We start from the raw sequence: 109,421 nt of genomic DNA, 5'->3' as shown, positions 1-109,421 counted from the left end.
GAGATGGCCCTGTTCGGCGATGTCGAGCGGGTTTCGGTCATCCGTGCACAGTGCGATGAACGGCGAAAGCCGCTCGGTCATGATCGGCAGCAGCGCCAGCAGGTCTTTCGATACCGAGCCCTCGCGCACGAGGATGTGCATGCCCTTGCGGATCTTCTCCAGCGCCTCCTCGGCGGTCGTGCATTCATGTTCCGTGCGGATGCCGGCGGAGAGATAGCCGTTGAGATCGTTGCCGGAGAGCAGCGGCGCATGGCCATCGATATGGCCGCCCTGGAAGGCTTCCAGCTTGGCGAGACAGATCGGATCCTTGTGAATGACGCCCGGGAAATTCATGAATTCCGCCAGGCCGATGACCTTCGGATGATGGCGGAAGGGCAGCAGGCGCTCGATTGGCAGGTCGGCGCCCGAGGTCTCCAGATGTGTCGCCGGCACGCAGCTCGACAGCTGAACGCGGATATCCATGATGGTTTCGAGCGCGCTGTCGAGGAAAAACTCGATGCCCTCGCTGCCGAGCACATTGGCGATCTCGTGCGGATCGCAGATGACGGTCGTCACGCCATATGGCAGCACGCAGCGATCGAATTCGTGCGGCGTGACCAGCGACGATTCGATGTGCAGATGGGTATCGATGAAGCCGGGAACGACGATGCGGCCGGAAATGTCGATTTCGGTGCGGCCCCGGTAGTTGCCACAGGTGCCGACGATGCGGTCGCCCGAAATCGCGATATCCGAAGCGACGAGTTCACCCGTCACGAGATCGAAAAACTGCCCGCCCTTCAACACGATATCGGCGGGCTCGCGGCCGGTTCCCTGATCGATGAAGCGTTCCAAGTCGGTCATGGCGAAGTCTCCGAATCCTTTTGGAAGACTCTAGCGGTACCGCGGGAAGAGGGAAGGGCCGATGCGGTGAAACTTCAGACCGGAAATGTCACGGAAAAGGCGAAACGCCTGCTTTCGCCGGCGGAAAGCGCGGTCGTGGAGGGCCGGTCCTTCAATTCGCGTGAGCCGCCGAATTCCGCCGCCGTGCCATGCCAGGGCTCGATGCAGAGGAAGGGTGCGCCGGGCTTGGTCCAGAGCGCGAGGTTCGGCAGGTTTTCGAAATGGAATTTCAGCACCCGGCCGCCCTCGGCTTCGTAGGTCAGACCATCGCCCGCGCCTTCGGGGAAAACCAGAGCATCGTTTTCGAACTGGCCTTGCGCAAGAACGAGCCGGCCTTTGCAGAAGGGCGAGGTTTCCCGAGCCTGGGACAGCAGGCCGTTTTCCAGCGGCTGGCGCTTTGGTTCGGCGCCATTGTCGAGCATCACCACATGCGGCTTGCCGTCGCCGCCGGGCAATGGCCAGAGGAAGGCGGGGTGGAAGCCGCAACCGAAGGGCATGGGGACATCGCCGCGATTTTCGACTTCGGCGGCGACGGTGAGGGTCGGGCCATCGAGGCTGTGCTTGACGGATAGCCGGAAGTCGAACGGATAGGTAGCACGGGTGTCTTCGGTGGCGTCCAGCGTATAGCGGCAGAGGGTTGCCGTCGCGCTGGCCAGTGAAAACTCCCGCCGCCGGGCAAAGCCGTGCTGCGCCATCGTGTAAGGTTTGCCGTCGATCAGGAGCGTATCGTCCGGCGCCTTGCCGACGATCGGGAAGAGCACCGGCGAGCGCCCGGTCCAGAAGGCGGCGTCACCGTTCCACAGCCAGTTGGCGCCGTCGCGTGTCATAACAGCCTGCATTTCGGCGCCGAGCGAGGAAACCTCGATCGAGAGGACGTCGTTTGCGATGCGGGTGATGGTCGGCATGATCGTGGCCCCATGGTTTCTGTGCGGCACAATAGCGCCGAAACCGGGTGGGCTTGCAAGCGCTATCCCGACGCGGCTAGGTATCGGCAATCGCGTGGCAGACAGAGGAATGAATGCAGGTATCCCCTATCATACGACAGGCCGAGACTTCCGAGATCGATGCGCTTGCGCAGCTATGGCATGCCGGCTGGCAGGATGCGCATGCGGCATTGCTTCCGGCCGCACTTGCCCGCCTGCGCACGCTCCAGAGTTTTGCAGAGCGCCTGCAGGGCATGCTCGCCGATGTGCGGGTTATCGGTGATTTCGGCGCACCGCTCGGCTTCTGTGCCATCAAACACGATGAGCTGGATCAGCTGTTCGTCGCGCCGGAGGGGCGGGGTACGGGCATGGCGGCGGCGCTCGTGGCGGATGCCGAGCAGCGTCTTGCCGCGCATGGCGTGACGACGGCCTGGCTTGCCTGCGCGATCGGCAATCATCGGGCAGCGCGCTTCTACGAGAAATGCGGATGGACGCTCGCCGGCACCGTCGTCAACCGGCTGGACACGGTCCAGGGGCCGTTTGATCTGGAGATCTGGCGCTACGAAAAGACACTTCCACCCGCGGCTTAACGGTTGCTGGCGAGAGGGGCCGGGCCTATGCTGGGCGTATGAACCGGAACGACGCGGCAGGCCCGATCATCGTCTTCGATGCGGAGTGCATTCTCTGCACGGCCAATGCGCAATTCGTGCTCAAGCACGACAACAACAGGCATTTTCGCCTTGCCTCCACGCAGAAGGAGGTGGGGGCAGCGCTCTATCGTCGCTTCGGCATCGATCCGGCCAATCCGGAATCGATGATCGTTGTTGCGGGTGATCGGCTGTTCAGGGACAGCGATGCGGTACTGGCGATCTATGCCGGCCTCGGCTGGCCCTGGAAGGCGGTTTCCCTGCTACGCGCCATCCCGCGTTTCCTGCGCGACCCCGTCTATCGCTGGCTCGCGCGCAACCGCTACCGCATCTTCGGGCGGCGCGACGCCTGTTGGGTGCCATCACCGGGCGATGCGGATCGGGTGCTGTGAAAAGCGTTATCGTGCTGGGCGGTTACGGCGGTTTTGGCGCGCGGCTTTCGAAACGGCTGGCAGCGGATGGCTGGGCGGTGCTGGTCGCCGGCCGGAATGCCGTAGCGGCGGAACGTCTTGCGGCCGAATTGCCCAATGCCCGGCCGCTGGTCGTGGATCGGAATGGTGATCTCCGTCCTGTCCTTCAAGCGGCTCGTCCCTTCCTGCTGATCGATGCGGCCGGCCCCTTTCAGGGGAGCGGCTACCAGGTCGTGGAAGCCTGCATCGCTTGCGGCGTGCACTATATAGACTTGGCGGACGCTCGCGATTTCGTCTGCGGCATTGGACGACTGGACGAAGCGGCAAAGGCGGCAGGCGTTGCGGTGGTGTCCGGCGGCTCCAGCGTGCCGGCGCTGTCCGGTGCCGTGATTGCGGAACTGTCCCGCGGCATGGAGGAGGCCTGCTCGGTCGAAACCTCGATCAGCGCCTCCAACCGCGCAACGGCGGGCGCCTCGGTTGCGGCGGCGATCCTGAGTTATGTCGGCAAGCCTGTGCGCCTCTGGCATGGCCGGCGCTGGCGGCAGGAAACGGGCTGGCATCGGCTTCATGTTCAGGACTACCGCGTCCCCGGCCGCGTGCCGATCCGGCGGCTGGTGGCGCTGGTGGATGTGCCGGATCACGATATCGTTCCGAGTGCCGTTCCCGGAAAGCCGGCGACCACGTTTCGCGCCGGACCGGAATTCTCCTTTCAGCTTCTGACGCTCTGGCTCCTGAGCTGGCCGGTGAAATGGGGCTGGGTTCGCTCGCTGTCACCCTTTGCGCGTTGGCTGTTGCCGCTTCAGAAACTGAGCGCGCGCCTCGGCACCGATCGGTCGGCCATGGCGATCGAGGTCAAGGGCATATCGGAGGGCGAACCGGTGGTGCGCCGCTGGACGCTGATTGCGGAAAACGGTGATGGGCCGGAAATCCCGACCATTGCCGCCCATGTGCTCGCACAGGCCCTTCCTGCCGGGCAACTTGCGCCCGGTGCGCGCCACGCGGCGGGCCAAGTGACGCTCGATGACTTCAATCCGCATCTCGACAGGCTTGCCATTTTCCGGACGGTCGAAAGTCGGCCCTACGTGCCGCTTTACCGCCGTGTCATCGGGCCGGCCTATACGGTCATGCCGAAACCCGTCCGCGACATGCACGATATCGTCGGTGATGCGGGCGCTTGCGGGCGCGGGGAGGTGCAACGGGGCGGCTCGCCTCTTGCTCGTCTTGTCTGCGCCGTCATGCGTTTCCCGCCGGAGGGTGAGCACGACCTGCACGTCTCCTTCGTCGAACGCAACGGCGTCGAACGCTGGACGCGGGATTTTGCCGGCCATGCCTTTACGAGCAAGCTCGGGCAGCGCGGCGACCGTCTCGTCGAGCGGTTCGGCCCGATGCGGTTTTCCTTCGACCTGCCTTCCGATGCGTCCGGCCTGACGATGGTGATGCGGGGCTGGTCCATCCTCGGCATTCCCATGCCGCTGTGGCTTGCGCCACGCAGTGAGGCGCGGGAATGGGCGGAGGGCGAGGATTTCTGCTTCGACGTGCCGATCGCATTGCCGGGTATCGGCACGGTCGTGCACTATTCCGGCCGCCTGCGGCGAGTTTGACCGAGCCAACAAAAATGGCGGCCGGAGCCGCCATTCGCAATCTGTCGGATGGACCGGATCAGATGTTGTTCTGCAGCACCTCGCGCAGCTTGCCGAACAGTTCGTCGATATGGTGCTTCTCGATGATGAGCGGCGGGGAGAGCGCGATGATATCGCCGGTCGTGCGGATGAGCAGGCCCTTTTCGTAGGCCTTGAGGAAGGCGTTGAAGGCGCGCTTGGTCGGCTCGCCGGCAATGGGGGCGAGTTCGATGGCGCCGATCAGGCCGACATTTCTGACATCGATGACATTCGGGCAATCCTTCAGCGAATGCAGGCCGTCTTCCCAGTAGGAGGCGAGTTCGCTCGCGCGGGTCAGCAGGCCTTCTTCCTTGTAGGTGTCGAGCGTGCCAAGGGCTGCGGCGCAGGCGATCGGGTTGCCGGAATAGGTGTAGCCATGCATGAACTCGATCATGTGCTCCGGGCCGTTCATGAAGGCATCATGGATCTCGGAGGTCACGAAGACGGCGCCCATCGGGATCACGCCGTTGGTGAGGCCCTTGGCGGTGGTGATGATATCCGGCTTCACGTCGAAATACTGCGCGGCGAACGGTGCGCCGAGGCGGCCGAAACCGGTGATGACTTCGTCGAAGATCAGCAGAATGCCGTGTTGCGTGCAGATCTCACGCAGCTTCTGAAGATAACCCTTCGGGGGAATGAGCACGCCGGTGGAGCCGGCGACCGGTTCAACGATGACAGCGGCGATGGTCGAGGCGTCATGCAGGGTGATGATGCGCTGGAGTTCGCTGGCAACGTCGCCGCCATGCTCCGGCTCGCCGCGGGTGAAGGCGTTCTTGTCCGGGAAATGGGTGTGCGGCATGTGGTCGACGCCGGTGAGCAGCGTGCCGAACATCTTGCGGTTGGACACGATGCCGCCAACGGAAATGCCGCCGAAATTGACGCCGTGATAGCCGCGCTCGCGGCCGATCAGGCGGAAGCGCGAACCGTCACCCTTGGCGCGGTGGTATGCGAGCGCGACCTTGAGCGCGGTCTCGACCGATTCCGAGCCGGAATTGGTATAGAGGACATGGTTCATGCCCTCGGGGGCGATGTCGACGAGACGATTGGCAAGCTCGAACGCCTTGGGGTGGCCGAGCTGGAAGGCGGGTGCATAGTCGAGTTCGCCGGCCTGTTCGCGGATCGCCTCGGTGATCTTCGGGCGGCAGTGGCCGGCATTGACGCACCAGAGGCCAGCGGTGCCATCGAGCACCTGGCGACCGTCATGGGTGGTGTAATACATGTCCTTGGCGCCGACGAAGAGGCGCGGCTCCTTCTTGAACTGCCGGTTTGCCGTGAACGGCATCCAGAAGGCACGCAGATCGTTGGGGGTGTTGAGGCGGTTGGACATGCGGTCTCTCCATGGCCTTTGGAATGCGGGGGCCGTCCCGGCTGGCAATGCGGATGGTTGGATTTTTACCCGGTGGTCAAAGTATCAAGGCGATTCATGTCGTCAAGACGATGATTCCACGCAAAACGCCTCGGATCGTCATCCGAGGCGTTACGAATCAAGGCTTTTCAGCGCCATTCAGGCGATACGGAGCTTCTTTTCCGCGTTTCCATGGCTGGCGGCAGCCTTGTAGATGCGATCAAGCGAATCGAGGATTGTCAGAACGGCGTCCGACTTGCTCGAATAGTAGATCGTCTGGGCATCGCGACGGGTGGTCACGAGATTCTGCGCACGCAGCTTCGACAGGTGCTGCGACAGGGCCGATTGGCTGAGGCCGACCTGGTTTGCCAGGGCTCCGACGGCGATCTCACCCTCGACAAGAACCTTCAGAATGAGCAGGCGCTTCGGGTTCGCCATGGCGGAAAGAAAGTCGGATGCAACTTCGGCCTGCGCATGTTCTGCGTCTGAAATCTTGTCCATCTGAAACTCCTTCGGGCGCTTCCGCTTCAAATCATATGATTTTATGTTAATCCGCTTGTTAGCATATAAACAAAACCCCCTTCATCAAGAGCCAGAAATGGGGGTATGCTGCACGCATAGCGATAAACGCATACCGCAATCGCAGAAAGCGTCCAAGCGGACGGTTGCGGAAATGCCGGTTCTTCAGCCGGTCGCTCTGGTTTCTTTCAGTAAACGCGCAAGTTCGCTGCGGAGTTCCACGGCCTGATCAAGTTCGCGTGAAAACTCCAGTCGCTTCAATTTGTCACCGCTCGCAAGGTCTATACCGCCGGCATCGAGGCCGACAATGGTCCACTCGCCGTCTTTCGCACCGCAATAGTGGCGCGCATAGATGCCGGCTGCTTCCGCATGATCGCTGTTCATGTGTTCGATGGCGCCGGCTTCCATGTCAGCGAGCGCGCTGCGGGCGGCCGAGTGAATCAGCAGGTCGTCGGCGGTGAGCACGAAAGCTTTGCCGAAGCCGCCGTTGAGATGGGCGCGCAGCGGCACGAGCCGAAAGAAGGCGAAATCCGGGAAATCGACGTAGAGCTTTGCCTTGGGGTGGCGGCGGACGAATCGCGCACGCAATGCCGCATGAGCGTCGCTGTCGCGCGCCACCTCCTCGGCCTCGCAGATGACCGTCAGGCGCGGATGGGCGAGCGGATCGCCCTTGCCGGGCTCGCCGGCGAGCAGCGAGGCGCGGGGATCGCGGCGCAACGCCTGGGTGTGGACGGAAAGCGCCGAGACGAGGATGACTGGCGTGCCGTCCGTATCGGTGCCGGTCAGCGTGCGGCTGGCGAAGGGTGCGCCGCTTTCCGGCTCGATGACCGCGAGTGCGCAGCTCCGGGCCGAGCGCAGCAGGGTGCGGGCGAGGCGACGCGCGTCGTCGTCGGTTTCGCGCAGAACGCTTGGTTTATCCTTCTCGGCCATCATGCTTGCTCCGGTCGTCTTTCCAAATGAAAAAGGCAGCGCCCGTTTTAGGCGCTGCCTTATCTAGTCCGATCGGAGCGGTCTGTCAGCCGCGACGACGGTGCCGCGTCAATCCGGTCACGACATCCTGTGCGCTGATCGTGCCGATCACCGTGCCGTTTTCGACGACACCGACATTGCCGGGCGTGCGCGACATGGCGTCGAGGATGTCGACGAGCGGGGTCTCCCGTGTCGCGGTTGCCGTTACGCCGCCATTGGCGGAGGCGCCCTGCTGCATGACGTCCTGCGCCGTCAGCATGGTGATCGGGTTCATGTTCTGCACGAAATCCGCGACATACTGGTTGGCCGGGTTCTTCACGATATCCTGCGGCGTGCCGCACTGGATGATGCGTCCGCCCTCCATGATGGCGATGCGGTTGCCGATGCGGAAGGCCTCGTCGAGATCGTGGCTGACGAAGAGAATGGTCTTCTTCAGCCGGCGCTGGAACTCCAGCAACTCGTCCTGCAGGCGCGTGCGGATCAACGGGTCGAGGGCCGAGAACGGCTCGTCCATGAGCAGGATCGGCGCGCCCGTTGCAAAGGCGCGGGCGAGGCCCACGCGCTGCTGCATGCCGCCCGACAGCTCGTTCACCTTGCGGTCCGCCCACTTGGCGAGGTTGACGAGCTCGAGCTGTTCGGCAACGCGGGCCTTGCGCTCGGCATCCGGCACGCCGGCAAGCTCGAGGCCGAAGCCGACATTGTCGGCGACGGTGCGCCAGGGCAGCAGCGCGAACTGCTGGAACACCATGGAGACGGTGTGCATGCGGAAGTCGCGCAGCGCCTTGGGCGTCGATGCATAGGGGTTCACGCTGCCGCTGCCGGCCTTCACCTGGACATCACCGCGCACCACGGGCGCAAGCCCGTTGACGGCGCGAAGAAGCGTCGACTTGCCGGAGCCGGACAGGCCCATCAGCACGAGGATTTCGCCCTCGGTGATCGACAGCGTGGCATCGGCGACGCCGAGCACGAGGCCGGTTTCCGCGCCGATCTCGTCGCGGGACTTGCCTGCATCGGCCATCGCCAGCGCCTTCTGCGGGCTGTCGCCGAAGATGATGGAGACGTTCTTGAAGACGACGGATTCAGTCATCATGCGTCTCCATCGTCGGAAGAGCGGAAGAGGCGGTCGAGGATGATCGCCAGGATCACGATACAGAGACCGGCCTCGAAGCCCATGGAGATGTTCACGGTGTTGAGCGCGCGGACCACCGGAACGCCAAGACCCTTGGCGCCGACGAGGGCGGCGATGACCACCATCGAGAGCGAAAGCATGATGGTCTGGGTGAGACCGGCCATGATCTGCGGCGTCGCGAAGGGCAGTTCCACCTTGCGCAGCACCTGGCTTGGCGTCGCGCCGAAGGCCTGGGCCGCTTCGACCAGCGAAGGCGGCGTCGAAATGATGCCGAGGCGGGTGAGGCGGATCGGCGCGGGGATAGCGAAGATCACCGTTGCGATCAGGCCGGGCACCATGCCCAGGCCGAAGAGAATGAGCGCCGGGATCAGATAGACGAAGGTCGGGATCGTCTGCATGAGATCGAGGATCGGCCTGAGGATCGAGTAGAACCACGGCCGGCGTGCGGCGGCGATGCCGAGCGGCACGCCAACGACCATGCTGACGCCGGTCGCGGCCAGCACGAGCGCCAGCGTCTCCGTCGTTTCCTTCCAGTAGCCCTGGTTCACGATGAGCAGCAGGCCGAGGAAGGTGAAGACCGCGACGCCGATCGAGCGGCGGAAATACCAGCTCGCGCCCGTGACGAGCAGGATGAGCGCTATCGCATAACCGAACTTGCCGCCGGCACTGGAGAAGGGGCCTTGCAGCACGAAGAGCACGGCATCGATGCCGGCCTGCAGGAAGACCTTGAGGAAATCGAACAGTCCCTTGCCATTCGTCGTCAGCCAGCTGACGGCTTCCTTGGCGATCGGACCGATCGGAATTTTTGAGACGGTAAGCCAATCCACGAGAGTATGTCCCTGGCTGGAGTTCGACGATGCACGCTAGATTCGCAAAACGCGGCAAGCAAGGCCGCTCGGGCCTGCTTGCTGGAATGCAGTATCCGGAGGCAAGAAGGGCGGGAAAGTTTCCTCCCCGCCCTTTTTCGGCCTATTAGAGACCGAGTGCCGTTTTCACAGCCGGCAGGGCCTCGCCGCTGCCGTCCTTGGTGGTCACGCCTGCAAGCCACGGCTCGATGGCCGCAGGATTTGCCTTGATCCATTCGGTCGCCGCCGTTTCCGGATCCTTGCCGTCGTTCAGGATCTTGCCCATGACCTGGTTTTCCATCTCCAGCGAGAACTTGAGGTTCTGCAGGAACTTGCCGACATTCGGGCATTCGGTGGTGTAGCCCTTGCGTACGTTGGTGTAGATCGTCGCGCCGCCGAAGTTCGGGCCGAAGACGTCGTCGCCGCCCGTCAGGTAGGTGAGCTTGAAGTTGGCGTTCATCGGGTGCGGCTCCCAGCCGAGGAAGACGACCGGGGTGCCTTCCTGCTCGGCGCGGGCCACTTCCGCCAGCATGCCCTGTTCGGACGATTCAACGACCTCGAAGCCCGTGAGGCCGAACTTGTCGCCGGAAACCATGTCGATGATCAGGCGGTTGCCGTCATTGCCCGGCTCGATGCCGTAGATCTTGTTGCCGAGCGCTTCCTTCTGCTTGGCGATGTCGGCGAAGTCCTTGATGCCGAGTTCGGCGCCCTTGGCATTGGTCGCGAGCGTGTATTTCGCGCCCTCAAGGTTTTCGCGAACGGTCTCGACCGAGCCGTCCTCGCGGAATGGCTTGATATCGGCTTCCATGGTCGGCATCCAGTTGCCGAGGAAAACGTCGATGTCCTTGTTGCTGAGCGAGGTGTAGGTGACCGGAACGGAGAGTACGGTGGTTTCCGTTTCGTAGCCGAGGCTCTTCAGGACGACGGTCGCGGTCGCGGTCGTGGCGGTAATGTCCGTCCAGCCGACATCCGAGAAACGGACCTTGCCACAGCTTTCCGCTTCGGCGGCCGAAACATGGGCGACGCCAAGTGCGAGGACGGATACGGCGGCGGCAAGAAAGGTCTTCAATGGTGATACAGTCTTCATTTTATAGCTCCCCTTATAACTGGTTGTTTAGCCAATCATCAAAACGATATGCTTTCAAGCGCCTTGGCGTAACCGGAAGCTGCTGAATCGTCCAATAAATTTCGGGCCGGTTCGCAATTGTGCACATGGATGTCGCAACGGATGGGCCGCGCTGTTTTCTGTGGTTTTCCGCCCTTTCCGGCTGGAAAATTGCGCCTTCCCGCGTCATGAGGCAGGGACGGAGAAAATCATGGCCAAGCTCTATTTCAGTTACGCGACGATGAACGCGGGCAAGTCGACATTGCTCTTGCAGGCGTCCTACAATTACCGCGAACGCGGCATGCGGACGGCGATCTTCATCGCCTCCTTCGATGACCGCGCCGGCCAGGGCCGCATCTCCTCGCGCATCGGGCTGACCTCGGATGCCATCGCTTTCGACCACACCGACGATCTCTACCGCCACATCGAAGAACTGAAGGGCGACGGCGAGGGCGACATCGCCTGCGTCTTCGTCGACGAGGCGCAGTTCCTCTCCGAAGAGCAGGTCTGGCAGCTTGCCCGCGTCGCCGACCGGCTCTCCATTCCGGTCATGGCCTATGGCCTGCGCACGGATTTTCAGGGCAAGCTCTTCCCCGGTTCGAAGGCACTGCTCGCCATCGCCGACGAAATGCGCGAGGTGCGCACCATCTGCCATTGCGGCCGCAAGGCGACGATGGTCGTGAGGCTCGGCGCGGACGGCAAGGCGGCAAAGGATGGCGCACAGGTGGAAATCGGCGGCAATGACAAGTACGTTTCCTATTGCCGCCGCCACTGGGACGACATCATGAACGCCGATTGACGGCGAAGGGCGGGGACAAGGACAATGATGAAACATCTTCTCGCATTGGTCGCCGCCTCCCTCTGTCTTGCCGCCCCCGCGCTGGCGGAGGGCGATGCAGTTGCGGGAAAAACAGTCTTCAAGAAATGCGCGCCCTGTCACTCGACGGAACAGGTCAACCGCGTCGGGCCGACGCTCGCCGGCATTGTCGGCCGCCCGGTCGCGACCATCGCGGACTACAATTACTCCCCGGCGATGCGCGCCTTTGCCGATGGCGGTCGTGTCTGGAACGAGGCGCAGATCGCCGAATATCTCCTGTCGCCCAAGGCGATGGTGCCGGGCACGCGCATGACCTTCGCCGGTCTCAGGAAGATCGAGGATATCGCCAATCTCATCGCCTATCTCAAGGCGCCGGCTGGCTACTAGGCGCACACCGAAAATTTTCACGCGGGCCTTGCGGGTATTCTCCTGCGTCCCACATCTTGTCTCGTAATGCTGGCGGGCAGGTTCCTATCTGTCTGAAATCGTATAGTGTTGCTGCGATGGAATAAATCGGACGGCGCAGACGTCTGCCGTGGAGAGTTTTAAGGGGACAAGGCATGGCCACACTTCAGAACTTCGATGCGGAAATCGAGAAGACGCGCAGCGTCGTGAACCAGATGCGCAGCAAGATGGATCAGTCGAGCACCGTACTCGACCAGTTCGCCAAGGCGGACACCAAGCTCGGCGACGTCAATTTCGACATCGAGAACGCCCGTATCTCGGATGTCATCAATCAGCAGAAGGTGATGGAAGGCAACATCGCCGACCTCATCATCGGCCTCGAAGACGCGACCAACATTTTCGGTACCGAATTCGAGAGCATGAAGAGCTATACGGGCTACGAAAAATTCATCGGCATCTTCTCCAAGCAGAAGATGCAGCGCATGCGCACCGACCGCGTGCGCAACATGTCGCTTGCCGGCAATCTCCAGGAGCTGCTGTCCAAGTCCGACACGATCGTCGGCATCCTGAAAGAGCAGAAGTCGATCCTCGACCAGCGCTACAAGACCTCGGAAGCGAGCCTCGTTCAGGTTATCGAACGCCGCAAGGGCACGATGGTGAACCTTGAGGCGACGCAGAAGCGCATCGAGGAACTGAATCCGCTTCTCATGGACCTCGAAAACCGCATCGCCGCCTCGACGGACCAGAAGGCGCGCACCGACCTCGAAGGCGAGCGTTCGGCGCTGGCGACCGAATACAACCAGATGCAGGCAAAAGAGCAGGAGCTTCTGGCCGAAAGCCAGACGCTGGAGCGCTACACCTCGATGTTCCAGACCTTCGTCGATTCGCTCAACAACCAGATCGCCGCGCAGAACACGCTGATCAACAAGCTGACGATCGATACCGAGCAGCGTATCGTGCTCTACAAGGCGCTGGAGGATTCGTTGAAGACGGCCGCCCAGCAGGACGTCGCGCACAAGATCAACACGCTCGGCTCTCAGGTCGATACCGCCGCGGAAGAGACCATGGCCGGCATCGGCTCGGCGGCGCAGCGTCATATCGGCGACCTTCTCGAAATGCACGAGAAGAACATGCTGTCGACCCAGGACATCCAGCGCCGCAAGAAGCTCGCCGATGACGCCTTCGCCCGCCGCTTCCAGGCGGTCATGGATAAGCACAACACTGCGAACTATGTGAAGCAGTGATAGTCTGCATGCCGAGGTCGCGTATCGTGTCACCCCCCTCTGCCCTGCCGGGCATCTCCCCCACACGGGGAGAGATCGGCAAGTGGCGCAGGCACTGCATTCAGCGCGACGTCAATCATCGGCGAGGTGTTCGCCCCATCCAATCTCGCCCCGTGTGGGGGAGATGCCCGGCAGGGCAGAGGGGGGTATTGCCCGCATACACGGGTAACGGGGTATCTACCCAATGAACGTCCCCGCCGACAGCGCCATCGCGCAGTATTTCTCGACCATCCGGTCGGCCCTGGGTGGCCTTGAGATCTTCCTTGCCGACCGCAATTCGCCGCTCTATCGCAACAGCGTGGTGGGTGAGGTTGTCGTGCCCTATCTGGCGCGGCTGAAGGCCTCGTTTGCCTGCTGGGAAAACCGTATCGGCTTCGTCCAGCAGTTCCGCGTCTCGCGGGCGGAAAGCGGATTTCCGGTCTATCAGAACGTGCTGGAGCTGGAAAACGACCGGCAGAGCGCGGAAAAACGCCTCGCGGCCATTCCGAATGCCGATCAGCTTCGCGGCGAAATGGCGGATTTCATCCTGCGCCAGAAGGCCTTCCCGACCGATCTCCAGTCACGCATGGCCGAGCGGCTCTATCTCGAGCAGATCGGCAAGGGCGACATTTTTTCACCCTTCGTGCTGCCGGAGACGATCCGGGTGGCGGTCAACCCGAAGACCATGCGGCCCTACTACGTCGTGTGCTGGGGTGCCTTTGATGGCACGGCGACGCTGCCGATGGTCTATATGGCGACGATCGAGGATTCGAGCGAGAACGTCATGAAGATGCTGGTCGGCCAGGACGGCAAGCTAAACCCGGAGGTGGATATTCCACTTCCGGTCGGCGGCCTGCTCAACCCGGAGCTCGCCAGCCGCTTCGACGATTTCACGCTGAAGAACAGCGCCTATTCGCTGACGCCGGTCACGATCGCCACCAATCTCGACAAGGATTTCCCGACGTTGCATCCCAAGCAGTTGCGTCGCATCGTACTCGGGCCGTTCTATTCGGCGGGCATCACCGAGAACAACGAGCGGGTCAACGAGATCCTCTCCAAGGTGCGCAAGCCGGAGAATGCCTGGCTGCTGACCTGGACGGTGCAGGAGGTGTTCTCCAAGGCCGAGCGTCCGGCGCAGAAGGGTTTCTGGAGTTCCACCCCGGCGCAGGAAGAATTCCACATCGAGACCGACGATCTCGAAGCCGCCCGCATGGGCGTCAGCGCGTATGAAAAACATGCGCTTGTGCCGCATGATGCCTATCAGGCGCTGTACGCGGCCGGCGAGACCGCCGGCATCTTCGGCGCCTACAAGGTGCATGTGATTTCCGGAAACCAGGTGATCAGCGAGGGCTAATTCATGAGCCTCAATGCCGGACTGACGACGATCCACGAAGACGATATCGCCAAGCATCAGGCCATGGCGCAGAGCCTCGTCACCAAGCTCGTCATCCTCGAAAGCGAGGACGGCAAGAGCGGTACGGCGCTCGCCGGCACCGGGCGACGCTTCGTCTCGACTGTTTCCACCGCCGGCACCCGGCGCACGCGCGAGGTGGAGCTGGCGAAGACAATCCAATCCGTGCGCGTGGCCGATCCGCTGCTTTCACCGCAGCAGCATGCCGTGCTTTTCCGCGCGCGGCGTGGCGTGCAGGTGGCGCTGGCGGTGACGGACGCGTTTTCCCGCCAAACCAATCTCGAAGGCCTGCAATCGCGCAACCTCGCGTCACCGCTGGCTGGCGACGAGGCCAACCAGTTCAAGGCGCTTCTTGCGGCTTCCGCCTACATCGCCGCCTTCACCTTCGCTGCTTATCTTGGCGCGACGCTGCCGGGCGAGGGGGAACCGGTGGAGGACGGTGGCGAGCCGGACTACCTGTTCGATACGCCGCAGGATGCGCTGAAGAGCATGGTCGCTGGTCTCGACCGCACGATTGCCGGCGCGCCGGACGATGCGGCGCTCGTCAGTCGAGCACGCGCTTTTTCTCGGGTCGCGATCGAAGGGCTGATCGGGCGCCGGGCGCGCTTCACCGGGCTTGCCGGTTTCGAGAACGCGCATATCCGCATCGAGCAGGATGATTTTACGCTGTCCGGCTTCGATGTCGCGCCCGGCCAGAAGCGCAAGCCGCTGATCATGACTTTCAAGAAGCCGGAAGAGATCATCGGCAACCACATCGCCAAATATCAGGCGATGAAGCTTGCCAAGATGCTCGTCGCCTATGATTTCGAGCGGCAGCTCAACCCCTTCGTCGAGCTCGGCGGCTTCCTCTTCACCTTCATCGGCGACGGCATGCCGGGCACCGGCAAGACGATCCTCATCCAGATGCTTGCCGGTCTCGTCAACGATTACTGCGAGATCGCCGGCTACGCCTTCCACTACGAGAATTTCGGTGTCGACCAGATTTCCTCCTACCAGGGCAAATCCGGCCAGAACTGCAAGGAATTCGTCAACAACGTCATCAACCCGAAGGCGATCGGTTTCGGCACGATCGACGACGTGGACCAGGTGGTCGCCAAGCGCTCAGACGACCGGGCTTCTGCCGGCCAGCACGAGGTGACGGCGGTGCTGATGGAGAGTTTTGCCGGCGCATCCACGGTCATCCGCGGCAACTGCACATTCGGCATGTTCTCCAACTATCCGGAAAATGTCGACGATGCACTGCGCCAGCGCGCCGGCGCCCGCTGGCTGGTCGACGGGCCGCAGACCGAGGACGATTACATCGACATTTTTGCCATGCTGGTCGGCAAGAACCATTCGATCCCGCTCGGCGAGCACAAGCTGTTCGAGGGGCAGGAAATCAAGCGCGCCGTTTCCACCTCCTACGAGCAGCATGCCAAGCCGCAGGAAGACGGCCTTCTCGCCGTCTGGGAAGCGCATGAGAAGGAGCACGGCGCGGTCAAGTCGCTCGCCGATGTCGGCGCATACCTCCACCGCATCAAGATCGCCGAGCCGCGTTTCACCGGCCGCGCCATCAAGAACATCACCGACGCGATCAAGATGCGCGCTATGGACGTGGAACTGCCGGACGACTGGTTCGCCACGCCGCAAGCCTTCATGCACAAGGGCTACGACGAGAAGAAGGCGATGATCGAGGAACTGCGCGGGCCGATCTCGATGGAGATGGTTCTCCAGGAGATCAACCGCTACGCCGACTCGGAATTCCGCTACACCGACAAATCCGATGACGCCGCCGTCACCGACATCATCCGCCGCGAGCGCCAGCGCGAAAAGGCGATCCGCGAGATGGAGACGATGAAGGCGGAGGGGCGGTGGTAAGAGGGGAGTTAGCTGTCAGCGAATTCGGTTGATCAAAAAAGGGGAAAGGGGTTACTCTGGCGGTGAAAAAGGTCATCTACAGCAAGCATGTGCTCAAGGCCTTCAACCAAATGCCCGCGGATGACGTTCGACGTATCCGATCCAAGTTCCTGCAATACGTTTCAGACCCTGCCTCCATGGCCAATAACGTCAAACGCTTGCAGGGGTTGGAGTACTACCGTCTCAGGGTTGGAGATTGGCGCGCAATCTTTCGAGAGGACGGCCTGGTCGTCGATGTTATCAAGGTGGCGCGGCGCGACACCGTCTATAAGGGGATACCCGAATGAATTCCGTCGTTTCCTTCAAAACCCCGAATGGTGAGGAAATGGTGATCCTGAGTCGCGGCGACTATGACGCGCTGCTCCGGCTGGCTGAACTGGCCGAGGATTTGGAGGATTTGGCAGCGGTCGAAGCCTACAAGCAGCGAGTTGCGGCAGGGGAGGAAGAAGGCATCCCATCGGAATTTGTGGATCGACTGATCGATGGCGAAAGCCCCATTCGTGTTTGGCGCGACTTTCGCGGATTGAGCAGCAAGGAACTGGCCAAAGCTGCGGGCATCAGCACGGCCTATCTTTCCGAGATCGAGACCGGGAAGAAGGAAGGCAGCATTTCGGTTTTCAGGAGCATTGCCAAGACGCTTCGCGTCGATCTCGACGACCTCTTCTGGGGCGAAGACAGCAAACGGCCGGTAAACGAATGATCTACGACGCATGAAACGCCTCCTCGAAGCCGAATTGATTTATGGCCGGTTGTTGCCGGTCGATGAGCCGCATCTGGTCGAGCGCTATAACAAGGCGCTGGACGGGTTTGGTATGCGGCGCACGGCGCTCACCAGCTTTCGCATCGATATGACCGGCTTTTCGCCGGAAATCGCGGATGAGCTGGGCGATCGGGATTATCTCGATCCGAACCGGGTCAACCGGCGGTTCGTCATCATGACGCCGGAGCAGGTCAATCTGCCGGTAGTGCATACCAGCTTTTCCAACACCGCCGCGCTGATGCACGAGTTTTTCTCGGCCAATGCGCGGGCGATCAATGCGATCACCATCCGTGATGCGCTCTATGGCGAGATCGAGGACTCGGTGTCGGTCGTCAACGACATCGACGACTTGCTTTCGATCAACGAGGTGCGCTTCAAGGTGCTGTCGGCCGAGGACATGCTTGGCAAGGCGGGGGAACTGCGCAGCCTGGTCGACCGGCTGAAGACGGTGCCGAATGCCTGGTCGGACGATGTGATGCTCAACCGCATGGTAGAGCTTGCCAAGCAGACCGGCGACATCCGCCAGAATGCATTGGTGCCGGACCAACTGGTTTTCCGGCACGAGGCCTACTGGGCAAACCATTTCGGCGGCGTCTATGTCTTCCTCGACGACAAGACGACGACGGTGATCTGCGATCCGACCGTGCCCGGTTTCCGGCGCTCGCGGCCGTGGCAGGTGAGCTATATCGCGCTCGACGATCACAAGCGCATCTTCGAATTCCTCGCCTCGACCAAGCGGCTCGAGCTGCCGCGCGCCTCCTGGGTGGAGCAGTCCGGCCTGTTCCAGCACCGTGCGGAGATGACCATCCTCAACCTCGTCAACCAGGGCGACCCGACAACGGACCTCGAGAAGGCGGACCGCATCTGGCTGCAGACATGGATGCATCGCAACGCCGCGCTTGTAGCGCGCGACGGTACCTATCCTTTCCTGCAGGAGGCGATCCGCACGGTCGCCGCCACGGGCGAGATCAAGATCAACGAGGCAGCGCCGGAGCGGCGCTTCCAGCTCGTGCGCGCCGCCCCTGACCACCCGGACCAGTGGCTGGTCAACCGGCTGATTTCGCAGGTGGTTCCCTATGACTTCGTTTCCCGCTTCGTCTTCGACAAGCAAGGTTTCTACGCGGCGTACGAGCAATACAGCGAAAAGTTCCGCGCCTATGTTGTTGCGACGTTGACGCGGACCTATCTGCAAGACAAGGCTGGCTTCCGCCGCAAACTTTACGGCATCAGAGAGGACGACACCAATGCTTGACCCGATCGTCGCGTTTTTCCAACGCATCTTCGCGGCCATTGGCCGAGGCATCGGTCTGGTGATCGCCTGGATTCTGTGGCCGTTCATCACGGTGGCGAACTGGTATCGCGCGCGCAGCTGGATCATCAAGGGGCCGATCGGTATCGGGCTTCTCGTCCTCTTCGGGCTTTACGCCTATTTCATCTGGCAGACCCAGATGTGGACCGGTTTCGACCCGGATTATGCGAACCGCTACAATCTCGCCCAGCGCAAGCAGGAAACAGCCTCTACCGAAACTGCGACGACCACGACAACGCCCGCGACGGGCGAAGTCGTGGAGCCGGAGCCGAAAACCTGCGTTCGCTCGGCGATCGTCGATGTCACGGCGGATCTGATCAACTTCAACGTCAACCAGAATGCCTGGATTTCGTCGATGCTGCTCTACAAGCTCGGGCTGTTCGGGCTGGATTGGGACAGCACGCCGTGGTTCGACAACAAGGCCTCATTCCAGCGCGGCGTCAACCAGGCGATCCGGCGCACCTCCGTGGAGCTCGTCGATTCGCTCGGCCGCGTGCGCGGCACGTCCGGTATCAATGCGGATCTCCAGCGTGCCCGCGGCAATATCCAGTTCGATGAGGAAACCTGGTATTTCGGCTCGGATTCGCTGCTGCCGAAGACGCCGACGCCGAACTATTATCGCACGGCGATGGTGGACCTGCGCAAGTTCAACACCTCGCTCGAGTCCTGCGACGCGATCTTCGATAGCCGCTCGGACAACCTGATCGAGTTCCTCGACCGTATCGCCAACGATATCGGCTCCACCTCGGCGATCATCCGCGAGCGCTCGGAGTTCCACAATGGCGGCTGGTTCGACACGCGGGCAGACGATCGCTTCTGGTTCGCCTACGGCCAGCTCTACGGCTACTATGGCATTCTGTCGGCGGCTGGCGTGGATTTCGATGCGGTGATCAAGGCGCGCGGCATCGAGCCGCTCTGGGTTGAGACCATCAAGCAGCTCCGGTCTGCGTTGAACATCCAGCCGGCCATCATCTCGAACGGTCGTGAGGACGGCTGGATCATGCCGACACATCTGGCCACGATGGGCTTCTATATCCTGCGCGTGCGCTCGAACCTCGTGGAGATGCGCGACGTGCTGGCGCGGTAATTCAGGAAAGGCTTTTAAACCGGCGCGCGTATACAAAACGCGCGCCGGCTTCGTTTTGGACGCAAATTTGTATCCGCATGTCGTTTTTGATCTAGCAGGCGGCAAATTCCAGCGTGGCGCGGCGTCCGGCTTCACGCTGAAATGGCGTGCCAACACATAAGGCAAAGCACCGTATCCGGGAGAGGAGACCCGGCACGGTAGCGATGCCAAAAGGGAGCGACACTGTATGGCCGACGTGAAATCCGATATCGAAATTGCCCGCGCAGCAAAGAAGAAACCGATCCTGGAGATCGGCGCAAAGCTCGGCATTCCCGCCGAACATCTGCTGCCCTACGGCCATGACAAGGCGAAGATCAGCGCCGAGTTCATTGCCGAGCAGAAGGGCAAGAAGAACGGCAAGCTGATCCTCGTCACGGCGATCAATCCGACGCCGGCCGGCGAGGGCAAGACGACGACGACCGTCGGGCTCGGCGATGGCCTGAACCGGATTGGCAAGAAGGCGGTGACGTGCATCCGAGAAGCCTCGCTTGGGCCGTGCTTCGGCGTGAAGGGCGGGGCGGCCGGCGGCGGTTATGCGCAGGTCGTGCCGATGGAGGACATGAACCTCCACTTCACCGGCGATTTCCACGCCATCACCTCGGCACACAACCTGCTGTCGGCGCTGATCGACAACCACATCTACTGGGGCAACGAGCAGAATATCGACATCCGGCGCATCGCCTGGCGGCGCGTGATGGACATGAACGACCGGGCGCTGCGCCATATCGTCGGTTCGCTCGGCGGTGTCGCCAACGGTTATCCGCGCGAGACGGGCTTCGACATTACCGTGGCCTCCGAGGTCATGGCGATCCTCTGTCTTTCGATGGACCTCAAGGACCTCGAAAAGCGCCTGGGCAACATCATCATCGGCTATCGCCGCGACAAGTCGCCGGTCTTTGCCCGCGACATCAAGGCGGACGGCGCGATGACGGTTCTGTTGAAGGACGCCATGCAGCCGAACCTCGTGCAGACGCTGGAGAACAACCCGGCCTTCGTGCATGGCGGGCCGTTTGCCAACATTGCGCATGGCTGCAACTCGGTGGTCGCCACCACCACGGCGCTGAAACTCGCCGATTACGTGGTGACGGAAGCCGGTTTCGGGGCCGATCTCGGGGCGGAGAAGTTCTTCGACATCAAATGCCGCAAGGCCGGGCTGAAGCCGGATGCGGCGGTCATCGTCGCCACGGTGCGCGCCATGAAGATGAATGGCGGCATCAAGAAGGACGAGCTCGGCAAGGAGAACATCGACGCCGTGAGGAAGGGTTGCGCGAATCTCGGCCGGCATGTGCAGAACGTCAAGAAATTCGGCGTGCCCGTCGTTGTCGCCATCAACCATTTCATCTCGGATACCGACGCGGAAATCCAGGCGGTGAAGGACTATGTCGCGACGCTTGGCGCCGAGGCCATTCTTTGCAGGCATTGGGCTCAGGGTTCGGCCGGCATCGAGGAACTGGCGCACAAGATCGTCGAACTCGCCGAATCCGGCCTGTCGCAGTTTTCGCCGCTCTATCCGGACGAAATGCCGCTGTTCCAGAAGATCGAGACGATCGCCAAGGACATCTACCATGCCGGCGAGGTCATCGCCGACAAGTCGGTGCGCGACCAATTGCGCGTCTGGGAAGAGCAGGGCTACGGCAACCTGCCGGTCTGCATGGCCAAGACGCAATATTCCTTCTCGACCGACCCGAACCTGCGCGGCGCGCCGTCCGGCCATACCGTGCCCGTGCGCGAGGTCAGGCTTTCGGCGGGTGCCGGCTTCGTCGTTGTCATCACCGGCGAGATCATGACCATGCCGGGCTTGCCGAAGGTGCCGTCGTCGGAGAAGATTTTCCTGAACGAGCAGGGCTATATCGAGGGACTGTTCTGAGAACGTAAAAAGGGGCGCTTCGGCGCCCCTTATCGTTTGGCTTACGTACGGCCGAGGAAATCCAGCTTGCCGACGGGAACGCCGTTGTGGCGCAGGATCGCGTAGGCGGTCGTCAGGTGGAAGTAGAAGTTGGGCAGTGCGAAGGTCAGGAGATAGTCCTTGCCCGTGAAGTGGACTTCCTGCCCGCGCGTCTTCAGCACGACGGCGCGCTCCGCAGCGCCCTCATAGGCGGTCTCCGGTACGGAGGCGAGGTAGGTGGTCGTCTTGTCGATGCGGGCGCGCAAGTCGGCAAGCGTCGTTTCGTCATCCGGGAAGCTCGGGGCCTCCGTGCCGGTGAGGCGGGAGGCGGCGCCCTTGGCGGTGTCGCTCAGACGCTGGATCTGGCCGGCGAGCGAGAGCATGTCGGGCGACAGGCGTGCGTTCACCAGAATTTCCGGCTTGATCTTCTTTTCCTCTGCAAAGGCCTCGGCTTTGTCGAGCAGTTTTGACAAAACGGCGAAGCCACGCTGGAAGGTGGGAATCGAGAGTTCGTAGGGGGAGATCGACATGGTGGGGGACCTTTGGACTGAATGATTGGGCCGCAACGGGCCGCCCTACAGATAGGTGCCGCCGGACCACCTTTTGAGGCGTGGTTTGAAATAAACGGGGTCTACCAGCAATAGCGGTAGCCGCCACGTCGTTCCTTGACGTCGAGATGCAGATGGTTCTGATGCGCCGCGTCGCTGCCGGGATCGAGCACGGTGGTGAAATAGAGGCAGGCGCTTTCAGTGATGGCGCGCTGGAAGGCGCCTTCGAGGCTTGAATCCTTGTCCGCCGGGCGGACGGTGATCGTCTTGCCGCTCTTCAGCGAGAAGCCGGCAATGTCGATGGCATTCCCAAAGGCGTGCTCGGAAATCCTGCCTTCCTCGGCGCCGTTGCGGTTCTTGCAGACATAGGCAGAGGCCTGCGCGACACCGGTGATCGCCTCGCCCGGCATGGCGGCCTCAAGCGAGGGTTTCACCGCGCCTTCCATCCAGCGCGCAAGCTGCAGCGCTGTATCGCAGCGGATGGTCGCTTGCGGCTCGAGCTTAATATCGCCTGCCAGCCCCTTGAGCAGGACCGGCCTGTCGATGCCGCAGGCCTTGCCGTCATTGACGGCGGCGGCTTCCTCGAAGGTTGCGCCGATGGCTTTCAGTTCCGTGCGGCAGGCAGCTTGCTCCTTGCCATCCTCGTGGGGGCGTTCCTTGGCCTTGGCTTCCTCTTCCTTTGCCTTGCGCTCGGCCTCGGCTTTCGCACGTTCAGCAGCGGATTTCGTGGTCTCCTCGGGCGATTTGCCGGCGTCCTCCCTGACCTGCTGTTCCGGCCGGGCGCCGGGAAAAGGGCCTTCTTTCGGAAGGTCGGCGGCACCCGCCAGAACGAGCATGGCGGCAAAGGGGGCTATGCGGCGGATCGTGGGGATGGGTTCGTCTCCCGACTGACAAAATCATAGAGGAAACGCGGGGGAACGAATTTGGTTGCCGACGCGGTCTTAGATGCCGGCACCGCCGGTGATTTCCATGTCCGGCGGGCGTGGGGCGGTCGGGGGCACGGTGAGCGTGCGCACGCGCGCGATGAGATGGACGTTGTCACCGGCATCATTGTTTTCAATGATGTCGAGAAAGAAGCCGACCATCGTGCGTGTCTCTTCGGCATTTCTTGGCACGTGCCGGTATATGGCGTTGAAAACACTCGCGATCCGGCCGTCCAGTGCTTTGAATTCCGGGGTTTCGTGCTGTTCGAGCTTCTCCGCGATCCGAAGTTGTATTTCGCGGAACTCTTCCACCATGACGTCGACCATGGGTATTTTTGCCTTGATATCACTGGTTTCCAAGGCGTGCCATTAGCACATGCTCAATAATGGGGCAAATGTCCAGGCATGGCGAAAATTCGCGATCTTGACAGAATGTTTCGCCGCCCTACCGCTTGACGGGGCAAGAAAGCTGAAGGCCGGTACAATTGCGCAACATTCGGAAAGCCGTGCCGTCGGTCTTGCGTAGGCGCGCACTTCACGCTAACACTCCGTTCCATGAAAAAGATGATCAACATTGCCGGCTGGTGGTGGGTTCGCTGAGGCGGCCTTGACCAGTCATGCGTGATTGAGACGACAAGCCGCCCGGAACCTTCGAGGCGGCTTTTTTGTGTTTGGCCGCCTTGTGGAGACCGGGCCTGAAACGGAGTTGGGGAATGGCCACGAGAATTCTGGAAGACGGCGGCGAAGCCTATGAGACGAGGGGCGGGGTAACCGTCACGCGCCGCCGCCGCGCAGCTGACTATGCAAACGCGATTTCCGCCTATGTCGACAAGCTCGATGAACGCCGCGGCGCGGTCTTCTCGTCGAACTATGAGTATCCGGGCCGCTATACCCGCTGGGATACCGCGGTCGTCGATCCGCCGCTCGGCATCTCCTCCTTCGGCCGCTCTGTCTGGATCGAGGCCTACAACGCGCGCGGCGAGATACTGCTGTCCCTCATCGCCGACCGTCTGGCCGCCGTGCCGGAACTGGCGCTGGGCGCCCGCACCGCCCATCGCCTCGATCTCGACGTGAAGCTGCCGGACCGGGTGTTCACCGAGGAAGAGCGCTCGAAGATGCCGACGGTCTTTACGGTATTGCGCGCGATTACCGATCTCTTCCATTCGGATCAGGACGCCAGCCTCGGCCTCTATGGCGCCTTCGGCTACGACCTTGCCTTCCAGTTCGACGCGATCGACCTGAAGCTCACGCGGCCGGACGACCAGCGCGACATGGTGCTGTTCCTGCCGGATGAAATCCTCGTCGTCGACCACTATGCCGCCAAGGCCTGGATCGACCGCTACGATTTCGCCAAGGACAGGCTTTCGACCGAAGGCAAGGGCGAGGCGATTGCTCCCGAACCCTTCGAGACCGTCGATGTCATCCCGCCGCATGGCGATCACCGTCCGGGCGAATATGCCGAACTCGTCGTCAAGGCGAAGGAAAGCTTTCGTCGTGGCGACCTCTTCGAGGTGGTGCCCGGTCAGAAATTCTTCGAGCGCTGCGAAAGCAAGCCTTCGGAAATCTCGCGCCGCCTGAAAGCGATCAACCCGTCGCCCTATTCGTTCTTCATCAATCTCGGCAACCAGGAATATCTCGTCGGCGCCTCGCCGGAAATGTTCGTGCGCGTGTCGGGCCGCCGTATCGAGACGTGCCCGATCTCGGGCACGATCAAGCGCGGCGAGGATCCGATTGCCGACTCGGAACAGATCCTGAAGCTGCTCAATTCGAAAAAGGACGAATCCGAACTCACCATGTGCTCGGACGTCGACCGCAACGACAAGAGCCGCGTCTGCGAACCGGGTTCGGTCAAGGTCATCGGCCGCCGGCAGATCGAGATGTATTCGCGCCTCATCCACACGGTCGACCACATCGAAGGACGCCTGCGTGACGACATGGACGCCTTTGACGGCTTCCTGTCGCATGCCTGGGCCGTCACCGTCACCGGCGCTCCGAAGCTTTGGGCGATGCGCTTCATCGAGGCGCATGAGAAGAGCCCGCGCGCATGGTATGGTGGGGCGATCGGCATGGTCGGCTTCAACGGCGACATGAACACGGGGCTTACGCTGCGCACCATCCGCATCAAGGACGGTATCGCAGAAGTCCGTGCCGGCGCGACACTGCTCTACGATTCGAACCCCGAAGAAGAAGAAGCCGAAACCGAACTGAAGGCATCCGCCATGATTGCAGCCATTCGTGACGCGAAGTCCGGCAACGCCGCCAAGGTGCAGCGCGATGTCGCGGCGGTGGGGGCAGGGGTGAACATCCTGCTCGTCGACCACGAGGACAGTTTCGTCCACACGCTCGCCAACTACTTCCGCCAGACGGGCGCGAACGTCACGACCGTGCGCACGCCAGTGCCGGAAGAGGTGTTCGACCGCATCAAGCCGGATCTCGTCGTGCTGTCGCCCGGTCCGGGCACACCGAAGGATTTCGACTGCAAGGCGACGATCAAGAAGGCGCGGGCCCGCAACCTGCCGATCTTCGGCGTCTGCCTGGGGCTCCAGGCGCTGGCCGAGGCCTATGGTGGCGACCTGCGCCAGCTCGCCGTCCCCATGCACGGCAAGCCCTCGCGCATTCGCGTGCTGGAACCCGGCATCGTTTTCTCCGGTCTTGGCCGCGAGGTGACGGTCGGTCGCTATCATTCGATCTTTGCCGATCCCTCGACCCTGCCGCGTGATTTCATCATTACGGCGGAAAGCGAGGATGGCACGATCATGGGCATCGAGCATGCCAGCGAGCCGGTGGCTGCGGTGCAGTTCCATCCGGAATCGATCATGACCCTCGGCCAGGATGCCGGCATGCGCATGATCGAGAACGTGGTGGCGCACCTTGCCAAGAAAGCCAAGGTAAAAGCCGCCTGAGGCTTTGACAAAGCGGCCGAACTGGCCGATAGGAACCGCAGAGAAAAACCGCGTGCACGTCCCCCGTGCGCGCGGTTTTGCGTTGATGGGCCAGGTTTTTGCAACTCGGTTGCATGCGCATGGAGAGCGGTATGGAAAATTCGGACAGCAAGACGGTCAAGCGCCTCGCCTTGTGGGGCATCCCGCTGTCGCTGGGCGTGATGGGCCTCAAGCTCGTCGCCTGGTGGGTGACGGGATCGGTGGCGCTGCTATCGGACGGCATGGAATCGAGCGTCAACGTGGTTGCCGCCATCGTCGCCTTTGCGGCGATCAGCTATGCGGCAAAACCCGCCGACAAGACGCATCCCTTCGGCCACCACAAGGCGGAGTATCTGTCGGCGGTTATCGAGGGCGTGCTGATCGTCGTCGCGGCGCTGCTGATCGTCAAGGAGGCGGTACCGGCGGTGCTGGCGCCGACGCCAATCGAAGCGCCGGTGCTCGGTTTGGCGATCAACTTCCTCGCGGGTGTGATCAATGCGATCTGGGCCTTCGTGCTCATCCGCGCCGGACGGCGTTACCGCTCGCCCGCGCTTTCGGCCGACGGCCAGCATATTCTTTCCGACGTTGTCACCTCCATCGGCGTGCTTGTCGGCCTCGTGCTGGCGATTGTGACCGGTTATGCGGTGCTCGATCCGCTACTCGCCGTGCTCGTTGCACTCAACATTCTCTATCAGGGCTGGAAGGTCATTGCGCATTCTGTCGATGGGCTGATGGACCACGCGGTGGAGCCGGGGGAGGCGGATGCCATTCAGGCTGCGATCGCCGCCCATGGCACAGGCTCGCTTGGGGTTCATGACCTCAAGACGCGAAGGGCCGGGTCGGCGACTTTCGTCGACTTCCACCTGGTCGTGCCGGCATCCATGCCGGTCGGGCAGGCGCATGACATCTGCGACCGGCTTGAGGATGCGATCCGCACCGTGCAGCCCGGCGCGCAGATCGCCATCCATGTTGAGCCCGAGACGGAAAAGGCGCATGGCATCCGGGTCAAGATCGAGGAGGCGTGACGATGAGCAAGACTGACGTATCGGGACTGTCGCAACTGGGGCAGGCGGTCGATCTGCCCGTCAACCCGGAAACCGCCGTGCTGGAAAAGGTGCCGAGCAATCATGCGGGCACGGATTTCGTCGTGCGCTTCACGGCGCCGGAATTCACCTCGCTGTGCCCGATGACCGGCCAACCGGATTTCGCGCATATCGTCATCGACTACATTCCGGATGGATGGCTGGTCGAATCGAAGTCGCTGAAGCTTTACCTGCATTCCTTCCGCAACCACGGCGCCTTCCACGAGGATTGCACCATCGACATTGCCAAGCGGCTGGTCGATCTGTTGCAGCCGAAATGGCTGCGGATCGGCGCTTACTGGTATCCGCGCGGCGGCATTCCGATCGACGTGTTCTGGCAAACGGGCGAAGCGCCACAAGGCGTGTGGATTCCGGACCAGGGCGTGCAGCCCTATCGCGGTCGCGGATAAAAGGCGGCGGGTTTGACCGCCGCCTTGGTGGTCTCAGCCGAAAGCGAGGACCAGGCCGGTAAGCGCGGTCAGACCGCCGATGATGCGCGCCGCGAGCGCGCCACCGGAAAGCCGGGCAATGCCAAGCCCAAGGCCGATGCCGGCACCATGCAGCAGCGCCGTCGCAACGACGAAGCCGATGCCGAACTGCCAGGCGCCGGCCGCGCCGAGTTCGCCGCCATGCGCATGGCCGTGGAAGAGGGCGAAGACGGCGACGATTGCGGCCGACATGACGGTGTCCAGCTTCACCGCCATGGCGACGAGCAGGCCGAGCGCCACGACCGAGGCGAGGATCGCCGGTTCGACGAAGGGCAGGGCTATGCCCGCAAGCGCCAGGCCGAAACCGACGGCCATGGTGGTGACGAAGGCAGCCGGCACGGCCCACAGCGCCCTGCCACCGATCTGCGCCGCCCACAGGCCGACGGCGATCATCACCAGAATATGATCGAGGCCGAACAGCGGATGCGAGAAGCCGGCCATGAAGGAGCCGTGCTCTTCCGGATTGAGATGGGCGAAGGCCGGCGCCGTCGTGGCGGCAAGTGCAGCGAGTGCCAGCGTCATGCGTCTGATCATGGGGTCCCCTGTTCCGCTGGCTCCGGGAGCGAACCAGCGTATTTCGTCAATGAGAACCGCATCCTACGAATGGGACTGCGGCCAAGTCCATACGCAAATTGCGTATGGACAGGCTCCGGTTCCGTGCGGCAGTGAGCGCATTTACCCTGTTTTCCAGTGTCGCCGACAGGCTCTATCGCCCCTTATCGGTTTTGTTGCATTGTCTTGGCCAGTGAGTCGCATTATCTGACAGCGACAGGACTATTCTGACGAGCAATCGGAGACTTTGGATGAGCGACGAGGACGACAAGAAGACGGAACTGCCCCTGGGCAAGGAAACGGAGGCGAATCTATTCAAGTCGCGTTCGATCTTCATCTACGGGCCGATCAATCAGGAACTGGCGCAGAAGGTCTGCTCGCAGCTCGTGGCGCTTGCCGCCGCCGGCGACGAAGATATTCGCATCTACGTCAATTCGCCGGGCGGCCATGTCGAATCGGGCGATTCGATCCATGACATGATCAAGTTCATCAAGCCGAAGGTCTGGATGATCGGCACGGGCTGGGTCGCCTCCGCCGGTGCGCTGATCTATGTCGCCGCTCCCAAGGAGCGCCGCATTTGCCTGCCGAACACCCGCTTCCTGCTGCATCAACCGTCGGGCGGCACCCGCGGCATGGCATCGGACATCGAGATCCAGGCGCGTGAAATCATCAAGATGAACGAGCGCCTGAACCGGATCTTCTCCGAAGCGACCGGCCAGCCGATCGAAAAGATCGCCAAGGACACCGACCGCGACTATTGGCTTTCCGCCGAAGAGGCCAAGGGCTACGGCCTCGTCTCTCGCATCGTTAGCTCGCAGAGCGATATCTGAGGCTTTTAGTCTTTTTGAACAGGATGAAGCCCTCCCATTGCGGAGGGCTTTTTCTTTGGTGCTTGCGCTTTCGCCATCCCGCCGGTATAGACGGCCCTATGTTGAAGACCAGCGCACAGATCATTGAACGAGTTTCCCGCGGCAGCGAAGCTGTTCGCGAGCGTTCGCGCGGCTTCTCCTCGCTTCTTCTTCTCGGCCTTACGCGCGGTTGCCGGGTTCGTTGAGGAGCGCCCGGCGGCCGACAAAGCCCGCCCGGCAATAGCTCCTCGTTTCACCCTACGCATTAATTCCGGTTTGGCCGCCCACGGCCAGCATTCGCCGTCGCAAAATGCGCCTGCTTGCGCTAAGACGCTTTCGCGAATGCCGGGACGACGAAGAGACGAAAACGATGATTTTGAAGACCCACACTCCCAAGCAGGGCATGCCCGACGCGGCCGTCAAGTATCAGGCCTACCCGACGATCAACATTCCCGACCGCACCTGGCCGGGCAAGACGATCACCGAAGCACCGATCTGGTGTTCGGTGGACCTGCGCGACGGCAACCAGTCGCTGATCAACCCGATGGGCCACGACCGCAAGGCCCGCATGTTCCAGCTGTTGCTCGACATGGGTTTCAAGGAAATCGAGATCGGTTTCCCCTCCGCATCGCAGACCGACTTCGACTTCGCGCGCTGGTGCGTGGAAGAGGGCAACGTGCCGCGGGACGTCTCCTTGCAGGTTCTGGTGCAGTGCCGCCCGGAGCTGATCACCCGTACCTTCGAGGCGCTGGAAGGCGCGCATAACCCGATCATCCACTTCTACAATTCGACCAGCGAATTGCAGCGTCGCGTGGTGTTTGCCAAGGACGTTCACGGTATCAAGCAGATCGCCACCGATGCGGCCAAGATGATCACCGACATGGCCGCCAAGGCCGGCGGTGGCTATCGCTTCGAATATTCGCCGGAGAGCTTTACGGGCACCGAACTGGAAGTGGCGCTGGAAATCTGCAACGCGGTCGTCGAGATCGTGAAGCCGACCGCGGACAACAAGCTGATCCTCAACCTGCCCTCGACGGTCGAGATGGCGACGCCGAACATCTATGCCGACCAGATCGAGTGGATGTGCCGCAACATCGACAACCGCGAGAATGTCATCATCTCGCTGCATCCCCACAACGACCGCGGCACCGGCATCGCCGCGACGGAACTGGCCCTGATGGCCGGCGCCGACCGTGTCGAAGGTACGCTGTTCGGCAATGGCGAGCGCACCGGCAATGTCGACGTCGTGACGTTGGCGCTCAACATGTATACGCAGGGCATCGATCCCAAGCTGGACTGCTCGGATATCGAGCGCGTCAAGGCGGTCTACGAGTACTCCAACGAGATGGCCATTCCGGAGCGCCATCCCTATGTCGGCGAACTGGTCTATACGGCCTTCTCCGGCTCGCACCAGGATGCGATCAACAAGGGCATGAAGGCCATCAAGAAGGCCAACAAGCCGTTGTGGGAGGTGCCATACCTGCCGATCGACCCGCAGGATGTCGGCCGCTCCTACGAGGCGATCATCCGCATCAACTCGCAGTCCGGCAAGGGCGGCATCGCCTACATCCTGCAGGAAGACTACGGCATCAACCTGCCGCGCAACCTGCAGGTCGAGTTCCGCGAAGAAATCCAGCGCATCACCGACGAGGAGGGCGTGGAGCTGCCCTCGAAGCGCATCCATGAGAGCTTCATGGAGCGCTACGTGACGCAGCCGGGCACGCGGCTGCGCTTCGTCGATCACCACACCTATCCCGACGATGCCGGTCAGAAGGGCACGCGCATCGTTGCCGCGGAAGTCACCGACGGCGGCGAGACCAAGCGTATCGAGGGCAAGGGTACCGGCCCGATCGACGGCTTCATCAACGCGCTGTCGATCTATCTCGGCATTCCGATGTCTGTTGCGGATTATTCCGAGCATTCGCTCCAGCACGGTTCCAACGCGGCCGCCATTGCCTATGTCGAGGTCGAGCATCCGGGCGGAAAGATCTTCGGCGTCGGCATCAACACGAACATCGTGACGGCCTCGCTCGAAGCGATCGTTTCTGCCGCCAATCGGGTGCTGGCCGCTCGCGGCTGATCGAGCACCGACTGAATGAAAAAGCCCGGCAATAATATTGCCGGGCTTTTTTGTTTTAGGGCGTGTCGGACTGGCGAAGGTTGGTTCGTCTTCTACACATTGAAGCGAAACCACAGTCGAAAGGATCACGTCATGGAAAAGAACACCATCTGCGTTTGGTACGACAAGGACGCCGAGGCCGCTGCCCGCTTTTACGCGGAAACCTTTCCCGACAGTTCCGTCGGTGCCGTCATCCGTACCCCCGGCGACTATCCGGATGGCGAGCAGGGAGATGTCCTGGTCGTTGAATTCACCGTTGCAGGCATTCCATGCATCGGCCTGAATGGCGGCCCTACATTCAAGCAGTCGGAGGCATTTTCCTTCCAGATCTCGACGAAAGATCAGGAGGAAACCGACCGTTACTGGAACGCGATCGTTGGAAACGGCGGGCAGGAAAGTGAGTGCGGCTGGTGCAAGGACAAGTGGGGCGTATCCTGGCAGATCACGCCACGCGTCGCGATGGAAGCACTCAGGGCAGGCGGCAGCGAGGCGAAGCGTGCCTTCGACGCTCTGATGACGATGCAGAAGATCGACGTCGCCGCGATCGAGGCGGCACGGCGCGGCTGAAATCTTTCCGGCGCGAACGGGCGCATGCGTCCGTTCGTCGCCACCCTGCGGGCTAGATGCTTGCGGAAACCGTTTCCGCAATGCGCTCCAGGTTCGGATCTGCCGAAGGCCCGACCACGACGAAGGAGGCGTTGCCCCTCTGCCAGGAGACGAGGCCGATATCGTTGCGCATGCTCTCTGTCAGATCCGTCCTGCCCTCGACCGGGGTACTATTCTGGAGGAAACAGATCGCGAAAATCTCGTTTTCGGCATCGCGGTAGAGCAGTTGCGCGGTCGGCTTGCCGCCGGCAACGAGCAGGCGTGCGCCTTCGAAGGTGAGGTTCTGGGCCGAAAGGTCGGGCAGGGCGAAGGTCACGCCGGTGCTGGCGGAGAGCCATTCGACGATATGGTCCTGTTCGCTTGCCGGCACTTCGACGAGATGGCGCGTCTGGCGCGAATAGATACGGTGATAGTCGGCGATGTCGTCGAGCCAGGTGCGGGCGGCGGCGATCTGGAGCGGTGCTTCCGCGGCACCTTGTTGCTCGGAGACGAGATACCCGGCGGCGCCGCCGGCGATGAAGATCGCGATCGATGCGGCCAGTGCCTTTGGCCAGAACGCCGACGGACGGCGCGGGGTTGCGGCGGCGACCGGAATGGCGGCGAAACCCGATTTGGGCTGTTCGTCCTCGCTCTTGCCGACGTCCTTGATGGTGCGAACGAGATCGAGCGGAATCGGGTCCTGCAGCATCCTGTCGAAGGCGCGCGCGCCGAATTCGCTGCCGAGCTTCAGCTTTTCGAAGACGACGCGCGCGTCGTCATCTTCGGCGAGGATGGCATCGATTTCGTCTACTTCCGTCTGTGGCAGTTGGCCATCCAGATAGGCGGACAATCGAATTTCGAGCGGAAGACCCTGTGTACTCTCCACCATCAGGCCCTCCTTTCGGTCTGTTCAGCGATCATGGCCGCGAGCCTGATGCGGGCCGCCGAAAGCCGGCTCATCACGGTGCCGATCGGTATCCCGAGGATATCCGCCGCCTCCCGGTAGCTGTGGCCTTCAACGTTCACCAGCAGGAAGACGCTCGAAAGCCCCTCCGGCATGGTCATGATCAACTTGTGCAACTGCTTGGCATAGACCGCCTTGTCGGCCGATGCCTCGATGTGCAGGCTGTCCTGCTCGGCAACATCTACAGTGCCGGACCCTGTGCGGACCTTTCGCTTGCGGATTTCGTCCACCCAGAGATTGCGTGTCATGGCATAAACCCAGCTTTCCAGCCGGCCTTCCCCGTTCCAGAGATGGCTTCGCGTGATAGCCCTCTCGCATGCTTCCTGAACGAGGTCGTCCGCATCGCTGCCATTTCGCGTCAGCGTCATCGCAAAACGGCGCAACTTCGGCAGCAAATTGACCAAATCTCGCCGGAACTCATTCGATTCTGCCGTCGGACGCATTGCTTTTCCAAGGAAACGTTCGGGATCAAAACTCTATTCGCTCCCGGGCGGGTAGCGACCGTCTGATATGAAACATTCTTCCTAATGCCTGCAAGCATGAACGGCAACCCGGAGCGCAGTTTCCCGCGTTCCCTCAACGATTGTTCCTGTGTTGGCCGGCATCGTCCCGTTTTTGGACGATGCCGGCAGCGATGTCAGTAGGTTGTGCGCTCACCGCCAAGCGACTGGAGCAGGGCGCGGTAGGCCCAGGTGTTCTCGCCGCCGCGATCGCGGATTTCGACGAGCTGGACGCGGGCACCCTCGATGTCGCCCTGTTCGATCAGGGCCTGGCCCATATAGGAGCGGGCGAGGATGTAGTTCTCATCCTTCTGCAGCGCCCGCTTGTAGAAGCTCATGCCGAGTTCAATGTTGCCGAGCTTGCGCGTGTTGTAGCCGAGATAGTTGAGGATGCGCGGGTCTTCCTGGTCGGAAGCGGCGCGCAGTGCCCGCAGCGCGTTCTCATACTGACCGGCATAGGCGAATTCGCGGGCAGCCTCATAGAGCTTGTCGTCGATTTCGCGCTCGGTCTTCTTCTGCTCTTCCGTCTTGGCCTTGTCGTCGGCGGGTGTGCCTTCGACCGGCTTGCTCTCGGTCGGCGTCACTTCGGCCGGCTTCAGATCCTCAGGCGCGACGCATTCCTTCTTTTCCTCGTTCCAGATCTTGCCGTCGGTGCAGGTCGTCGTCGTTTCGGTCGCGACCGGCGGCGTCGTGGTATCGGAATCCGCGGCGCGGGCGGTGGAGAGCGCCGTCAGCGAGACGGCAGCGCAGAATGAAAGCAGCATGGTGTGGCGGAGCATGGTCATGGGGTTCCCTCTCGTCGGGTCGTCTGCGGGGGCGCTGGCCGTCTGGGAGCATGCCTGCCTTTTGCGGGCTTCGTGTGGCAGGATGCTCTGAGGACTTGTTACGGATGGCGAGAGGGATTTATTCGGCCGCTTTAGAAACGCGTCGTTTCCGCGAGCGTCAGCGCAAGGCCGTCCGGCGCCAAGGCGAAACGCTCGCGCATGACGTTCCAGCTGCCCGGTGCACCGGAAATCGAAAAGAGGTTGTAGCCGGCCGGTGGCTTGTGGCCGCCAGGCCCCTGTGAGGCGGACGCGATGCCGACGACCGGGATCTGCTTTATCTGGCCAGGCAGCCAGTGCACGGTGTTGAGATGGGTGTGGCCGTGCAGCACGAGGTCCGCCCCGCCGGTCGAGACGGTGGCTGCGAAGCGGCGGATGCCGATCATGCGCTTGTGGAACGACGTCGCCCCGCGGATCGGCGGATGATGGATCAGCACCACACGGAAAAGGCCGGCCTCGCCGGCAGCGCGCAACATGTTGACCGTCTCGCGAGCCTGCCGGGAGCCGAAATAACCGGAAGCCGAGAAGGGTGGCGTGGCGACGGCCGTCGAGCAGCCGATGATCGCCACCTGACCGCGTACCCGCAGATAGGGGAAGACGTGCATGTCCTCTTCCCATTCCGCCGGGGCCGCATCGCCGCGCATGTAGGGATACCAGGCGCGCGTGGATTTTTCGTAGGCGCCGCGCACATAGGCGTCATGATTGCCCGGCACGACCGAAACATGCTCCGGCGTGCCGGCTTCCGGCAGCCATTTCTTGACGGCCGCGATTTCCAGCGAAGAAGCGAGGTTCACGAGGTCGCCGGTGATCGCCAGATGGTCCGGGTCGCGCCGCTCGATATCCTCGAGCACGATGTCGAGCGTGTTGGTGAACAGGTGCCGGCGGCGGTTGCGATGCCAGTTGACGAAACCGGTGATGCGCTTCGAAAACAGTTCCAGGAAGGTGAGGGCAGGCAAGGGGCCGAGATGGACGTCCGATATATGGGCAAGTCTGAACATAGCCTTCCATAGAGCATATGCCGGTCAAGGGAAACGCAAGGCGTGTATATTCCCGGACCTTTGACCCCGAAGGCTTGATTTGCGGGAAAGGTTCCGGCGAAGTACCGCAATGGAACAGGACACGCCGACCACCCTGCCGCCGACCCGCAGCCTGCTGGCAAAGCTCGCTACGCGCGTGGTGCACAGCTATTTCGCGCTCGCCCGCGGCATGACGATGGGCGTGCGCGCCGCCTGTTTCGATGAAGCCGGCCGCATCTTCCTCGTGCGCCACAGCTATGTGCCGGGCTGGCATATGCCGGGTGGCGGCATCGAGCGTGGGGAAACGGCGCTGGAGGCGCTCGCCAAGGAAATCCGGGAAGAGGGCAACCTCGTCGTCGGCACGCCGCCGACGCTCGTCCATGTCTACTTCAACCGCCAGACCAGCAAGCGCGACCACGTGCTGCTCTACCGGTGTGACGGCGTCGTGCAAACGGCGCCGCGCCTGAAGGATCGCGAGATCGTCGAGGCCGCCTTCTTCGCGCTCGACGCCCTGCCGGTCGAGACGACTGCGGCAACCCGGCGCCGGCTGGAGGAACTCGCCGGCCGGGCGCCTTTTGCCGACTTTTGGTAGCTCAGGCCGCTTTCAACCGATCCCGGCCATGCGCGGCGGTGAGATCGAGCGCCGGGCCGACCGGCACGATGCCCGTCGGGTTGATCGTCGTGTGGCTGCGGTAATAGTGTTCCTTGATGTGGCGCATGTTCACCGTCTCGGCGATGCCCGGCACCTGATAGAGTTCGCGCAGGTAGCCCGACAGGTTGGGATAGTCGGCGATGCGGCGGATGTTGCACTTGAAGTGGCCGACATAGACCGGGTCGAAGCGCACCAGCGTCGTGAAAAGCCGCCAGTCGGCCTCGGTGACGCGCTCGCCCGTGAGGTAGCGCTTCGTCGACAGGCGCTCTTCCAGGCTGTCGAGCATCTCGAAGAGTTTCGTGACGCTCTCTTGGTAGGCCTCCTGCGTCGTCGCGAAGCCGGCCTTGTAGACGCCGTTGTTGACGGTGTCATAGATCGCATCGTTCAGCGCATCGATCTCGGTGCGCAGGATGTCCAGATAAAAATCGTCCCGCGAACCGGTAATGCCGTCGAAGGCGGAGTTGAACATGCGGATGATCTCGGCCGATTCGTTGGAGACCATGCGGTTCTGTTTCTTGTCCCAGAGCACCGGCACGGTGACGCGGCCGGAATAGCCGGGGTCCGCCTTCTGGTAGACCTCGTAGAGGGCGGAGGCGCCGAACAGCGGATCGAGCGTGCCGCCGTTCTCGCCCTTGAATTCCCAGCCCTTCGCCAGCATCAGCGGATCCACGACGGAAACGGTGATCAGGTCCTCCAGCTTCTTCAGCTTGCGGAAGATCAGCGTGCGGTGCGCCCAGGGGCAGGCGTAGGAGACATAGAGATGGTAGCGCCCGGCTTCCGCGGCAAAGCCGCCTTCGCCCGAAGGACCCGGCGCGCCATCCGGCGTGATCCAGTTGCGGAACTGCGAGGCGGCGCGCTTGAAATGGCCCTTCGTCGCGCTCGTATCGTACCAGACGTCGTGCCAGACGCCGTCAACAAGCATGCCCATGATGGTCTCCTTCTGCCGCGCGGCGCGGCTCAAACGTGAGGTCATAGATAGCCCATGGGCGGGATGTGGATAGGCGCATTTTGATGAACAGTGCGTTTTGCTCTTTGACAGAGGCAAAATTTCTGCTATCCGCGCAGATCAGGACCGGCGCTCAAGCCGGCGAGGAAGACGATAGGCATGTTCTACCCGGGAAGCCCACGACGACGCTGATGCCCCTGCTGCGCCCCTCGCGGTGGCGCGATAACCCGCATCCCCAGCTTCGTATCCGGTTCCCAGATCCATGAACATGCTCAAGCACGATATCGTCTACCTGACGGAAGACACCTCCCACGACGCCGCCATCGAACATATCAACGAAGAAGCATTCGGCCCCGGCCGGCATGTCCGCGCGGCTGCGCGCATCCGCGAGCAGGGGCCGTACGACCTGTCGCTGTCCTTCGTCTGCACGGATGACGGCGAGACGGTTGCCTCCGTGCGCATGACGCCGGTGATGGCCGGCGGCGTGAAGGGGCATCTGCTCGGCCCGCTCGCCGTGCGCCCCTCGCACAAGAACAAGGGCATCGGCCGCGGGCTGCTGCGCATCGCCTGCGCCGCCGCCAAGCGCAAGGGCTCCGAAGCCGTCATCCTCGTCGGCGACCCGCCTTATTACGGCCCGCTCGGCTTCGAAAAGGTCGCGTGGAATGCGCTGGCCTTCCCCGGTCCGGTCGATCCCGCGCGCGTGCTAGTGATGCCCTTTGCCGAGGATACGCACGAGCGGCTGAAGGGCGTTATTGCCTGGCGGCCATGAAAAAGGGGCCACCGGCCCCTTTTTGTCTCAGAGCGCGCCGCTGTAGTTGAGCGGTACCCAGTCATAATTGGTCTCGTCGCGGCGGACATGGCCGATGCCGGGAAACGCAATATGGGCACCGGCCACGAGATAGGCCTGGTCGGCGGCTTCCGTGAAGGCAACGGCCCGCGTCTCGATCGCCTTGTCCTGATCGATATCGAACTCGATTGCGACGCCCGGTTCGTCGAACTGCAAGACGTCACCGTGGGTGATATCGCCCCAGAAGACCAGTTTTTGGCCGCCGCTTTCCACGACGAATGAACTATGCCCGGGAGTATGCCCCGCTCTCAGGATCGTACCGATGTCCGGAACGGCCTCGGCATTGTCACCGAAGGCTTCCAACTTGCCGGCATCGAGATAGGGTTTCAGCGATTCCTGGGCTTCCTTGAACTGGGTCTTCAGCGCGCCGGCCGCCTTTTCAGCTGCGGCAGCATCCATCCAGAAATCGAGGTCCCGCTTGTTCACCCGCACTGTCGCATTGGGGAAGACGCGCGTGCCGTCCAGGGCGAGACCGCCGGAGTGGTCGGTATGGATGTGGGTGAGCAGGATGTCGTCGATGTCTTCGACGCGATATCCCGATGCTTCCAGATTGGCGGCGAGTTTGCCGAGCGAAGGACCGAGATAGGCGCCGGTGCCGGCATCGATCAGCACGAGGCGTTCGCCCGTATTGACGAGGTAGGCGTTGATCGAGGTCTGGGTGGGCGACGGCTTGAAGGCGGCGGCGAGTGCAGCGCGCGCTTTTTCCTCCGTCGTGTGCGTGTAGAGTGTCTCCAGCGGAAGCGGAATGGTGCCGTCTGACAGCGCGGTGATTTCAAGCTCGCCGAGCTTCAGGCGATAAAATCCCGGTGCCTGAAAGGACTGGAGCGGTGCCTTTGCGAAGGAAAGCTCGGAGAACAATGTGACGGTGCCGGCGGCGAGCGCGGCGGTTGCGGTTCCCTTGAGAACCGATCTGCGGCTGAACATGGAAGTCTCCTTGAAGGATTGTCGTGGCGTGGCCTTGCAAGCACCTGAGGGAGACTTATGTTCGGAGTGGTCAGCAATCAAATCGATGTGGCTCATGGATACTATCGATCATTTCAATCTTCGCTCCTTCGACCTCAACCTGCTCGTCGCCTTCGATGCGCTGATGGAGGAGGGCAACGTCACGCGCGCCGCCAGGCGGCTGAAAATCCAGCAACCAGCGATGAGCCACAATCTTTCGACGCTGCGGGTGCTCTTTCAGGATGAACTGTTCGTCCGCGTCGGGCAGACGATGCGACCGACCGTGCGGGCAAGCAAGCTGGCCGGGCCGATCCGCAATGCCTTGAACCAGGCGCAGGCTGCCCTTGTGTCTGCAGATGTCTTCGACCCGGCGACGGAAAACCGCGTTTTCCGCATCGGCATGTCGTCAGCGGTGGACTTGCTGCTACTGCCGGACCTGACTGCCCGCCTGCGGCAGGTTGCGCCCGGGATCAGGCTGCTTTCTCCCAGCTATCATGAGGATCGGCTTGACGCCCTGCTGGATGCCGGCGTGCTCGATATGGCTGTCGGCTGCAAGTATTCACCTGCCTCGCGCCACTCGATCGAGGTGCTCTACGACGCTGAGGTGATGTGCTGCTACAATCCCGCTCTGCTGCGGCTTGCCAATCCCGTGCCACTCGAGGCCTACGAGCAAGCCGATCATGCCGTCATTTCCCACTCGGATAGCCTCAAGGGGTGCCTGGAGGGAGCGCTGGAATTTGCCGGAGCGGACCTCAATGTGGTGGCCGCCGCGCCGGATTTCATGTCCGTGCTGCTGACAGCACGGGCAAGCCCGGTCATCGCCACGGTTCCCGCCCGCATCGCGCGCCGCTATGCATCCATGCTGGGGCTTGCCTTGAGCCCGGTTCCGGTCGACCTGAAATTTCCGCCGGTTGCGATGGTCTGGCCGCGCCATGCCGAAAACGATTCGGCTGGCCTGTGGTTGCGCGACCAGATCAGGGACATCTTTGCCACTGCACCGGATGACTGGCGGGCGATGGTGCAGGCCGCTGCGTGACGGAAGGAAGAGGGGTGGGACCCCTCACAAACGGCGCCGGCTAGTCCTTCAGTTCCATGAAGCGGATGCGGTTCTGGAAGGGGTCGATGACCGTCACCTCCAGCCGCGAGCCTTCGTCCTCCAGGCCCGGTTTCATGTAGCGGTAGTCCTTGCCGATCAGCTCCTTCTGGAAGGCGCGGATGCTCGTCATGTAGACCACCATGTTGCCGCCCGGCGTGGCATCGCCGGCATGTTCTGACAGGTGCAGGCGCAGCCCGGCGCGGGAGACTTGCGTATAGAGCGGGAAATTGTCGCCGTAGCGATGTTCCCAATCGACCGCAAAGCCCAGGAAGCCGAGGTAGAATTCGTGCGCCTTCGCCACGTCGAAGATGCGCACGATCGGCACCGCCTGCTCGAATTCGATGCCGGCCGACGGTGGCTTTGCCTCTATCTTGGCGGACAGGATGTTCCAGGTCTCGACGCCGAACTGGCGGGCGACGATTTCCAGGGCTTCGCTGTGGGTGATCTCGATATTGCGGGTGGCAAGCGTTTCCCGCATGGCTTTCGCCATGATCTTTGCATCGCGATAGTCGCGCATATCCGTTCCTCATCTCCCGGCGAAGTCTTCGTCAGTGCCCGCATTGCCGACGCCTTCGCCCAACGATGAACGGTGGAGAAAGGTTTTTGGGAGGTGTTCGCCATGCCTTCGGAAAGGCGCGGGTCTGCCGGCCGCCTCCGGCCGTAGGGCTAGACTAGCCGAACGGCGGAGGCGGCGCCAGATCGAAAACTGTGGTCAGCGGCCTTCGCGGTACCACGTTGCGGAGAAGGCGAGCAGCAACAGGCCGACCCCGGCAAAGCCGGCAAACAGCGGCAGCGAGTTGATGCCCTTCAGCACCGTCTCGTCCGTCATGCGCAGCGACAGGCGGTTCTCGTCGACGGTGCGGACCTGGCCGGAGACCGGCAGCACCTGCGGCAGAGAGACCGTCTGGCCTTCCGCGTCGACGAGGCGGCGCACGGTGCCCTTCGTGGCGTCGGCAAGCGGTTTCAGCGTTTCCGTCGTCGAGATCGTCGCCTTGAACTCGGGCGCATCGACCGCGCCGACATGGACGAGCGCGCTCAGGTCGTCGTTGGTGATTTCGTAGAGGCCGGTTTCCGTCGTCGGGATTTCGGCGCGGTAGAGGCCGGGTTCGGCTTCCGTGAGTGCCACCTGCTGCGTTGCGCCGGAGGGCAGCTTGATCGTTGCTTCGCCGGGTGCATCGCCGATCGTCTGGCGGTTGATCTGCAGGGTGCGGCCGAAGGTGCGCGCGGTCAGCGCCTCTTCCTCCAGCGCCGGCTCCTGCATCAGCCAATGCGCGGTGCGACGATAAAGCGAGACATGTGGCCCGCCGCCCTCGAAGCCGCGTGCCCACAGCCAGCCCTGGTCGGAGAGCAGCATGGCGACGCGGCCCTTGCCGGCGCGGTTGAGCACGAGCAGCGGCTTGCCGTCGTTGGCTTCCATCACGACATTGCCCTGCGGGCGCTGCACGTCGACCGTGCGGAACCAGCGGCCCCAGCGCGGCGGTTCTTCACCGGCGCCTTCCAGGCCGCGCGTGACGGGGTGCTTTTTGCCCTGGTCCGAGAGGCGAGGGTAAAAGGCAGCCTCGTTCATCGCCCCGGTCGGGTTCGCCGGCAGCACGACGGAGAGCGGCGTGCTGGCGATGGAATCATTGCCTGCATGCTCGGGACCGGCCGCAATCAGCAGCGCGCCGCCGTTTTCGACGTATTGCGCGATGTTGTCGTAGTAGAGGATCGGCAGCACGCCGCGGTGCTGGTAGCGGTCGAAGATGATCAGGTCGAACTCATTGATCTTGTCGACGAAGAGTTCGCGGGTCGGAAAGGCGATCAGCGACAGCTCGTTGATCGGTGTGCCATCCTGCTTTTCCGGCGGGCGCAGAATGGTGAAATGCACGAGGTCGATCGCGGTATCGGACTTTAACAGGTTGCGCCAGGCGCGTTCGCCGGCATGCGGTTCACCGGAGACGAGCAGCACGCGCAGGTTCTCGCGGATGCCTTCGATGACATGGACGGCGCGGTTGTTGGCGGTGGTGATCTCGCCTTCGACCGGGTCCACCTCGAATTCGAGGATGTTGTTGCCGCCGCGCGGCACGGTGAAGCCCAGCGGCTGCTCGGTGCCCGGCTGGGCGATCTCCGAGGCGATCTCGTTGCCGTTGAGGCGGACGGTGACGCGCGCCGCCGTCTCGGGGCCGGTGCCGTCGTCCACCACGCGGAATTTCAGCTCCTGCGGCTCGCCGACAATGCCGAAGCGGGGTGCGCTGACGACCTCGATGCGGCGGTCGAATTCGTCCGGCCGGCCGGTGATCAATCCATGGATCGGCGCCTCAAAGCCGGAGAACGCGGCGGCGTCCGGGATGTCGTGCACCTGGCCATCGGTGATAAGGATCGCGCCGCCGACGCGCGAGCGCGGCACATCGGCTATGGCGGAATTCAGGGCATCGAAGAGGCGGGTGGACGGCGTGTCGGACGTGCCGTCGTCGCCGGCTTCCACGATGCGCGGCTCGATGCGCGGGTAGCGCGCCAGGCGCTCCTTGATGCCTTCCAACGCGGCATTGGTCTGGGCGGTGCGTTCCTCGTTGTCCTGGCTCTGGCTGCGGTCGACAATGACCGGCACGATGGTCGACAGCGCCTCGCGATCCTCCTGCAGGAAGACCGGATTGGCGAGCGCCAGCACCAGCAGGGCCAAGGCGAGCGCGCGGACGAACGACCCGCGCAGGCCCCGCCAGAAGCCGAGGGCTGCGAGTAGCAGGCCGACGAGACCGATCGCGCCGATGGCGATCCAGGGCAGGAAGGGGGAGAACTGGATGGTCATGTCATTGCCCCAGCCGTTCGAGGAGGGCGGGCACGTGCACCTGGTCCGCCTTGTAGTTGCCGGTGAGCATGTACATCATGATGTTGACGCCGGCGCGGAAGGCGTGGTCGCGCTGCACCTCGTCCGGCGGCACGGTCGGGAGCAGCGCCATGCCATTGGCATCGACCGCCCAGGCGCCGGCAAAGTCGTTGCCGGTGATCATGATCGGCGAGACGCCGTCGCCGGCGCGTGCGGGACGCGACGGATCTTCCGCGCGATCAAGTTCTGCCTCGATCCACAGCGGGCTTCCGGCATAGCGACCGGGGAAATTCGCCAGCAGATAGAAAGCCTTGGTCAGCACATGATCGGCCGGCACGGGTTCCAGCGGCGGAATGTCGAGACTGGCGAGGATCGCCTGAAGCCGCTCGGTGTTCGGGCTGGTGGCGGTGTCGTTGAGCGAGACGAACTGGTCGCGCGTATCGAAGAGCACGGTGCCGCCGTTGCGCATATAGGCGTCGATGCGGCTGATCGCGGCGCTGGACGGCATGGCGGCGGTCGCGCTCACCGGCCAGTAGATGATCGGGTAGAGCGCGAGTTCGTCCTTGGAGATGTCGACGCCGACCGGCTGGCCGGGCTCCAGCGTGGTGCGGTAGGTGAGGAACTCCGTCAGGCCGGCAAGGCCGCGTTCGGAGATAGTATCGACCTCGCTCTCGCCGGTGACGACATAGGCGATATGCGTCGTGTCGAGCCGGGACAGGATAGTCTCGTCGCCAGGTTTTGCGTCGGCCGCGCGGCTTTCCGATGGCAGTGCCACAAGCGCGCCGGCGAAGAGCAGCAGCAGCACGGCGGCAGCTGCGCCACGCTTCGGCATGCCGCGGGCGGCGGCGGCGAAGGCACCGCCGATGAACAACACGATGGCGCAGTCTGCGATGAGCAGCAGGGCTGCCAGTGTGAAGAGATGTGGTTTCAGCGACCAGGTCTCCCTGCCGGTGAGCGGTTCGCGCGAGATCGCGGCACCGTCGGCCACCGCGAGCGGGCGGATTTCATGGCCCGGCGGGAAAAGGTTGTGCGCGACATAGCCGTCTTCCGTGCCGTAGAGGCCGGGCGGGTTGTCGAAGCTGGCGATCCTGCGCGTGCCATCGCCGCTGGCGAGCGGTTTTGCCTCGCCGGTCGCGGCGGCGAGCGTGCCGTTCGCCGTCATCAGGCGATAGGGCGGCAGGCCCTGGCTCTGTTCGCCATCGCTGGTGGAGACCCCGCCGCCGCGCGACAGTTGCACGGTGCGGCGAAGCATTTCCACGAAATCGCCTGAGAGTGGCAGATTGGACCAGCCGGTTTCCGCGCTGATGTGGAAGAGCACGATGCGGCCGGAGCCGAGCGGGCCGGTCGTCACCAGCGGCGTGCCGTCGGCAAGGCCGGCCCAGGTGCGCTCGGCGAGATCCGGCGTCGGCTCGGCAAGGACCTGGCGCTTGATGAGGATGTTTTCCGGCGCGCGCATGCCGAAGAATGGGCTGTTTTGCGGATAGGCGGCGAGCGGCTGCGGCTCGGACCAGGAAAGCGCGCCGCCAAGCGCGCGTTCGCCCTTGCGCAGGAGCACCGGCACCAGTGGGTCATCGGCGGGTGCCGCGGCAAGGCGCGGGCCGGCAAAGCGGATCAGCATGCCGCCGGCGTCGACCCAACGCTGAACCGCACTCTGCACGTCTTCCGGCAGGCGGCCGATGTCGGCCATGATCAGCACGGACGGGTTCTGTTCGAGAAGTTCGGGCACTGCGACGGAAAGGTCGGCGACGCTCGGCTCGATCAGGTCGGCATAGGGCGCCAGCGCCCGGTTGATATAGTGCAGCGGCGAGAGCAGCGGCTGGCTGGCATCCACCACCTCGCCGGAGAGGAAGGCAACGCGGCGGCGGCGGAAGCCATCATCGAGCAGATAGGTGCCGCCGGCATTGGCGAGACCATCGATGGTGATGCGGGCGAAATCGTTGCGCAGTTCGAACGGGGCGGTGATCGTGCCCGTCGTGCTCGTGCTGCCGGCCGCAAAATCCGCCGTGCCTGATGCGATCGGTCGGCCGCGGGAATCGTGGGCGGTCAGCGGCAGGCTGCGTGCCGGGCCGCCATCGAGGCGGGTCAGCGTGACGGAGAGGGCGTCGGCGCCGTTCGTCGCATTGGTGATGGCGACGGCGGAGGCGCCGTCATTCTGGATCATGCGGAACTCGGCGGGCGAGAGTGCCTGGAGGGCGGTGACCGTATCGTCGGTCTCGCCGCCCGCGATGCCATCGCTGATGAAGGCGATTGTGCCGGGTGCCGTGCCGTCCAGCGCGGTGCGCAGCGACGCGACGGCGGCCGCGCGGTCTGCCGGCAAGGGCCGAGCCTCGGCGGCAGCAAGACGCGTGCGGGCGGTTGCGGCATCGACCGGCACGGCATCGTGCTGCCGGTCGGCGGTCAGCACGAGCGCAATCGGCACGTCGCGGCTTTCGGCATCGTCGATCAACGTGGAGGCCGTATCGATACGGCGCTGCCAGTCGGTGGCGGATGCCCAGCTGTTGTCGACGACGATTGCCAGCGGGCCGCTCGACGCCAGCGTGTTGGTGCGTGGGTTGAAGACGGGATCGGCGATGGCGAAGATGACGGCGGCGGCCATCAGCATGCGCAGCAGGGTCAGCCACCACGGGCTTTGCGCCGGCGTTTCCTCGCGCTTCATGATCGAGGCGAGGATGGCGAAGGGCGGGAAGACCTCGGTGAGCGGCTTCGGCGGGGTGAGGCGCAGCAGCCACCAGATGACCGGCAGCAGCACGAGTGTGGCCAGCACGGCGGGAAAGGCAAAGGCAAACGCGCTCATCGGCCACGGCCTTCCGTCTTCATCGCCGGCATGCCGGAAAGGTACATATGGACCGAAACGAGGGCTTCGGAGGCGAGCCTGTCGGTGCGGTGCGTCACGAAACTCCAGCCGAGATGGCGCAGGCTGTCGGCGAGGTTTTCGCGGCGCGCGATATAGGCGCGGGCGTAGTCGTCCTTGAGCGTTTCCGCACGGCCGGCGGTGAGCTTCAGGCCGGTTTCCGGGTCGGTGAATTCGGTGCGGCCGCTATAGGGGAAGGTTTCCTCCGCCGGGTCGGCAACCTCGACGACATGGCCGCGCAGGCCGCGTCGGGCCAGCGGCCCGATCCGGTCCATCACGTCTTCGACCGGATCGAGAAAATCACCGATCAGCACGATGTCGCTGTTGCCACGGATCATGCTGGTATCCGGCAGGCCGCCGGTGGTGCCATTGTGCATGAGCGCGGTTGCGAGGCGTTCGGCGGCGTTGCGCGCGGCGATCGGCTCCATGATGCCGGGGCAGCCGATGCGCTCGCCGGAGCGGGCGAGGATTTCGGCCAATGCCAGCATGAGGACCAATGCGCGGCTTTCCTTCGAGACGGCGCCGAAGGTGGATTTGTACATCATGGACGACGAAAGATCGGCCCAGATCCAGACGGTGTGGGCGGCTTCCCATTCGCGGTCGCGCACATAGGTGTGGTCGTCGCGGGCCGAGCGGCGCCAGTCGATGCGCGACAGGCTTTCGCCGTCGACATAGGGGCGGAACTGCCAGAAATTTTCGCCGATGCCGCGCTTGCGGCGGCCGTGCCAGCCGGCAATCACGGTGTTGGCGAGGCGCTGCGCCTCCACCATGCAATCGGGAATGAGGGCGGCACGCGCCTGCGCCCGCGAGAGCACCTCGCGGGTCGGGGTCGGTTGGACGATCTGGCCGACGGACGCCATGCGCTTTTCTCCGCTCAGCCGCCCGCCTGTCGGACGAGGCTTGCGATGACGTCACGCACCGACATGCCTTCTGCGCGGGCGCCGAAGGTCAGCGCCATGCGGTGCTGCAGAACGGGTTCGGCGAGCGCCAGCACGTCGTCGACGGAGGGCGCGAGACGGCCTTCATAGAGCGCACGGGCGCGGCTGCAGAGCATAAGCGCCTGGCCGGCGCGCGGACCGGGACCCCAGGCGACGTGCTTATCGGTGTCGGAAACGCCGTTGCCGGGGCGAGCGGAGCGCACGAGCGACAGGATCGCGTCGAGCACCTTCTCGCTCACCGGCATCTGGCGGATGAGGGTCTGGATTTCGATGAGGCGTTCGGCGGAAATGGCAGCACTTGCATGTGCCTCGTGGACGCCGGTGGTTTCCAGCAGGATTTGCCGCTCGGCGGCGAGCTCCGGATAATCGACATCGACCTGCAGCAGGAAGCGGTCGAGCTGGGCTTCCGGCAGCGGATAGGTGCCTTCCTGCTCCAGCGGGTTCTGGGTGGCGAGCACGTGGAACGGCTTCGGCAGGTCGTTCGGCCGGCCGGCGACGGTGACGTGATATTCCTGCATGGCCTGGAGAAGGGCGGACTGGGTGCGCGGCGAGGCGCGGTTGATCTCGTCGGCCATCAGGAGCTGTGTGAAGATCGGGCCGGGTACGAAGCGGAAGGAGCGCTTGCCGTTGTCATCCTGGTCCATCACTTCCGAGCCGAGGATATCGGAGGGCATGAGGTCGGGCGTGAATTGGATGCGGCTCGAGGCGAGGCCGAGCACCGTGCCGAGGGTGGCGACCAGCTTGGTCTTGGCAAGGCCCGGCACGCCGACGAGCAGGGCATGGCCGCCCGAGAGCACGGCGAGCATGGTCTGCTCGACCACGCTTTCCTGACCGAAGATGACCTTGGCGACTTCGTTGCGGATGATGGCGATATCGGAGAGCGCGCGTTCGGCAGCCGCGATCACCGCTTTTTCGTCCAGGCCTGCCTCGGGGGAATTCTGAACGCCCATGGTCATCTCCAGTACCGGTTTAACTCTTGGCGAATCGTGGCCTTGCCGCATCCGCGCTCTACATAGAAAGCTTATTAGCTCACCCGTGGCTGACAAGCGGCCACGAAATGACTATCTCGTGAGAAAAGGCTGTATCCACCCTTTCTTCTTGAAAAGCAGGGCCTCTTGAAAAAACAAGGGCCTCTCGCGGAGATAGGGTTCAACCGGGACGGAACAATGGCAACGGGCGAAATTCGCGAAAGCACCGATGCGGCGGGACTGGCCGCCTTGATCTCGCGGGCAGCCGCTGAAACCGGTGGGCGCGGCCTGCCGCCGGTCGAGCGCTGGAACCCGCCGTTCTGCGGCGATATCGACATGGAAATCCGCGCCGACGGCACCTGGTTCTATATGGGCACGCCGATCGGCCGCGCACCGCTGGTGCGGCTGTTTTCGACGGTGCTGCGCAAGGACGAGGACGGCAAGACCTATCTGGTGACGCCGGTCGAGCGTGTCGGCATCCGCATCGTCGATGCGCCGTTCCTGGCGGTCGAGATGAATGCGAGCGGGGAAGGCAGTGCGCAGACGCTGACCTTCCGCACCAATGTCGGCGATGTGGTGGAGGCAGGGCCAGAACATCCGCTGCGCTTCGTCATTGCGGGCGAAAACAACGAGCTGAAGCCCTATCTGCTGGTACGCGGCCGCCTGGAGGCGCTGGTTTCGCGGGCGATGATGTATGAACTGGTCGATCTTGGCGAAACCATCGAGATCGACGGCGTCGAGATGTTTGCGGTTCGCTCCGGCGGCGTGGTCTTTCCGGTCATGCCGGCTGCCGAGCTGGATGCGCTGTCCCGATGAGTTTTCCACCCTATAGTGCTGCAGAATTCCGTCGCCGGGCTATGGCACAGGCGCTGACGCTCGGCGACGAGAGCTGGCGCGAGCATGGCGACAGCCTGCTCAACCCCTCGGTCATTCCCCATATCGAAGGCATGACGCTTCGCGATGCGGCGGTGCTCATCCCGGTCATCGACGATGGGGAGGAGGCGCGCGTGATCTTCACGCAGCGCACCGCGACCATGCGCAAGCATTCCGGCCAGATCGCCTTTCCGGGCGGGGCGGTGGATGACGAGGACGAAGATGTGGAGGCCGCGGCCATGCGCGAGGCGGAGGAGGAGATCAGCCTCGACCGCCGCTTCGTCGAGCCGGTCGGCCGCCTGCCGCAGTACAAGGCGCTGTCCGGCTTTTCCATCACGCCGGTGCTCGCGGTGGTGCAGCCCGGTTTTGAACTGATCCCGAACCCGGCGGAGGTGGAGACGGTTTTCGACGTGCCGCTGTCCTTTCTCATGGATCCGCGCAACCACGAGCGGGGCAGCGGCGTCTGGCTCGGCAGCGAGCGGCATTATTATCGCATGCCCTATGACGGGCATAACATCTGGGGCATCACCGCCGGCATCGTGCGGGTGATCTATGAAAGGCTTTATGCATGACGTCTGTTTCGGGCGAGGCGTGGTTTTCCGATCCGGCGCTCGTGCGCGTGCTGGCGCTGTTGAACAGCGACGGCGGCGAGGGGCGTGTGGCGGGCGGTGCCGTGCGCAACAGCCTGATGGGCCTGCCGGTCGCCGATGTGGATATCGCGACGACGCTCAGGCCCGAAACGGTCGTCGAGCGGGCGAAGGCCGCCGGCATCAAGGCGGTGCCGACGGGCATCGAGCACGGCACGGTGACGCTCGTCATCGATGGAAATCCCTTCGAGGTGACGACGCTGCGCCGCGACGTCGCGACGGACGGCCGTCGGGCGGAGGTTGCCTTCGGCACCGACTGGCAGATGGACGCCGAGCGGCGCGATCTGACGATCAATGCGCTCTATGCCACGGCGGATGGCACCGTCATCGATCTCGTCAACGGCCTGCCGGATATCGAAAGCCGCACGGTGCGTTTCATTGGCGATGCCGGGACCAGGATCGCGGAAGACCATCTGCGCATCCTGCGCTTCTTCCGTTTCTTCGCGCTCTATGGCAGCGGCCGTCCGGATGCGGACGGTTTGAAGGCCTGCGCGCGGGCGAAGGGCAGTCTCGGAAAACTTTCGGCAGAACGGGTCTGGTCCGAGACGAAGAAGCTGCTCGCAGCCCCGGATCCGGGCCGGGCGTTGCTCTGGATGCGGCAGGCGGGCGTGCTGACCGAAATCCTGCCGGAAACCGAAAAGTGGGGCATCGATGCGATCCCGGCTTTGGTCGACGCGGAAAAGGCGTTCGGCTGGAAGCCGGATGCGCTGCTGCGGCTCGCCGCCATCGTGCCGCCCGATCGCGAGCGGCTGAAAACGCTTGCCGAGCGGCTGCGGCTATCGAAGGCGGAGGCGGCAAACCTCGATTACTGGGCATCGGCGCCGGAGATTGCGCCGAAACTGGCTGAGACGGCGTTCGAGCGGCTGCTCTACCGCAACGGTCCGGTCGGCCTGACGATGCGGCTGAAACTCGCACTTTCCTCGGCGAGAGCCAAAGGCCTTGGCGATGCCGACGCGCTGTCCTTCGCGGGCCTGTGCCAGCGCTTGCTTGCCAAGGCGGAGAAATGGCAGAAACCATCTTTCCCGCTTACTGGCGCGGACGTGCTCGCTGCCGGTGTCGCTGCCGGGCCGAAGGTCGGTGCCGTGTTGGGGGCGATCGAAGACGAGTGGGTGGGTGGCAATTTCAATGAGGGCCGGGCAAAACTGCTTGCCCGGCTGGAGGTCCTCGCCAAGGAGGGCTGATTGGCAACCCGTCAGGCGGCGTCGGCGGCTTTTTCGTCGACGATGCGTTCCTTGATGTGATCGACGGTGCTATCCCGGATCATCGTTTCGCCGTGGGCGGTGCGCATGTGCTCGACGGCGCGGCGAACGACTTCGGCGTCGTCATTGGCCCGCGTATGCCAGTCGCATCCGGGGACGAGTGAACCGCATTCAAAAAGTCTCATGACCTATCTCCTGTCGTTTCAATGGGACCAGTGTAGCAGATGGGGCCTGATCGGCCAAACCGCGACCGGGTCTGCGGCTGAAAAAGCCGTCCTCGAAAACGGGTGAAGTGACCCGTGGTTCCACCAGGGGGTGGAGTATTCGAGCCGACCGGATGTGCCGTCAGGCCGCGTCTTCGCCTTTTGCCCAGGCGTCGAAGCAGGCGGATGACTGGAACTGTTCCGGTTTCGTGTGATGATCGGCGAGGTGATAGATGGTGCCGCCGGCAAGCCGTCGCCGGGCTTCCTCGACGAAATAGGCATGCGGTAGGTCCATGCCGCTTTCGGCACGCATGGTTTCTGCAAAACGATCGAGAAAATCGGCGGATTGCGGGTCGAGACCCGCGGTCGCCGCATCCTGTGCTGCGAAATTCATGACTGCCTCCTCCGTGGAATCATGCAGGGGCACTCTACCACGAAAGCGGTAGGGCCGATAATCACAAGGCGGAGAGTGAGAGAGCTAGCCCGGTCTCAGGGCCAGCGCACCACGGGGGGCAGCGAGGAGAGGATGGAATCGACGTTGCCACCTGTCCTCAGGCCGAAGATCGTGCCGCGGTCGTAGAGCAGGTTGAACTCGACATAGCGGCCACGGCGCACGAGCTGTTCGTCGCGGTCCTCTTCCGTCCAGCCCTTGTTGAAGTTCGAGCGCACGATCCGCGGATAGACCATGGCGAAGGCGCGGCCGACGTCCTGCGTGAAGGCAAAGTCGGCGTCCCAGCCGCCAAGCTCGTCCGGCGAATGCAGCCAGTCAAAAAAGATCCCGCCGGTGCCGCGCGGTTCGTTGCGGTGCTTCAGGAAGAAATATTCGTCGCACCAGTCCTTGTACCTGGCGTGGTCGGCAACCGGATGGCGGTTGCAGGTGATTTCCATCGCCTTGTGGAAGAGCGCGGTGTCCGGGTCGTCTATCATGCGCCGGCGGTCGAGCACCGGCGTCAGGTCCGCACCGCCGCCGAACCAGTGGCTGGTGGTCACGACCATGCGCGTATTCATGTGCACGGCCGGCACGTTGGGGTTCACCGGATGGGCGATCAGCGAGATGCCGGAGGCCCAGAAGCGCGGATCTTCTTCCGCGCCGGGGATCTGACTGCGGAATTCCGGAGAAAACTCGCCATGGACGGTGGAGGTGTGCACGCCGACCTTTTCGAAGACGCGGCCGTCCATCATCGACATGCGGCCACCGCCGCCTTCGCCATTGTCGCGCTGCCAGTCCTTGGCGACAAAACGGCCGGGCTGCTGGTCGGAAAGCGGGCCTTCCAGCTCGTCCTCAAGTGCCTCGAAGCTCGCGCAGATCGCGCCGCGAAGTTGCTCGAACCAGGCGCGGGCGGCGTTCTTCTTGTCTTCAATGTCTTCGGGCAGGCCTTTCGGCAGGTCTGGTCGTTCCATGGTGCTTCCCGCTGGCGCTTACCGCATGACTTCGTCGTTCAATCTGAATCGGTTTAATGGCAAAGTTATGCAGCAGATTCAAATGCTACCGCGACCTTTGCGCGTCATGAATGACACGCGGCGCTGCAGCGCCGAATCGCATTTTCGTCACATTCCTTAACTTTGCGCCTTTTGGCAACCGCGAGGGAAGGATCGGCTGGGGAAGGCGGGACTCGCAAAACGGGCGGCGCCAGCTTATCTTTACCCCATAGAATGTGCTGCCAGGAGGAAATCTGCATGGCGCGTGTTCCCGGACCGCCCCCTCTCGAAGGGCTCCGGCGCCAGATCGAACGCCACCGCCGCGAAAACCCCGCGCGCGAAGGTCATTTCGTTCGTGAAACCTTCTGCCTCGAGCGGCAGGCGGCGCGGGACAAGGCGCGCGAATGGTTCGACCTCTGGCCGAAGGCCGCCTACTGGACCGAGGTGGAGAGCTGGCGCACGATGGAGGGCGATCGCATCGAGTTCACCATGCGCCGGCTGCCGAGCGCCGACTGACAGCTCATGCCGCCATGGCGATCCGGCGGCTCTCCTGTGTGCGGCCGCCGTAACCCCAGTTTTCCATCGCGATGTCCCGGATGACGACATAGGTCACCGGATTGAGTTGCGACCCGAGAGCTTCCTCCAAAAGGGCGTAGCCGGCCCGGATGAAGCGTTCCTTTTCCTCCGGCGTATTGGTGCCCTCGCTGATGAGGATTTCGAAATAGGCGGCCACCGGCAGCCGGCGTGCACCGACCGTCCAGTTCGGAACCGGCGTTTCCTCGACGAAGACGGCGGTCGCTTCGGCGCGTTTGCCGAGCAGCGTGACGGCAAGGCGCGTCGCCTCGTCCTGGATGTGCAGGCGTTCGCTGTCGGTGAGGTTTCTCCCGGCAATGCGGATGTGAAGGAAGGGCATGGTCGTCTCCTGTCTCTGTTGACGGGATGAGCCTATTGCGCGACTATCATTTTTAAAATTGAGAAGTGTTGCTGTAATGGTTTTGGAAAGCTGAATGGTTTTACCGCGCAACTTCGACATGGACGTGCTGCGCACCTTCGTCACCGGGGTGCGGCTCGGCAGCTTCGCCAAGGCGGCGGAGGCGCTGGGGCGCACGCCGCCGGCCGTCAGCCTGCAACTGAAAAAGCTCGCGGATGTTAGCGGCCAGACGCTGTTCACCAAGCAGGGCAGGGGGCTGGCGCTCACCGATGCCGGCGAGGCGCTTTATGATTATGCGGTGCGCATCCTGGAGCTCAATGACGAGGCAATGATGATGCTCGGCTCCAGCCGGGCGCTCGACGGCTGGCTCCGGATCGGTATCCCGCAGGACTTTGCCGAGACCTCGCTGCCGCCGGTGCTCGGCCGGTTTTCGCGTGCGCATCCGAAGCTCAGGGTGGAGGTGCGGGTGGATCGCGGCGCCAAGCTGGTGGCGGCGGTGGAACGCGGCGATCTCGACATGGCCGTCACCTGGGGTGGCCAGCGTAGCGCGCATTGCCAGCATATCGCCACGCACCCGATAGTCTGGATCGCTGCTGCCGACTACGAGGTATCGCCCGAGGAACCGGTGCAGCTCATTGCTTTCGATCCGCCTTGTTCGTTCCGCGCTGCGGCGGTCGAGGCACTGTCGTCCACAGGGCGCGAGTGGCGGCAGGTCTTTGCCAGTCCCGGCCTTGCCGGGCTGTGGGCGGCGGTCACGGCGGGGCTTGGCGTGACGATCCGCACCACCACCGGCATGCCGCCGCATCTGCGGTCCCTCGACCCTGAACGGGCCGGATTGCCGGCGCTCGGCAGCGTCGACCTGACGCTGCACACGGCAGACGCGATGCCTGCCGCTCCGGTCTCGCGGCTGCGCGATATTCTGCTCGAAATGCTTGTGACGTCGTCCTGATACGACTGTGATTGGCAAGTTCGATTGACGCCGGCCCGTCGCACCCCTATCTTGCGGCCATTGTCATCAACAGAAAGGCGCCGTTGCGGTTCTAAAGCACGGCTCAGAGTCCTTGTTCGAACTCGCGATTGCCGTCTTCCTTATCCTCCTCAACGGGGTGTTTGCCCTTTCCGAACTTTCCATCGTTTCAGCGCGTAAAGCCCGGCTCAAGACCATGGCGGCCCAGGGCTCGCGTGGTGCTGCGTCGGCGCTGAAACTCGCCGAGCATCCTGGAAAGTTCCTCTCTACCGTCCAGATCGGCATCACGCTCATCGGCGTTCTCGCCGGTGCGTTTTCCGGCGCGGCGCTTGGTAGCCGCCTGCGCGATATCCTTTTTGCCGAGGGTGTGCCGGACTGGCTGGCCGATCCGCTCGGCTACGGTATCGTCATCTTCCTTATCACCTATCTGTCGGTCGTCGTCGGCGAGCTGGTGCCGAAGCAGATCGCGCTGCGCAACCCCGAGCGTTTTGCAGCGCTCGTGGCGCCCGCCATGTCGCTGTTGTCGAAAATCGGCGCGCCGGCCGTCTGGATCCTCGATGCCTCGACGCGGCTGATCTTCCGCCTGCTCGGCCAGCACCAGATTGCCGAAAGCGTCGTCACCGACGAAGAGATCAAGACGATCGTCGCCGAAGCGGAAGCCGCCGGCGTGATCGAGGGTGGCGAAAAGCTGATGATCGCGGGCGTCATGCGCTTCAGCGACCGTGCGGCACGCGGCCTCATGACACCGCGCAACGACGTCGACTGGATCGACCTTGGCGATACGGTCGAGGAAATCCACCAATATCTCGTCGAGAGCCAGCATTCCCGTCTGCCGGTCGCCGATGGCGGCCCGGAAACCATCGTCGGCATCGTCCAGAAGCGCGAACTGCTGTCGGCCCTGCTATCAGGCCAGCCGCTCGACATCCGCTCCTTTGTTCGCGCCGCGCCGATCGTGCCGGATTCGATGGACGCGATGCGCGTGCTCGACAAGCTGCGTAATTCCGAAGTGCCGATGATGCTGGTCCATGACGAATATGGCCACTTCGAAGGCGTCATCACGCCGGCAGACGTGCTGGAAGCGATTGCCGGCGTCTTCCGTGCGGATATCGATGAAGGCGACGACGACCATGCCGTTCAGCGCGAGGACGGGTCCTGGCTGATCGCCGGCGCGATGCCGATCGACGAAATGGCCGATCGCCTTGGACTTTCCCTTCCTGCGCGCCGCAACTACCAGACGGCTGCGGGCCTGGTCATCGAATCGCTGCAGAAGCTGCCGAAGACCGGCGAAGTCACGGAAACCCAGGGCTGGCGCTTCGAGGTCGTCGACATGGACGGCCGCCGCGTCGACAAGCTGCTCGCCACGCGTCTGGATTAACAACACGGAATTAGGGCTCGAGCAGTCTCGGGCCCGGTCCTTGTTCGCGAAGTGTATCCCAGGGATTGCGCAACGGACATTCCTGCATCGACAGGCAGCCGCAACCGATGCAGCCGTCAAGCTGGTTGCGCAGCTTGGTGAGCCGGGCGATTCGCTCGTCGAGTTGGCCGCGCCAGGTTTCCGAGAGGTTGCGCCAGTCCCGCACGGTCAGCGGACGGTCGTGCGGCAGCACCGAGAGCGCGTCTGCGATTTCCGACAGCGGGATACCGGTGCGCTGCGCCACCTTGATCACTGCCACACGCCGCAGGATGCTGCGCGGATAACGCCGCTGGTTTCCGCGGTTGCGCTGGCTGTGGATCAGCCCCTTCGTCTCATAAAAATGCAGGGTGGACACCGCCACACCGCTACGCTCGGCGACCTCGCCGACGGTGAGCTCCTTGGGCATCGTATTGCTCGGACATTTTTCCGTCATGGCTGTTGACCTCAACTATGGTTGAGGTTTTATACCAGCGGCTCCCTGCTTTTCCAAGACGGAGCAACGACATGACTGACAGACTGACCATCGCCCTCATCTATGGCAGCGGCCGCGAAGGGCGTTTTGCCGATACGATCGCGGGATGGCTGGAGCCGGAGCTTGCCAGGTTTGGCCAGTACACCATCGTCCGCATCGACCCGGCCGAGCTGACCTTCACGCCCGGTGGCCTGGACGAGGCTTCGGCAGAGCTCGTCGAAAGCCGGGTTTCGCAGGCGGACGCCTTCCTCATCGTGACGCCGGAATACAACCACGCCTATCCGGCTGCGCTGAAGGCGATCATCGATTCGTGCTTCCGGCCATGGCACGCCAAGCCCATCGCTTTCATCTCCTATGGCGGCGTTTCCGGTGGTCTGCGCGCCGTCGAACAGCTGCGGCTGGTCTTTGCCGAGTTGCATGCAGTGGTGATTCGCGAGACAGTGAGCCTTGCCCACGCCTGGACCCAGTTCGATCCCGTCGGCAATCCCTTCCGTCCCGGCCAGCTCAACGGGCAGCTTGCCGTTCTCCTGAACCGCCTCAACTGGTGGGCCAACGCGCTGAAGTCGGCGCGCATCACAACACGTTACGACGAGGTCGCGGCATGAAGCCAGAACACTATGCGGGGGCGGAAGTCGCCCGCTCTCCGCACGAGATCCGGCGCAATGCCACGATGCTCTTCATCAGCACGCTCACCATCATGTCCGGGGCGACGATTTCCGCCTCGCTGCCGGGCATTGCCGTGCGGTTTGCCGATGTCGAGAACGTTGCGCTGCTCAGCCGGCTGGTGCTGACGCTGCCTGCACTGTTCATCGCGCTGTTTTCGCCGGCCGCCGGTTTTCTTGTCGATCGTTTCGGCCGCAAGCCCTTGCTCGTCGCCTCGCTTGCGCTATTTGCCGTGGCAGGCGCCTCCGGTCTCTTCCTCGATACGCTGCCGGGCCTGCTGATCGGCCGCGCGGTGCTCGGCCTTGCGGTCGGCGGCATCATGACGGCGACGACGGCGCTGGTCGGAGACTTCTTCCAGGGGGCGGCGCGGGATCGCTACATGGGCCTGCAACAGGCCTTCGTGGGGATCGGTGGCACGGCCTTCCTGACGGGGGGCGGGTTCCTTGCGGAAATCCACTGGCGCGGGCCGTTCCTCATCTACACCGTGGCGATCCTGCTGGTGCCGGCAGCGCTTGTGTTCCTGCCCGAGCCGCGCCGTGCTCGCCCGGCCGAGGTGGTCCGGGGGGAGGGCGGGCTCAGTGGCCGCACGGTGGCGTTGCTGGCCGCACTATTCCTCGCCGCCGCGATCAACATGATCGCCTTTTACATGATCCCGACGCAGCTTCCATTCTATCTCGAATCGCTCGGCTTTGCTGCGCCGAGCCTTGCTGGCGTGGCGATCGGGGTGGGGCAGTTCGTCGGGGTGCTGAGTTCGCTCGTCTTCGCGCCGGTCCGCCGGATGCTCGGTACCATGGGTGTCTTCGGCCTTGGCTTCGTCTCGATAGGGCTGTCGTTCCTGCTGCTCTCCAGCGCCACAAGCTATGCCGGCGTGCTGGCGGCGCTGGCCGTTTCGGGCATCTGCATGGGCACGATCATGCCGAATTTTACCGCTGCCGCGATGCTGCTGACACCGCCGAACCTGCGCGGCCGTATCTCGGGCCTGCTTGTATCGAGCATCTTCACCGGGCAATTCCTGTCGCCGATCGTCTCGCAGCCGCTCATCACGGCGTCCGGATTTGGCGGTGCCTATGCGATTGTCGGTGCGGTCGTGCTGGTGCTCGGCATTGCGGCCACGACCATTCGCCTCGCCCGGCCGGGCCATGGCTAGGTCAGGCAAAACCCGTCTGGCGCAGGGCCTCGCCGCAGATCATCGCGGCGGAGAGCGCAACGTTGATGGAGCGTTGGCCTTCGACCATGGGAATGAGCACCCGGCCGCCTGCTGTGTCGTGCACGTGGTCCGGCACGCCGGCGCTTTCTCGGCCGAACAGCAGGATGTCGTCCGACCGGTAGGCGAAGTCGGTGTAATGCTCCGCGGCCTTGGTGGAGGCGAGCACGAGGCGGCGACCGCTTGCCGACCGCCAGTTTTCGAAGTGCTCCCAGCTGATATGTCGCGTCAGTGCGACAGTGGCGAGGTAATCCATGCCGGCGCGTTTCAGGTTGCGATCGGATATGTCGAAGCCCGCTGGCTCGATGATGTCGACCGAAAGGCCGAGGCAGACGGCGAAACGCAGGATCGTGCCGGTATTGCCGGCTATGTCGGGTTGATAGAGGGCGATGTGCAGGTCGGACATGTTGTTTCGCCTAACCGGGATGTGGCGCTAAGGCAACAGATTTGCCCCGAACGGCGAAATTGCGACAAAGCATCTGGCAAATTGCGTCGTTTCGAGCTAACCAAGGCGCATCTACAACGCGAGAAAAGGGAGGTTCCTGATGCAATTATCGAATCGGCTGCGCCTCCCGGCTGGAATCAAGCCTCGTCTCGCTTAGGCACCTCGCCGCTCAAAATCCCATCGCATCCTGACTTTAAATCGCCGTGTGACGTTTTTTCTCGCCGCGCGACAATCCTACCGGAATTCCGTTCCTGACAGCGCCCGTTTTGCGCCGTCCGTCCCGGGTCCGTCTTTTCATTACGGAGAAAGCCATGCTCGGCTGGTTCGAAAGACGTTTGAATCCCTATCCCCCGGAGGCTCCTTCGCTGCCGCCGAAGGGTCTTTTTGCCTTTCTATGGCACTATACGAAGCCGGCTGCACCCTGGCTCGCCGTGCTCGGCTTCTGCTCCATGGTGCTCGGCATCGCGGAAGTCCTGCTGTTCCAGTTCCTCGGCAACATCATCGACTGGCTGTCCAACAGCGATCCGAACACGTTCCTCGCCAAGGAAGGCGGCACGCTGATCTGGATGGCGGCGCTGCTGCTCATCGTCATTCCCGTTGTCGGCGCGCTGCACACGATGACCATGCACCAGGCGCTTGCGGGTAATTTCCCGATGATCGCCCGCTGGCAGATGCACCGTTACCTCATCCGCCAGAGCATGACCTTCTTCTCCAACGAGTTCGCCGGGCGCGTCTCGACGAAGGTCATGCAGACGTCGCTTGCCGTGCGCGAGACGGTGATGAAGATCATCGACGTCTTCATCTACGTGGTGAGCTACTTCGTCTCGATGATCGCGATCATCGCCTCGGCGGACCTGCGTCTCGTCGTGCCGCTGATCGTGTGGTTCGCCATCTACGTCTGCATCCTGCGCTACTTCGTGCCGAAGCTCATGGTGATCTCGCGCGAGCAGGCGGATGCGCGCTCGATGATGACGGGCCGGATCGTCGACAGCTACACCAACATCGCGACGGTAAAGCTGTTCTCGCATGCCGGCCGGGAAGAGACCTATGCCCGCGACGGCATGGATCAGTTCCTGCAGACCGTGCACAACCAGATGCGCAAGATCTCGCTGTTCAACATCGCGATCGACATCAACAACGTCATCACGATGTTCGCCACGGCAGCACTCGGCATCTATTTCTGGATGACCGGCGACGTGTCGGTCGGTGCGGTGGCGGTGGCCGTCGGCCTTGCCATGCGCATCAACGGCATGTCGCAATGGGTGATGTGGGAAGTGACCGCGCTGTTTGAAAATATCGGCACGGTCTATGACGGCATGGGCATGATGACCAAGCCGCATGACATCAAGGATGGCCCGCAGGCGCCCGCCCTGGCGGCGGAAAAGGGCGCGATCAACTTCGACCACGTCCGCTTCCACTACGGCAAGAACAAGGGCGTGATCGAGGACCTGTCGCTGTCGATCGGTGCTGGCGAAAAGGTCGGCCTCGTCGGCCGCTCCGGTGCCGGCAAGACGACGCTGATGAACGTGCTTTTGCGGTTCTACGATCTCGAATCCGGCAAGATCACGATCGATGGCAAGGACATCGCGTCGGTCACGCAGGACAGCCTGCGCTCACAGATCGGCGTGGTGACGCAGGATACCTCGCTGTTGCACCGCTCGATCCGCGACAACATCGCCTACGGTAACCCGGACGCGACGGATGTCGAGATCATCGAGGCAGCGAAGCGGGCGAATGCCTGGGACTTCATCGAAGGCCTCACCGACCAGCAGGGTCGCGCCGGTCTCGATGCCCAGGTCGGCGAACGCGGCGTCAAACTCTCCGGCGGCCAGCGCCAGCGTATCGCGATCGCCCGCGTCTTCCTGAAGGACGCGCCGATCCTGGTGCTGGACGAGGCAACCTCGGCGCTCGATTCGGAAGTCGAGGCGGCGATCCAGGAAAACCTCTTCGCCCTGATGGAGGGCAAGACGGTGATCGCGATCGCTCACCGCCTTTCGACGCTGACGGAGATGGACCGCATCGTCGTGCTCGACAAGGGGCACCTGCACGAGACCGGCACCCATGCCGAGCTCGTCGCCAGGGGTGGCATCTACGCCGACCTCTGGACCCGCCAGTCCGGCGGTTTCATCGCGGATGACGCCAACGCGGAAGTGGCGGCGGAGTAAACAGGAGGGCCGGTCTCCAGGACATGGAGACCGGCCTTCACCTTTCCAATCTTTAAGTTGTCCGTCGCCCAAAACCGCCTATATCGGAGGCATGACCTTCCGCACGCTCTTCTCCTGGTTTGAGAACTGGATTCAGCCCTTTGCGCGGCGGGATGATCTGCGGCCGCCGCAGGGGCTGTTTGCTTTCATCTGGTTCTATGTCGGGCAGGCCAAGGCGCCGTTTGCGGCGATGCTGGTGCTGGGCGGTATCACGGCCGGCATCGAGGCGGCGACGTTCTGGTTTGTCGGGCGACTGGTCGATATTCTGGCGACGGTCAAGCCTGGCGACGGGTGGAGCGGGCTGATCGCGGCGCATGGGCCGGAACTCCTGCTGATGCTGGGGCTGATCGGCCTCGTGCGGTTCGTCGTCACTTTTCTGACGGCGTTGGTCGACCAGCAGGTCATTACGCCCGGCTTCTACAATCTGGTACGCTGGCAATCCTACGTCCATGTCGCGCGCCAGTCGCTCTCCTTCTTCCAGAACGATTTTTCCGGCCGCATCGTCACGAAAGTCTGGTCCGCGGGGCAGGCGACGGGCGATGTCATCACCTCCTTCATGGAAAGCGTGTGGTTCGTGACGATCTACACGGCTTCGACGCTGGTGCTGCTCGGCCAGCTCGACTGGCGGCTTGCGGCGGTGCTTGCCGTCTGGCTTGCGGTCTTTTCCGTGCTGGCGCGCTACTTCGTGCCGCGCATCCGCGAGCATTCACGCCAGACGGCCGAGGCCGCATCCATGCTCAGCGGCCGCATGGTCGATGCCTATTCCAACATCCAGACGCTGAAACTGTTCGGGCGCGACGATGCGAACGACCGCTATATGCGCAATGGCTTTGATACCTTCCAGGCGACGACGCTCAACTTCACGCGGTTCCTGACCGGCGTGCGTGCTTCCATGGCGTTCGTCTCCGGCCTGATGATCGTGGCCATGGCGGTGCTCTCCATCCATCTCTGGCTCGGCGGTATTGCCAGCTCCGGCGCCGTCGCCTTCACCATGGCGCTGGTGCTCCGGCTCAACTTCCTGCTCAACCGGTTGATGACGCAGCTGAACAGCATCATGCGCAACATCGGCACGATCCAGAACTCTGCCGACCTCATTTCCCAGCCGATCGGCCTCGTCGACAAGCCGGATGCGACCGAGATGAAGGTCGTGCGCCCCGAGATCCGCTTCGAGAATGTCCGCTTCCACTACGGCCGTGCCTCTGGTGTTATCGACAACCTGTCGCTGTCGATCCGGCCGGGCGAAAAGGTCGGCATCGTCGGGCGGTCCGGGGCCGGCAAGTCGACGCTCGTCAATCTGCTGCTGCGCTTCTACGATCTCGAGGGCGGGCGCATCCTCGTCGGCGGCGAGGATATTGCCGCCGTCACGCAGGAGAGCCTGCGCGCCAATATCGGCATGGTCAGCCAGGACACGGCGCTGCTGCATCGCTCGATCCGCGACAACATCCTGTTCGGCAATCTGGATGCGAGCGAGGCGGAAGTGATCGAGGCGGCGAAGAAGGCTGAGGCGCACGACTTTATCCTCGCGCTCGAAGACCTGCGCGGCCGCCGCGGCTACGACGCCCATGTCGGCGAGCGCGGCGTCAAGCTGTCCGGCGGCCAGCGCCAGCGCATCGCCATCGCCCGCGTCATGCTGAAGGATGCGCCGATCCTGGTGCTCGACGAGGCAACGTCGGCGCTCGATTCCGAAGTCGAGGCGGCGATCCAGTCAAACCTCGAGCGCCTGATGCGCGGCAAGACCGTGCTCGCCATAGCCCATCGCCTCTCCACCATTGCGGCTCTCGATCGCCTGATCGTCATGGATCGCGGGGATATCGTGGAGGAGGGGACCCATGCGGAGCTCGTCGCCAGGGGCGGGCTCTATGCGGATCTCTGGTCGCGCCAGTCGGGCGGTTTCCTCGGGCATGAGGAAGCGGCGCAATAGAGCCGCAAATCGTCGTTTCGCGACTGCCTTTTCAGCCGGGAAGCGCTGGATGTTCAAGGTGATGCCTGCACCTTGTCAAGATGCCTCGTTTTTCCCGCGACAATGTGCCCACCTCCCCTTGCCAAGGCTAGACATAATTTGCGATCAAGCATAGAACGCGCCGGATTGACGGGGAATCTATGGCCGTATTGTGTCCGGACTTGACCGGTTTCCAAGGGGCGTGGCGGGTTTCCGCAGACATTGCGTGAGAGGATGGTTTAGCCGTGAGCGAACACGAGACATCAAGTGAATCCCTGGGCGAGCCCACTCGCCGCGATTTCCTTTACCTGACCACCGGTATGGCGGGCGTCGTGGGCGGCGTGGCTGTCGCCTGGCCGTTCATCGACCAGATGCGCCCGGATGCGTCGACGCTGGCGCTCGGCGCCATCGATGTCGACGTCTCCAGCCTGACGCCCGGCATGTCCCTGACCGTCAAGTGGCGCGGCAAGCCGGTGTTCATCCGCAACCGTACCGACAAGGAAGTTGAGGAAGCCAAGGCCGTCCAGCTTGGTGATCTCAAGGACTCGGTTGCCCGTAACGCCAACATCGCGGCCGACGCGCAGGCGACGGACCTCGATCGCTCGGCGGGCGAGGGCAAGGAAAACTGGATCATCATGGTCGGCGTCTGTACCCACCTCGGCTGTATTCCGCTCGGCCAGGCCGGCGATTTCGGCGGGTGGTTCTGTCCCTGTCATGGTTCTCACTACGATACCGCTGGTCGTATTCGTAAGGGCCCCGCCCCTGAGAACCTCGCTGTGCCGACCTTTTCGTTCGTATCCGATACAGTCATCAAGATCGGTTGAGGGGACACCTGATAATGAGTGCTGAACATTCAACCTACCAGCCGACGACTGGCATCGAAAAATGGGTCGACTCGCGCCTGCCTCTGCCGCGCATGATCCATGACAGCTTCGTTTCCTACCCGGTTCCGCGCAACCTGAACTATGCCTACACCTTCGGCGCCATGCTGTCGGTGATGCTGATCGTGCAGATCCTGACCGGCATCGTTCTGGCCATGCACTATATCGCCAGCGTCAACGAGGCCTTCGTTTCGGTCGAGAAGATCATGCGCGACGTGAACCACGGCTGGCTGCTGCGCTACATGCACGCCAACGGTGCGTCCTTCTTCTTCATCGCAGTCTACCTGCATATCGCCCGCGGCCTCTACTACGGCTCCTACAAGGCACCGCGCGAAATCCTCTGGATCCTCGGCGTCGTCATCTACCTTCTGATGATGGCAACCGGCTTCATGGGCTACGTTCTGCCCTGGGGTCAGATGTCCTTCTGGGGTGCGACGGTTATCACCGGCTTCTTCTCGGCTTTCCCGTGGGTCGGCGAGTGGATCCAGCAGTTCCTGCTCGGCGGCTTTGCCGTTGATCAGCCGACGCTGAACCGCTTCTTCGCGCTGCACTACCTGCTGCCCTTCATGATCGCCGGCGTCGTCATCCTGCACGTCTGGGCGCTGCACGTCACCGGCCAGACCAACCCGACCGGTGTCGAGGTGAAGTCCAAGACCGACACGGTCGCCTTCACGCCCTATGCGACGCTCAAGGACGCACTCGGCGTTTCGGTCTTCCTGATCGCGTTTGCCTGGTTTGTCTTCTACATGCCGAACTATCTCGGCCACCCGGACAACTACATCCCGGCTGATCCGCTGAAGACCCCGGCGCACATCGTTCCGGAATGGTACTACCTGCCGTTCTACGCGATGCTGCGCGCCATCACCTTCAACGTCGGCCCGATCGACTCGAAGCTCGGCGGCGTTCTGGTGATGTTCGGTGCGATCATCGTGCTGTTCTTCCTGCCCTGGCTCGATACGTCGAAGGTTCGCTCCGCCGTCTATCGCCCCTGGTACAAGCTGTTCTTCTGGATCTTCGTGGCCAATGCCATCCTGCTCGGTTGGCTCGGCGCGATGCCGGCAGAAGGCATCTACGTCATCCTCTCGCAGCTCGGCACTCTGTACTACTTTGGCTTCTTCCTCGTCATCATGCCGGTTCTCGGCCTGATCGAGACCCCGAAGCGCATTCCGAATTCGATCACGGAAGCGGTTCTGGAAAAGAAAAACGCCAAGCTGGCCAAAGCCTGAGAGCGAGCGAGAAAGGAACCATGACAATGAAAAAGCTTGTTTCAGGCATTCTGGCGCTCGCACTCGTCGCCGGCCTCGGCGTCTCCTTCGCCACGGCGGAAGAGGCAGCGCCTGCTGCTGGTGCCGAGGCGGAACACGCCACGCCGCACTACCCGATGCATAAGCCGAGAGAGCAGGACTGGTCCTTTGCCGGCCCGTTCGGCAAGTATGACAAGGGCCAGCTCCAACGCGGCCTGAAGGTCTACACGGAAGTCTGTTCGGCCTGTCATTCGATGAACCTTGTAGCCTTCCGCACGCTGGAAGGCCTCGGTTACTCGGAAGCGCAGGTCAAGGCTTTCGCGGCGAACTACGAAGTGCAGGACGGCCCGAACAGCGACGGTGAGATGTTCACCCGCAAGGCCGTTCCGTCCGACCACTTCCCGTCGCCCTATGCGAACCACGAAGCGGCTGCCGCCTCGAACAACGGTGCGGCGCCGCCGGACTTCTCGCTGATCGCCAAGGCGCGCGGCATTACCCGCGGCTTCCCGCAGTTCGTCTTCGATATCTTCACGCAGTACCAGGAAGGCGGGCCGGACTATATCTACTCGCTGCTGACGGGCTACGATGAAGAGAAGCCGGCGCATGTCGAAGTCGCTGAAGGCACGCACTTCAACCCGTACTTCGCCGGTGCCGCAGCGCTTGCCATGGCCAAGCCGATCTCCGACGACCAGGTCACCTATGACGATGGTTCGCCGCAGACGGTCGACCAGTACGCGCACGACGTTTCCGCCTTCCTGATGTGGGCCGCCGAGCCGCATCTTGAAGAGCGCAAGCGCACCGGCTTCATGGTCATGATCTTCCTGGTGATCTTCACCGGCCTGATCTACCTGACGAAGAAGTCGGTCTACGCGAACAAGGAACACTGAGCAGCCTTCTGGCGCTCGGTTGAAAGGCGGCCTCCGGGCCGCCTTTTTTGTTGAGGGTGGGCGCCGCACCTGCAATAACCGGGCGAACCCCTCCGCAGTCGGGAAAACCATGTCCACACTTGAAAACGAACTCATTGCCGCGATCCGCAACATCCCGGACTATCCGAAGCCGGGCGTCATGTTCCGCGATATCACCACGTTGCTTGGAAACCCACGCGCCTTCCGCCGCGCCGTTGACGAGCTGGTGCATCCTTACGCGGGCATCGGCATCGCAAAGGTCGCTGGCATCGAGGCGCGCGGCTTCATCCTCGGCGGCGCCATGGCGCACCAGCTGTCGACCGGCTTCGTGCCGATCCGCAAGAAGGGCAAGCTGCCGCATGAAACCGTGCGCATTGCCTACAGCCTGGAATACGGCGTGGACGAAATGGAGATGCACAAGGACGCCATCAAGCCGGGCGAGAAGGTGATCCTCATCGACGACCTGATCGCCACCGGCGGCACGGCGGAAGCGGCGGTAAAGCTGCTGCGCCAGATCGGCGCGGATATCGTCGCCGCCTGCTTCGTCATCGACCTGCCGGAACTCGGTGGCCGCAAGAAGCTCGAAGCGCTGGATGTGGAAGTGCGCACGCTGGTTTCCTTCGACGGGCATTGAGCCCTATTCTGCCTCTTGGAAATCCTTTAGGCGCGGAGCGGCCCCCTCATCCGGCCCTTCGGGCCACCTTCTCCCCGCTGGGGAGAAGGTGCCGGCAGGCGGATGAGGGGGCTGCTCGGCGCTCAATAGCGTTCAGACGAACTCCAGCACGGTGCTTTCAAACCGGATGACCGGCTCGTCGTGCTGGTTTCTGCCAGCGTTGAGGATTGTGTTGACGAGGCGACCGGGGCGCGAGGCAAGCTCGCGCGACGCCATCAGCGTCACGGAGTAGGTGATCGTGTCGTCGGCGAAGACCGGTTTCAGCCAGCTGAGCTTCGTGAAACCCGGGGAGGGGCCGAGGTTCGGCGGCACGATACCCTCTTTCGCAAGCCGCTTGCATTCGCGCACCCAGAACGGCACGAAGCATTTCATCCACCCGGCCGCGGAATGCCAACCGGAGGCGCAGAGCCCGCCGAAGAGGGCGTGTTTGGCGAGTTCCGCGTCGAGATGGAAGGGCTGGGGATCGAAGCTCCTGGCGAAACGGATGATGTCCTCTGCCGTAAAGGTGAGGCTGCCGATTTCGACCGTTTCGTTGAAGGGATAAAGCTCAGCCATGCGCATGGTCGGCTCCCTTCTCGGCAAGACGCATCATGTTGATATATTCCGAGACCGCGACGAGTTCGCCGCGCTGGTTGGTCACCTCGGCGCGCATGCGCACGATGCCGATCTCCGGCCGCGAGCGTGACGCGCGGGCCTCCAGCACCACGCAGTGACCGCCGAGCGTGTCACCGGCAAGCACCGGCCGCCTCCACTCCATCAGGTCGACGCCGGGTGAGCCCTCCGAGGTGGAGCCGTTTATGTAGGCCTCGTAGAGCATGCGCATCATCAGCGCACTGGTATGCCAGCCGGAGGCGGCAAGCCCGCCCAGAATGCTGGCGCGGCCGGCCTCCTCGTTGAGATGCATCGGCTGCGGATCGAACTCGCTTGCGAAGGCGATGATTTCGTCCGTTGTCAGGGTTCGCGCGGTAAAGTCGAAGCGGCGTCCCGGCGTAAAGTCTTCGAATGTGTAGGTCGTCACTGCCTGATCCGTCATGTTTCGAAAAACAATGGCGAGCGCGGCACGGTTTTGCAAGGTCTTGTCCGCTCATGCGCTTGCCACCCCGCCGACCGCGGGTAAGGTGGCGCTCCCTGCGGTATGAGGAGACGGCTATCCATGCAGACCTTGAAATCCGTGCTTGACGGAGCGGCTGGCGAGGGCCTCATCTCCGCCGAGCAGGCGGGCACGTTGCTGCCCTATATGGCGGCGCGCGGCGTGGCGCTGCAATCGCCGTCCAAGGCTGATGCGCTCGACATTGCCGGCTCCGCTGAGGATCGCGCCATTTCCCCGATCGAGGATACGGAAGCACCACGTTTCGTCCGCGGTTTCCACGACGTGCTGATCACCATCGGCGTGGCGATTGCCATGGCGGGCGTCTGGGGCGTCGGTGCCTTCCTCGCCGCGTTGCCGGTTATCATCGTGCTGGCGGAAATCCTCGTGAAGCGGCAGCGGCTGGCGCTGCCGGCCGTGCTGCTGACGCTTCTCTATGTCCACTGGATCTTCGTGACGACGGTCATCGCCCTCGATAGTTTCATCGGCCAGCCGGAGCCGGAACCGGTCCTGCATTTCCTGCTCGTCATGCTGCCGTTCGCGATCCTCCTGCCGCCGTTCTACTGGCGCTATCGCATCCCGCTGTCGCTGAGCCTGTGGTTCCTTTCCTTGGCTGCAACTGCTCTCGGCCTGATTTTCCTGGCACTTTCACGCTTCACGGGAAGCGTGGATGTCCTTGCCGATCATCCGGTCATCGCGTCGGCCATCTTCCTTGTGGCGGCGCTTGGTCTTTTTGCGCTGGCGATGGTCTATGACCTGTCGGACCGGTTCCGCGTCACACGCCGGTCCGATATCGCTTTCTGGCTGCATCTCATCACCGCACCCGCGCTGCTCTATGCGATGCTGGCCTTCGTGTTTCTGGGCGACTTCGCCAATGAGCGGCTGTTCAGCGGCAACAAGGGCCTGCCGGACGCGCTGGTCATCGTCGGCATCGTCGTCGTGCTCATGGTGATCGGACTGGTCATCGACCGGCGGGCTTTCGTCACGTCCGGCCTGGTGTCGCTCGGTCTGGCGATCGCCAGCCTTCTCCAGGGCATCGAGGCGGCGCCGGAGGGCTACGTCTTCCTGACGCTGCTGATCGTCGGCGTCGTCGTGCTGACCATCGGCATCGGCTGGCCGCACTTCCGGCGGTGGGCGGTCACGCCGCTGCCGATGGCGCTCAAAGAAAAACTGCCGCCCCTTCGGTAAAGGGCGGCAGCGGATCTGCTGTCGGCGATGTGGAGCGGCTGCTTCAGGTGTTGAAGCGGAAGTGGATGACGTCGCCGTCCTGAACCACGTATTCCTTGCCTTCGTCGCGACCCTTGCCGGCTTCCTTGGCGCCGACTTCGCCCTTGTAGGCGATGTAGTCGTCATAGGCGATCGTGAAGGCGCGAATGAAGCCGCGTTCGAAATCGGTGTGGATGACGCCGGCGGCCTGCGGCGCCTTGGTGCCGCGCACGATGGTCCAGGCGCGGGTTTCCTTGGGGCCGACGGTGAAATAGGTGATCAGGTCGAGCAGGTGGTAGCCGGCGCGGATGAGGCGATCGAGGCCCGCTTCCTCAAGGCCGAGCGCCGAGAGGAATTCCTGAGCTTCCTCTTCCGGAAGCTGGGCGACCTCGGATTCGATCGCAGCCGAGATGATGACGCATTCGGCGCCCTGTTCCTTGGCCATGGCGGCCACGGCTTCGGTATGGCTGTTGCCGGTCGATGCATCGCCTTCCGCGACGTTGCAGACGTAGAGAACCGGATGCGACGTCAGGAGGTTGAGGCCCTTCAGGATCTCAATCTCTTCCGGCGCCAGCGTCTTCAGGAGAAGGCGGGCCGGCTTGCCCTCGTTCAGGAGCTTGACCACGGCTTCCATGATCGGCAGCTGCGAGAGCGATTCCTTGTCCTTGCTGGCGGCGCGCTTGCGCGTCTGCTCGACGCGGCGCTCAAGGCTTTCCAGGTCGGCGAGCATAAGCTCGGTCTCGATCGTGTCGGCGTCGCCGACCGGATTGATGCGCCCCTCGACATGGGTAATGTCGTCATCTTCGAAGCAGCGCAGCACATGCACCACGGCGTCGACTTCGCGGATGTTGGCGAGGAACTTGTTGCCGAGGCCTTCCCCCTTCGAGGCGCCGCGCACGAGGCCGGCGATGTCGACGAAGGAGATGCGCGTCGGGATGATCTCCTTGGAGCCTGCGATGGTCGCAAGCGCCTTCATGCGTGGATCGGGAACCGCCACTTCGCCGGTGTTCGGTTCGATCGTGCAGAAGGGATAGTTTGCCGCCTGCGCCGCCGCCGTCTTGGTCAGCGCATTGAAGAGGGTCGACTTGCCGACATTCGGCAGTCCGACGATACCGCATTTGAAACCCATTGAGGTGGTCCATTCGTCTCGAAAATCGTTGCCCCCGCTATGGGGGAAGGACGGGGCAGGGTCAAGTGTTTGCCGCATGCGCAGCTCTTGAACTCCCCCTTCTCGCGATGCACAATGATGCCTACATCGCTCGAAGGCACACTCACGAGGAGGGCTTCCGATGGGCAACGATGATGTCACCCTGACCCCGAAGACGACAACCAAGCCAAAGCTGGAACGGCCGAAGCTCTACAAGGTCATTCTTGTCAATGACGACTACACGCCGCGCGAATTCGTTGTGCTGGTGCTGAAGGCGGTCTTCAGCATGAACGAGGATGCGAGCCAGCGCGTGATGATCACCGCACACAAGATGGGCACCTGCGTCGTCGTGGTCTGCGCCCGCGATATTGCGGAGACCAAGGCGAAGGAGGCAACGGACCTCGCCAAGGAAGCCGGTTTCCCGCTATTCTTCCAGACCGAGCCGGAAGAGTAGCTCGACCTGTTGGTAGTGCTTGGCGGCATCAACCATTCGGAGCTAGTTCGTATCTTCGAAAGCGGACGTAATGTTCCAATCCATTGCCACCCATGATGTGGACATTTTTCACCACAATAGGGTCACGCCGAAAAGTGTGATAAGCGCCAGCCGAACAACAACAGGAGCGTAATGGTGAGCGAACCGACCGTAGCGGATGCAACAAACCGCATTTATGAATCACTTCAAGCGGACAATGCCGACATCGACGTGCATATCGCGACTCTCAAGGCCGCGTTGACGCGCGAGGGTTTGAAAGAGGCCGTATTCGACCCGTCCAGGCTCGTGCAGAACAACCGCTCCGGCAGGAAGCTCATGCAGGCCTATTTTCGGCAGCGCGGCGTGACGGTGAAATTCTCGGCTTCGTGAAGCCTTCCTTTGACGTCAGACAGGCCGCCGCATGACAGCGGCCTGATTACCCTCAATGAAGACCCGACACCAAGTTCTGCCCTTCGAACGCGACACTGCGGTTGTGGCTTGGCAGCTTTCGGTCCCCAAGCATCATCTATAGAGAGAAGCGGGCAAGTCTAAGAACGCTGGTGGGGCAAATGCTGCCCCATCAAGTGATGCGTTCGCGTTGAGAGCGGCCGATAGAGCCGAGATGAGAACACTTCGGTTGCAGTTGTTTTCGACTGTCGTTCTAGGCCCGTTATCGAAGGTATGACTGGCTTTTGAGAGTGCCATATCGAAGATTGGTTCACACCACATCGGCAGTTCGCTCCAATCGCCAAAATTATCCAAGACGAGAAAGGTATTTGGTATCAGCGTGTTTCGCGTTTCTGGCATTCGGGAAATCAAGACCAATCCAAATGCTTCAGGAATGACATCTATAAGACGTTGGACGGTGATAGGTCGCGCGACAAATTCAGCTACTCGCTGCGTTACCTTCTCATCCACATGTTCCTGCGCTCCCAGTACATCGGCAACAGTACCCACAACGGCCCGGTCTACGCGCTCTAAACGCACTTTAGAATTGAAAATGGAGTTCAGGCGCTTGGCGTATCGAAACAAATTGAATCTCCCACCATCTATTACCTGCTAGGCTACAGACGCCGAGCCCACTGTTTCTCTACCAGTGCCGCTCACCTCTCCGCAACTGGCGCCTCTGCAGCATGACGGCAGGTGGCCCAAAGCAGACCTCTGCCGCCGCCCCATCGCTGTGGTCGGAAGGCTCACCTCGGCGGTCAGGTTACAAAGGGCATGATATCCACGCCGTCGCCGGGGAAGACCGTTATGTGGGGGTGGTCGTGGAAAAGTTGCGCGGCGGCATCGGCGGTCTCGGCCTCAACGACCATATAGCCGCAGAATGGATTGACCGCTTTGGCGACGCCGTCCTTGGTGACACGTGTCGTCTTTCCCACCATGCCGCCACGATCGAGGATAGACGCAGCATTTCTTTCCTCCCAGGCCGCCCACTGTTTGACGCCGATAGCATCGATAGCGTCTTGCTCGGCTTTGGGAAGGCTTCGGAAAGACGCGACGTCCTCGGGCTTAATGGTGTAAACGGCAAGGAAACGGGGCATGCACCACCTCCATGATCTTGAATGCTGGTCAGCTTACACTTTGCGCGCCGGAAAGCACCCCACGGCATAGGAGCACGGCACGCAACAGGAATGACCGCTCCCGGAGCAATGCAGACAACATGACTGCAGCCGACTGCGTGTCCGGCACCATCGGCTCCATCTCGCGCACCTGCTGCAATGCCACGCTGTGAAGCGGTTTCGGTGGTGTGGCCACCACGCCGTTTCCCGAAAGTACTCTAAAAATCACTCGCCCTTGTTGCCGAGCAGCTTTTTCAGCATTTCCGCCATCGGCCCGGTCATCGGCAGGATCTTCGGTTGGGCGTGGTTGCGCGCCGGGCGGATGTGGGACTGGGCGGCGGGTTTTTTCGCCGATGCGTCCTTCTCTTCCGATTTGCCGCCGACGGCGAGCGCCAGCTTGTTCATCAGCTGCGAATCCTCGCCCCGTACCAGCATGTCGGCATTGATCGCCAGTTCGTCGAGCAGCGGGTCGAGCCAGCTGTGGTCGGCCTTGGCGAAATCGCCGAGCACATGGTTGGTAACGAGCTCCTTGACGCCGGGATGGCCGATGCCGAGGCGCAGCCGCCGGTACTCCCGGCCGCAATGGGCGTCGATCGACTTGATGCCGTTATGCCCGCCATGGCCGCCACCGGCCTTGATGCGCGCCTTGCCTGCGGCGAGGTCCAGCTCGTCGTAGATCGCGACGATATCCTTCGGCGCGAGCTTGTAGAAGCGCATGGCCTCGCCGACGGATTCACCCGAAAGGTTCATGAAGGTCTGCGGCTTGATCAGAAGCACTTTTTCGCCGGCGAGTTCGCCATCCGAGATCTCGGCCTTGAACTTCTTCGACCAAGGCGAAAACGGGTTCTTGCGATGGATCGCGTCCAGCGCCATGAAACCGATATTGTGGCGGTTGCCCGCATATTTTGCGCCCGGATTGCCGAGCCCGGCGATGATCAGCATGGAATGGTCCGCCAAAAGGATCTGTCGTTGCCTTCACCACCGCGAAAGCGGCCGGAAGTCAACCGCCTGGGGTTATTTCTTCGCGCCGTTTTGCGCCGTGTGGGTGTTTGGCGGAAGGCCGTAGGCAGTGAAGATGCGGTCCTGCTCGCCGCTCATGATCAGTTTGTCGAGTTCTGCCTGAAGGCGCCTGATGAGATCCGGTGGCGTGTTCTTCTGGCAGGCGAGGCCGTAGATCTGGCCGGCCATCAGCATGGCCTTTTCGACCGGCTGCCCCTGCTTCACCAGGTTTTCGTAGGTCTTGACGGAGGTCGGCATCAGGTCGATGCGTCCAGAGAGCAGCTTGCGCACGCTGATGTCGATGTCGGCAGCGAGATCGATATCCTTGAAGCCGAGGTCTTCCAGCGCCTCGACGGCGAAATCGCCGCGTTGCGAGCCGGCCTTCATGCCGAGCGCTGCGCTGAGTGTCGCCGGCCCCTTGCTGCCATCCTTGCGTTTCAGCAGGACCATCTCATCCTTCAGGAGCGGGTTCACCCAGAGAAAACGGTCGGCTCGTTCGCGGTTATAGCCCGTTGTAAAGACGCAATGCATCGGCTGGCTTTCCGCCATGGCGAAGGCGCGCGCCCATGGCATGATCTCCAGCTTGTAATCGATGCCGGCCGCCTTGGCGATCGCCTCGACCTGCTCGACTGCGATGCCGGTGACCTTGCCGTCCTTCGTGTAGTTGAAGGGCGCGTATTCCTCGGTGACGAAATGCAGGGTTTCGGCAAGCGGCGCGGAAAGGGGAGCAAGCGACAGGCAAAGCGTGAGAAGCAGTGTCTTCATCGTCTCGTCCCCTGGTCCTCTCAGGATGCTATCGCCTGGCGCTCGGGCACGGCGGGCCTCGCGAATTCGTCCAGCTTTTCGATGAGCGCGTCAAGCGGCAGGGGCCGGCTGAGCAGGTAACCCTGGCCGAATTCGATGTTCATCGCCTGGAGGATGTCCCACTGCTCGGTGGTTTCGATGCCCTCGGCCACCACGGCGCAGCCCATCTGGTGCGAGATCGTGCGGATACCTTCGACCAGCATGCGGCTCTTGCGGCGCACATCCGGCTGGTCGCTCGAAAGCGAACGGGTGAAGGACTGGTCGACCTTGACGATATCGACGGGGAAGCGGTTGAGGTAGCTGAGCGAGGAATAGCCCGTGCCGAAATCGTCGAGCGCAATACGGCAGCCGAGGTCGGAAAGCGCGTCAAGTACGTCGCGCACCACCGGATTGTCGAGCATCAGCACGGCCTCGGTGATCTCGACGACGATGCGCGACGGCGTGATGCCGTTCTGCAGAAGCAGCGCGGCAAGGCGCGCGGGCAGGGCGGGCTCGAACTGCAGGGGCGAGAAGTTGACCGCGAGATAGCTGTCGGCAAGCCCGTCGAGCCTGGAAATGACTGCGAGGCTCGCAATGGCCTTCGACAGGATGGCGTCGCCGATCTGGCCGATCGAGCCATTCTCCTCGGCAATGCCGATGATCTCGGCCGGCGGCAAAAGGCCGCGTTCGGGGTGGTTGAGGCGCATCAGGGCCTCGAAGCCGGCGACGCGCCCGTCCGACAGGCTGACGATCGGCTGGAGATGGGCGGTGAACCAGTCGTCGCGCAGGCCCTGGTCGATGAACTGTTCGGTCTCCAGCCGCTTGCGGGCGATGTCGACCATGTTGTTGTCGAAAAGCTGCACGCCGTTCTTGCCGCTGCGCTTGCGCGCATACATCGCCATGTCCGACTTTTGCAGCAGGCAGGCGGCCGTCTCGGCATGGTCGGGATAGACGGCAACGCCGATGCTGGCGCTGACGTTGAGTTCCGCGCCGTTGACGATCAGCGGCGCACGCAGGCTTGCGACCAGCCGGTCGCTGATATCCATGGCGAGCTGGCGGGCATTGGGCGCGCATAGCAGGATGGCGAACTCGTCGCCGCCGAGGCGCGCAATCACATCGTTGGCGCGCAGCTGGCGGCGCAGGCGCATTGCGACCTGGCAGAGCACATCGTCGCCGGCGGCATGGCCGAGATTGTCGTTGATCCACTTGAAGCGGTCGAGGTCGACGAAGAGGCAGGCGAGCTGCTGGCCGAGCTTGTCGGCTTCGCCGATCAGGTCGTCCAGCACGGCTTCGAAACCCTGGCGGTTGAGCAGGCCCGTCAGGTGATCGGTGATCGCCTGGCGGTGGTTGCGGGTTTCCGCCTCCTTGAGGTCGGTGACGTCGGTCATGACCGAGAGCGACAAGGCCTGCCGGCTGTTGCTCGCCTCGACGCCGGTCTCCAGGATCAGCACGTCGATGATGCTGTCATCGGCGCAGCGGAAGCGCACGGTGACCTCGCAGATACCGCCGTTTTCCATGCTGGTGGTATGGCGCTTGCGGTAGGCCTCGCGCGATTCCTCGACGACGAAATCGGTGAATTCCTGGCCGATCACCGCTTCGCGGCGATAGCCGGTAGCGGTCAGCCAGTAGTCGCTGACGGCGGTGATGCGGTTGTCTCCATCGATGGAGAAGAGCATCGCCGGGGTGAGATTGTAGATGTCGGTAGCGCGGGCATGCGCCAGCTTGAGTTCCTTCTCCTCGCGCTCCAGCTTGCTCTGCATCTCGTTGAAATTATGGGCGAGTGCACCCATCTCGTCGTTCGACGTCCAGTCGACGTGATGGCGCGAGCCGAGCCGGCGGGTGGCTTCGATGGCCGCCGTCAGCCGCATCAGCGGCCGAATGATGGTGATGCGGTTGCCGATGATGGCGGCGGTGAACAGCGTTGCCACGGCAAAGAAGAAGATGGCGAAAATCGTCATCTCGTCCTTCGTGAAGCGGGCGAAGAGGCCCTGCTTGCGCAGCCAGATCTCGGCCGTGCCGACCTTCTTGATGCCGTCGCTCGCCCGATAAAGGATATCGGTCTTGACGACGGAACGGGCGTCGTCCGGATCGGGGCTTACCGCCGGCTTGCGGATGTCGATCACGTCCGAACTGTCGCGAACACGCACGAAGCTGATATCGGCCTCGGCCTGGAGCGCCGTGACGATCTGGTCGATGCTGTCCTTGTCGAAATCCCACAGCGGTTTTCCGAGCGCCTGGACATTGGCCTCCAGCAACACCTCGGTGTTCTGCAGGCGCTCGCGCGCGACACGATCGGACGAAAGGATGAGGAACAGGACGAACAGGGGAGCGACGAAGACGAGCAGGGCGCCGATGACGATGGCAATGAAGCGGCTTTCCACCGAATGCATCTTCATGCCGGTTGCCCGCCTGCCATGGTGCGAAGCCAGCCCATAGTGCCCCTCTTTGGTCTTCGTCATTTTTAGAGGCTTAGCTTTTCACCAAAGTCTTAAATGTTGCTGAAATACCGATCCGGAAAAGTGCTGATAATTCAAACCTCCCGCCACGGTAGTGCCGGCAAGCGGGCAAAGAAAAACCCCGCATTCGGGAGAATGCGGGGTTTTCCGAACGATCCCTTTGGAAGGGATTATTCTGCGGAGCCTTCGGCTTCTTCTTCCCGCACGCCGGCTGCCGGGGTGGCAATCGTGGCGATCGTGAAGTCGCGGTCGGTGATGACCGGGCTCGTGCCCTTCGGCAGCTTGATGTTCGAGATATGGATGCCGTCGCCGACCTTGAGGCCGGACAGGTCAGCCGTCAGGAATTCCGGAATGTCGCCGGCCAGAGCATGCAGTTCGACAGCGTGACGAACGATGTTCAGGACGCCGCCGACCTTGATGCCCGGGGACTTCTCTTCATTGATGAAGTGAACCGGAACTTCGACCACGACGTGGGTGTTGCCCGAAACGCGGAGGAAGTCGACATGCATCGTGAAGTCGCGGACCGGATCAAGCTGGAAGTCCTTCGGCAGGACCTTGATCTTTTCGCCGTTGACGTCGATCGTGGCAACTGTCGTCTTGAAGCCGCCGGCGTGGATACGCTGCGTGACGTCCTTGGTCGACAGGGCGATGGAAAGCGGGGCCTGCTTGTCGCCGTAGATAACTGCAGGAATAAGACCGTTGCGGCGAAGTTCACGGGAGGACCCCTTACCAACCCGTTCGCGTGTTTCGGCCTTGAGCTCGTAAGTTTCGTGGCTCATGACTTTACCTTTCGTGTGTTACTGGAGAGTTTTCCACGGCTGGCGCATTCGCCAGCAGCGCAAAACTTGAGGATTTCGTGAAAGCCTCATCCGCGTTGCCTCCAAGGGTGTCTACGCGGACGGGGGCTCGATAAACGAGAATGCCCGGAAATGCAAGGCCTCGGCCCGGATTGACCCCGGATTGACACGGTGCCGCCGTGATTGGATGTTCGGTAGGAAGCGGTTCGGCGAAGGAGACCCCGATGAGACGACAGACCCTGATGGCCTCGGCCGCATTTGCGCTCGTATTCGCGAGCCCCGCCCTGGCCCAGCAGGTTTCGCCGTCCGAGGCCGAAAGCATTCAGCAGCGGCTCACCCGCTATCTGCCGCAGGAGATGATCGACGCCGGCCTCGTGACCGTCAAGGCGGCCTCCTCGTTCTACGAGCTGCGCTTCAACCCGACGGTGCTGCTCGACAAGGCGAAGACCGGGACGGTGACCGTCGAAGGCCTGAAGCCGATGACCGCCTATCTCAGGCCGATGCCGGAGGGCACCTATCGCGTCGAGGCGAACGACAGTTTCGACATCAAGGGCACGGTCGATGCAGCACCGGGCAAGAATTCCTTCACCTACCTCATCGATTCGATGAAGCTCGACGGGATCTATGATCCGGAGATTCTCTATTTTACCTCCGCAGACTGGACGGCGCAGAAGATCGCCTTTTCCACCACCTCGCCGCAGGAGAGCGTCACGGCCAGCATCGGCGAAACCGCGATGCGCGTTGCGGCCGAGAAGCGGGGAGAGGGTACGCTCGACGTGACGAGCACGGGCGTGATGAAGGCCTTTGCCGAAACGATCACCGGCGGGCCGAGCGGCCGGGTCGATATCGGTGCGGACACGATCGATATCGATGTCAGCATGGATGGCGCCCGCTACAAGGTGATGCAGGACCTCGTCTTCTTCATTCTCGACAACATGCACAAGGACAAGCTCGAGGCGGCGGATGCCGCGCGGCTGAAGGAGATGCTGCGTGCCTCCCTGCCGGTCTTCGACAATCTGACCGAAACGATCAAGGCGTCGAACGTCACGGTCAATACGGACAAGGGCCTCTTCGGGGCTGACACCGTCACCTATGATATCGACATGAACGGCATCGCCCATTCCACGCGCGTGGGCTTCGGCTTCGGCGTGGAGAAACCGAACGCGCCGGCCGGGATCCTGCCGGCGGTCTTTGCCGAGGCGGTGCCCGAGCGGGCGACCTTCAAGGCGGCCGTCACCAATCTGGATCTTGCCGGCGCCGTCAACTATCTCGTCGACCACGCGGATTTCACCAAGCCGGAGCCGTTGACGGAGGAGCAGAACAAGGAGATCGGCAAGATCGTGCTGCCGGACGGCACGATGACGGTCGAGTTCGAGGATGTTTCCGCCGTCTCGCCGATCTACGACGTGCACCTCTCCGGCAAGATGCTGGTCTATCCCGACCAGCAGGATCGCCACAGCGCCGACGTGACCATCACCATGCGTTCGTTCGACAAGACCGTCGCCTATCTCCAGAAGAATGCCGCTGCCGTGCCGCAGTTCGGCCAGGCGGCTTTCGGTCTGTTGATGATGAAGGGGCTTGCGCGCGATGCGGGCGGCGGGGCGCAGGCCTGGGATCTGAAGGTCGGCGAGGACGGCAAGGTGCTGATCAACGGCCAGCCGCTGCCCTTCCAGCAGTAAGGGTCAGCCGCGGCGTTTTGCCGTGAACCTCGCAAGCGCCAGCATCAGCCCACCACCGATCAATCCCCAGAACGCGCCGGAAATGCCGGCGAACGAGACGCCCGAGGCGGTGACGAGGAAGGTCACCGCCGCCGCCTCGCGGCTTTCCGGTTCCTTGAAGGCGTTGAGTGCCGAGCCGGCGAATGCGCTGATCAGCGCGAGGCCGGCCACCGCCTGGATGAGGATCGGCGGGGCGAGGCTGACGAAAGCCGTGACCGCGCCGGCGGCGAGCCCGAAGATCACATAGAAAATGCCCGCGTTGATCGCCGACCAATAGCGTTTGGCCGGGTCGGGATGTGCGTCGCTGCCGGCGCACATGGCGGCGGTGATGGCGGCGAGGTTGACCGCATGGCCGCCAAAGGGGGCGGAAAGCAGGGAAAAGAAGCCGGTGACGGCGAAGAGCGGGCCGGGTTTGGGCTCGTAATGGTTCACCTTCAGGACGGCGATGCCCGGAATGTTCTGCGACGCCATGGTGACGATGAAGAGCGGCAGGGCAATGCCGATGAGGCCGGCAAGCGTGAAGGCGGGCATCACGAGTTCCGGCTTCGGCAGCAGCGATTCGCCAAGCCCGGCAAAAGCGCCCTCCGGAATGTCGATGCCGAAGGCGAGCACCACGACGAAGGCGGCCAGCGCTGCCGGCACGGCGTAGAGCCGGTTGATGCTGCCGACGACGACCCAGGCGATGACGATGGGCAGGCCCAGCAGCGGATCGAAGGCAATGGCTTTCACCGGCGCAAAACACAGCCCGATCAGCACGCCGGCAAGCATGGCATTGGCGAGCGTCGCCGGAATGGCCGCGACCATGCGGCCGAGCGGCTTCCACAGGCCGGCAATGATGATCAGCACGGCGCACACGAGAAAGCCGCCGACCGCCGTGGCAAACCCGCCCTCGACCGCGCCGGAACTGGCGAGCAGTGCGGCACCCGGCGTCGACCAGGCGATGGAAATCGGCAGGCGCGTCGCGGCGCTGAGCACGATGGCGCAAACGCCCATCGACACGGACAGCGCCATCAGGCCGGACGCGGCCTGTGCCTCCGTGGCGCCGACGCCCGTCAATCCGTGCAGGACGACGGCGAAGGAACTGGCAAAGCCGACAAAGGCGGTGAGCAGGCCCATGAACAGGGCTTGGGCGGAAAAGTCACGGAACATGGCAGGATCGATGCTGAAAAGGATGTGCTGCACTGGTAACAGGCGGCGGGAGGCTTGGAAACAGGCTTGTGGCGCTGCCGGCAGGTCAAAAGCCGTGGCCCAAAACGGTCGACCCGATCTTGGACCTTCGTCCGGCTGGACCAGCCGTCCGAAACATGGGTATAGTCTGGTGCGTTGTATTTTTATGCGACGATCGGTCGGAAGCCCTCGGGAGGAGAGCGGATGTCTGCGCGTTTCGATCACGCGGATCATGTGAACACCGTTGCGGCCCATACCTCGGCGGCGGCGAGTTCCCCTGTGGCCGCTTCCTGGCGCCGCTGCCTGACCCTGCACGGCCTGACGCCGGAAGAAGCCCGCGTGCCGTGGCGACTGACAGAATCCGAATTTCACCATGCCCGCGCCCGCTCCAGCGTGTTGATCGAAGAGGCGCGCGGCGAGATCGACCGGCTTTTCGCCACGGTCGGCAAGGCCGGATGCTGCCTGCTGCTGACGGACGAGAACGGTATAGCGCTCGAACGGCGTGGCGCTGCGGGTGACGACCGCGATTTCCGTGGTGTCGGGCTCTGGTCCGGCACTGTCTGGAGCGAGGCGAGCGTCGGCACCAACGGCATCGGCACGGCGCTTGCCGACGAGCGGCCGGTGCTCATTCTGCGCGACCAGCATTTCCTCTCGCAAAACACCGGGCTGTCCTGCACGACGGCGCCGATCCGCGATCATACCGGTCGTATCGCTGCCGCCATCGACATTTCAACCTGCCGTGACGATGCCAACGACATGACCATGTCGATCCTCTCGCAAGCGGTGCGCGATGCGGCTGCCCGCATCGAGGCCGGTCTCTTCCGCCGCGCCTTTTCCACAGCCCGCATCCTTCTCGTGCCGGCCGAAAGCCGTACCGCGCCGGCGCTGCTGGCGGTCGACCGCGATGATCTCGTGCTGGGTGCCACGCGCGCCGCTCGCCAGATGCTTGGTCTGGACGACCGGCGGATCGCCACGGGCATTGCGGCCTCCGATCTACTGCACGAGGACCGGGCGGAGGAGGGGCGTGACCTCGACGACGCGGAGCGCGCAGCCCTTCGCCGCGTCCTCACGCGCGCCGGCGGCAATGTCAGCCAGGCGGCGGACCTGCTCGGCATCAGCCGCGCGACGCTTTATCGGAAGATGAAGAAGCTCTCCATTAACTGAATGCCCGGAATGTTGCGGCGCAGCACAGCCTGTCGCATCGACCTGTCTCAATTCTGAAACAGTCCCCGCCGCCATCGCCGGCTGGCCTCTACCGCTCCCCCACGAAGCGCAGCACCATGCTCTCGACGGCCCAACCGGGTCTCTTTGGGAGGAATTGACATGCTGCATCAGAAGATCGTCGAAAATCCGTACAAGGCGAAGTACGGCAACTTCATCGGTGGTGAATGGAAGGAGCCGGTCGCGGGCCGCTACTTCGACAACGTCACGCCGATCACTGGCGGCAAGCTCTGCGAAGTCGCCCGCTCCGACGCTGCCGATATCGAGCTCGCCCTCGACGCGGCCCACGCCGCCAAGGACAAGTGGGGCCGCACCTCGGTAACCGAGCGCTCCAACATCCTGATGAAGATCGCCCAGCGCATGGAGGACAATCTCGACCTCCTCGCGCGTGCCGAAACCTGGGACAACGGCAAGCCGCTGCGCGAAACGCTCGCCGCCGACATTCCGCTCGCCATCGACCATTTCCGCTACTTCGCTTCATGCGTTCGCGCGCAGGAAGGCACGATCGGCGAGGTCGACCATGAGACCATCGCCTATCATTTCCACGAGCCGCTCGGCGTCGTCGGCCAGATCATTCCGTGGAACTTCCCGATCCTGATGGCCACCTGGAAGCTGGCGCCCGCCCTTGCCGCAGGCAACTGCGTCGTGCTGAAGCCTGCCGAACAGACGCCGTCGTCGATCCTCGTCTGGGCCGAACTCATCGGTGACCTGCTGCCGGCCGGCGTGCTCAACATTGTCAACGGCTTTGGTCTGGAAGCCGGCAAGCCGCTTGCCTCCAACCCGCGCATCGCCAAGATCGCCTTCACCGGCGAGACGACGACCGGCCGCCTGATCATGCAATATGCCAGCCAGAACCTCATTCCGGTCACGCTGGAACTGGGTGGCAAGTCGCCGAACATCTTCTTCTCCGACGTGATGAACGAGGACGACGACTATCTCGACAAGGCGCTCGAAGGTTTTGCGATGTTCGCGCTGAACCAGGGCGAGGTCTGCACGTGCCCGAGCCGCGCGCTGGTGCATGAGAAGATCTATGACCGCTTCATGGAAAAGGCGATCAAGCGCGTCGAAAAGATCGTGCAGGGCAACCCGCTCGACACCGCGACGATGATCGGGGCGCAGGCGTCGTCCGAGCAACTGGAAAAGATCCTGTCCTATATCGACATCGGCCGGCAGGAAGGCGCGGAAGTGCTGACCGGCGGCGGGCGCAACGATCTCGGCGGCGACCTTTCCGGCGGCTATTACGTCAAGCCGACCGTCTTCCGCGGTCACAACAAGATGCGCATCTTCCAGGAGGAAATCTTCGGACCGGTGGTTTCGGTCACGACCTTCAAGGACGATGCGGAAGCGCTCGCCATCGCCAACGACACGCTCTACGGTCTCGGCGCCGGCGTGTGGAGCCGTGAGGCGAACCGTTGCTACCACTTCGGCCGCGATATCCAGGCCGGCCGTGTGTGGACCAACTGCTACCATGCCTATCCGGCCCATGCTGCCTTCGGCGGCTACAAGCAGTCGGGCATCGGCCGCGAGACGCACAAGATGATGCTCGACCACTACCAGCAGACCAAGAACATGCTGGTCAGCTACTCTCCCAAGGCGCTCGGTTTCTTCTGAGCGACCGCCCGTCCTTCTCCCAGCCTCCCCGAGAGAAGGCGATCGACGGGTGGTGGAGCCCTGTCCGCCGTTGCTCCACGCCCCATCCCTCTCCCCGCTGCCCGGGGGGAGGGAAAACGCGTCAAGGGAGCCTTGCCATGTCTGAAATTGCGACCGAACCGCGCGTGGTGGCGACCGATGTCGCCCTTGCGCTCATCCGGGAGATCCAGGCAGATCATCCCGAAATCCTGTTCCACCAGTCGGGGGGATGCTGCGACGGTTCCTCGCCGATGTGCTACCCGGCGGACGACTACATCGTCGGCGACCGGGACGTGAAGCTCGGCGAGATCGGCGGCGTGCCGGTCTATATCAGCGAGAGCCAGTTTGGGGTGTGGCAACACACGCAGCTGATCATCGACGTCGTGCCCGGCCGCGGCGGCATGTTCTCGCTCGACAACGGGCGGGAAAAACGCTTCCTCACCCGCTCGCGCCTGTTCGGCGGTGGCGAGGCCTGTCCGCTACCTGCACGCTGAACGTTATCCGGTTGGCTCAAATGCAAAACCCCGCCGTGTGGACGGCGGGGTTCTGGTCATGCGCATTGGTCGAACTGATACTCAACGTGCAGGGCACTCGCCGGGGCGAATGACGCGGTAGCCTGCAGCGCCCGCAGAGCAGGTATTGCCGAAGGTCTTGACGTCACGGCCACGCTGTCCGCAGACCGGATTGTATTCCATCGTGCAGGCGCGCTGATCACGCGGACGCTCGCGGTCCCCTTCATCGCGGTTGCGATCCCGTTCCCGCTCGCGGTCGCTGCGGTTGTCCTCGCGATCCCGATCCCGATCGCGCGGACGATCCCGGCCGTCGCCGTTGTCAGTCCAGCCACTGTCGGGACGGCGGATCTGGCACTCGCCGCGGCCGATGACGTCGAAGCCGCTCGAGCGTGCCTCGCAGGCATTGGCAAACGTCTGGCGGTCACGGCCGCGCGAGCCGCAGACCGGTGCATATTCGCGCGTGCAGGCACGGCCTTCATCCGGACGCGGGTCCGGTCGACCGCCGGGACGGCACTCACCGCGACCGACGATCTGGAAGCCGCTGGAGCGTGCTTCGCAGGCATTGGGGAACGTCTGGATATCACCGCGTCGCGAGCCGCAAACCGGGTCATATTCCCTGGTGCACATCTGCGGGCGCGGGTCGTAGCCGCCGCCCTGGTCGACATCGACCTGGCAAGCCGCCAGCGTGCCGGCGGCGAGAAGGATGGCTATGCGTCCCGCCAGCCGGGATAAGAAAGGCGATATCAAAGTCATGGGTCCTCCTAGCGAATCTCAGCGGACCCTATCGCAAAACCGATAGGTCCGGTATTGGCGCTGGCTTAAAAAAACAGGGGCTGATTGAGGCGCGCGAGGTCACGCAACCTATGCAGCGCATAGGCCAGATCGGGTCTTGCGGTCGCCGGATTGGCTTCAGTCGAAGAGGCTCGAAACCGACTCTTCCGCGCTGGTGCGGTTGATCGCTTCGCCGAGCAGGTTGGCAGTCGAGATGACGCGGATATTGTGCGCCGACTGGACGGCCGTGGTCGGCTGGATCGAGTCGGTGATCACCAGTTCCTTGAGCTTGGAAGAGGTGACGCGCGCGACGGCGCCGCCGGAGAGCACGCCGTGCGTGATATAGGCGGTGACGCTGGTCGCGCCGTTCTTGAGCAGCGCTTCGGCGGCGTTGCAGAGCGTGCCGCCTGAGTCGACGATGTCGTCGATCAGCAGACAGTCCTTGCCGGTGACGTCACCGATCACATTCATGACTTCGGATTCGCCGGCGCGCTCACGGCGCTTGTCGACGATCGCCAGCTGGCAATCGAGACGCTTGGCGAGCGCGCGGGCGCGCACCACGCCGCCGACGTCCGGCGAAACGACCATGACGTTTTCGAGATTGTAGTTTTCCTTTACGTCACGCGCCAGAATCGGCACCGCGTAGAGGTTGTCGGTCGGGATGTCGAAGAAGCCCTGGATCTGGCCGGCGTGCAGGTCGAGCGTCATCACGCGGTCGGCGCCGGATTCGGTGATCAGGTTGGCGACGAGCTTTGCCGAGATCGGCGTGCGCGGACCGGGCTTGCGGTCCTGACGGGCATAACCGAAATACGGGATCACGGCCGTGATGCGGCGCGCCGAGGAGCGGCGCATTGCATCGATCATGATGAGCATTTCCATCAGGTGATCATTGGTCGGGAACGAGGTCGACTGCACGACGAAAACGTCCTCGCCGCGCACATTCTCCTGGATTTCTACGAAGATTTCCTGGTCTGCGAAGCGTCTGACCGTAGCCCGGCCGAGCGGAACATTCAGATAATTGCAGATCGCTTCGGCCAGAAGCCGGTTCGAATTGCCCGCGAAAACCTTCATTTATGGTCCGCCTGTGGATTAAGCTGATGGGGGGCGTTTAAGCGGCTCAAACCGCGAATGCAAGGGCCTTGCCGCATCGGAAAAGCGAATCTTCGCATTTCGCTGTGATTTACCGTTTCAGCAGTCCCGGAGTGCCTAACAAAACCTCTCGGGATCGACCTGCTGGTGCTTTTCGCCTTTCGCGTCGTCGCCGACCCTTGTCGATGCCGATAACACTGCCTTTCGGTCGGCTCCTGACAGGCGGATGAAAATCCCCGGTAAGCCTTCGTCCGGCACTCTTAACCCGGCGCAGTGCCGCGCCAGTCGAGATATTGACGGATCGTCTTCTGGGCGATGCCTTCCATCGTGCGGGACGGCACGGCAGCCCACGGATCCGACGCGGTGCCCGAGACGGTTTCCTGTCCCTGGATGCGGTGCAGCCGCGCGCCACTGCCATCGAGCACGTCCCAGACATAGACGACGGTCGTCTTGCCACCGTCGTTCAAGGCGGAGAAGTAGCCCTTCAGGATGTATTTGCTGGAATTGTCGGAGGCGCTGCGGATCTTCAGGCCGTTCGAGCGTGCTTCAGCGCCAAGGCGCTTGGAGAGTGGGGTCACGGCCTCGACCGGCGCACCGATGATCGGCAGGAAGCGGATCGTCTCGCCGGTCTCGGCGGCGGCCGAGACGGCTGCAACCTCTTCTGCGCCGGTCGATGTTTCCGCCGCGAGCGAGCGTTGTGCGGTGGTGCGGGCGAGTGCGGTGTCGGATTGCGTCGTGTTGCGGCCGGTATTGTTGCGGGCGAGCGCATCGGCCTGAGCTTCCAGCGTGCCGGCGGTATCCGCGCCCGTCGTGCTGCCGGCCTCGGCCGATGGCGTGAAGGCCGTTCTCTGGGTTGTCGAGGTGGCCGGCGTCGTGGTTACAGACGTCGTCTGGGCGCTCATCTGATCAAGGTCGTTCTGGGTGACGGGCGGCGAATTGAACCCGCCGCCACCGACATCGACCTGTGGTGTCAGCGCGTCGGTGCTGTTGCAGCCGGCAAGGGCGGCAATCAGGCCGATCACTGCCAGCCACTTCATCAGCTCTTGCATCGTTCTCGTCCGTGTTTCTCCGAAGGCCTTTTGCCTCCTCCGTGCCCCGCAACGATTTATGGGTATCGGCCGAAGGCCTGTCAATTGCGGGATCTGGCAGGCCGGCGATCGATCCATCACACCGCGATGAAATCAAGCCCGTAGCGTGACAGCGGCTTCGGCGTGTCGGTCGTCGTCAGATAGGTCTGGCCGAGCGTCATCGCGGTGCCGCTATCGGAATCGAAAATGATCGTATGCACGAAGAGCGACATGTTCGGCTCGATTTCCTGGGGATTGCCGAGGAGGAAGGCCTGCAGGTCCATCCAGGAGGGGGCGAAGCGGGCGCCGACCGAGTATCCGCAGGTGTTCAACCGATGGCGGGCGAGGCCGCGCTCATCGATGATACGGGCAAAGGTCTCGAAAACGGTGCCGAAGGTGTTGCCGGGGCGAAGCACCATTTCCATCGCCTGAATGGCCTCGCGGCAGGTGCTGTAGAGTTCGCGGTGGCGGGCGGTCGGCTCGCCGATGAGGGCGGTGCGCATCATCGGGGCATGATAGCGGGCGCTGACGCCGGCCCATTCGATCGTCAACTGGTCTTGGGCATCGAGCCGGCGCCGGCCGGATTTCGAGCGGCAGAGCAGGGCATCGACGCCGGAGCCGATGACGAATTCATTGGCGGGGTAATCGCCGCCGCCGGCGAGCACGGCGCCCTGCAGGGCCGCAAGGATCGCGGCCTCGTCACCGCCCGGCACGATGAGCGGCAGGGCGGCAGCCAGCGCGTCGTCCGAGAGGACGGCCGCGCGCTCGACATAGGCGATCTCGGCGGGGCTCTTGATGAGGCGGAGCCGGCTGACGATGTTCGAAGCATCGACGATCTGGCCGAAGCTCTGGAGCTGGTTGTCGAGCTGGCGGGCATTGCGGCCGGTCAGGCCGTGCGTGTCATATTCGATGCCGATGCGGCAGCCGAGCAGATCCATATCGGACAGCAGGTTTTTCAGATCCATCGTCGGGTCCGCATTCATGCGGTCGATCCAGATCTCGATTTTCCCGATGTTGGAGGTATGGCGCGCCTGGCGTAGGTCCGCTGACCGCGTCAAAAGCACCATGCTGCCGTCGGCCTTGACGATCAGCGTCTGGAAGAAGCAGTAGCCGAACGTGTCGTAGCCGGTCAGCCAGTACATGCTCTCCTGCGCGAAAAGCAGCATGGCGTCGATCTTTTCCTCCCGCATGCGGGCGGTCAGGCGCTGGAGCCGGTTGGCGTATTCCTCGGTATCGAAGTGAAGTGCCATTGTGGTGTCTCCGTCGTCTTCGTCTGTTTTGGGGCGTTACGCCCGTATCATGATCGCCGAGATCTGGCGGCCGTAGTCGGGTTCCTGACGGTGCGTCGTGCGCCGGTAGGAGAAGAAACGATCTTCGTCGGGATAGGTGCAGATATCCAGGTTTTCCGCGGTCACCCCGGCATCGCTCAAGCGTTGCGTGGTCAGGCCCGGCAGGTCGAACATCGCGTGATCGACCTTTCCCGACGGCGTGAAATAACGCGCATAGGCCTTGTCGACGCCTAGAAAGCGCTCGACGAATTCCGGGCCGACCTCGTAGTTGCGCCGACTGATGGAGGGGCCGAGGCTGGCAAGGATGTTTTGCCGCCGGGCGCCGAGCTTTTCCATGGCGGCGATGGTGCTTTCCAGCACACCGTAGAGCGCGCCCTTCCAGCCGGCATGAGCGGCACCGACGACGCGGGCGTCGGGGTCGCAGAACAGGATCGGGCCGCAGTCCGCAGCCAAAACGCCGAGCACGATGCCGGGCGTGGCGCTGACCATCGCGTCGGCCTCCGGGCGGGCACCATCATAGCTGTCATCGACAACCACGACATCCGGCGAATGGACCTGATGCACCGTGGCGAGGCGCTCAGGGGCTGCGGAAAACCAGCGGGCGACGCGGGCGCGATTCTCGATGACGTTCTTGCGCTCATCCTTCGAGCCGAGGCCGACATTGAGGCCGCGATAGATGTCCTGCGAGACGCCGCCGGCGCGGGTGAAGAAACCATGCTGCACCGTTTTGCCGGCACGTTCTGCCAGCAGCGGGCTTTCGATCGGGGCGGGAAATGCTTGGTCCTTCATGGTCTCTCGGCTGGGCTTGGGGACGGATCGCCAGGCAAGAATGTCGCCGGGGCATGCGGGCTGCAAATCGGGCCGGATGTTGTCGGGCCTTGCCCCCTCTGTCAATCCGGCTGGCGGAAAGGAAAAAGTGAAAGCGATGCGCTACCGACGGCCAAGACCTTGAAAAGATCACCCATTTTACCCGCGCCGGAGCCGGCAAGCCGGGCGACGTCGTTCAGGATCGACTGCTGCGTCGCCTCGTCGCGGTGACGGCCGAGCGCGGAGGCGCGTTCGCCGATACCGAGGCCGACGAGGAAATCGCCCTGGTGCAGCATGCCGTGCACATGCAGGCCGGCTGCGGCAGCCGCGCCGGCAAGGCGCTCGAAATCGACATGGCTTGTCAGGTCGGCCTCGCCGGGATGGGCGAGCGGTGGGTCGAAGTCGTGTTTCAGCACCGCCTGGAGCGTATCGCCGAAGCCGGTGACGAAATGACCGTAGTCGATCGCCAATGCGGTGCCGCCGAAGCAGGCGATGCGCTCGCCGATCGTCGCCATGACCGCTTCGCGGGCCGGGGCGATCTCGAAGATCGTGCCGTCGGGAACATTCTTGTGATGGTCCGGCAGCAGGGCCGGATCGATGCCGGCGACCCCGGCGGCGAAGGTCAGTTCGTCCTCGGCATCGAGGCCGACCATGCGCTCGCGGAAGCCGGACGGGGTCTTGATGAACTGGCGGATCGGAATGGCGTCGAAAAGCTCATTGGCGGCAAGCAGCACGAAGCCGTCCGGCAGTTCCTCGAAACTGTCGTGCCAGGTGACGCGGGCGGCGTGCATGCCGAGCGTCTCATGCTGGACGGCGCGCAGCTTCGGGCTCGTCTCGATCAGGTGGATCGTCGCGGTCTCGTAAAGCTGCGGCGCAAGCTTGACGATGACGCGCAGCATGTCGGCCATCATCGTGCCGCGGCCGGGGCCGATCTCGGCGATCCGCACCTCTGCCGGCCCGCCATGCTTCTGCCAGGCGTGCACGAGGAAGATGCCGAGCATTTCGCCGAAGAGCTGGCTCACCTCTGGCGCTGTGACAAAGTCACCGGCGCGGCCGAAGGGATCGCGGGTGCGGTAGTAGCCGTGTTCGGGATCGGCGAGGCAGAGTGCGAAATAGTCGGTGATGCTGATCGGACCGTTGATGCGGATCAGCGCCTTGATCTTGCGGGCGAGGGGTGTCGGCATGGGCTACCGTCCGCTCAGGCGCTGACTGGGCGAGCCGCATGGGCGCGAACAATCGCCCAGAGGCCAAGTGCCAGCATCGGCAGTGACAGCAGCATGCCCATGGTCAGCCAGCCGCCGAGGAGATAACCGAGCTGTGGGTCCGGCTCGCGGAAGAATTCGACCGTGATGCGCGAGAGGGCATACCCTGCCACGAAGATGCCGGTGACGAGGCCGGGGCGCTTCAGCGCGCCGAAACGGTAGATGGCGATCGCCAGGACGGAAAGCAGCACGATACCCTCCAGGCCTGCCTCGTAGAGCTGGCTCGGGTGGCGGGCGAAGGGACCGGCTTCCGGGAAGATCACGGCCCAGGGCGCATCGGAAAGGCGGCCCCAGAGCTCGCCGTTGACGAAGTTGGCGATGCGGCCGAAGAACAGGCCGATCGGTACCACCGCGGCGACGATGTCGAACAGGCTCCAGATGGCAATGCCGTTGCGCCGGGCAAACAGGATCATGGCGAGCGTCGTGCCGGCAAGGCCGCCGTGGAAGGACATGCCGCCGTTCCAGACCTGGAGAGCGCGCAGGGGATCGGCGGCGACGTTCGGAAAATCGTAGAACAGGATGTAACCGATACGACCGCCCAGGATAATGCCGACGGCCGCCCAGACCAGGAAATCGTCAAGCTGCACGCGCGTTGCCGGTGCCTCGCCAGCCCACAGCCGCGGCGTCTCGACCAGCCGGCGCGCATAGAACCAGCCCAGCATGATGCCCACGACATAGGCGATGCCGTACCAGTGCACAGCGACCGGGCCGATCGAAAAGGCGATCGGGTCGATTTCCGGATAGGGCATGATGGCGAAAAGCTGGGCGATGTTCGTCAAGGTTTTGATCTTCCTGTTTTGCGCGGAAGATGGCGACGCCTCGTGGCAGGGTCAAGGCGATAAATCGTGATGGGGGGTGCCGCAGCGGCTGCCACGGGCGCCGATCCACCGGAATCCGCTTGCAAGCCGCGCCGTCAAACCCTACCTCAGTGCCAAGGCGCGGCATAGGAATGCCCGCAGGACCACCATCGACACCCGAGGAGGGCAGACCATGACCACCGGTGCGAACCGCATTCTCGACGACTTCGCCAAGCTTATGACCGATGCCGCCGGCGCCGCACAGGGCGTGCGCAAGGAGGCCGAGACGGTGTTCCGTGCTCAGGCCGAGCGCTTCATCAACGGCATGGACCTCGTCAAGCGCGAGGAATTCGAAGCGGTGCGCGAAATGGCAGTCAAGGCGCGGGACGAAAACGATGCGCTTTTGCAGCGCATCGAGGCCCTCGAAGTCCGTCTCAACGCGAACGGCTGAGCCGTTTCAGCACAGGTTTTGACCATCAGGACTCGGTTGGCGTGATTCACATCGCGCCAACCGTTTTTTTTAATAAAATTTTTACCCCTGTGGACACTTCCGAAAAGCTGTTTTCGCAGAGTCCCTTACCCGCCCCACCTGAATCTTTTTCACAACCTCTGTCCACAACCGGGCGGAGAAAATGGCGGCTTAGGGGCTGGCGCCGTGACTCCGCCGTTATACACTGATTTTAAATGATGATTCGAGAATGGCAGCGCAAGCTTCGGACAGGGTAAGTCGTCCAGAGTGCTTGTAGTGCCGAGCAATCATTCAGTGTTGTTTCCGGAGTTTGGTTTGCCGCGTCGTGTGTGTAAGCACGATAGCGCATGCCTTCCGGCCTAGAAGGTGATGCATGAGCCTTATGGAATTGGATATCGGACGTCAGTCCAACCCGGTCGATATGATCGAATTCGTCGCAGCCAACAATGACTGGACATTCGAGCGGTCGGGCGAAGACGAGATCGCGATGACCGTCGAAGGCAAGTGGGCGGACTACCACGTCTCCTTCTCCTGGATGGAAGAGTTCGAGGCGCTGCACCTTGCCTGCGCCTTCGACATCAAGGTCCCGGAAAGCCGGGTCACCGAAGTGCATTGCCTGCTGTCGCATGTGAACGGCCAGGTGCTCATGGGGCATTTCGACCTGTGGCGCCGCGAGGACGTGGTGATCTTCCGCCAGTCGCTGCTGCTTGCCGGTGGCGCGGAGCCCACGAACCGACAGGTCGAGGTGCTGCTCTCCAGCGCGCTTGAATCCTGCGAAGCCTATTTCCAGGCGTTCCAGTTTGTCGTCTGGTCCGGCATGGACGCCCAGTCCGCCGTCGATGCGGTGCTTTTCGAGACAGTCGGAGAGGCTTGACGATGGCGGTTGCAGCTTCGGGTCCCATCGTTCTCATCGGCGCCGGAAACATGGGCGGCGCGATGCTCGCCGGCTGGCTGAAAAGCGGCATTTCCGGTTCCTCGGTGATCGTGATCGATCCCGGCCCGCAGCCTGCCATGGCCAAGCTGATCGCCGACAACGGCGCGCGTCATGAGACGTCCGCGCCTGAAGGCGTGAAGGCCGGCGTGATCTTCGTTGCCGTGAAGCCGCAGGTCATCGATCAGGTCCTGCCGCCGTTGAAGGGTCTCGTAGGGCCTGAGACGATCGTCGTCTCGGTCGCGGCCGGCAAGACGATCGCCAATCTCGAAAGCCATCTCGGCGAGGCCGCCACCGTGCGCGCCATGCCCAACACGCCGGCGATGATCGGTCGCGGTGTCACAGGCGCTTTCGCCAATGCGCGTGTTTCCGAAACGCAGCGCGATTTCGTGCATTCTTTGCTCAAGGTGAGCGGTCCCGTCGAGTGGGTCGCGACCGAGGGCGATATTGACGCCGTCACGGCGGTCTCGGGCAGCGGCCCGGCTTATGTCTTTTATCTCGTCGAGTGCATGGCGGAGGCGGGTCGCAAAGCTGGCCTGCCGGCGGACCTCGCCATGCGTCTCGCACGGGAAACCGTCGCGGGGGCTGGTGAATTGCTTCACCAGTCCCCCGACGACGCCAGCCGTCTGCGCCAGAACGTGACCTCTCCCGGCGGCACCACTGCCGCGGCTCTTGCCGTCCTCATGGCGGAGGATGGCATGCAGCCGCTCTTCGACAAGGCGATCGCCGCCGCCCGCACGCGCGCCGAGGAACTGGCGGGCTGATAGCCTTCCAAGGAATATTCCATGACCGAAACCATTACCTACGCCGATTTCGAACGCGTCGATATTCGCGTCGGCACCATCATCGAAGCGCTGCCCTTCCCGGAAGCGCGCAAGCCGGCCTACAAGCTGACGATCGACTTCGGCCCCGAGATCGGCACCAAGAAGTCGTCGGCGCAGATCACCGTGCACTATACGCTGGAAGAGCTTGTCGGCCGCCAAGTGCTCGCTGTCGTCAATTTTCCGCCCCGCCAGATCGGCCCGGTGCGCTCGGAAGTGCTGACGCTTGGTTTCGAGGATGAAGCTGGTGCGATCGTTCTCGCCGGTGTTGATCACCCGGTGCCGAACGGCAAGAAGATGTGCTGATCTGCAAAGGTCAGTGAATATCGCGCGACACCGGCGGCCCTAGCCGGAAGTCGGTGAATTCAGCTTCGAAACCCTCACGCTGGGGCGAACAGGCCATCAGCCCGATGGACAGCTCCAAAAGTTCCGGTGGGAAATAGGCGAGGCGGGCCACGCGCCATTCGGTCATGGCATCCGTCCGATACTGGATGAAAAGCGAGTCGCCATTGCGGGTGACGCGCACGGAAATCAGGTCGAAATCGTGATCGATGCGGAAGGCGGACCAATCCGAATGGCCGCGCGTCACGACGACGCTGAAATGCTTCGCGCCATCGGTGTATTCGATGCCACACTTCACCCAGCTTGTTTCGTCGTGGCGGATCATCAGGCCCGCTTGATCGTAGAGCGTTTCGTATTGGCCGCGAAACGTCGTTTCCAGCGTGAAGTCACCGGTCCATTGCCGGTGCAGGAAATGGCCGCTGTCCGGCTGAAAGCCGTAGTAGGTGCGCTGCCAGAAGTCGGTCTTGAGGCCTGTGCGGACATGCAGATGGCCATCGCGAACCGAGGTCGCCGTCGGCGGGTTGAGCCAGGCCATATCGTTGAAGGGCTCGTCGTTCATCGGCTCACCCCGTCGATTATCAGGCAGGAATACGGATCGTTGCCCGCAGGCCGCCCATCGGGCTGTCCGAGAGCGTGACATTGCCGCCGTGGCTGCGCGCGATGTCGCGGGCAATCGCCAGACCAAGGCCGGTGCCCGACGCATCGAGATTGCGCGCTTCGTCGAGGCGGAAAAACGGCTTGAAGACGTCGTCGCGCGAGCGCTCGGGAATGCCCGGCCCGTCGTCATCCACCGTGATCGTCAGCCACTTGGCGCGGTGGCGCGCCTCGACATGCACGGTCTTGGCATAGCGCATGGCATTGGAGACCAGATTGCCGACGAGGCGGCTGAAGGCGGTCGGGCGCACCATGACCTGGTCTTCGCCGTCGACGTCGCTGGAGAAGGCGCGGTCGTGCAGTTCCGCTTCCAGCGAAAACTTCTCGAACAGGTTCGAAAGCCGCAGCTCGCCGACATCCTCTTCCGCATCGCCGCGCGCGAAGGAGAGATACCCTTCGAGCATGGTCTGCATGTCCTCGACATCCTTGTTGAGGCCTTGCAGGTCCGGATTGTCGCCGGCCAGCGCCAGTTGCAGCTTGAAGCGGGTAAGGATGGTGCGCAGGTCGTGGCTGACGCCGGTGAGCATCGCGGTACGCTGCTCCATCTGGCGTTCGATGCGCTCGCGCATCAGGATGAAGGCGAGGCCGGCGCGGCGCACTTCATCGGCGCCCCGCGGCGCGAAATCCTCGCGCATCTTCTGTCCCTTGCCAAAACTTTCCGCCGCTTGCGCCAGATGCAGGATCGGGCGGATTTGGCCGCGCAGGAACAGGATGGAGATGCCGATCAGCACGAGCGAGGTGCCGACCATCCAGAGCAGGAAGATATGCGTATTGGAGGCGTAGGCCTGGTTGCGCCGCGCGTAGACGCGGAGAATCTTGTTGTCGAGCAGGATGCGAATCTCGACGAGATTGCTTTCGCCGACCGTGTCGATCCAGAAGGGTCGGCGGATCTGCCGGACGATTTCTTCGCTGAGAATCTCGTCGAGGATGTTGAAGAACGGTTTTGAACGCGGCGGCGGCAGTTCTGTGCCCGGCTCGATGGCGACGTTGAGCTCCAGCCGTTCGCGCGCGATGCGGGCGATCTCGGTATAGTTGGTGTCCTGCGGATAGGTTTCGATCAGGTCGATAATGGCGGCGATGTCGCGGGTGACGGCCGTGGAAAGACGCTGCGTGACGAGCTGCCAGTGGCGTTCCATGAAGACGAAGGCAACGACCGACTGGAGAAGCACCATCGGGATGATGATGATGAGCAGCGAGCGGGCATAGAGGCCCGTCGGCAGCTGCCGGCGCATCCAGCGGCCGAAACGCTTCCAGCCAAGGGCTGGCGCGCGCTCGATATCGCGCTTGAATGTCTCGAAGGTGGTCATAGCACCGGCATTTCCGCGTGGAACGACGCGATGGGCTTATCCTGGGATGGTTGTTGGCAGCACACGGTCAGACTTGCTCCACGCTCAATCGATAACCGATGCCGCGCACGGTCTGCAGCCACACCGGGTTGGAAGGGTCTTCTTCGATCTTACGCCTCAAACGGTTGATCTGCACGTCGATAGTACGTTCACCGACGTCCGTTTCTTCGCCGATCAGTTCATGACGTGGAATCGTCTCGCCGGCACGCAACGAAAAGAGCAGCATGATTTCCTGTTCGCGGTCCGTCAGGCGGATGGTGTCGCCGCCGCGTTTAAGCTCCTTGCGCACGATGGAGAACGTGTAGGGGCCGAACATGACCTGCTCGATCTTGGGCGCGGAGGGCGCGGCATTGCGCTTCAGGATGTTGTTGATGCGCAGCACCAGTTCGCGCGGTTCGAACGGCTTTGACAGATAGTCGTCGGCGCCGGCCTCCAGACCTTCGATGCGGGCTTTCGATTCGGCGAGCGCCGTCAGCATCAGGATCGGCACGGGGCGGATGTCGCGCAGGCTCTTCGTCAGCGACAGGCCGCTTTCGCCGGGCATCATCACGTCCATGATGATGAGGTCGAAATCGAGGCCGCGCAGCTTGCGCCGCGCCTCGTCGGCGTCGCCTGCGACGGTGACGCGAAAACCCTGTTCCATCAGGTAGCGGTTCAGAAGTTCGCGGATACGGGTGTCGTCATCGACGACGAGAAGGTGGGAAGCGTCGTCGGAGGGCGCGCCGGCAGCGGTCATCGTCTTGTCCTCCAGTCAGTCTGTCATTCGATCTTTGTGTTCTGCATGCCGGTGAGGAACTGGATCACCGCCCGGCGGTCGCTTGCGTTCATCTCTTCGAATGCACGGGCGATGCGGCGGGATTGCGGCTCGGCGAGTGCCAGTGCAAGTTCCCGCCCGGCTTTTGTCGGATAGAGCTTGCGCTGACGGCGATCCTCCGGCCCCGCCACCTGCTGGATATAGCCGGAATCGATGAGTTCCTTCAAGACACGCGCCAAGCTCTGCTTGGTTATCTTCAGCGTGTCGAGGAGATCGGCGACCGTCATGCCGGGTTCGCGGTTGACGAAGTGCACGACGCGGTGATGGGCGCGGCCGAAGCCGCTCTTTTCAAGGATCGCGTCGGGATCGGAAATGAAGTCGCGATAGGCGAAGAACAGGCCCTCGATGATTTCGAAGTCGATGCGGCCGTCGCCTGTCATGGCGTCCGCGTGCAGCTCGCTTGCGCCGTTCTTGTCCGGCATCTGTCGGGCCACGTTGTCATTTCCTTTCATGCTGCGCCGTCCCCGCGTAATTTATAGCAAGATATGTCAGGTTTGTTGACATATTTTTCCGCCCTTGTTAGGGTCCCGCCGTAATTGCGGTCCCGGGCGCTGATATCCGGTATTTTCCCGATTCCCAATCTGGACTACCTTTTTGCTCAGGTAACCCCGCCTGTTTCTGGTTAGACCGCAACAGACGAAACAATCAACAGAAAGAATGGCGTGCGAGCGCCGGAGGATGATACGATGGCAGTTCCCTTTGACCAAATGGACGGACAGATCTGGTTCAACGGCGAATTCGTCGACTGGAAGGACGCCAAGATTCACGTGCTGACGCATGGCCTGCACTATGCGAGCGCCGTGTTTGAGGGCGAACGCGCCTATGGCGGGCGCATCTTCAAGCTCACCGAACATAACCAGCGCCTGCACGCCTCGGCCGAAATCCTCGGCTTCAAGATTCCCTATTCCGTGGAAGAGCTGGACGCGTCAACCATCGAGCTTCTGAAGCGCCAGGGCTTCTCCGAAGCCTATGCGCGGCCGATCGCCTGGCGCGGCTCGGAAATGATGGGCGTTTCGGCGCAGAACAACCGCATCAACGTCGCCATCGCCATCTGGCAGTGGGGCAGCTACTTCAATCCGACCGAGAAGCTGAAGGGCATTCGCCTCGACATCGCCGAATACCGCCGCCCCGACCCGAAGACCGCACCGTCGAAGTCGAAGGCCGCCGGCCTCTACATGATCTGCACGATCTCCAAGCATGCCGCCGAAGCCAAGGGCTATGCGGATGCGCTGATGCTCGACTATCGCGGCCAGGTGGCGGAAGCCACGGGCGCCAACGTTTTCTTCGTCAAGGACGGCGTCATCCACACGCCGGTGCCGGATTGCTTCCTCGACGGCATCACCCGCCGCACGGTGATCGAGCTGGCCAAGCGCCGCGGCTATCAGATCGTCGAACGCGTGATCATGCCGGAAGAGCTGTCGGATTTCTCCGAGTGCTTCCTGACGGGCTCTGCCGCTGAAGTGACGCCGGTTTCCGAAATCGGCCCGTACCGCTTCACGCCGGGCACCATCTCGGAGACGCTGATGAATGACTACATGAAGGAAGTCTATCCGGTCGCGGCCGCTGCTGAATAAGCCGCCGGAAAGCGCTATCCGTTGAATAGGGCGGCCCGTGAGGGCCGCCTTTTTTCGTTCAGGCAGGCTTCTTGCCGAGCACGGCGCCGACGATTGCCGTCAGCACGCCGCCGCCGACGAGGCCGCCGATGCCGTTGGCAACGAGGCCTGAGAGGCCGGCTTCACCGCCCAGCATCTGCAAGAGAAAGCCGCCGCCGACACCGCCGATGGCGCCGACAATGGTGCGGACGATCACGCTCACAGCCGCCTGTTTCAGGGCCGCTCCGGCGACGTTACCGCCAACCGCGCCCGCGATGAGCTGCGTGATGATGGGCATCAATGCTTCCATGACTTCCCCTCCGAAAGGTCCGCCCGGAATAGAGAGTGGTCCGAGCAGGACACTTGCCTCACTACCGGGGCGCAGCCTGGAGCCCGCGCGCCCGTTGCCGAAAAATTCGGCACCCGCAAGGTGCGGATAAATTTGGGATAAGTCAATTTGCCCGTGTGCGCCGTACACCGGAGTTTTGAACGAAAAGAGGCGGCCGCTGAGCGACCGCCTCTTCCTTCCCCGCAGTGGCTTGGTTGCCGCGGTTGTTATTCTGCTGCGATGACGCCCCGGCGGATCTGGTCTTCCTCGATCGATTCGAAGAGCGCGCGGAAATTGCCCTCGCCAAAACCTTCGTCACCCTTGCGCTGGATGAACTCGAAGAAGATCGGCCCGATCACGGTTTTCGAGAAGATCTGAAGCAGGATCTTCGTCATGCCGCCATCGACGACGCCTTCGCCATCGATCAGGATGCCGTGCTTCTTCATGCGTTCGACCGGCTCTTCATGGCCGACGACGCGCACATAGGAACGGTCGTAATAGGTGTCCGGCGGGCCCGGCATGAACTTCACGCCGTTGTCGGCGAGCCTGTCAGTCGCGTCGTAGATGCCATCCGTGCCGACGGCGATGTGCTGGATGCCTTCGCCCTTGTACTTCTTCAGGTATTCGACGATCTGGCTCGTCTCGTCCTTCGATTCGTTCAGCGGAATGCGGATCTTGCCGCAGGCCGACGTGATTGCGCGCGAGACGAGGCCGGTGATGCGGCCGTCAATGTCGAAGAAGTGGATCTGCTTGAAGGCGAAGAGTTCGCGGTAGAAATCCCACCACTTGTCCATATTGCCGCGATAGACATTGTGGGTGAGGTGGTCGAGGTAATAGAAGCCGACGCCCTGCGGCTTCGGATCGCGCGCGCCCGTCCATTCGAACTCGGCGTCATAGGCCGAGCCCTTGGCACCGTACTTTTCGACGAAGTAGAGTAGCGAGCCGCCGATGCCGACGATGGCGGGAACGTCGAGCGCCTTGTCGTCGCCTTCATAGGGCGTGGCACCCTTGGAGAGGGCATGTTCGAAGGCATGCCTTGCATCGACCACGCGCCAGGCCATAGAGGCGGCGCATGGGCCGTGTACATCGGCGAATTTCATGGCATGCGAGCCGGGCTCGGCATTGATGACGTAGTTGATGTCCCCCTGGCGCCAGACCGAAATCGCCTTCGTGCGATGCGTCGCGACCTTGCTGTAGCCCATGCGGGCAAACAGCTCTTCCAGTTTCTCGGGCTCCGGATGGGCGAACTCGACGAACTCGAAGCCGTCGGTGCCAGCCGGATTGTCGGCGGTGATCATTGCCGGCGGGGCATCATGTGGGAAAGGGCCCATCGTTCGTCCTCCTCAAATGGTATCTGAGGCAAGTATGGCGCGTTTGCCATGCAATGTGCGTGCATAGTGGTTGTCTTTTGGCAATTCCATGCGATGTTCGTGCGCAGATAGATGTTTTGGAGGGCAATTCATGCAGTTGGATGATTTCGACCGTAAACTCCTCGTGCATTTGCAGCAGGATGCGCGCCTGACGAACAACGAACTGTCGGAGCGCATCCATCTTTCGCCCTCGCAATGTTCGCGCCGACGCATAAGGTTGGAGGAGGAGGGCATCATCCGTGCCTACCGGGCGGAACTCGACAGGGAAAAACTCGACCTCGGCATCGTCATCGTCGTGACGGTGACGCTCTCGACGCACAACCGCGACAATTCGGTGCGCTTCGCCAAGCTGATCTCCAGCCTGCCGGAAGTGCTGGAGGCGTTCTCGCTGACGGGGGAGATGGACTACATCATCAAGGTCGTGGTGCCGAACCTCAAGGCACTCTCCGCTTTCGTCAACGACGTGCTGCTGCCGCATGAATCGGTCTCGCATGTGAAGACGGCGATCGTGCTCGACACGCTGAAGGAGACGATGGCCCTGCCGCTCTGACGAGCTGTGGCGTTTCGGCAACAGCCCGCTCGCCTTGCCCTGTTCCCGGCGGAACATGCCGGACTCTGGTGTCGTTGTAGAAACGAGCCAAGCAAGCACCACAAGAGGCCACGCGGGTCGCGGCCGAAAACATCAGGGAACAGGACGATGCAGCCGAACGCCACCAGCCAGCAGAACCCGGTCGCCGCGCGCCTGCGCCCCGTGGTCTATCTTTATGCCGTGATCAACATCGCCGTCGTCGCGCTGCTCTTCTCCACCGTTTCGCCAACGCTTGCGACCGGCCCGGCGCAGGAGATGGCAAGCCTGCGCTAGTTCGCGCTTGGTCTTCGTTTGCTCTTGCGGCTATATCAGGCGCAAAGCGGCAACCGAGCGAGGACCCCATGGGCATGCTTCAGGCGGGCATCATTCCCGTCACCCCCTTCCAGCAGAATTGCACCATTCTCTTCGACACGGAGACGAAAGAGGGCGTCGTCGTCGACCCGGGCGGCGATGTCGAGGTGATCCTGCAGACGGTGAAGGACAATGGCATTGCGTTGAAGGCGATCTGGCTGACCCACGGCCATATCGACCATGCCGGCGGCGCCAAGGAACTGAAGGATGCGCTCGGGCTTGAGATCGTCGGCCCGCACAAGGACGACCTCTCGCTGCTCCAGCGGCTGGAGGCGCAGGCCTCGATGTTCGGCGTGCCGATGAAGGTGATGAATGTCGTGCCGGACCGCTGGCTCGAAGACGGCGACAAGGTCTCCTTCGGCGATCATGAATTCGAAGTATATCACACGCCCGGCCACGCACCCGGCCATGTCATCTACTTCCACCGCAAGCAGGGCGTTGCCCATCTCGGCGACGTGCTCTTCCAGGGCTCGATCGGGCGTACCGACCTGCCGGGCGGCAACCACCAGCAACTGCTGGAATCGATCCGCGACAAGGTGTTTCCGCTTGGCGACGAGGTCGGCTTCCTCTGCGGCCACGGGCCGGGCGGCAAGATCGGCGAAGAGCGGCGCACCAATCCGTTCCTGCGCGGGCTTTAAACAACAAAAGGCGGGTGCCGCAAGGCACCCGCCTTTTCATTTGGATCCGCTCTATCTTAGCCGGCGGTGCAGAAGTGCTCGCGGCCGTCATAACCGACGAAGGTGCCGGTGTTCGGGTTGAACGAGCGGTAGCGCTGCGAGCAGTAATCGTACCAGGACTGGGTCCACGGCTCGTAGCTCGGGGCGACGACCTGGCGGCGGTAGATCACGCGCGGCTCGGGCTCGGGATAATAATCCGGATCCACATAGCGGCGTTCTTCATAGCGTGGCTGGGAGGCCAGCGCCCCGCCGATGATGACGCCCGTGGCGAGACCGAGCGCGCCGCCGATAACGGCATCGCGGCCATAGTCACGGTCACGGTCGCGGTGGTGACGGCGCGGCTTGCGATACTGATAGTCGTCGCCTTCGCGCCAATAGCCGTCACGGTTGCGATCGCGCGCTTCGGAGACGCCCGCAGTTGCGGTAAGCGTCGAGGCGGCGACGGCAAGGGACAACACGATTGTCTTGATGACTTTGTTCATGACGTCGTTCCTTTGGATCCGGCCCAACGCCGGTAGATGACGGGAGCAAACTAGAAGAACAAGGCTGAACGGAGGCTGAACGAAAAAACCCGGCATCGCTGCCGGGCTCCAACTTGAAAATCCTGAAAGCGCCGGATCAACCGTCGATTTGCAGGTTAACCGCCTTCGGGCCTTTGCCGCGGCGATCGGGTTCCGTGTCGAAGCTTACCTTCTGGTTTTCGGAAAGGCCGTTCAGGCCGGAAGCCTGTACAGCAGAAATATGTACGAAGATGTCCGCACCACCGTTGTCGGGCTTGATGAAGCCAAAGCCCTTCTCGGTGTTGAAGAATTTAACAGTGCCAGTCTCGGCCATGCGTCAGGTCCTTTTCTCTCTGCCCGTAAATTGGCGGCGGGCAGCATATCAGTTTTGCCCCGAGGGGCGTTAGGCAGGCAGTTCTCGAGGTTGAGGAAAGGGTCCCGTTTTCACCGCAGCCAGCCAACCGCATGGTCCAAAGGGCCATCCGGATATTGGCTGCCCGGAATTATTTCGCGTCTCCGGCGCGCTTTTATTTAAGGTCTTCCCGTGTTCGCAAATTGCCCGAACCGCGCAAGAGTGATGCGTTTATATTAAATTGGCAAGCAAAAGTTTTGGCCCGACTCGGGTGTGCCTCACTTTGGTCAAATTCCGGGCGATTGCCAAAATTTGCCGCAGATTCTCTGGGGCTTAACCGCTCTGGTATGACTTATATTGCGCTGCCGAAGACATGGCAGGAGCGCGGTGGGCATCATACTTCGGCAAGCGTACCTTCGCGCCGGCCGCGCAGCAACGCCGGCAGGAGTTCTACGGCAAGCATTGCAACGAAGATGATGGCGCAGCCGATATAGCCGGCAGTGCTGATCTTTTCGCCAAGCAGGAGCACGCCGAAGAGGGCGGCGAAGAGCGCCTCGCTGGACAGGAAAATGGCGGCCTGCGGGGCCGTCGTATAACGCTGGGCGACGTTCTGGAAAATGAAGGCCATGCCGCTCGAGAAGAAGCCGGCATAGAGGATCTCCGGCAGCGCGCCCTTGATCGCCGCAAGGCTGATGGGTTCGAACAGGAAGCCCGCCGCGCAGCCCAGCACCGCGCAGACCGAAAATTGTATGAGAGAAAGTGCCACCGGTCGGCCGGACCGGCCGGAAAAGACGCCGACGCAGATCATCTGCACGGACCACAGGACAGCGCAGACGATGGTGAGCATCTCGCCGAGCGTCAGCGCGGCGAAGGTACCGCCGGACAGGAGGAAGATGCCGAAGGACGCCAGCAAGGCAGCGGGCCAGATGACCCAATGCGGCTGGCGGCGCAGCAGCAACACCGTGAGGATGGGCGTGAAGACGACATAGAGGCCGGTGAGGAAGCCGGAATTCGTGACGGTCGTCGTGAGGAGGCCGACCTGCTGGAAGGCGGCGGCGGCAAAGAGTGCGAGGCCGGTCAGGACGAAACCGCCAATGTCGTTTGGCCTTACCGGGCCATCTGCACGCGATTTTTCCCAGAGCGCGAACGGCAGGGCGACAAGCGTGGCGACGGCAAAGCGCAGGCCGATGAACCAGATCGGCCCGAGCGTTTCCATCGCCGTCGACTGGGCGATGAAGCCCGCGCCCCAGATGGCGCCGGCCAGCAATAGGAGAAGGTTCGCCTGAACGCGCGTCATGTCTCTTTTGACCCGAATGGGGGGAAATCAGGCGCGGAGGCGCCTTGCCGCCCTGCTAGCAGCCGGTTTCTTTTTTAGCAAGTCGGGCGGGGTCAGTCCGTCGCTGTCGCGCGCGAGACGCGCAGCAACGAACCGTTCGGATCGTCGGTCAAGAGCAGCAGCGCGCCATCAGGAGCCACGACCACATCGCGGATGCGGCCAAGTTCGCCGTCGAACAGCCGTTCCTCAGAAATGATGGCGCCGCTGTCATCGCGTTCCAGGCGGGCAACGAGCTGGTATTTCAAGGCGCTGACGATGAGGTTGCCGTCCCATTCCGGGAACATCGCGCCGCGATAGACGGCGATGGCGCTTGGGGCGATGGATGGGTCCCAATAATACAGGGGTGGCTCGTAGCCTTCAGCGGCGGAGCCGAGATCGAATTCCGCACCGGAATAGTGCCGGCCGTAGGAGACGAGCGGCCAGCCGTAATTATGGCCGGGTTGCGGATTGTTAACCTCGTCGCCGCCGCGTGCGCCGTGTTCGACGGAAAGCAGCGTGTCGTCCTTGGGGTCGATGGTCAGGCCCTGGGGGTTGCGGTGTCCCTTCGACCAGATTTCCGCCAACCCATCGGTGGTACCGAGGAAGGGATTGTCGGCATGCGGGCTGCCGTCCGGATTGATATGCAGGATGGCGCCGGCGTGATCGCGCGAATCCTGCGCGCGCTCGCTTTCGCCCCGGTCGCCGATACCGAAGAACAGGCTGCCGTCTTTGCTGATTGCGATTCGCGAGCCGAAATGCTGGCCGCGCGGGGTGAGGCGGCTCATCAGGAAGATGAGCGTCGTGTCTTCGAGCTTCGTGCCGTCGACGGATAGTTTTGCCTTGGCGACCGCCGTGCCCGAGCCGCCGTCGCCGCGGGCGCTATAGGTCAGGTAGAGCGTTCGGCTTTTGGCAAAATCAGGTGCCAGCGCGATATCGAGCAGGCCGCCCTGACCGGTCGTTGCGACCTCCGGCACGCCGCTGATCGGCGCCGAGATATGGTGGCCACGCACCAGGCGAAGCGTGCCGCCTTTTTCCGAAACGAGGTAGGCGCCGTCCGGCAGGGCTTCGACGGACCAGGGCTGGTTGAGCCCGGTCGCCAGTGTCTCGACGATGAGTGCTGCTTTTTTGCTGGGGAATTCGCGGGTTTCGGCGTTGGCCGAAGCGGTTGCGAGCGTCGAGGCGAGAAAGAGGACCGCCGTTGCGCGCATCAGAGTGTTCTTCAAGCGCTGTTTTTCCTGCCGCATCGTCGTCTCCCGTCCAATGCCGTTAACTGGCCCAGAGCCGAACGGCTTTCAAGAGCGTTGCCGGCAGGGCAGGATCAATTTTGTGTTGAACCATGCGAAGTGCTGGTCTTCTCGATGCCGGACGTCTTGATCATGTCGATATTGATTGCAGGCGGCGACATGAGGCTGATGACCATGGCAACACAGCCGGCGAGGGCCGTCATGGCGATCAGGAACATGGCGCGAGACTCGCGTGCTTTCCGTTTGCTTCCGACCTTGTCGTCATCCCAGAACATCGTCATTCCCTGTCTTGCTCTTTTGCGTTTGTGATGACGAAAAAGCCCGCCGAAGTCGGCGCGAGAAGGACGGAATTGCGGCAGGGGCCGACATTTATTGTGGCGGAAAGAAGGCAGGTCAAAAAAGGCGGATTTTCAATGCGTTCCGGCGAATAGAGCGCCTCGTTCCGCCGTCTTTAGACGCCGCGCTTGCCGAACTGGCGGAGGGGGCGCGTCGCACGGGTTTCGACCGGCAGGAAGCCGGCTGTGCCGACGGGTTCGGTGGTCGTTTGCACGAGCTCTTCCTCCAGTTCCGGGAAGGTAAGATTGAAGCTCGTCGGTGCGAGTTCCGGCCGGGATAGCAGATAGCCCTGCATCAACGGGCCACCCATGTCGCGGCACACTGCGATCATTTCCGGCTCCTCGATGCCGGCGACGATGGTACGGATTCCCTTGAGGCCAAACTGGCCGATGACCACCCGCAGCAGGGCGACGCCGGCGGAATTCTCGACGAAACCGCGCAGCCACGCCGTATCGAATGTCACGAACTGCGGGCTCAGTCGTTCCAGCCGGTCGAGGTCGCGGTCTTCGCCGGTATATTCGTCGATCGCGATGGAAAAGCCGCCGTCATGCAGACGGGTTGCGAAATGCGTCAGCACGTCCGGGTCATCGTAGGGGCGATCGCGGATCTCGCAGGCGACGCGGTCGGTCGGCAGGCCGGCCTCGTGCGCGGCAAGGCGCAGGCGTTCGACTTCCTGGCGGACGGCATGCGGCGTCAGGTAGAGGCCGGGATGGAAATTGACGATGAGGGAAACGTCGCGGCGGCCTAGGGCGCCGGCATTCAGGATATGCAGGCTGCGGCAGAGGCCATCGACAGCGACACGCTCATCTTCCGGTACGCTCTGGAAAAAATCCGTGGGGGAGCAGGGGGCGCCGTTGGCGCTCGCGCGGATCAGGCCCTTCACCACGGCGATCTGCAACCGGCCGTCTGCCCATTCGGCAAAAATCGGCTGGAGGGCGGATTGCAGCAGGTACGGACCATAGACCGCACTGAAGGCGCCGTCCGCCTGGCGGACGAGATTGGAAAAAATGCTTCTTTCGCTCATGCAGCGCACCATCCGCTGGAACGACACCGACGATGGCAACATAGGCGTGACCTGTTAATGCCAGCTTAATCCTTCGCGTAAAAATCTCAGCGGTTTTGCATTTGCTCAACTTTGTCGTGCATCGCGTTCGATGCGTTGCCGCGATCCATTCGCGTCGCTGATGTCGTTCATGAAATTTAGCGCGCGCGCCCGGCTTTTCCGCTTTTTTCAGCCTTTGCGCTTGCAAGACCGGCGCACATTCGACATAGACCTACCCGCTATGGAGCCCGGCGCTCCGGGTCCATGGCGTCAAGCCGTCTTTGAACCCGATGAGGACATCTCCATCATGGCCTTTCTTGCCGACGCTCTTTCCCGTGTGAAGCCTTCCGCCACCATCGCCGTTTCCCAGAAAGCGCGCGAGCTGAAAGCGAAAGGCCGTGATGTTATCGGGCTGGGCGCAGGCGAGCCGGACTTCGACACGCCGGACAATATCAAGCAGGCAGCGATCGACGCGATCAACCGTGGCGAGACGAAGTACACACCGGTCTCCGGCATTCCGGAACTTCGCGAGGCGATCGCCAAGAAGTTCAAGCGCGAGAACGGTCTCGACTACACGGCCGCGCAGACGATCGTCGGCACCGGTGGAAAGCAGATTCTTTTCAATGCGTTCATGGCGACGATGAATGCAGGCGACGAAGTCGTTATTCCGACACCTTACTGGGTGTCCTACCCGGAAATGGTGTCGCTGTGCGGCGGCACGCCGGTGTTTGTCGCCACCACGCAGGAAAACAAGTTCAAGCTGAAGGCCGAAGACCTGGAAAAGGCGATCACGCCGAAGACCAAGTGGTTCATCTTCAACTCGCCGTCCAACCCGTCGGGCGCTGCCTACAGCCATGACGAGCTGAAGGCGCTGACCGACGTCCTGATGCGCCATCCGCATGTCTGGGTGCTGACGGACGACATGTATGAGCACCTGACCTATGGCGACTTCAAGTTTGCCACCCCGGTCGAAGTCGAGCCCGGCCTCTACGACCGCACGCTGACGATGAACGGCGTCTCGAAGGCCTATGCGATGACCGGCTGGCGTATCGGTTATGCGGCCGGCCCGCTCAACCTCATCAAGGCGATGGACATGATCCAGGGCCAGCAGACCTCCGGCGCCTGCTCGATTGCCCAGTGGGCGGCCGTCGAGGCACTGAACGGCACGCAGGACTTCATTCCGGAAAACAAGAAGATCTTCGAAGGCCGCCGCGACCTCATCGTCTCCATGCTGAACCAGGCCAAGGGTATCGAGTGCCCGTCGCCGGAAGGTGCTTTCTACGTCTATCCGTCCTGCAAGGGCCTGATCGGCAAGACCGCACCGTCGGGCAAGGTCATCGAGACGGACGAGGACTTCGTGTCGGAACTGCTGGAATCGGAAGGTGTCGCCGTCGTGCACGGTTCGGCCTTCGGCCTCGGCCCGAACTTCCGCATCTCCTACGCCACTTCGGAAGCCCAGCTGGAAGAAGCCGGCAAGCGCATCCAGCGCTTCTGCGCTGCCTGCAAATAAGCGTCTGTTCGACCACTGATCTCGAAACCCGCCGGTTACGGCGGGTTTTTTGTTTCGGCCCCGTGAAATTTCCGCTGTCGGTGCCGATATAGTGGATGAGACAATGAATACCGGAGTAGGACCATGAAAACCAAGTCACTCCTCATTTCCGCCCTGGCGGCCCTTGCCACCGCGACGTCCGCTTTTGCTGCGGATGGTGACGGGTACGCAGAGCGGAGCGACAAGGCGCCGCGCGGCAGCATCGTGGTCATCGATAGCCCGCGCTACATGTCCTTCTACGACTACTTCTTCAACAATCCCGTGAAGTCCCGCACGACACGCTTCGATCCGGGCGAATATTACAAGGGCGTGACCCGGGTGTATGACCGTCCCTGACGCAGGCCGCGCAAAGGCTTGCTGCTGTTTGCGCGACGTCAAAGCCCGATCAGGGTCAGCATGATGAACGTGGCGAAGAGGATGAAGTGCGTCATGCCTTCGATCGCGTTCGTCTCGCCGTCATTGAGGTTGATCGCGGCAACGATCAGCGTGATGGCCACCATGACCGTCTGGGCCGGCGACATGGCCATGATGAACGGCTGGCCGGTATAGAGCGCGATCGCCTCCATGACGGGCACGGTCAGGATGACCGTCGAGAGCGAAGCCCCCATGGCGATGTTGACGACGGACTGCATGCGGTTGGCCAGCGCCGCCCGCATCGCCGTCAGGATTTCCGGAGCTGCGGAAATCGCCGCCACCACCACGGCCATCAGCGCCGGTGGGGCGCCGGAGCCCTTGAGGCCGGCGCCTAGCAGCACCGACATGACCTCCGCCAAAGCGCCGATCAACACCACCCCAACGATTATGACGGTGATAGAAAGGCTGGCCGGTTCGTTTTCGTCCGGTGCCTCGCTCGGCAGGCTCCCCTTCCGCTCGGCGCGGGGATAGGCGTAGCTGAAGAAGTAGCTGTGCGCGCCCACCTGCATGCGCAGGAACAGGGCATAGAGCGCGATCATCGCGCCAATGGTGAAGGCGGAATAGGCGTGCCAGCTGTCGCGTGGCACGAATTCCGGCACGACCATGGAAATGCCCATGGCCGTGAGGATCATCACGCCATAGGTTCTTGCCGAATCGTCGTTGTAGGGCTGCTCGCCATGGCGGATGCCGCCGAGCAGTGCGGCTAGGCCGAGGATGCCGTTGATGTCCAGCATCACGGCGGCATAGATCGTGTCGCGCACCAGCGTCGGCGAGGTCTCGCCCTGCATCATGATCGCCAGCACGACGACCTCTACCAGAACGGCGGCAAGCGTCAGGATCATCGTGCCATAGGGGTCGCCGACCTTGGAGGCGAGGATTTCCGCGTGATGGGCGATGCGGGTGGAGACGAGGATGATCGCGGCGACCAGCGCGAAGGCCGCGATCAGCACCGGCAGGCGGCCCATCTCGAGCAAACTGTGTTCCGTCGCGTAGGCGACGATCGCCGCCGCAAGGCCGACGAACAGCAAACGTTCCTTCAGCAGGCTGGAGAGCATGGGCGGGCGGGCTCCTCGGCAGATGTCTACAGGTAGATGTAGCCGAGCCCTGCAAAAAGGAAACGCCCACGGCGGAGGAAACCGTGGGCGCTTGGTGGCAACTTGGCCCTATGGGCGTAGTCGCCTTATAGAGGCTGGAAATGTAGGCAAAGCCGGGGCTTCATTTCTGCTCGGACTTTCTCAACCGTGGGCTACCGCCGCCATGCAGTTCGGAGTGGGGATAGTCGAGAATCCAGGTCTCGCCCGTTGCTTCGTCCCTGAACTCTGTTTCCCACGTCTCGGCGTTCGTCCCGGTCTTAATCAACCTTTGAATTCGCGAAAGCGCCTCTTCGCCATTGTACTCATTCACGACGGCCACCCTTTCTCGATTCATTCCCGCTTTCGTCGGCAGTCGAGGAAGCCTCGACTGCCGACGTGCAGTTGATCAGGCGACGTTTTCCAGGGCCGGATAGTCCGTATAGCCCTTGGCGCCACCGCCGTAGAAGGTGGCCTGGTCCGGCGGGTTCAGCACGGTGTCGTTCTTCAGGCGCTCCACGAGGTCCGGGTTGGATATGAAGAGCTTGCCGAAGGCGACGAGGTCGGCCTTGCCTTCTTCCACCGCGTCGATGGCGAGTTCGCGGTTGTAGCCGTTGTTGACCATCCAGGCCGCCTTGCCGCCGGCGGCCTGATAGGCTGCGCGGAGTGCCGCATAGTCGAACGGCGCGTCGCCCTGCTGGTGATCACGCGGACCGCCGGTCGCGCCTTCGATGATATGGATATAGGCGAGGTCGTATTTGGCGAGGCCTTCCACGACATAGGTGAAGAGCGGCTGCGGGCTCGGATCCGAGGAATCATTGGCCGGCGTCACCGGCGAGATGCGGATTGCGGTGCGGCCGGCTCCGATCTCGTTGGTGATGGCATCGACGACCTGGAAAAGCAGGCGGGCGCGGTTTTCGATCGAGCCGCCATATTCGTCGGTGCGCTCGTTGCTACCGGAACGCAGGAACTGGTCGAGCAGGTAGCCGTTGGCGGCGTGGATTTCGACGCCGTCGAAACCGGCATCCACGGCGGCGCGGGCGGCGCGGCGATAGTCCTCGATGATGCCCGGAAGCTCGTCCTTTTCCAGCGCGCGCGGCTCGGAGGTCTCGGCGAAGCTGCCTGTACCATCGGCATTGATCAGGTAAGTCTTCGACTTGGCGCGGATTGCCGACGGAGCGACCGGCTTGCCGCCGTTCGGCTGCAGCGTGTCATGCGAGATCCGGCCGACATGCCACATCTGCACGACGATCTTGCCGCCGGCCTTGTGCACGGCGTCGGTGACCTGCTTCCAGCCTTCAAGCGCTTCCGGCTTGTAGAGGCCCGGCACGTCGGCATAGCCCTGGCCCTGGTGGGAGATGGCGGTTGCTTCAGTGATCAGGAGGCCGGCCGAGGCGCGCTGCTCGTAATAGGCCGCGTTCAGCGTGTTCGGTACCGCACCCGGGGAGCGGTTGCGCGTCAGCGGCGCCATGACGATGCGGTTGGCAAGCTGAATGTCGCCGATCTTGAGAGGGTCGAAGAGCGAGGTCATGGATAGTCCTTCTTCTGGCTGGGAGTGCGCTTAGAGGGCGCGGTTGATGTGGTGGAGAAAGGCCGCGATCTTGTCTTCATCGCGTTTGAAGAACACCCACTGGCCGACCTTGCGCGTCGTCACGAGGCCGGCGCGCTGGAGGGTGGCAAGGTGGGCGGAAACGGTGGACTGCGAAAGCTCGCAGCGCTTTTCGATCTGGCCGGCGCAGACGCCGAATTCCAGCGGATGCTCCTGGCCGGCGAAATGGACCTGCGGGTCTTTCAGCCAGGCCAGGATCTCGATCCGCTTGGGATGGGCGAGGGCCTTCAGGATTTCGTCGGTGTCGAGCGTCGTCATCTGTCTATCGGGGTCCGGCGATGGATATATCGGTTAACGTCGATATTGGGTTCGCTAAGAGCCGATACAAGGGGTGCCGGCAAAAAAAGAGGGCCACAAGCGAAGCTTGGGCCCTGCAAGTTTGAAGGTCAAAAAACCTCCAGAGGGGAACAGCCAACGCGCGGCACTGGGAGGAGAAAGACCGCAGGTGCGTTGGCTGTAATAGATATGGGGGAGGGGCGGCATTTCTTCAAGAGAAGCGCGTGCCAAGTTTTGCGGAAATGTTGAAAATTTTGTCTTGGTTAACGAAAGGCAAAAAAAGAGGGCCGCAAGATGAACTTGGGCCCTTTATAGTTTTGAAGGTAATAAAACCTCCAGAGGGGAACAGCTGCTGCGGTGGCACTGGGAGGAAAAAGCCACCAAAATGCATCAGCTGCGTGCGATATGATGGTTTTTTGGGCATACATCAATGATTCAATGTGCATGCCAGCCATGCATGAAGCGCAGGTCTTTGAAAACGGCCTTTTCAGAAGTTCCAGTTGCGCGCCTTGGCGACGATGAAATCCCTGAAAACCTTGAGCTTGGCGGAGTTCTTCATCTCGCTCGGATAGCAGAAATAGGTGTCGAAGGAGGGAATG

The 109,421-nt window shown here is 62.7% G+C and carries 116 protein-coding genes (2 of these 116 running past the window's edge); 53 read left to right on the top strand and 63 right to left on the bottom strand.

Going from position 1 to position 109,421, the window contains the following annotated elements:
• Both ade and AC1RT2_RS21735 read right to left on the bottom strand, forming a co-directional pair.
• On the bottom strand, positions 1–840 hold the start of the coding sequence (gene ade / locus AC1RT2_RS21740; protein WP_493105225.1) for an adenine deaminase. The gene continues 855 nt to the left of window position 1, outside the view; 840 of the gene's 1,695 nt are visible here — the first part of the coding sequence; it begins with the start codon at positions 838–840; its stop codon lies beyond the left edge, outside the window.
• 74 nt (positions 841–914) lie between these two features.
• Positions 915–1,784, bottom strand: a complete 870-nt coding sequence (locus AC1RT2_RS21735) for an aldose 1-epimerase family protein (RefSeq protein ID WP_493105223.1) — start codon at positions 1,782–1,784, stop codon at positions 915–917.
• A 113-nt stretch (positions 1,785–1,897) separates the two neighbouring features.
• Between AC1RT2_RS21735 and AC1RT2_RS21730 the strand changes: the two genes are divergently transcribed.
• From AC1RT2_RS21730 to AC1RT2_RS21720, 3 genes are read left to right on the top strand one after another with little or no spacing between them, the layout of a single operon-like run.
• A complete protein-coding gene (locus AC1RT2_RS21730; protein WP_493105221.1) occupies positions 1,898–2,392 on the top strand; it encodes a GNAT family N-acetyltransferase in 495 nt (164 codons plus the stop codon).
• Positions 2,393–2,430: 38 nt separating this feature from the next.
• Entirely contained in the window at positions 2,431–2,841 is a 411-nt protein-coding gene (locus AC1RT2_RS21725; RefSeq protein ID WP_493105219.1) for a thiol-disulfide oxidoreductase DCC family protein, read from the top strand.
• Positions 2,838–4,460 (top strand): saccharopine dehydrogenase family protein, encoded by a 1,623-nt coding sequence (locus tag AC1RT2_RS21720; protein WP_493105217.1) that lies wholly within the window; start codon positions 2,838–2,840, stop codon positions 4,458–4,460. The genes AC1RT2_RS21725 and AC1RT2_RS21720 overlap by 4 nt, the downstream gene beginning before the upstream one ends.
• A gap of 58 nt (positions 4,461–4,518) precedes the next feature.
• Here the strand turns inward: AC1RT2_RS21720 and aptA are convergent, their stop codons facing one another.
• From aptA to AC1RT2_RS21690, 6 genes are all read right to left on the bottom strand, one after another.
• Positions 4,519–5,844, bottom strand: a complete 1,326-nt coding sequence (gene aptA / locus AC1RT2_RS21715; RefSeq protein WP_493105215.1) for an omega-aminotransferase AptA — start codon at positions 5,842–5,844, stop codon at positions 4,519–4,521.
• 177 nt (positions 5,845–6,021) lie between these two features.
• Positions 6,022–6,363: an ArsR/SmtB family transcription factor gene (locus tag AC1RT2_RS21710; protein WP_069058021.1), complete on the bottom strand. Its 342-nt coding sequence runs from the start codon at positions 6,361–6,363 to the stop codon at positions 6,022–6,024.
• A gap of 183 nt (positions 6,364–6,546) precedes the next feature.
• The gene (locus tag AC1RT2_RS21705) at positions 6,547–7,311 is read right to left on the bottom strand and encodes a HugZ family pyridoxamine 5'-phosphate oxidase (RefSeq protein ID WP_069061300.1); all 765 of its coding nucleotides are present in this window, start codon (positions 7,309–7,311) and stop codon (positions 6,547–6,549) included.
• A gap of 85 nt (positions 7,312–7,396) precedes the next feature.
• The gene (gene choV / locus AC1RT2_RS21700; protein ID WP_069058022.1) at positions 7,397–8,437 is read right to left on the bottom strand and encodes a choline ABC transporter ATP-binding protein; all 1,041 of its coding nucleotides are present in this window, start codon (positions 8,435–8,437) and stop codon (positions 7,397–7,399) included.
• Positions 8,437–9,306 (bottom strand): choline ABC transporter permease subunit, encoded by an 870-nt coding sequence (gene choW, locus AC1RT2_RS21695; protein WP_069058023.1) that lies wholly within the window; start codon positions 9,304–9,306, stop codon positions 8,437–8,439. The genes choV and choW overlap by 1 nt, the downstream gene beginning before the upstream one ends.
• 145 nt (positions 9,307–9,451) lie before the next feature.
• Complete coding sequence (locus tag AC1RT2_RS21690) at positions 9,452–10,411, bottom strand: choline ABC transporter substrate-binding protein (RefSeq protein WP_493105212.1); 960 nt, start codon at positions 10,409–10,411, stop codon at positions 9,452–9,454.
• Positions 10,412–10,640: 229 nt separating this feature from the next.
• On the opposite strand from AC1RT2_RS21690, the gene AC1RT2_RS21685 reads away from it, so the two are divergent.
• The 10 genes from AC1RT2_RS21685 to AC1RT2_RS21640 all read left to right on the top strand — a co-directional run bounded on the left by AC1RT2_RS21685 (position 10,641) and on the right by AC1RT2_RS21640 (position 21,282).
• Positions 10,641–11,228 carry a thymidine kinase gene (locus AC1RT2_RS21685; protein ID WP_493105211.1) on the top strand — a complete coding sequence of 196 codons (588 nt, stop codon included), beginning with the start codon at positions 10,641–10,643 and terminating at the stop codon, positions 11,226–11,228.
• 27 nt (positions 11,229–11,255) lie between these two features.
• Complete coding sequence (locus AC1RT2_RS21680; RefSeq protein ID WP_069061301.1) at positions 11,256–11,633, top strand: c-type cytochrome; 378 nt, start codon at positions 11,256–11,258, stop codon at positions 11,631–11,633.
• Positions 11,634–11,806: 173 nt separating this feature from the next.
• On the top strand, positions 11,807–12,895 hold the full coding sequence (locus AC1RT2_RS21675) for a hypothetical protein (protein ID WP_069058026.1): 1,089 nt from the start codon (positions 11,807–11,809) through the stop codon (positions 12,893–12,895).
• 223 nt (positions 12,896–13,118) lie between these two features.
• Positions 13,119–14,267 (top strand): hypothetical protein, encoded by a 1,149-nt coding sequence (locus tag AC1RT2_RS21670; RefSeq protein ID WP_493105209.1) that lies wholly within the window; start codon positions 13,119–13,121, stop codon positions 14,265–14,267.
• A gap of 3 nt (positions 14,268–14,270) precedes the next feature.
• A complete protein-coding gene (locus AC1RT2_RS21665) occupies positions 14,271–16,181 on the top strand; it encodes an AAA family ATPase (protein WP_493105207.1) in 1,911 nt (636 codons plus the stop codon).
• Between the two features lie 62 nt (positions 16,182–16,243).
• The gene (locus AC1RT2_RS21660; RefSeq protein WP_493105205.1) at positions 16,244–16,507 is read left to right on the top strand and encodes a type II toxin-antitoxin system RelE family toxin; all 264 of its coding nucleotides are present in this window, start codon (positions 16,244–16,246) and stop codon (positions 16,505–16,507) included.
• A complete protein-coding gene (locus AC1RT2_RS21655) occupies positions 16,504–16,920 on the top strand; it encodes a helix-turn-helix domain-containing protein (protein ID WP_493105203.1) in 417 nt (138 codons plus the stop codon). The genes AC1RT2_RS21660 and AC1RT2_RS21655 overlap by 4 nt, the downstream gene beginning before the upstream one ends.
• Positions 16,921–16,930: 10 nt before the next feature.
• A complete protein-coding gene (locus AC1RT2_RS21650) occupies positions 16,931–18,232 on the top strand; it encodes a DUF6638 family protein (protein ID WP_493105201.1) in 1,302 nt (433 codons plus the stop codon).
• A complete protein-coding gene (locus tag AC1RT2_RS21645; RefSeq protein WP_493105199.1) occupies positions 18,225–19,376 on the top strand; it encodes a DUF2333 family protein in 1,152 nt (383 codons plus the stop codon). Before AC1RT2_RS21650 ends, AC1RT2_RS21645 begins: the two co-directional genes overlap by 8 nt.
• Positions 19,377–19,602: 226 nt before the next feature.
• Complete coding sequence (locus AC1RT2_RS21640; RefSeq protein WP_444796785.1) at positions 19,603–21,282, top strand: formate--tetrahydrofolate ligase; 1,680 nt, start codon at positions 19,603–19,605, stop codon at positions 21,280–21,282.
• 41 nt (positions 21,283–21,323) lie between these two features.
• Here the strand turns inward: AC1RT2_RS21640 and AC1RT2_RS21635 are convergent, their stop codons facing one another.
• From AC1RT2_RS21635 to AC1RT2_RS21625, 3 genes are all read right to left on the bottom strand, one after another.
• Positions 21,324–21,830, bottom strand: coding sequence for a DUF1993 domain-containing protein (locus AC1RT2_RS21635; RefSeq protein WP_493105196.1), 507 nt, complete (start codon positions 21,828–21,830; stop codon positions 21,324–21,326).
• A 101-nt stretch (positions 21,831–21,931) separates the two neighbouring features.
• Positions 21,932–22,684: an extensin-like domain-containing protein gene (locus AC1RT2_RS21630; RefSeq protein ID WP_493105194.1), complete on the bottom strand. Its 753-nt coding sequence runs from the start codon at positions 22,682–22,684 to the stop codon at positions 21,932–21,934.
• Positions 22,685–22,789: 105 nt separating this feature from the next.
• Positions 22,790–23,098, bottom strand: coding sequence for a hypothetical protein (locus AC1RT2_RS21625; protein ID WP_493105191.1), 309 nt, complete (start codon positions 23,096–23,098; stop codon positions 22,790–22,792).
• A gap of 386 nt (positions 23,099–23,484) precedes the next feature.
• Between AC1RT2_RS21625 and AC1RT2_RS21620 the strand changes: the two genes are divergently transcribed.
• The 3 genes from AC1RT2_RS21620 (at position 23,485) to queF (ending at position 27,184) form a co-directional block, all read left to right on the top strand.
• Positions 23,485–25,674 carry an anthranilate synthase gene (locus AC1RT2_RS21620; RefSeq protein ID WP_493105189.1) on the top strand — a complete coding sequence of 730 codons (2,190 nt, stop codon included), beginning with the start codon at positions 23,485–23,487 and terminating at the stop codon, positions 25,672–25,674.
• Between the two features lie 131 nt (positions 25,675–25,805).
• Positions 25,806–26,717 (top strand): cation diffusion facilitator family transporter, encoded by a 912-nt coding sequence (locus AC1RT2_RS21615; protein WP_069058039.1) that lies wholly within the window; start codon positions 25,806–25,808, stop codon positions 26,715–26,717.
• 2 nt (positions 26,718–26,719) lie between these two features.
• A complete protein-coding gene (queF, locus tag AC1RT2_RS21610) occupies positions 26,720–27,184 on the top strand; it encodes a preQ(1) synthase (RefSeq protein ID WP_069058040.1) in 465 nt (154 codons plus the stop codon).
• Between the two features lie 33 nt (positions 27,185–27,217).
• Here queF and AC1RT2_RS21605 read toward each other — a convergent pair whose 3' ends face one another.
• On the bottom strand, positions 27,218–27,796 hold the full coding sequence (locus AC1RT2_RS21605; protein ID WP_493105186.1) for a HupE/UreJ family protein: 579 nt from the start codon (positions 27,794–27,796) through the stop codon (positions 27,218–27,220).
• Positions 27,797–28,065: 269 nt separating this feature from the next.
• Between AC1RT2_RS21605 and AC1RT2_RS21600 the strand changes: the two genes are divergently transcribed.
• From AC1RT2_RS21600 to AC1RT2_RS21590, 3 genes are all read left to right on the top strand, one after another.
• Positions 28,066–28,644 carry an ATP-dependent Clp protease proteolytic subunit gene (locus AC1RT2_RS21600; RefSeq protein ID WP_069058042.1) on the top strand — a complete coding sequence of 193 codons (579 nt, stop codon included), beginning with the start codon at positions 28,066–28,068 and terminating at the stop codon, positions 28,642–28,644.
• Positions 28,645–29,032: 388 nt separating this feature from the next.
• On the top strand, positions 29,033–30,742 hold the full coding sequence (gene leuA, locus AC1RT2_RS21595) for a 2-isopropylmalate synthase (protein WP_069061302.1): 1,710 nt from the start codon (positions 29,033–29,035) through the stop codon (positions 30,740–30,742).
• Positions 30,743–30,874: 132 nt separating this feature from the next.
• On the top strand, positions 30,875–31,348 hold the full coding sequence (locus AC1RT2_RS21590; RefSeq protein WP_493105184.1) for a VOC family protein: 474 nt from the start codon (positions 30,875–30,877) through the stop codon (positions 31,346–31,348).
• A gap of 52 nt (positions 31,349–31,400) precedes the next feature.
• On the opposite strand, the gene AC1RT2_RS21585 is transcribed toward AC1RT2_RS21590, so the two are convergent.
• The 4 genes from AC1RT2_RS21585 to AC1RT2_RS21570 all read right to left on the bottom strand — a co-directional run bounded on the left by AC1RT2_RS21585 (position 31,401) and on the right by AC1RT2_RS21570 (position 34,649).
• Positions 31,401–32,255 (bottom strand): anti-sigma factor family protein, encoded by an 855-nt coding sequence (locus AC1RT2_RS21585; RefSeq protein ID WP_493105182.1) that lies wholly within the window; start codon positions 32,253–32,255, stop codon positions 31,401–31,403.
• Positions 32,255–32,773 carry an RNA polymerase sigma factor gene (locus AC1RT2_RS21580; protein WP_444796796.1) on the bottom strand — a complete coding sequence of 173 codons (519 nt, stop codon included), beginning with the start codon at positions 32,771–32,773 and terminating at the stop codon, positions 32,255–32,257. Before AC1RT2_RS21580 ends, AC1RT2_RS21585 begins: the two co-directional genes overlap by 1 nt.
• 194 nt (positions 32,774–32,967) lie before the next feature.
• A complete protein-coding gene (locus tag AC1RT2_RS21575; protein ID WP_493105179.1) occupies positions 32,968–33,615 on the bottom strand; it encodes a tetratricopeptide repeat protein in 648 nt (215 codons plus the stop codon).
• 131 nt (positions 33,616–33,746) lie between these two features.
• Positions 33,747–34,649 carry a metallophosphoesterase family protein gene (locus AC1RT2_RS21570; protein WP_493105177.1) on the bottom strand — a complete coding sequence of 301 codons (903 nt, stop codon included), beginning with the start codon at positions 34,647–34,649 and terminating at the stop codon, positions 33,747–33,749.
• A gap of 109 nt (positions 34,650–34,758) precedes the next feature.
• Between AC1RT2_RS21570 and AC1RT2_RS21565 the strand changes: the two genes are divergently transcribed.
• Positions 34,759–35,259: an NUDIX domain-containing protein gene (locus tag AC1RT2_RS21565; protein ID WP_493105175.1), complete on the top strand. Its 501-nt coding sequence runs from the start codon at positions 34,759–34,761 to the stop codon at positions 35,257–35,259.
• A 1-nt stretch (position 35,260) separates the two neighbouring features.
• On the opposite strand, the gene AC1RT2_RS21560 is transcribed toward AC1RT2_RS21565, so the two are convergent.
• On the bottom strand, positions 35,261–36,247 hold the full coding sequence (locus AC1RT2_RS21560; protein WP_493105173.1) for a glutathione S-transferase family protein: 987 nt from the start codon (positions 36,245–36,247) through the stop codon (positions 35,261–35,263).
• Positions 36,248–36,527: 280 nt separating this feature from the next.
• On the opposite strand from AC1RT2_RS21560, the gene AC1RT2_RS21555 reads away from it, so the two are divergent.
• Complete coding sequence (locus AC1RT2_RS21555) at positions 36,528–37,034, top strand: GNAT family N-acetyltransferase (RefSeq protein ID WP_493105171.1); 507 nt, start codon at positions 36,528–36,530, stop codon at positions 37,032–37,034.
• 27 nt (positions 37,035–37,061) lie between these two features.
• On the opposite strand, the gene AC1RT2_RS21550 is transcribed toward AC1RT2_RS21555, so the two are convergent.
• Positions 37,062–38,036 carry an MBL fold metallo-hydrolase gene (locus AC1RT2_RS21550; RefSeq protein ID WP_493105169.1) on the bottom strand — a complete coding sequence of 325 codons (975 nt, stop codon included), beginning with the start codon at positions 38,034–38,036 and terminating at the stop codon, positions 37,062–37,064.
• A 94-nt stretch (positions 38,037–38,130) separates the two neighbouring features.
• On the opposite strand from AC1RT2_RS21550, the gene AC1RT2_RS21545 reads away from it, so the two are divergent.
• Positions 38,131–39,090: a LysR family transcriptional regulator gene (locus tag AC1RT2_RS21545; RefSeq protein ID WP_493105167.1), complete on the top strand. Its 960-nt coding sequence runs from the start codon at positions 38,131–38,133 to the stop codon at positions 39,088–39,090.
• A gap of 40 nt (positions 39,091–39,130) precedes the next feature.
• Here the strand turns inward: AC1RT2_RS21545 and AC1RT2_RS21540 are convergent, their stop codons facing one another.
• The 5 genes from AC1RT2_RS21540 to AC1RT2_RS21520 all read right to left on the bottom strand — a co-directional run bounded on the left by AC1RT2_RS21540 (position 39,131) and on the right by AC1RT2_RS21520 (position 46,692).
• Positions 39,131–39,667, bottom strand: coding sequence for a glyoxalase superfamily protein (locus AC1RT2_RS21540; RefSeq protein ID WP_493105165.1), 537 nt, complete (start codon positions 39,665–39,667; stop codon positions 39,131–39,133).
• A 195-nt stretch (positions 39,668–39,862) separates the two neighbouring features.
• Complete coding sequence (locus AC1RT2_RS21535) at positions 39,863–41,935, bottom strand: hypothetical protein (protein WP_493105163.1); 2,073 nt, start codon at positions 41,933–41,935, stop codon at positions 39,863–39,865.
• Position 41,936: 1 nt separating this feature from the next.
• The gene (locus AC1RT2_RS21530) at positions 41,937–44,747 is read right to left on the bottom strand and encodes a DUF4159 domain-containing protein (protein WP_493105161.1); all 2,811 of its coding nucleotides are present in this window, start codon (positions 44,745–44,747) and stop codon (positions 41,937–41,939) included.
• Entirely contained in the window at positions 44,744–45,664 is a 921-nt protein-coding gene (locus AC1RT2_RS21525) for a DUF58 domain-containing protein (protein ID WP_493105159.1), read from the bottom strand. Before AC1RT2_RS21525 ends, AC1RT2_RS21530 begins: the two co-directional genes overlap by 4 nt.
• 14 nt (positions 45,665–45,678) lie before the next feature.
• Positions 45,679–46,692: an AAA family ATPase gene (locus AC1RT2_RS21520; protein WP_069058055.1), complete on the bottom strand. Its 1,014-nt coding sequence runs from the start codon at positions 46,690–46,692 to the stop codon at positions 45,679–45,681.
• 216 nt (positions 46,693–46,908) lie between these two features.
• Between AC1RT2_RS21520 and AC1RT2_RS21515 the strand changes: the two genes are divergently transcribed.
• Genes AC1RT2_RS21515 through AC1RT2_RS21505 form a run of 3 tightly spaced genes read left to right on the top strand, consistent with a single transcriptional unit; the run spans position 46,909 to position 49,411 of the window.
• A complete protein-coding gene (locus AC1RT2_RS21515) occupies positions 46,909–47,526 on the top strand; it encodes a DUF1285 domain-containing protein (protein ID WP_493105157.1) in 618 nt (205 codons plus the stop codon).
• Positions 47,523–48,155, top strand: coding sequence for a CoA pyrophosphatase (locus AC1RT2_RS21510; RefSeq protein WP_493105155.1), 633 nt, complete (start codon positions 47,523–47,525; stop codon positions 48,153–48,155). Before AC1RT2_RS21515 ends, AC1RT2_RS21510 begins: the two co-directional genes overlap by 4 nt.
• Complete coding sequence (locus tag AC1RT2_RS21505) at positions 48,152–49,411, top strand: CCA tRNA nucleotidyltransferase (protein ID WP_493105154.1); 1,260 nt, start codon at positions 48,152–48,154, stop codon at positions 49,409–49,411. The genes AC1RT2_RS21510 and AC1RT2_RS21505 overlap by 4 nt, the downstream gene beginning before the upstream one ends.
• An 11-nt stretch (positions 49,412–49,422) precedes the next feature.
• Here the strand turns inward: AC1RT2_RS21505 and AC1RT2_RS21500 are convergent, their stop codons facing one another.
• The 3 genes from AC1RT2_RS21500 to hemF form a co-directional block, all read right to left on the bottom strand.
• Positions 49,423–49,614: a DUF1059 domain-containing protein gene (locus tag AC1RT2_RS21500; protein ID WP_493105153.1), complete on the bottom strand. Its 192-nt coding sequence runs from the start codon at positions 49,612–49,614 to the stop codon at positions 49,423–49,425.
• Positions 49,615–49,774: 160 nt separating this feature from the next.
• Positions 49,775–50,026 (bottom strand): hypothetical protein, encoded by a 252-nt coding sequence (locus AC1RT2_RS21495; RefSeq protein ID WP_493105152.1) that lies wholly within the window; start codon positions 50,024–50,026, stop codon positions 49,775–49,777.
• Between the two features lie 95 nt (positions 50,027–50,121).
• Positions 50,122–51,033: an oxygen-dependent coproporphyrinogen oxidase gene (hemF, locus tag AC1RT2_RS21490; RefSeq protein ID WP_493105151.1), complete on the bottom strand. Its 912-nt coding sequence runs from the start codon at positions 51,031–51,033 to the stop codon at positions 50,122–50,124.
• Between the two features lie 276 nt (positions 51,034–51,309).
• On the opposite strand from hemF, the gene AC1RT2_RS21485 reads away from it, so the two are divergent.
• Complete coding sequence (locus AC1RT2_RS21485) at positions 51,310–51,567, top strand: hypothetical protein (protein WP_493105149.1); 258 nt, start codon at positions 51,310–51,312, stop codon at positions 51,565–51,567.
• 4 nt (positions 51,568–51,571) lie between these two features.
• Here AC1RT2_RS21485 and AC1RT2_RS21480 read toward each other — a convergent pair whose 3' ends face one another.
• Positions 51,572–51,964, bottom strand: a complete 393-nt coding sequence (locus tag AC1RT2_RS21480; RefSeq protein ID WP_493105148.1) for a tautomerase family protein — start codon at positions 51,962–51,964, stop codon at positions 51,572–51,574.
• A 94-nt stretch (positions 51,965–52,058) separates the two neighbouring features.
• On the opposite strand from AC1RT2_RS21480, the gene AC1RT2_RS21475 reads away from it, so the two are divergent.
• On the top strand, positions 52,059–52,931 hold the full coding sequence (locus AC1RT2_RS21475; RefSeq protein ID WP_493105146.1) for a LysR substrate-binding domain-containing protein: 873 nt from the start codon (positions 52,059–52,061) through the stop codon (positions 52,929–52,931).
• Between the two features lie 112 nt (positions 52,932–53,043).
• Positions 53,044–54,324 carry a hemolysin family protein gene (locus AC1RT2_RS21470; protein ID WP_069058065.1) on the top strand — a complete coding sequence of 427 codons (1,281 nt, stop codon included), beginning with the start codon at positions 53,044–53,046 and terminating at the stop codon, positions 54,322–54,324.
• Between the two features lie 10 nt (positions 54,325–54,334).
• Here the strand turns inward: AC1RT2_RS21470 and soxR are convergent, their stop codons facing one another.
• The gene (gene soxR, locus AC1RT2_RS21465) at positions 54,335–54,796 is read right to left on the bottom strand and encodes a redox-sensitive transcriptional activator SoxR (RefSeq protein WP_493105144.1); all 462 of its coding nucleotides are present in this window, start codon (positions 54,794–54,796) and stop codon (positions 54,335–54,337) included.
• A 71-nt stretch (positions 54,797–54,867) separates the two neighbouring features.
• On the opposite strand from soxR, the gene AC1RT2_RS21460 reads away from it, so the two are divergent.
• A complete protein-coding gene (locus AC1RT2_RS21460) occupies positions 54,868–55,440 on the top strand; it encodes an NADPH-dependent FMN reductase (RefSeq protein WP_493105142.1) in 573 nt (190 codons plus the stop codon).
• On the top strand, positions 55,437–56,645 hold the full coding sequence (locus AC1RT2_RS21455; protein WP_493105140.1) for an MFS transporter: 1,209 nt from the start codon (positions 55,437–55,439) through the stop codon (positions 56,643–56,645). Before AC1RT2_RS21460 ends, AC1RT2_RS21455 begins: the two co-directional genes overlap by 4 nt.
• Position 56,646: 1 nt before the next feature.
• Here the strand turns inward: AC1RT2_RS21455 and AC1RT2_RS21450 are convergent, their stop codons facing one another.
• Positions 56,647–57,108 carry a tRNA (cytidine(34)-2'-O)-methyltransferase gene (locus AC1RT2_RS21450; protein WP_493105138.1) on the bottom strand — a complete coding sequence of 154 codons (462 nt, stop codon included), beginning with the start codon at positions 57,106–57,108 and terminating at the stop codon, positions 56,647–56,649.
• Positions 57,109–57,458: 350 nt separating this feature from the next.
• Between AC1RT2_RS21450 and AC1RT2_RS21445 the strand changes: the two genes are divergently transcribed.
• From AC1RT2_RS21445 to AC1RT2_RS21420, 6 genes are all read left to right on the top strand, one after another.
• Complete coding sequence (locus AC1RT2_RS21445) at positions 57,459–59,312, top strand: ABC transporter ATP-binding protein (RefSeq protein ID WP_493105136.1); 1,854 nt, start codon at positions 57,459–57,461, stop codon at positions 59,310–59,312.
• 91 nt (positions 59,313–59,403) lie between these two features.
• Positions 59,404–61,272: an ABC transporter ATP-binding protein gene (locus AC1RT2_RS21440; protein WP_493105134.1), complete on the top strand. Its 1,869-nt coding sequence runs from the start codon at positions 59,404–59,406 to the stop codon at positions 61,270–61,272.
• A gap of 263 nt (positions 61,273–61,535) precedes the next feature.
• Positions 61,536–62,114, top strand: coding sequence for a ubiquinol-cytochrome c reductase iron-sulfur subunit (gene petA / locus AC1RT2_RS21435; protein WP_069058071.1), 579 nt, complete (start codon positions 61,536–61,538; stop codon positions 62,112–62,114).
• A 14-nt stretch (positions 62,115–62,128) separates the two neighbouring features.
• Positions 62,129–63,397, top strand: coding sequence for a cytochrome b (locus AC1RT2_RS21430; protein ID WP_069058072.1), 1,269 nt, complete (start codon positions 62,129–62,131; stop codon positions 63,395–63,397).
• A gap of 26 nt (positions 63,398–63,423) precedes the next feature.
• The gene (locus tag AC1RT2_RS21425; protein WP_493105131.1) at positions 63,424–64,302 is read left to right on the top strand and encodes a cytochrome c1; all 879 of its coding nucleotides are present in this window, start codon (positions 63,424–63,426) and stop codon (positions 64,300–64,302) included.
• Between the two features lie 109 nt (positions 64,303–64,411).
• Positions 64,412–64,954, top strand: coding sequence for an adenine phosphoribosyltransferase (locus tag AC1RT2_RS21420; RefSeq protein WP_069058073.1), 543 nt, complete (start codon positions 64,412–64,414; stop codon positions 64,952–64,954).
• A gap of 132 nt (positions 64,955–65,086) precedes the next feature.
• Here AC1RT2_RS21420 and AC1RT2_RS21415 read toward each other — a convergent pair whose 3' ends face one another.
• Together AC1RT2_RS21415 and AC1RT2_RS21410 are read right to left on the bottom strand one after the other, a co-directional pair.
• Positions 65,087–65,554, bottom strand: coding sequence for a MaoC family dehydratase (locus AC1RT2_RS21415; RefSeq protein WP_493105129.1), 468 nt, complete (start codon positions 65,552–65,554; stop codon positions 65,087–65,089).
• On the bottom strand, positions 65,541–66,026 hold the full coding sequence (locus AC1RT2_RS21410) for a MaoC family dehydratase (protein WP_493105127.1): 486 nt from the start codon (positions 66,024–66,026) through the stop codon (positions 65,541–65,543). The genes AC1RT2_RS21415 and AC1RT2_RS21410 overlap by 14 nt, the downstream gene beginning before the upstream one ends.
• A 120-nt stretch (positions 66,027–66,146) precedes the next feature.
• Here AC1RT2_RS21410 and AC1RT2_RS21405 point away from each other — a divergent pair, with 120 nt between their 5' ends.
• Positions 66,147–67,268, top strand: a complete 1,122-nt coding sequence (locus AC1RT2_RS21405) for a hypothetical protein (protein WP_493105125.1) — start codon at positions 66,147–66,149, stop codon at positions 67,266–67,268.
• A 43-nt stretch (positions 67,269–67,311) separates the two neighbouring features.
• Here AC1RT2_RS21405 and ychF read toward each other — a convergent pair whose 3' ends face one another.
• The gene (gene ychF / locus AC1RT2_RS21400) at positions 67,312–68,415 is read right to left on the bottom strand and encodes a redox-regulated ATPase YchF (RefSeq protein WP_069058076.1); all 1,104 of its coding nucleotides are present in this window, start codon (positions 68,413–68,415) and stop codon (positions 67,312–67,314) included.
• 160 nt (positions 68,416–68,575) lie between these two features.
• On the opposite strand from ychF, the gene clpS reads away from it, so the two are divergent.
• Both clpS and AC1RT2_RS21390 read left to right on the top strand, forming a co-directional pair.
• Positions 68,576–68,887 (top strand): ATP-dependent Clp protease adapter ClpS, encoded by a 312-nt coding sequence (gene clpS / locus AC1RT2_RS21395; RefSeq protein ID WP_493105122.1) that lies wholly within the window; start codon positions 68,576–68,578, stop codon positions 68,885–68,887.
• A 171-nt stretch (positions 68,888–69,058) separates the two neighbouring features.
• A complete protein-coding gene (locus tag AC1RT2_RS21390) occupies positions 69,059–69,295 on the top strand; it encodes a hypothetical protein (protein ID WP_083242801.1) in 237 nt (78 codons plus the stop codon).
• Between the two features lie 132 nt (positions 69,296–69,427).
• Here AC1RT2_RS21390 and AC1RT2_RS21385 read toward each other — a convergent pair whose 3' ends face one another.
• From AC1RT2_RS21385 to AC1RT2_RS21360, 6 genes are all read right to left on the bottom strand, one after another.
• The gene (locus AC1RT2_RS21385) at positions 69,428–69,937 is read right to left on the bottom strand and encodes a hypothetical protein (protein ID WP_493105120.1); all 510 of its coding nucleotides are present in this window, start codon (positions 69,935–69,937) and stop codon (positions 69,428–69,430) included.
• A 173-nt stretch (positions 69,938–70,110) separates the two neighbouring features.
• The gene (locus AC1RT2_RS21380) at positions 70,111–70,449 is read right to left on the bottom strand and encodes a hypothetical protein (protein ID WP_493105118.1); all 339 of its coding nucleotides are present in this window, start codon (positions 70,447–70,449) and stop codon (positions 70,111–70,113) included.
• A 243-nt stretch (positions 70,450–70,692) separates the two neighbouring features.
• Complete coding sequence (gene pth / locus AC1RT2_RS21375; protein ID WP_493105116.1) at positions 70,693–71,409, bottom strand: aminoacyl-tRNA hydrolase; 717 nt, start codon at positions 71,407–71,409, stop codon at positions 70,693–70,695.
• Positions 71,410–71,481: 72 nt separating this feature from the next.
• Complete coding sequence (locus tag AC1RT2_RS21370; RefSeq protein WP_493105114.1) at positions 71,482–72,231, bottom strand: substrate-binding periplasmic protein; 750 nt, start codon at positions 72,229–72,231, stop codon at positions 71,482–71,484.
• Between the two features lie 20 nt (positions 72,232–72,251).
• Positions 72,252–74,645, bottom strand: a complete 2,394-nt coding sequence (locus AC1RT2_RS21365; RefSeq protein ID WP_493105357.1) for a putative bifunctional diguanylate cyclase/phosphodiesterase — start codon at positions 74,643–74,645, stop codon at positions 72,252–72,254.
• Positions 74,646–74,875: 230 nt separating this feature from the next.
• On the bottom strand, positions 74,876–75,484 hold the full coding sequence (locus AC1RT2_RS21360) for a 50S ribosomal protein L25/general stress protein Ctc (RefSeq protein WP_069058080.1): 609 nt from the start codon (positions 75,482–75,484) through the stop codon (positions 74,876–74,878).
• A gap of 242 nt (positions 75,485–75,726) precedes the next feature.
• Here AC1RT2_RS21360 and AC1RT2_RS21355 point away from each other — a divergent pair, with 242 nt between their 5' ends.
• Positions 75,727–77,181, top strand: a complete 1,455-nt coding sequence (locus tag AC1RT2_RS21355; RefSeq protein WP_493105112.1) for a hypothetical protein — start codon at positions 75,727–75,729, stop codon at positions 77,179–77,181.
• Positions 77,182–77,184: 3 nt separating this feature from the next.
• Here AC1RT2_RS21355 and AC1RT2_RS21350 read toward each other — a convergent pair whose 3' ends face one another.
• On the bottom strand, positions 77,185–78,369 hold the full coding sequence (locus tag AC1RT2_RS21350; protein ID WP_493105110.1) for a benzoate/H(+) symporter BenE family transporter: 1,185 nt from the start codon (positions 78,367–78,369) through the stop codon (positions 77,185–77,187).
• Positions 78,370–78,591: 222 nt separating this feature from the next.
• Between AC1RT2_RS21350 and AC1RT2_RS21345 the strand changes: the two genes are divergently transcribed.
• The 3 genes from AC1RT2_RS21345 (at position 78,592) to AC1RT2_RS21335 (ending at position 81,731) form a co-directional block, all read left to right on the top strand.
• Positions 78,592–79,551, top strand: a complete 960-nt coding sequence (locus AC1RT2_RS21345) for a helix-turn-helix domain-containing protein (RefSeq protein ID WP_069058083.1) — start codon at positions 78,592–78,594, stop codon at positions 79,549–79,551.
• 159 nt (positions 79,552–79,710) lie between these two features.
• Positions 79,711–81,219, top strand: coding sequence for an aldehyde dehydrogenase (gene adh, locus AC1RT2_RS21340; RefSeq protein WP_493105108.1), 1,509 nt, complete (start codon positions 79,711–79,713; stop codon positions 81,217–81,219).
• A gap of 137 nt (positions 81,220–81,356) precedes the next feature.
• The gene (locus AC1RT2_RS21335) at positions 81,357–81,731 is read left to right on the top strand and encodes a DUF779 domain-containing protein (RefSeq protein ID WP_493105106.1); all 375 of its coding nucleotides are present in this window, start codon (positions 81,357–81,359) and stop codon (positions 81,729–81,731) included.
• An 81-nt stretch (positions 81,732–81,812) separates the two neighbouring features.
• On the opposite strand, the gene AC1RT2_RS21330 is transcribed toward AC1RT2_RS21335, so the two are convergent.
• From AC1RT2_RS21330 to lgt, 7 genes are all read right to left on the bottom strand, one after another.
• Positions 81,813–82,502 carry a Kazal-type serine protease inhibitor family protein gene (locus AC1RT2_RS21330; protein WP_493105104.1) on the bottom strand — a complete coding sequence of 230 codons (690 nt, stop codon included), beginning with the start codon at positions 82,500–82,502 and terminating at the stop codon, positions 81,813–81,815.
• A 156-nt stretch (positions 82,503–82,658) separates the two neighbouring features.
• Positions 82,659–83,591: a ribose-phosphate pyrophosphokinase gene (locus AC1RT2_RS21325; protein WP_069058087.1), complete on the bottom strand. Its 933-nt coding sequence runs from the start codon at positions 83,589–83,591 to the stop codon at positions 82,659–82,661.
• A gap of 278 nt (positions 83,592–83,869) precedes the next feature.
• A complete protein-coding gene (locus AC1RT2_RS21320) occupies positions 83,870–84,658 on the bottom strand; it encodes a hypothetical protein (protein WP_493105102.1) in 789 nt (262 codons plus the stop codon).
• A gap of 116 nt (positions 84,659–84,774) precedes the next feature.
• Positions 84,775–85,926, bottom strand: a complete 1,152-nt coding sequence (locus AC1RT2_RS21315; protein ID WP_493105100.1) for a M24 family metallopeptidase — start codon at positions 85,924–85,926, stop codon at positions 84,775–84,777.
• Between the two features lie 36 nt (positions 85,927–85,962).
• The gene (gene pgeF, locus AC1RT2_RS21310; protein WP_493105098.1) at positions 85,963–86,754 is read right to left on the bottom strand and encodes a peptidoglycan editing factor PgeF; all 792 of its coding nucleotides are present in this window, start codon (positions 86,752–86,754) and stop codon (positions 85,963–85,965) included.
• A 101-nt stretch (positions 86,755–86,855) separates the two neighbouring features.
• Positions 86,856–87,956 carry a class I SAM-dependent methyltransferase gene (locus AC1RT2_RS21305; protein WP_493105096.1) on the bottom strand — a complete coding sequence of 367 codons (1,101 nt, stop codon included), beginning with the start codon at positions 87,954–87,956 and terminating at the stop codon, positions 86,856–86,858.
• 14 nt (positions 87,957–87,970) lie between these two features.
• On the bottom strand, positions 87,971–88,783 hold the full coding sequence (lgt, locus tag AC1RT2_RS21300; protein WP_493105355.1) for a prolipoprotein diacylglyceryl transferase: 813 nt from the start codon (positions 88,781–88,783) through the stop codon (positions 87,971–87,973).
• A 241-nt stretch (positions 88,784–89,024) separates the two neighbouring features.
• Here lgt and AC1RT2_RS21295 point away from each other — a divergent pair, with 241 nt between their 5' ends.
• The 4 genes from AC1RT2_RS21295 to AC1RT2_RS21280 all read left to right on the top strand — a co-directional run bounded on the left by AC1RT2_RS21295 (position 89,025) and on the right by AC1RT2_RS21280 (position 91,358).
• Positions 89,025–89,282 carry an accessory factor UbiK family protein gene (locus AC1RT2_RS21295; protein WP_493105094.1) on the top strand — a complete coding sequence of 86 codons (258 nt, stop codon included), beginning with the start codon at positions 89,025–89,027 and terminating at the stop codon, positions 89,280–89,282.
• Between the two features lie 391 nt (positions 89,283–89,673).
• Positions 89,674–90,174, top strand: a complete 501-nt coding sequence (locus AC1RT2_RS21290) for a type III secretion system chaperone family protein (protein WP_069058093.1) — start codon at positions 89,674–89,676, stop codon at positions 90,172–90,174.
• A gap of 2 nt (positions 90,175–90,176) precedes the next feature.
• Positions 90,177–90,995 carry a pyrroline-5-carboxylate reductase gene (gene proC / locus AC1RT2_RS21285; RefSeq protein ID WP_493105091.1) on the top strand — a complete coding sequence of 273 codons (819 nt, stop codon included), beginning with the start codon at positions 90,177–90,179 and terminating at the stop codon, positions 90,993–90,995.
• A gap of 21 nt (positions 90,996–91,016) precedes the next feature.
• A complete protein-coding gene (locus AC1RT2_RS21280; protein ID WP_444796847.1) occupies positions 91,017–91,358 on the top strand; it encodes a tRNA-binding protein in 342 nt (113 codons plus the stop codon).
• Between the two features lie 10 nt (positions 91,359–91,368).
• Here the strand turns inward: AC1RT2_RS21280 and AC1RT2_RS21275 are convergent, their stop codons facing one another.
• From AC1RT2_RS21275 to AC1RT2_RS21260, 4 genes are all read right to left on the bottom strand, one after another.
• Complete coding sequence (locus AC1RT2_RS21275; protein WP_493105089.1) at positions 91,369–91,953, bottom strand: DUF1349 domain-containing protein; 585 nt, start codon at positions 91,951–91,953, stop codon at positions 91,369–91,371.
• Between the two features lie 19 nt (positions 91,954–91,972).
• Positions 91,973–93,355 carry an ATP-binding protein gene (locus tag AC1RT2_RS21270; protein ID WP_493105088.1) on the bottom strand — a complete coding sequence of 461 codons (1,383 nt, stop codon included), beginning with the start codon at positions 93,353–93,355 and terminating at the stop codon, positions 91,973–91,975.
• Positions 93,356–93,422: 67 nt separating this feature from the next.
• The gene (locus AC1RT2_RS21265) at positions 93,423–94,130 is read right to left on the bottom strand and encodes a response regulator (RefSeq protein WP_493105087.1); all 708 of its coding nucleotides are present in this window, start codon (positions 94,128–94,130) and stop codon (positions 93,423–93,425) included.
• A gap of 23 nt (positions 94,131–94,153) precedes the next feature.
• Positions 94,154–94,642: a MarR family winged helix-turn-helix transcriptional regulator gene (locus AC1RT2_RS21260; protein ID WP_493105086.1), complete on the bottom strand. Its 489-nt coding sequence runs from the start codon at positions 94,640–94,642 to the stop codon at positions 94,154–94,156.
• Positions 94,643–94,894: 252 nt separating this feature from the next.
• On the opposite strand from AC1RT2_RS21260, the gene AC1RT2_RS21255 reads away from it, so the two are divergent.
• Positions 94,895–95,782 carry a branched-chain amino acid aminotransferase gene (locus AC1RT2_RS21255; protein ID WP_493105084.1) on the top strand — a complete coding sequence of 296 codons (888 nt, stop codon included), beginning with the start codon at positions 94,895–94,897 and terminating at the stop codon, positions 95,780–95,782.
• A 58-nt stretch (positions 95,783–95,840) separates the two neighbouring features.
• On the opposite strand, the gene AC1RT2_RS21250 is transcribed toward AC1RT2_RS21255, so the two are convergent.
• Together AC1RT2_RS21250 and hppD are read right to left on the bottom strand one after the other, a co-directional pair.
• On the bottom strand, positions 95,841–96,110 hold the full coding sequence (locus AC1RT2_RS21250; protein ID WP_160857185.1) for a hypothetical protein: 270 nt from the start codon (positions 96,108–96,110) through the stop codon (positions 95,841–95,843).
• Positions 96,111–96,355: 245 nt separating this feature from the next.
• Positions 96,356–97,459 carry a 4-hydroxyphenylpyruvate dioxygenase gene (gene hppD, locus AC1RT2_RS21245; protein ID WP_493105082.1) on the bottom strand — a complete coding sequence of 368 codons (1,104 nt, stop codon included), beginning with the start codon at positions 97,457–97,459 and terminating at the stop codon, positions 96,356–96,358.
• A 130-nt stretch (positions 97,460–97,589) separates the two neighbouring features.
• On the opposite strand from hppD, the gene AC1RT2_RS21240 reads away from it, so the two are divergent.
• The 3 genes from AC1RT2_RS21240 to AC1RT2_RS21230 all read left to right on the top strand — a co-directional run bounded on the left by AC1RT2_RS21240 (position 97,590) and on the right by AC1RT2_RS21230 (position 99,076).
• Positions 97,590–98,048: an Lrp/AsnC family transcriptional regulator gene (locus tag AC1RT2_RS21240; RefSeq protein WP_069058102.1), complete on the top strand. Its 459-nt coding sequence runs from the start codon at positions 97,590–97,592 to the stop codon at positions 98,046–98,048.
• A gap of 147 nt (positions 98,049–98,195) precedes the next feature.
• The gene (locus AC1RT2_RS21235; RefSeq protein WP_171902374.1) at positions 98,196–98,360 is read left to right on the top strand and encodes a hypothetical protein; all 165 of its coding nucleotides are present in this window, start codon (positions 98,196–98,198) and stop codon (positions 98,358–98,360) included.
• A gap of 74 nt (positions 98,361–98,434) precedes the next feature.
• A complete protein-coding gene (locus AC1RT2_RS21230) occupies positions 98,435–99,076 on the top strand; it encodes an MBL fold metallo-hydrolase (RefSeq protein WP_150130014.1) in 642 nt (213 codons plus the stop codon).
• A 56-nt stretch (positions 99,077–99,132) separates the two neighbouring features.
• Here the strand turns inward: AC1RT2_RS21230 and AC1RT2_RS21225 are convergent, their stop codons facing one another.
• The 6 genes from AC1RT2_RS21225 to AC1RT2_RS21200 form a co-directional block, all read right to left on the bottom strand.
• Positions 99,133–99,597: a BA14K family protein gene (locus AC1RT2_RS21225; RefSeq protein ID WP_069058104.1), complete on the bottom strand. Its 465-nt coding sequence runs from the start codon at positions 99,595–99,597 to the stop codon at positions 99,133–99,135.
• A 136-nt stretch (positions 99,598–99,733) separates the two neighbouring features.
• On the bottom strand, positions 99,734–99,949 hold the full coding sequence (locus AC1RT2_RS21220; RefSeq protein ID WP_069058105.1) for a cold-shock protein: 216 nt from the start codon (positions 99,947–99,949) through the stop codon (positions 99,734–99,736).
• 412 nt (positions 99,950–100,361) lie between these two features.
• Positions 100,362–101,264: a DMT family transporter gene (locus AC1RT2_RS21215; protein ID WP_493105081.1), complete on the bottom strand. Its 903-nt coding sequence runs from the start codon at positions 101,262–101,264 to the stop codon at positions 100,362–100,364.
• A 92-nt stretch (positions 101,265–101,356) separates the two neighbouring features.
• A complete protein-coding gene (locus AC1RT2_RS21210; protein WP_493105079.1) occupies positions 101,357–102,526 on the bottom strand; it encodes a PQQ-dependent sugar dehydrogenase in 1,170 nt (389 codons plus the stop codon).
• A gap of 74 nt (positions 102,527–102,600) precedes the next feature.
• On the bottom strand, positions 102,601–102,807 hold the full coding sequence (locus AC1RT2_RS21205; RefSeq protein WP_069058108.1) for a hypothetical protein: 207 nt from the start codon (positions 102,805–102,807) through the stop codon (positions 102,601–102,603).
• Between the two features lie 170 nt (positions 102,808–102,977).
• A complete protein-coding gene (locus AC1RT2_RS21200; RefSeq protein ID WP_493105077.1) occupies positions 102,978–103,886 on the bottom strand; it encodes an EAL domain-containing protein in 909 nt (302 codons plus the stop codon).
• A 325-nt stretch (positions 103,887–104,211) separates the two neighbouring features.
• On the opposite strand from AC1RT2_RS21200, the gene AC1RT2_RS21195 reads away from it, so the two are divergent.
• Together AC1RT2_RS21195 and AC1RT2_RS21190 are read left to right on the top strand one after the other, a co-directional pair.
• Positions 104,212–105,414, top strand: coding sequence for a pyridoxal phosphate-dependent aminotransferase (locus AC1RT2_RS21195; RefSeq protein WP_069061314.1), 1,203 nt, complete (start codon positions 104,212–104,214; stop codon positions 105,412–105,414).
• 123 nt (positions 105,415–105,537) lie between these two features.
• On the top strand, positions 105,538–105,789 hold the full coding sequence (locus AC1RT2_RS21190; protein ID WP_493105075.1) for a hypothetical protein: 252 nt from the start codon (positions 105,538–105,540) through the stop codon (positions 105,787–105,789).
• Positions 105,790–105,827: 38 nt separating this feature from the next.
• Here the strand turns inward: AC1RT2_RS21190 and AC1RT2_RS21185 are convergent, their stop codons facing one another.
• The 5 genes from AC1RT2_RS21185 to AC1RT2_RS21165 all read right to left on the bottom strand — a co-directional run.
• Positions 105,828–106,922 carry a calcium:cation antiporter gene (locus AC1RT2_RS21185; protein WP_493105073.1) on the bottom strand — a complete coding sequence of 365 codons (1,095 nt, stop codon included), beginning with the start codon at positions 106,920–106,922 and terminating at the stop codon, positions 105,828–105,830.
• Positions 106,923–107,082: 160 nt separating this feature from the next.
• Positions 107,083–107,295: an Imm27 family immunity protein gene (locus AC1RT2_RS21180; protein WP_069058112.1), complete on the bottom strand. Its 213-nt coding sequence runs from the start codon at positions 107,293–107,295 to the stop codon at positions 107,083–107,085.
• Between the two features lie 51 nt (positions 107,296–107,346).
• Positions 107,347–108,468: an alkene reductase gene (locus tag AC1RT2_RS21175; RefSeq protein WP_493105070.1), complete on the bottom strand. Its 1,122-nt coding sequence runs from the start codon at positions 108,466–108,468 to the stop codon at positions 107,347–107,349.
• Between the two features lie 30 nt (positions 108,469–108,498).
• Entirely contained in the window at positions 108,499–108,804 is a 306-nt protein-coding gene (locus AC1RT2_RS21170) for an ArsR/SmtB family transcription factor (protein ID WP_493105068.1), read from the bottom strand.
• A 505-nt stretch (positions 108,805–109,309) separates the two neighbouring features.
• Positions 109,310–109,421, bottom strand: partial view of a LysR family transcriptional regulator VtlR gene (locus AC1RT2_RS21165; RefSeq protein WP_069058115.1) — the 3' end only. The gene runs 785 nt beyond the window's last position; the window shows 112 of its 897 coding nt (coding positions 786–897); its start codon lies off the right edge, out of view; its stop codon occupies positions 109,310–109,312.

The organism is Shinella sp. GW821-FHT11G07, from assembly GCF_058808115.1.
This window is presented reverse-complemented; position numbering and strand designations above follow the sequence as displayed.

Bases quoted from the DNA above. Each gene is read 5' to 3' on its own strand.
- AC1RT2_RS21560 (WP_493105173.1), bottom strand. From the start codon at position 36,247: ATGGGCATGCTTGTTGACGGCGTCTGGCACGACGTCTGGTACGATACG.
- AC1RT2_RS21225 (WP_069058104.1), bottom strand. From the start codon at position 99,597: ATGAACAAAGTCATCAAGACAATCGTGTTGTCCCTTGCCGTCGCCGCC.
- AC1RT2_RS21335 (WP_493105106.1), top strand. From the start codon at position 81,357: ATGTCTGAAATTGCGACCGAACCGCGCGTGGTGGCGACCGATGTCGCC.
- AC1RT2_RS21220 (WP_069058105.1), bottom strand. From the start codon at position 99,949: ATGGCCGAGACTGGCACTGTTAAATTCTTCAACACCGAGAAGGGCTTT.
- AC1RT2_RS21580 (WP_444796796.1), bottom strand. From the start codon at position 32,773: ATGCGTCCGACGGCAGAATCGAATGAGTTCCGGCGAGATTTGGTCAAT.
- AC1RT2_RS21520 (WP_069058055.1), bottom strand. From the start codon at position 46,692: ATGGGCGTTCAGAATTCCCCCGAGGCAGGCCTGGACGAAAAAGCGGTG.
- AC1RT2_RS21430 (WP_069058072.1), top strand. From the start codon at position 62,129: ATGAGTGCTGAACATTCAACCTACCAGCCGACGACTGGCATCGAAAAA.
- AC1RT2_RS21475 (WP_493105146.1), top strand. From the start codon at position 52,059: ATGGTTTTACCGCGCAACTTCGACATGGACGTGCTGCGCACCTTCGTC.
- AC1RT2_RS21195 (WP_069061314.1), top strand. From the start codon at position 104,212: ATGGCCTTTCTTGCCGACGCTCTTTCCCGTGTGAAGCCTTCCGCCACC.
- choV (WP_069058022.1), bottom strand. From the start codon at position 8,437: ATGACTGAATCCGTCGTCTTCAAGAACGTCTCCATCATCTTCGGCGAC.
- AC1RT2_RS21290 (WP_069058093.1), top strand. From the start codon at position 89,674: ATGAGCCTTATGGAATTGGATATCGGACGTCAGTCCAACCCGGTCGAT.
- AC1RT2_RS21575 (WP_493105179.1), bottom strand. From the start codon at position 33,615: ATGACCATGCTCCGCCACACCATGCTGCTTTCATTCTGCGCTGCCGTC.
- AC1RT2_RS21655 (WP_493105203.1), top strand. From the start codon at position 16,504: ATGAATTCCGTCGTTTCCTTCAAAACCCCGAATGGTGAGGAAATGGTG.
- AC1RT2_RS21365 (WP_493105357.1), bottom strand. From the start codon at position 74,645: ATGAAGATGCATTCGGTGGAAAGCCGCTTCATTGCCATCGTCATCGGC.
- AC1RT2_RS21230 (WP_150130014.1), top strand. From the start codon at position 98,435: ATGCTTCAGGCGGGCATCATTCCCGTCACCCCCTTCCAGCAGAATTGC.
- AC1RT2_RS21650 (WP_493105201.1), top strand. From the start codon at position 16,931: ATGAAACGCCTCCTCGAAGCCGAATTGATTTATGGCCGGTTGTTGCCG.
- AC1RT2_RS21590 (WP_493105184.1), top strand. From the start codon at position 30,875: ATGGAAAAGAACACCATCTGCGTTTGGTACGACAAGGACGCCGAGGCC.
- lgt (WP_493105355.1), bottom strand. From the start codon at position 88,783: ATGCCCTATCCGGAAATCGACCCGATCGCCTTTTCGATCGGCCCGGTC.
- AC1RT2_RS21180 (WP_069058112.1), bottom strand. From the start codon at position 107,295: ATGAATCGAGAAAGGGTGGCCGTCGTGAATGAGTACAATGGCGAAGAG.
- AC1RT2_RS21680 (WP_069061301.1), top strand. From the start codon at position 11,256: ATGAAACATCTTCTCGCATTGGTCGCCGCCTCCCTCTGTCTTGCCGCC.
- hppD (WP_493105082.1), bottom strand. From the start codon at position 97,459: ATGGGCCCTTTCCCACATGATGCCCCGCCGGCAATGATCACCGCCGAC.
- soxR (WP_493105144.1), bottom strand. From the start codon at position 54,796: ATGACGGAAAAATGTCCGAGCAATACGATGCCCAAGGAGCTCACCGTC.
- AC1RT2_RS21405 (WP_493105125.1), top strand. From the start codon at position 66,147: ATGCAGACCTTGAAATCCGTGCTTGACGGAGCGGCTGGCGAGGGCCTC.
- AC1RT2_RS21320 (WP_493105102.1), bottom strand. From the start codon at position 84,658: ATGCAAGAGCTGATGAAGTGGCTGGCAGTGATCGGCCTGATTGCCGCC.
- AC1RT2_RS21505 (WP_493105154.1), top strand. From the start codon at position 48,152: ATGACGTCTGTTTCGGGCGAGGCGTGGTTTTCCGATCCGGCGCTCGTG.
- AC1RT2_RS21390 (WP_083242801.1), top strand. From the start codon at position 69,059: ATGGTGAGCGAACCGACCGTAGCGGATGCAACAAACCGCATTTATGAA.
- AC1RT2_RS21210 (WP_493105079.1), bottom strand. From the start codon at position 102,526: ATGCGGCAGGAAAAACAGCGCTTGAAGAACACTCTGATGCGCGCAACG.
- AC1RT2_RS21605 (WP_493105186.1), bottom strand. From the start codon at position 27,796: ATGATCAGACGCATGACGCTGGCACTCGCTGCACTTGCCGCCACGACG.
- AC1RT2_RS21460 (WP_493105142.1), top strand. From the start codon at position 54,868: ATGACTGACAGACTGACCATCGCCCTCATCTATGGCAGCGGCCGCGAA.
- AC1RT2_RS21275 (WP_493105089.1), bottom strand. From the start codon at position 91,953: ATGAACGACGAGCCCTTCAACGATATGGCCTGGCTCAACCCGCCGACG.
- AC1RT2_RS21675 (WP_069058026.1), top strand. From the start codon at position 11,807: ATGGCCACACTTCAGAACTTCGATGCGGAAATCGAGAAGACGCGCAGC.
- AC1RT2_RS21665 (WP_493105207.1), top strand. From the start codon at position 14,271: ATGAGCCTCAATGCCGGACTGACGACGATCCACGAAGACGATATCGCC.
- AC1RT2_RS21420 (WP_069058073.1), top strand. From the start codon at position 64,412: ATGTCCACACTTGAAAACGAACTCATTGCCGCGATCCGCAACATCCCG.
- AC1RT2_RS21445 (WP_493105136.1), top strand. From the start codon at position 57,459: ATGCTCGGCTGGTTCGAAAGACGTTTGAATCCCTATCCCCCGGAGGCT.
- AC1RT2_RS21425 (WP_493105131.1), top strand. From the start codon at position 63,424: ATGAAAAAGCTTGTTTCAGGCATTCTGGCGCTCGCACTCGTCGCCGGC.
- adh (WP_493105108.1), top strand. From the start codon at position 79,711: ATGCTGCATCAGAAGATCGTCGAAAATCCGTACAAGGCGAAGTACGGC.
- AC1RT2_RS21215 (WP_493105081.1), bottom strand. From the start codon at position 101,264: ATGACGCGCGTTCAGGCGAACCTTCTCCTATTGCTGGCCGGCGCCATC.
- AC1RT2_RS21360 (WP_069058080.1), bottom strand. From the start codon at position 75,484: ATGAGCCACGAAACTTACGAGCTCAAGGCCGAAACACGCGAACGGGTT.
- AC1RT2_RS21330 (WP_493105104.1), bottom strand. From the start codon at position 82,502: ATGACTTTGATATCGCCTTTCTTATCCCGGCTGGCGGGACGCATAGCC.
- AC1RT2_RS21480 (WP_493105148.1), bottom strand. From the start codon at position 51,964: ATGCCCTTCCTTCACATCCGCATTGCCGGGAGAAACCTCACCGACAGC.
- AC1RT2_RS21175 (WP_493105070.1), bottom strand. From the start codon at position 108,468: ATGACCTCGCTCTTCGACCCTCTCAAGATCGGCGACATTCAGCTTGCC.
- ychF (WP_069058076.1), bottom strand. From the start codon at position 68,415: ATGGGTTTCAAATGCGGTATCGTCGGACTGCCGAATGTCGGCAAGTCG.
- AC1RT2_RS21440 (WP_493105134.1), top strand. From the start codon at position 59,404: ATGACCTTCCGCACGCTCTTCTCCTGGTTTGAGAACTGGATTCAGCCC.
- AC1RT2_RS21585 (WP_493105182.1), bottom strand. From the start codon at position 32,255: ATGGTGGAGAGTACACAGGGTCTTCCGCTCGAAATTCGATTGTCCGCC.
- AC1RT2_RS21635 (WP_493105196.1), bottom strand. From the start codon at position 21,830: ATGTCGATCTCCCCCTACGAACTCTCGATTCCCACCTTCCAGCGTGGC.
- AC1RT2_RS21535 (WP_493105163.1), bottom strand. From the start codon at position 41,935: ATGACCATCCAGTTCTCCCCCTTCCTGCCCTGGATCGCCATCGGCGCG.
- AC1RT2_RS21570 (WP_493105177.1), bottom strand. From the start codon at position 34,649: ATGTTCAGACTTGCCCATATATCGGACGTCCATCTCGGCCCCTTGCCT.
- AC1RT2_RS21540 (WP_493105165.1), bottom strand. From the start codon at position 39,667: ATGCGCGACTATCGCGATGCAAAGATCATGGCGAAAGCCATGCGGGAA.
- AC1RT2_RS21730 (WP_493105221.1), top strand. From the start codon at position 1,898: ATGCAGGTATCCCCTATCATACGACAGGCCGAGACTTCCGAGATCGAT.
- AC1RT2_RS21315 (WP_493105100.1), bottom strand. From the start codon at position 85,926: ATGGCACTTCACTTCGATACCGAGGAATACGCCAACCGGCTCCAGCGC.
- AC1RT2_RS21325 (WP_069058087.1), bottom strand. From the start codon at position 83,591: ATGAAGGTTTTCGCGGGCAATTCGAACCGGCTTCTGGCCGAAGCGATC.
- AC1RT2_RS21645 (WP_493105199.1), top strand. From the start codon at position 18,225: ATGCTTGACCCGATCGTCGCGTTTTTCCAACGCATCTTCGCGGCCATT.
- leuA (WP_069061302.1), top strand. From the start codon at position 29,033: ATGATTTTGAAGACCCACACTCCCAAGCAGGGCATGCCCGACGCGGCC.
- AC1RT2_RS21530 (WP_493105161.1), bottom strand. From the start codon at position 44,747: ATGAGCGCGTTTGCCTTTGCCTTTCCCGCCGTGCTGGCCACACTCGTG.
- AC1RT2_RS21240 (WP_069058102.1), top strand. From the start codon at position 97,590: ATGCAGTTGGATGATTTCGACCGTAAACTCCTCGTGCATTTGCAGCAG.
- AC1RT2_RS21725 (WP_493105219.1), top strand. From the start codon at position 2,431: ATGAACCGGAACGACGCGGCAGGCCCGATCATCGTCTTCGATGCGGAG.
- AC1RT2_RS21235 (WP_171902374.1), top strand. From the start codon at position 98,196: ATGCAGCCGAACGCCACCAGCCAGCAGAACCCGGTCGCCGCGCGCCTG.
- AC1RT2_RS21640 (WP_444796785.1), top strand. From the start codon at position 19,603: ATGGCCGACGTGAAATCCGATATCGAAATTGCCCGCGCAGCAAAGAAG.
- AC1RT2_RS21355 (WP_493105112.1), top strand. From the start codon at position 75,727: ATGAGACGACAGACCCTGATGGCCTCGGCCGCATTTGCGCTCGTATTC.
- AC1RT2_RS21515 (WP_493105157.1), top strand. From the start codon at position 46,909: ATGGCAACGGGCGAAATTCGCGAAAGCACCGATGCGGCGGGACTGGCC.
- AC1RT2_RS21735 (WP_493105223.1), bottom strand. From the start codon at position 1,784: ATGCCGACCATCACCCGCATCGCAAACGACGTCCTCTCGATCGAGGTT.
- AC1RT2_RS21350 (WP_493105110.1), bottom strand. From the start codon at position 78,369: ATGTTCCGTGACTTTTCCGCCCAAGCCCTGTTCATGGGCCTGCTCACC.
- AC1RT2_RS21345 (WP_069058083.1), top strand. From the start codon at position 78,592: ATGTCTGCGCGTTTCGATCACGCGGATCATGTGAACACCGTTGCGGCC.
- AC1RT2_RS21555 (WP_493105171.1), top strand. From the start codon at position 36,528: ATGAACATGCTCAAGCACGATATCGTCTACCTGACGGAAGACACCTCC.
- AC1RT2_RS21485 (WP_493105149.1), top strand. From the start codon at position 51,310: ATGGCGCGTGTTCCCGGACCGCCCCCTCTCGAAGGGCTCCGGCGCCAG.
- AC1RT2_RS21370 (WP_493105114.1), bottom strand. From the start codon at position 72,231: ATGAAGACACTGCTTCTCACGCTTTGCCTGTCGCTTGCTCCCCTTTCC.
- AC1RT2_RS21630 (WP_493105194.1), bottom strand. From the start codon at position 22,684: ATGCTCGTTCTGGCGGGTGCCGCCGACCTTCCGAAAGAAGGCCCTTTT.
- AC1RT2_RS21170 (WP_493105068.1), bottom strand. From the start codon at position 108,804: ATGACGACGCTCGACACCGACGAAATCCTGAAGGCCCTCGCCCATCCC.
- AC1RT2_RS21565 (WP_493105175.1), top strand. From the start codon at position 34,759: ATGGAACAGGACACGCCGACCACCCTGCCGCCGACCCGCAGCCTGCTG.
- AC1RT2_RS21510 (WP_493105155.1), top strand. From the start codon at position 47,523: ATGAGTTTTCCACCCTATAGTGCTGCAGAATTCCGTCGCCGGGCTATG.
- AC1RT2_RS21265 (WP_493105087.1), bottom strand. From the start codon at position 94,130: ATGACCGCTGCCGGCGCGCCCTCCGACGACGCTTCCCACCTTCTCGTC.
- AC1RT2_RS21615 (WP_069058039.1), top strand. From the start codon at position 25,806: ATGGAAAATTCGGACAGCAAGACGGTCAAGCGCCTCGCCTTGTGGGGC.
- AC1RT2_RS21710 (WP_069058021.1), bottom strand. From the start codon at position 6,363: ATGGACAAGATTTCAGACGCAGAACATGCGCAGGCCGAAGTTGCATCC.
- AC1RT2_RS21620 (WP_493105189.1), top strand. From the start codon at position 23,485: ATGGCCACGAGAATTCTGGAAGACGGCGGCGAAGCCTATGAGACGAGG.
- AC1RT2_RS21455 (WP_493105140.1), top strand. From the start codon at position 55,437: ATGAAGCCAGAACACTATGCGGGGGCGGAAGTCGCCCGCTCTCCGCAC.
- AC1RT2_RS21185 (WP_493105073.1), bottom strand. From the start codon at position 106,922: ATGCTCTCCAGCCTGCTGAAGGAACGTTTGCTGTTCGTCGGCCTTGCG.
- AC1RT2_RS21670 (WP_493105209.1), top strand. From the start codon at position 13,119: ATGAACGTCCCCGCCGACAGCGCCATCGCGCAGTATTTCTCGACCATC.
- AC1RT2_RS21625 (WP_493105191.1), bottom strand. From the start codon at position 23,098: ATGGTCGACGTCATGGTGGAAGAGTTCCGCGAAATACAACTTCGGATC.
- hemF (WP_493105151.1), bottom strand. From the start codon at position 51,033: ATGGAACGACCAGACCTGCCGAAAGGCCTGCCCGAAGACATTGAAGAC.
- AC1RT2_RS21250 (WP_160857185.1), bottom strand. From the start codon at position 96,110: ATGGAAGCATTGATGCCCATCATCACGCAGCTCATCGCGGGCGCGGTT.
- AC1RT2_RS21450 (WP_493105138.1), bottom strand. From the start codon at position 57,108: ATGTCCGACCTGCACATCGCCCTCTATCAACCCGACATAGCCGGCAAT.
- AC1RT2_RS21550 (WP_493105169.1), bottom strand. From the start codon at position 38,036: ATGTTCAGCCGCAGATCGGTTCTCAAGGGAACCGCAACCGCCGCGCTC.
- AC1RT2_RS21305 (WP_493105096.1), bottom strand. From the start codon at position 87,956: ATGCCGACACCCCTCGCCCGCAAGATCAAGGCGCTGATCCGCATCAAC.
- proC (WP_493105091.1), top strand. From the start codon at position 90,177: ATGGCGGTTGCAGCTTCGGGTCCCATCGTTCTCATCGGCGCCGGAAAC.
- AC1RT2_RS21685 (WP_493105211.1), top strand. From the start codon at position 10,641: ATGGCCAAGCTCTATTTCAGTTACGCGACGATGAACGCGGGCAAGTCG.
- AC1RT2_RS21200 (WP_493105077.1), bottom strand. From the start codon at position 103,886: ATGAGCGAAAGAAGCATTTTTTCCAATCTCGTCCGCCAGGCGGACGGC.
- pgeF (WP_493105098.1), bottom strand. From the start codon at position 86,754: ATGAAGGACCAAGCATTTCCCGCCCCGATCGAAAGCCCGCTGCTGGCA.
- AC1RT2_RS21410 (WP_493105127.1), bottom strand. From the start codon at position 66,026: ATGACGGATCAGGCAGTGACGACCTACACATTCGAAGACTTTACGCCG.
- queF (WP_069058040.1), top strand. From the start codon at position 26,720: ATGAGCAAGACTGACGTATCGGGACTGTCGCAACTGGGGCAGGCGGTC.
- AC1RT2_RS21525 (WP_493105159.1), bottom strand. From the start codon at position 45,664: ATGGCGTCCGTCGGCCAGATCGTCCAACCGACCCCGACCCGCGAGGTG.
- AC1RT2_RS21270 (WP_493105088.1), bottom strand. From the start codon at position 93,355: ATGACCACCTTCGAGACATTCAAGCGCGATATCGAGCGCGCGCCAGCC.
- AC1RT2_RS21190 (WP_493105075.1), top strand. From the start codon at position 105,538: ATGAAAACCAAGTCACTCCTCATTTCCGCCCTGGCGGCCCTTGCCACC.
- clpS (WP_493105122.1), top strand. From the start codon at position 68,576: ATGGGCAACGATGATGTCACCCTGACCCCGAAGACGACAACCAAGCCA.
- AC1RT2_RS21545 (WP_493105167.1), top strand. From the start codon at position 38,131: ATGGATACTATCGATCATTTCAATCTTCGCTCCTTCGACCTCAACCTG.
- AC1RT2_RS21500 (WP_493105153.1), bottom strand. From the start codon at position 49,614: ATGAGACTTTTTGAATGCGGTTCACTCGTCCCCGGATGCGACTGGCAT.
- AC1RT2_RS21255 (WP_493105084.1), top strand. From the start codon at position 94,895: ATGGCAGTTCCCTTTGACCAAATGGACGGACAGATCTGGTTCAACGGC.
- pth (WP_493105116.1), bottom strand. From the start codon at position 71,409: ATGCTGATCATCGCCGGGCTCGGCAATCCGGGCGCAAAATATGCGGGC.
- aptA (WP_493105215.1), bottom strand. From the start codon at position 5,844: ATGTCCAACCGCCTCAACACCCCCAACGATCTGCGTGCCTTCTGGATG.
- AC1RT2_RS21280 (WP_444796847.1), top strand. From the start codon at position 91,017: ATGACCGAAACCATTACCTACGCCGATTTCGAACGCGTCGATATTCGC.
- AC1RT2_RS21495 (WP_493105152.1), bottom strand. From the start codon at position 50,026: ATGAATTTCGCAGCACAGGATGCGGCGACCGCGGGTCTCGACCCGCAA.
- AC1RT2_RS21205 (WP_069058108.1), bottom strand. From the start codon at position 102,807: ATGACGATGTTCTGGGATGACGACAAGGTCGGAAGCAAACGGAAAGCA.
- AC1RT2_RS21690 (WP_493105212.1), bottom strand. From the start codon at position 10,411: ATGAAGACTGTATCACCATTGAAGACCTTTCTTGCCGCCGCCGTATCC.
- AC1RT2_RS21705 (WP_069061300.1), bottom strand. From the start codon at position 7,311: ATGGCCGAGAAGGATAAACCAAGCGTTCTGCGCGAAACCGACGACGAC.
- AC1RT2_RS21415 (WP_493105129.1), bottom strand. From the start codon at position 65,554: ATGCGCATGGCTGAGCTTTATCCCTTCAACGAAACGGTCGAAATCGGC.
- AC1RT2_RS21380 (WP_493105118.1), bottom strand. From the start codon at position 70,449: ATGCCCCGTTTCCTTGCCGTTTACACCATTAAGCCCGAGGACGTCGCG.
- AC1RT2_RS21600 (WP_069058042.1), top strand. From the start codon at position 28,066: ATGAGCGACGAGGACGACAAGAAGACGGAACTGCCCCTGGGCAAGGAA.
- AC1RT2_RS21295 (WP_493105094.1), top strand. From the start codon at position 89,025: ATGACCACCGGTGCGAACCGCATTCTCGACGACTTCGCCAAGCTTATG.